Annotated in this window: 89 protein-coding genes and 2 tRNA genes (1 of these 91 cut by a window edge); 54 read left to right on the top strand and 37 right to left on the bottom strand. The window is 54.4% G+C overall.

The genetic code is table 11. The annotated features are described in order from the left end of the window. Positions 1-195 precede the first annotated feature (195 nt). Positions 196-2757: a cation-transporting P-type ATPase gene (locus E0765_RS03315; protein WP_132811805.1), complete on the top strand. Its 2562-nt coding sequence runs from the start codon at positions 196-198 to the stop codon at positions 2755-2757. Here the strand turns inward: E0765_RS03315 and E0765_RS03310 are convergent. Beyond that, complete coding sequence (locus tag E0765_RS03310; protein ID WP_132811804.1) at positions 2724-5180, bottom strand: GGDEF domain-containing protein; 2457 nt, start codon at positions 5178-5180, stop codon at positions 2724-2726. The genes E0765_RS03315 and E0765_RS03310 overlap by 34 nt on opposite strands. Then, the gene (locus E0765_RS03305) at positions 5177-6079 is read right to left on the bottom strand and encodes an ABC transporter substrate-binding protein (RefSeq protein ID WP_132811803.1); all 903 of its coding nucleotides are present in this window, start codon (positions 6077-6079) and stop codon (positions 5177-5179) included. Before E0765_RS03305 ends, E0765_RS03310 begins: the two co-directional genes overlap by 4 nt. A gap of 155 nt (positions 6080-6234) precedes the next feature. Between E0765_RS03305 and E0765_RS03300 the strand changes: the two genes are divergently transcribed. Further along, positions 6235-7077, top strand: coding sequence for a M23 family metallopeptidase (locus tag E0765_RS03300; protein WP_132811802.1), 843 nt, complete (start codon positions 6235-6237; stop codon positions 7075-7077). Further along, entirely contained in the window at positions 7055-7750 is a 696-nt protein-coding gene (locus tag E0765_RS03295; protein ID WP_132811801.1) for an outer membrane protein OmpK, read from the top strand. The genes E0765_RS03300 and E0765_RS03295 overlap by 23 nt, the downstream gene beginning before the upstream one ends. A 92-nt stretch (positions 7751-7842) precedes the next feature. Here the strand turns inward: E0765_RS03295 and rlmN are convergent, their stop codons facing one another. Genes rlmN through hisF form a run of 3 tightly spaced genes read right to left on the bottom strand, consistent with a single transcriptional unit; the run spans position 7843 to position 10206 of the window. Then, the gene (gene rlmN / locus E0765_RS03290; protein WP_132811800.1) at positions 7843-8919 is read right to left on the bottom strand and encodes a 23S rRNA (adenine(2503)-C(2))-methyltransferase RlmN; all 1077 of its coding nucleotides are present in this window, start codon (positions 8917-8919) and stop codon (positions 7843-7845) included. Beyond that, entirely contained in the window at positions 8912-9448 is a 537-nt protein-coding gene (locus E0765_RS03285; RefSeq protein WP_132811799.1) for a purine-nucleoside phosphorylase, read from the bottom strand. The genes rlmN and E0765_RS03285 overlap by 8 nt, the downstream gene beginning before the upstream one ends. Continuing rightward, positions 9445-10206, bottom strand: a complete 762-nt coding sequence (gene hisF, locus E0765_RS03280) for an imidazole glycerol phosphate synthase subunit HisF (protein ID WP_132811798.1) — start codon at positions 10204-10206, stop codon at positions 9445-9447. The genes E0765_RS03285 and hisF overlap by 4 nt, the downstream gene beginning before the upstream one ends. A 181-nt stretch (positions 10207-10387) precedes the next feature. Here hisF and rsmA point away from each other — a divergent pair, with 181 nt between their 5' ends. The 4 genes from rsmA (at position 10388) to E0765_RS03260 (ending at position 14278) form a co-directional block, all read left to right on the top strand. Continuing rightward, positions 10388-11164: a 16S rRNA (adenine(1518)-N(6)/adenine(1519)-N(6))-dimethyltransferase RsmA gene (rsmA, locus tag E0765_RS03275; protein WP_132811797.1), complete on the top strand. Its 777-nt coding sequence runs from the start codon at positions 10388-10390 to the stop codon at positions 11162-11164. A gap of 83 nt (positions 11165-11247) precedes the next feature. Further along, a complete protein-coding gene (locus tag E0765_RS03270) occupies positions 11248-13332 on the top strand; it encodes a ribonuclease J (RefSeq protein ID WP_132811796.1) in 2085 nt (694 codons plus the stop codon). Positions 13333-13413: 81 nt separating this feature from the next. Next, positions 13414-14034, top strand: coding sequence for an FAD-dependent thymidylate synthase (gene thyX, locus E0765_RS03265; protein WP_132811795.1), 621 nt, complete (start codon positions 13414-13416; stop codon positions 14032-14034). A 1-nt stretch (position 14035) separates the two neighbouring features. Then, a complete protein-coding gene (locus E0765_RS03260) occupies positions 14036-14278 on the top strand; it encodes a hypothetical protein (RefSeq protein ID WP_132811794.1) in 243 nt (80 codons plus the stop codon). Positions 14279-14363: 85 nt separating this feature from the next. On the opposite strand, the gene rplT is transcribed toward E0765_RS03260, so the two are convergent. The 7 genes from rplT to glmM all read right to left on the bottom strand — a co-directional run bounded on the left by rplT (position 14364) and on the right by glmM (position 19497). Beyond that, the gene (gene rplT / locus E0765_RS03255) at positions 14364-14717 is read right to left on the bottom strand and encodes a 50S ribosomal protein L20 (RefSeq protein ID WP_132811793.1); all 354 of its coding nucleotides are present in this window, start codon (positions 14715-14717) and stop codon (positions 14364-14366) included. 99 nt (positions 14718-14816) lie between these two features. Then, positions 14817-15011, bottom strand: a complete 195-nt coding sequence (gene rpmI, locus E0765_RS03250; RefSeq protein WP_132811792.1) for a 50S ribosomal protein L35 — start codon at positions 15009-15011, stop codon at positions 14817-14819. A gap of 145 nt (positions 15012-15156) precedes the next feature. Next, a complete protein-coding gene (infC, locus tag E0765_RS03245; protein WP_255417832.1) occupies positions 15157-15687 on the bottom strand; it encodes a translation initiation factor IF-3 in 531 nt (176 codons plus the stop codon). After that, positions 15684-17492: a threonine--tRNA ligase gene (gene thrS, locus E0765_RS03240; protein ID WP_132811791.1), complete on the bottom strand. Its 1809-nt coding sequence runs from the start codon at positions 17490-17492 to the stop codon at positions 15684-15686. The genes infC and thrS overlap by 4 nt, the downstream gene beginning before the upstream one ends. Before the next feature lie 109 nt (positions 17493-17601). After that, positions 17602-17677, bottom strand: a tRNA-Val gene (locus E0765_RS03235). A 43-nt stretch (positions 17678-17720) separates the two neighbouring features. After that, a complete protein-coding gene (lspA, locus tag E0765_RS03230; RefSeq protein WP_132811790.1) occupies positions 17721-18164 on the bottom strand; it encodes a signal peptidase II in 444 nt (147 codons plus the stop codon). Beyond that, on the bottom strand, positions 18157-19497 hold the full coding sequence (glmM, locus tag E0765_RS03225; protein WP_132811789.1) for a phosphoglucosamine mutase: 1341 nt from the start codon (positions 19495-19497) through the stop codon (positions 18157-18159). Before glmM ends, lspA begins: the two co-directional genes overlap by 8 nt. 126 nt (positions 19498-19623) lie before the next feature. Here glmM and rpsT point away from each other — a divergent pair, with 126 nt between their 5' ends. Both rpsT and prfA read left to right on the top strand, forming a co-directional pair. Beyond that, complete coding sequence (gene rpsT, locus E0765_RS03220; RefSeq protein WP_132811788.1) at positions 19624-19887, top strand: 30S ribosomal protein S20; 264 nt, start codon at positions 19624-19626, stop codon at positions 19885-19887. A 57-nt stretch (positions 19888-19944) separates the two neighbouring features. Then, on the top strand, positions 19945-21012 hold the full coding sequence (gene prfA / locus E0765_RS03215) for a peptide chain release factor 1 (protein WP_132811787.1): 1068 nt from the start codon (positions 19945-19947) through the stop codon (positions 21010-21012). Between the two features lie 10 nt (positions 21013-21022). Here the strand turns inward: prfA and dapF are convergent, their stop codons facing one another. From dapF to E0765_RS03200, 3 genes are read right to left on the bottom strand one after another with little or no spacing between them, the layout of a single operon-like run. After that, entirely contained in the window at positions 21023-21772 is a 750-nt protein-coding gene (gene dapF, locus E0765_RS03210) for a diaminopimelate epimerase (RefSeq protein ID WP_132811786.1), read from the bottom strand. A gap of 30 nt (positions 21773-21802) precedes the next feature. Continuing rightward, positions 21803-22408 carry a dephospho-CoA kinase gene (gene coaE, locus E0765_RS03205; RefSeq protein WP_132811785.1) on the bottom strand — a complete coding sequence of 202 codons (606 nt, stop codon included), beginning with the start codon at positions 22406-22408 and terminating at the stop codon, positions 21803-21805. Beyond that, complete coding sequence (locus E0765_RS03200) at positions 22408-22962, bottom strand: spermidine synthase (protein ID WP_132811784.1); 555 nt, start codon at positions 22960-22962, stop codon at positions 22408-22410. The genes coaE and E0765_RS03200 overlap by 1 nt, the downstream gene beginning before the upstream one ends. Before the next feature lie 157 nt (positions 22963-23119). On the opposite strand from E0765_RS03200, the gene E0765_RS03195 reads away from it, so the two are divergent. Further along, the gene (locus E0765_RS03195; RefSeq protein ID WP_132811783.1) at positions 23120-23323 is read left to right on the top strand and encodes a phosphoribosylaminoimidazole synthetase; all 204 of its coding nucleotides are present in this window, start codon (positions 23120-23122) and stop codon (positions 23321-23323) included. A 78-nt stretch (positions 23324-23401) separates the two neighbouring features. Beyond that, complete coding sequence (gene purM / locus E0765_RS03190; RefSeq protein ID WP_132811782.1) at positions 23402-24397, top strand: phosphoribosylformylglycinamidine cyclo-ligase; 996 nt, start codon at positions 23402-23404, stop codon at positions 24395-24397. 202 nt (positions 24398-24599) lie between these two features. Here the strand turns inward: purM and ccoG are convergent, their stop codons facing one another. From ccoG to E0765_RS03165, 5 genes are all read right to left on the bottom strand, one after another. Further along, entirely contained in the window at positions 24600-26039 is a 1440-nt protein-coding gene (gene ccoG / locus E0765_RS03185) for a cytochrome c oxidase accessory protein CcoG (RefSeq protein WP_132811781.1), read from the bottom strand. After that, on the bottom strand, positions 26039-26698 hold the full coding sequence (locus E0765_RS03180) for a recombinase family protein (RefSeq protein WP_132811780.1): 660 nt from the start codon (positions 26696-26698) through the stop codon (positions 26039-26041). The genes ccoG and E0765_RS03180 overlap by 1 nt, the downstream gene beginning before the upstream one ends. A gap of 90 nt (positions 26699-26788) precedes the next feature. Next, positions 26789-27574: a UDP-N-acetylmuramate dehydrogenase gene (locus tag E0765_RS03175; RefSeq protein ID WP_132811779.1), complete on the bottom strand. Its 786-nt coding sequence runs from the start codon at positions 27572-27574 to the stop codon at positions 26789-26791. Further along, positions 27571-27837, bottom strand: coding sequence for a flagellar biosynthesis protein FliQ (fliQ, locus tag E0765_RS03170; protein ID WP_132811810.1), 267 nt, complete (start codon positions 27835-27837; stop codon positions 27571-27573). Before fliQ ends, E0765_RS03175 begins: the two co-directional genes overlap by 4 nt. A gap of 3 nt (positions 27838-27840) precedes the next feature. Further along, positions 27841-28704, bottom strand: coding sequence for a menaquinone biosynthesis family protein (locus E0765_RS03165; protein ID WP_132811778.1), 864 nt, complete (start codon positions 28702-28704; stop codon positions 27841-27843). 180 nt (positions 28705-28884) lie between these two features. Here E0765_RS03165 and recA point away from each other — a divergent pair, with 180 nt between their 5' ends. Genes recA through E0765_RS03145 form a run of 4 tightly spaced genes read left to right on the top strand, consistent with a single transcriptional unit; the run spans position 28885 to position 32157 of the window. After that, entirely contained in the window at positions 28885-29922 is a 1038-nt protein-coding gene (gene recA / locus E0765_RS03160) for a recombinase RecA (protein ID WP_132811809.1), read from the top strand. Next, positions 29919-31187, top strand: a complete 1269-nt coding sequence (gene eno, locus E0765_RS03155) for a phosphopyruvate hydratase (RefSeq protein ID WP_188109918.1) — start codon at positions 29919-29921, stop codon at positions 31185-31187. The genes recA and eno overlap by 4 nt, the downstream gene beginning before the upstream one ends. After that, positions 31187-31495, top strand: a complete 309-nt coding sequence (locus tag E0765_RS03150; RefSeq protein WP_132811777.1) for a hypothetical protein — start codon at positions 31187-31189, stop codon at positions 31493-31495. Before eno ends, E0765_RS03150 begins: the two co-directional genes overlap by 1 nt. Positions 31496-31545: 50 nt before the next feature. Beyond that, the gene (locus E0765_RS03145) at positions 31546-32157 is read left to right on the top strand and encodes an AMIN domain-containing protein (RefSeq protein WP_132811776.1); all 612 of its coding nucleotides are present in this window, start codon (positions 31546-31548) and stop codon (positions 32155-32157) included. A 48-nt stretch (positions 32158-32205) separates the two neighbouring features. Here E0765_RS03145 and tpx read toward each other — a convergent pair whose 3' ends face one another. The 7 genes from tpx to E0765_RS03110 all read right to left on the bottom strand — a co-directional run bounded on the left by tpx (position 32206) and on the right by E0765_RS03110 (position 37808). Continuing rightward, positions 32206-32709 (bottom strand): thiol peroxidase, encoded by a 504-nt coding sequence (gene tpx / locus E0765_RS03140; protein WP_132811775.1) that lies wholly within the window; start codon positions 32707-32709, stop codon positions 32206-32208. 93 nt (positions 32710-32802) lie between these two features. Then, the gene (gene tsaD / locus E0765_RS03135; RefSeq protein ID WP_132811774.1) at positions 32803-33780 is read right to left on the bottom strand and encodes a tRNA (adenosine(37)-N6)-threonylcarbamoyltransferase complex transferase subunit TsaD; all 978 of its coding nucleotides are present in this window, start codon (positions 33778-33780) and stop codon (positions 32803-32805) included. Then, on the bottom strand, positions 33777-34304 hold the full coding sequence (locus E0765_RS03130) for an alpha/beta hydrolase (protein WP_132811773.1): 528 nt from the start codon (positions 34302-34304) through the stop codon (positions 33777-33779). Before E0765_RS03130 ends, tsaD begins: the two co-directional genes overlap by 4 nt. Beyond that, the gene (gene dxr, locus E0765_RS03125) at positions 34301-35374 is read right to left on the bottom strand and encodes a 1-deoxy-D-xylulose-5-phosphate reductoisomerase (protein WP_132811772.1); all 1074 of its coding nucleotides are present in this window, start codon (positions 35372-35374) and stop codon (positions 34301-34303) included. The genes E0765_RS03130 and dxr overlap by 4 nt, the downstream gene beginning before the upstream one ends. Then, positions 35371-36129, bottom strand: a complete 759-nt coding sequence (locus E0765_RS03120; RefSeq protein WP_132811771.1) for a phosphatidate cytidylyltransferase — start codon at positions 36127-36129, stop codon at positions 35371-35373. The genes dxr and E0765_RS03120 overlap by 4 nt, the downstream gene beginning before the upstream one ends. A gap of 41 nt (positions 36130-36170) precedes the next feature. After that, complete coding sequence (locus E0765_RS03115; RefSeq protein WP_132811770.1) at positions 36171-36479, bottom strand: hypothetical protein; 309 nt, start codon at positions 36477-36479, stop codon at positions 36171-36173. A 3-nt stretch (positions 36480-36482) separates the two neighbouring features. Further along, a complete protein-coding gene (locus E0765_RS03110) occupies positions 36483-37808 on the bottom strand; it encodes an NFACT family protein (protein WP_132811769.1) in 1326 nt (441 codons plus the stop codon). Positions 37809-37879: 71 nt separating this feature from the next. On the opposite strand from E0765_RS03110, the gene E0765_RS03105 reads away from it, so the two are divergent. Genes E0765_RS03105 through E0765_RS03015 form a run of 19 tightly spaced genes read left to right on the top strand, consistent with a single transcriptional unit; the run spans position 37880 to position 55023 of the window. Then, positions 37880-39451 (top strand): methyl-accepting chemotaxis protein, encoded by a 1572-nt coding sequence (locus E0765_RS03105; RefSeq protein ID WP_132811768.1) that lies wholly within the window; start codon positions 37880-37882, stop codon positions 39449-39451. Between the two features lie 36 nt (positions 39452-39487). Continuing rightward, a complete protein-coding gene (locus E0765_RS03100; protein ID WP_132811767.1) occupies positions 39488-39760 on the top strand; it encodes a hypothetical protein in 273 nt (90 codons plus the stop codon). Then, positions 39691-41475, top strand: coding sequence for a TonB-dependent siderophore receptor (locus E0765_RS03095; protein WP_132811766.1), 1785 nt, complete (start codon positions 39691-39693; stop codon positions 41473-41475). The genes E0765_RS03100 and E0765_RS03095 overlap by 70 nt, the downstream gene beginning before the upstream one ends. Continuing rightward, positions 41472-41822, top strand: a complete 351-nt coding sequence (locus E0765_RS03090) for a DUF4430 domain-containing protein (RefSeq protein WP_165921642.1) — start codon at positions 41472-41474, stop codon at positions 41820-41822. Before E0765_RS03095 ends, E0765_RS03090 begins: the two co-directional genes overlap by 4 nt. Continuing rightward, complete coding sequence (locus tag E0765_RS03085; protein ID WP_132811764.1) at positions 41813-42637, top strand: ABC transporter substrate-binding protein; 825 nt, start codon at positions 41813-41815, stop codon at positions 42635-42637. The genes E0765_RS03090 and E0765_RS03085 overlap by 10 nt, the downstream gene beginning before the upstream one ends. After that, positions 42621-43319, top strand: a complete 699-nt coding sequence (locus E0765_RS03080) for an ABC transporter ATP-binding protein (protein WP_165921641.1) — start codon at positions 42621-42623, stop codon at positions 43317-43319. Before E0765_RS03085 ends, E0765_RS03080 begins: the two co-directional genes overlap by 17 nt. Further along, the gene (locus E0765_RS03075; RefSeq protein WP_132811762.1) at positions 43316-44275 is read left to right on the top strand and encodes an iron ABC transporter permease; all 960 of its coding nucleotides are present in this window, start codon (positions 43316-43318) and stop codon (positions 44273-44275) included. The genes E0765_RS03080 and E0765_RS03075 overlap by 4 nt, the downstream gene beginning before the upstream one ends. Beyond that, on the top strand, positions 44268-45530 hold the full coding sequence (locus E0765_RS03070) for a cobyrinate a,c-diamide synthase (RefSeq protein WP_132811761.1): 1263 nt from the start codon (positions 44268-44270) through the stop codon (positions 45528-45530). The genes E0765_RS03075 and E0765_RS03070 overlap by 8 nt, the downstream gene beginning before the upstream one ends. Beyond that, positions 45527-46153 (top strand): 5,6-dimethylbenzimidazole synthase, encoded by a 627-nt coding sequence (bluB, locus tag E0765_RS03065; protein WP_132811760.1) that lies wholly within the window; start codon positions 45527-45529, stop codon positions 46151-46153. The genes E0765_RS03070 and bluB overlap by 4 nt, the downstream gene beginning before the upstream one ends. After that, complete coding sequence (locus tag E0765_RS03060; protein ID WP_132811759.1) at positions 46144-46908, top strand: phosphotransferase; 765 nt, start codon at positions 46144-46146, stop codon at positions 46906-46908. The genes bluB and E0765_RS03060 overlap by 10 nt, the downstream gene beginning before the upstream one ends. Then, positions 46905-47966, top strand: coding sequence for a nicotinate mononucleotide-dependent phosphoribosyltransferase CobT (gene cobT, locus E0765_RS03055; RefSeq protein WP_132811758.1), 1062 nt, complete (start codon positions 46905-46907; stop codon positions 47964-47966). Before E0765_RS03060 ends, cobT begins: the two co-directional genes overlap by 4 nt. Continuing rightward, positions 47963-48454: a bifunctional adenosylcobinamide kinase/adenosylcobinamide-phosphate guanylyltransferase gene (locus tag E0765_RS03050; RefSeq protein ID WP_132811757.1), complete on the top strand. Its 492-nt coding sequence runs from the start codon at positions 47963-47965 to the stop codon at positions 48452-48454. Before cobT ends, E0765_RS03050 begins: the two co-directional genes overlap by 4 nt. Then, a complete protein-coding gene (locus E0765_RS03045; protein WP_132811756.1) occupies positions 48451-49458 on the top strand; it encodes an aminotransferase class I/II-fold pyridoxal phosphate-dependent enzyme in 1008 nt (335 codons plus the stop codon). Before E0765_RS03050 ends, E0765_RS03045 begins: the two co-directional genes overlap by 4 nt. Continuing rightward, positions 49443-50306 carry an adenosylcobinamide-phosphate synthase CbiB gene (gene cbiB, locus E0765_RS03040; RefSeq protein WP_132811755.1) on the top strand — a complete coding sequence of 288 codons (864 nt, stop codon included), beginning with the start codon at positions 49443-49445 and terminating at the stop codon, positions 50304-50306. The genes E0765_RS03045 and cbiB overlap by 16 nt, the downstream gene beginning before the upstream one ends. Further along, positions 50303-51643: a cobyric acid synthase gene (locus E0765_RS03035; protein WP_132811754.1), complete on the top strand. Its 1341-nt coding sequence runs from the start codon at positions 50303-50305 to the stop codon at positions 51641-51643. Before cbiB ends, E0765_RS03035 begins: the two co-directional genes overlap by 4 nt. Continuing rightward, positions 51633-52055 (top strand): hypothetical protein, encoded by a 423-nt coding sequence (locus tag E0765_RS03030; RefSeq protein WP_132811753.1) that lies wholly within the window; start codon positions 51633-51635, stop codon positions 52053-52055. The genes E0765_RS03035 and E0765_RS03030 overlap by 11 nt, the downstream gene beginning before the upstream one ends. Then, entirely contained in the window at positions 52048-52788 is a 741-nt protein-coding gene (locus tag E0765_RS03025) for an adenosylcobinamide-GDP ribazoletransferase (RefSeq protein WP_165921640.1), read from the top strand. The genes E0765_RS03030 and E0765_RS03025 overlap by 8 nt, the downstream gene beginning before the upstream one ends. Continuing rightward, positions 52779-53309 (top strand): histidine phosphatase family protein, encoded by a 531-nt coding sequence (locus tag E0765_RS03020; RefSeq protein ID WP_132811751.1) that lies wholly within the window; start codon positions 52779-52781, stop codon positions 53307-53309. The genes E0765_RS03025 and E0765_RS03020 overlap by 10 nt, the downstream gene beginning before the upstream one ends. 22 nt (positions 53310-53331) lie before the next feature. Continuing rightward, positions 53332-55023, top strand: a complete 1692-nt coding sequence (locus E0765_RS03015) for an autotransporter assembly complex family protein (protein ID WP_165921639.1) — start codon at positions 53332-53334, stop codon at positions 55021-55023. Here E0765_RS03015 and E0765_RS03010 read toward each other — a convergent pair. Continuing rightward, positions 55020-56210 carry a HAMP domain-containing sensor histidine kinase gene (locus E0765_RS03010; protein WP_132811749.1) on the bottom strand — a complete coding sequence of 397 codons (1191 nt, stop codon included), beginning with the start codon at positions 56208-56210 and terminating at the stop codon, positions 55020-55022. The two genes, E0765_RS03015 and E0765_RS03010, sit on opposite strands and share 4 nt — an antisense overlap. Next, positions 56191-56841, bottom strand: coding sequence for a response regulator transcription factor (locus E0765_RS03005; RefSeq protein ID WP_132811748.1), 651 nt, complete (start codon positions 56839-56841; stop codon positions 56191-56193). The genes E0765_RS03010 and E0765_RS03005 overlap by 20 nt, the downstream gene beginning before the upstream one ends. Before the next feature lie 131 nt (positions 56842-56972). Here E0765_RS03005 and E0765_RS03000 point away from each other — a divergent pair, with 131 nt between their 5' ends. The 8 genes from E0765_RS03000 to E0765_RS02965 all read left to right on the top strand — a co-directional run bounded on the left by E0765_RS03000 (position 56973) and on the right by E0765_RS02965 (position 67080). Next, positions 56973-58433: an OprD family outer membrane porin gene (locus tag E0765_RS03000; RefSeq protein ID WP_132811747.1), complete on the top strand. Its 1461-nt coding sequence runs from the start codon at positions 56973-56975 to the stop codon at positions 58431-58433. 9 nt (positions 58434-58442) lie between these two features. Further along, entirely contained in the window at positions 58443-59807 is a 1365-nt protein-coding gene (locus tag E0765_RS02995; protein ID WP_132811746.1) for an FAD-dependent oxidoreductase, read from the top strand. Positions 59808-59883: 76 nt separating this feature from the next. After that, a complete protein-coding gene (locus tag E0765_RS02990) occupies positions 59884-62736 on the top strand; it encodes a translocation/assembly module TamB domain-containing protein (RefSeq protein WP_165921637.1) in 2853 nt (950 codons plus the stop codon). 73 nt (positions 62737-62809) lie between these two features. After that, positions 62810-63244, top strand: coding sequence for a hemerythrin domain-containing protein (locus tag E0765_RS02985; RefSeq protein WP_132811744.1), 435 nt, complete (start codon positions 62810-62812; stop codon positions 63242-63244). Continuing rightward, entirely contained in the window at positions 63241-63483 is a 243-nt protein-coding gene (locus E0765_RS02980) for a DUF2249 domain-containing protein (RefSeq protein ID WP_132811743.1), read from the top strand. The genes E0765_RS02985 and E0765_RS02980 overlap by 4 nt, the downstream gene beginning before the upstream one ends. Continuing rightward, positions 63476-64741, top strand: a complete 1266-nt coding sequence (locus tag E0765_RS02975) for a hypothetical protein (RefSeq protein WP_132811742.1) — start codon at positions 63476-63478, stop codon at positions 64739-64741. Before E0765_RS02980 ends, E0765_RS02975 begins: the two co-directional genes overlap by 8 nt. 65 nt (positions 64742-64806) lie before the next feature. After that, the gene (locus tag E0765_RS02970; protein ID WP_132811741.1) at positions 64807-66066 is read left to right on the top strand and encodes an MgtC/SapB family protein; all 1260 of its coding nucleotides are present in this window, start codon (positions 64807-64809) and stop codon (positions 66064-66066) included. A gap of 72 nt (positions 66067-66138) precedes the next feature. Continuing rightward, positions 66139-67080: a hypothetical protein gene (locus E0765_RS02965; protein ID WP_132811740.1), complete on the top strand. Its 942-nt coding sequence runs from the start codon at positions 66139-66141 to the stop codon at positions 67078-67080. Positions 67081-67408: 328 nt separating this feature from the next. On the opposite strand, the gene E0765_RS02960 is transcribed toward E0765_RS02965, so the two are convergent. Both E0765_RS02960 and E0765_RS02955 read right to left on the bottom strand, forming a co-directional pair. Continuing rightward, positions 67409-67759 (bottom strand): hypothetical protein, encoded by a 351-nt coding sequence (locus E0765_RS02960; protein WP_132811739.1) that lies wholly within the window; start codon positions 67757-67759, stop codon positions 67409-67411. Positions 67760-67806: 47 nt separating this feature from the next. Then, the gene (locus E0765_RS02955) at positions 67807-68211 is read right to left on the bottom strand and encodes a PH domain-containing protein (protein ID WP_132811738.1); all 405 of its coding nucleotides are present in this window, start codon (positions 68209-68211) and stop codon (positions 67807-67809) included. Between the two features lie 746 nt (positions 68212-68957). On the opposite strand from E0765_RS02955, the gene E0765_RS02950 reads away from it, so the two are divergent. Genes E0765_RS02950 through E0765_RS02940 form a run of 3 tightly spaced genes read left to right on the top strand, consistent with a single transcriptional unit; the run spans position 68958 to position 71675 of the window. After that, a complete protein-coding gene (locus tag E0765_RS02950; RefSeq protein WP_132811737.1) occupies positions 68958-70352 on the top strand; it encodes a hypothetical protein in 1395 nt (464 codons plus the stop codon). Then, complete coding sequence (locus tag E0765_RS02945; RefSeq protein ID WP_132811736.1) at positions 70340-70777, top strand: helix-turn-helix domain-containing protein; 438 nt, start codon at positions 70340-70342, stop codon at positions 70775-70777. The genes E0765_RS02950 and E0765_RS02945 overlap by 13 nt, the downstream gene beginning before the upstream one ends. After that, the gene (locus E0765_RS02940) at positions 70740-71675 is read left to right on the top strand and encodes a site-specific integrase (RefSeq protein WP_165921636.1); all 936 of its coding nucleotides are present in this window, start codon (positions 70740-70742) and stop codon (positions 71673-71675) included. Before E0765_RS02945 ends, E0765_RS02940 begins: the two co-directional genes overlap by 38 nt. A gap of 53 nt (positions 71676-71728) precedes the next feature. Here the strand turns inward: E0765_RS02940 and E0765_RS02935 are convergent. After that, a tRNA-Ser gene (locus E0765_RS02935) sits at positions 71729-71816 on the bottom strand. 195 nt (positions 71817-72011) lie between these two features. Between E0765_RS02935 and E0765_RS02930 the strand changes: the two genes are divergently transcribed. Together E0765_RS02930 and E0765_RS02925 are read left to right on the top strand one after the other, a co-directional pair. Continuing rightward, positions 72012-73112, top strand: a complete 1101-nt coding sequence (locus E0765_RS02930) for a deoxyguanosinetriphosphate triphosphohydrolase (protein WP_132811734.1) — start codon at positions 72012-72014, stop codon at positions 73110-73112. 30 nt (positions 73113-73142) lie between these two features. Continuing rightward, positions 73143-74363 carry an NAD(P)/FAD-dependent oxidoreductase gene (locus E0765_RS02925; RefSeq protein WP_132811733.1) on the top strand — a complete coding sequence of 407 codons (1221 nt, stop codon included), beginning with the start codon at positions 73143-73145 and terminating at the stop codon, positions 74361-74363. 51 nt (positions 74364-74414) lie between these two features. On the opposite strand, the gene typA is transcribed toward E0765_RS02925, so the two are convergent. Then, positions 74415-76217 (bottom strand): translational GTPase TypA, encoded by a 1803-nt coding sequence (gene typA, locus E0765_RS02920; protein WP_132811732.1) that lies wholly within the window; start codon positions 76215-76217, stop codon positions 74415-74417. Positions 76218-76406: 189 nt separating this feature from the next. On the opposite strand from typA, the gene E0765_RS02915 reads away from it, so the two are divergent. The 6 genes from E0765_RS02915 (at position 76407) to E0765_RS02890 (ending at position 83664) form a co-directional block, all read left to right on the top strand. Continuing rightward, the gene (locus E0765_RS02915; RefSeq protein ID WP_132811731.1) at positions 76407-77837 is read left to right on the top strand and encodes a flagellar hook-length control protein FliK; all 1431 of its coding nucleotides are present in this window, start codon (positions 76407-76409) and stop codon (positions 77835-77837) included. Between the two features lie 15 nt (positions 77838-77852). Next, entirely contained in the window at positions 77853-78530 is a 678-nt protein-coding gene (locus tag E0765_RS02910) for a flagellar hook capping FlgD N-terminal domain-containing protein (RefSeq protein WP_132811730.1), read from the top strand. 9 nt (positions 78531-78539) lie between these two features. After that, a complete protein-coding gene (locus tag E0765_RS02905; protein ID WP_132811729.1) occupies positions 78540-79889 on the top strand; it encodes a flagellar hook-basal body complex protein in 1350 nt (449 codons plus the stop codon). 50 nt (positions 79890-79939) lie between these two features. After that, positions 79940-81781, top strand: coding sequence for a flagellar hook-basal body complex protein (locus tag E0765_RS02900; protein ID WP_132811728.1), 1842 nt, complete (start codon positions 79940-79942; stop codon positions 81779-81781). Between the two features lie 279 nt (positions 81782-82060). After that, on the top strand, positions 82061-82570 hold the full coding sequence (locus tag E0765_RS02895; RefSeq protein WP_165921635.1) for an RDD family protein: 510 nt from the start codon (positions 82061-82063) through the stop codon (positions 82568-82570). Next, entirely contained in the window at positions 82570-83664 is a 1095-nt protein-coding gene (locus tag E0765_RS02890) for an MFS transporter (RefSeq protein WP_132811726.1), read from the top strand. Before E0765_RS02895 ends, E0765_RS02890 begins: the two co-directional genes overlap by 1 nt. Here the strand turns inward: E0765_RS02890 and E0765_RS02885 are convergent. Genes E0765_RS02885 through E0765_RS02865 form a run of 4 tightly spaced genes read right to left on the bottom strand, consistent with a single transcriptional unit; the run spans position 83661 to position 86453 of the window. After that, positions 83661-84365, bottom strand: a complete 705-nt coding sequence (locus E0765_RS02885; protein WP_132811725.1) for a DUF481 domain-containing protein — start codon at positions 84363-84365, stop codon at positions 83661-83663. The genes E0765_RS02890 and E0765_RS02885 overlap by 4 nt on opposite strands. Beyond that, on the bottom strand, positions 84362-85210 hold the full coding sequence (locus E0765_RS02880) for a mechanosensitive ion channel family protein (RefSeq protein ID WP_132811724.1): 849 nt from the start codon (positions 85208-85210) through the stop codon (positions 84362-84364). The genes E0765_RS02885 and E0765_RS02880 overlap by 4 nt, the downstream gene beginning before the upstream one ends. A gap of 11 nt (positions 85211-85221) precedes the next feature. Continuing rightward, positions 85222-86169 (bottom strand): DUF309 domain-containing protein, encoded by a 948-nt coding sequence (locus E0765_RS02875; RefSeq protein ID WP_188109917.1) that lies wholly within the window; start codon positions 86167-86169, stop codon positions 85222-85224. Further along, positions 86145-86453, bottom strand: a complete 309-nt coding sequence (locus E0765_RS02865; protein ID WP_132811723.1) for a hypothetical protein — start codon at positions 86451-86453, stop codon at positions 86145-86147. The genes E0765_RS02875 and E0765_RS02865 overlap by 25 nt, the downstream gene beginning before the upstream one ends. Before the next feature lie 83 nt (positions 86454-86536). Between E0765_RS02865 and E0765_RS02860 the strand changes: the two genes are divergently transcribed. Further along, positions 86537-86619, top strand: the 5' end (the start) of a protein-coding gene (locus tag E0765_RS02860; RefSeq protein WP_132811722.1) for a helicase-related protein. Its footprint extends 2740 nt past the window's final position; the window shows 83 of its 2823 coding nt (coding positions 1-83); it begins with the start codon at positions 86537-86539; its stop codon lies off the right edge, out of view.

The following is an 86619-nucleotide window of genomic DNA, read 5'->3' as shown; positions in this document are numbered from 1 at the left end:
TGAAAAGATTTAAGAAATTATGAAAAATGCCAAAAAACAGACTTAGGATCTGGTGCCTCACGGTGTGAAGGTTCAAGTCCTTTCGTCCGCACCACCCTTCAACTCTTTTTCTTCAATCTCATACCCATTATGATTATCCGATCTGTTTATTTGACTGCGTTATAATTGTTGCCACCCCCGGAAAAAGGCGGCATCATGAACATTCCTTCCTCTCCGTGGTCCGAAACGACCGGCAATCTGTTAAACCGTTTGGAAACCTCCTCAGAAGGGCTTAGCGCACTCGATGCCGAAAACCGCTTCCGTCGTTTCGGGGCCAACGGTATCCGGGAAGAAGAGCGTTCCAAAATCTCACTTTTCATCGGGCAGTTCGCAAGCCCCATCGTCTGGATCCTTCTTACGGCGGCCCTGATCAGCTTTACTATGGGCCATAACAAGGACGGCGTGATCATCCTCGCCGTTTTAACGATCAATGCTTTCTTGGGTTTTTATCAGGAACTTAAAGCCGAAACATCGATCCGCGCCCTGCAAAAACTGACCGAAAGCCATGCCAAGGTTCTGCGAAGCGGAATCGACGCCCTGATCCCTTCGCGCGAACTTGTTCCCGGAGATATCGTACTCCTCATCGAAGGGGATATCGTCCCGGCGGACATGCGGCTTTGCGAATCGCACGCTCTTCAAGTCGATGAAGCGGTATTGACGGGAGAATCTCTCCCCTGTGATAAAAATGCCGACATGATACTCGCCCCCGATACCCCCTTGTTTGAACGTTCGAACACCGTTTTTTCGGGAACTTCCGTACTCAGGGGCAAAGCCCTCGGGATCGTCACGGCAACGGGAGAGTCGACCGAAATAGCCCGTATCGCCCGCTCAGCCCAGGAAGCATCCCCCCATTCGCCTCTCACCAAATCCATCCGCTACTTTTCCAAACTCCTGATTGTGTCGATCGTGTCGATCCTCTCATTGCTTGCGGCCATTGCAATGATGCAGGGGCGAAGTATCGAGGAAGTGGCAACCTTCATGCTCGCGCAGCTCGTTTCCGCAGTACCCGAAGGGCTCCCGATCGTCATCACCCTCACCCTCGCGATCGGGGCATACCGGCTGAGCCGTCATAAAGTACTGGTTCGCCATCTCCCTTCCGTCGAATCGCTGGGCAGTGCAACGGTGATCGCAACGGATAAGACGGGGACGCTTACCGAAGGGATCTTATCCGTCAAAAAGGAGTTTGCGCTCGATCCGGAAAAACTCAGGCTGTGCGCCGCTTTGTGCAACGATTCGCTAAACGGTACGGGCGATGCCGTCGACGTCGCCCTGGCGCAATGGCTCGGAGATGCGTATGAAACGCTCCGAAACCGCTACGAAAGGATCTATTTCCATCCGTTCGATCCCCTCACCCGCATGATGGCTACCGTTAACCGTCTTTGGGAGGATGAAAAACTCTACGTCAAAGGGGCGTATGAAGCCATTCTCCCCCTGGCCATCAATCCCGAACGGGAGCTTAAACTCCTCGCAGATACCCATGATGCGATGGCCGGGCAGGGGTTGCGGGTTCTGGCGTTCGGGTTCAGCGATCATCATTGGGAGGATCCTTCCGCCGCACCGATCGTCATGACGGGGCTCATCGCCTTCGCCGACCGTCCCAAAGCGGGGTTGAACGAAACGATCGCCGTAGCCCGCGAAGCGGGAATCCGATTGATTATGATAACAGGGGACAATCCGGTCACGGCCGGAGTCATTGCCCGCGAAGTCGGCATCAGCACGGGTCAGACCCGAATTCTCCGGGGGAGCGATCTCGATCGGATCGGCGATGATGCGCTCGCCGAAAAACTGCGCTCTATCGACGTCGTCGCCCGGGCAATGCCCGAACATAAATACCGTATCGTCCGCATCCTGCAGCAAGAAGGAGAAATCGTCGCAGTCACCGGAGACGGAGTCAACGACGTTCCGGCCCTCAAGGCGGCCGATCTCGGTATCGCTATGGGCAACGGCAGCGAAGCGGCCAAGTCCTCTTCGAAAATGGTCATCGGCGACAACAATCTGGGAGTTATCATCGATGCCGTGCGCCAAGGAAGAATCATTGCCGACAACCTGCGCAAAGTCCTCTTTTATCTCCTCTCGACGAGTCTGGGAGAAATTCTTATCATCAGCAGCGCCATACTGATGGGTCTTCCCCTTCCCCTTCATCCTACCCAGATTTTATGGATCAACATTGTCACCGACGGGGTCAACGACAAGACCTTCGCCATGTGCAAAGAAGAGGGAGACGTCATGCGAAGAGGGGTACGCAGAATGAACAAACAATTCCTGGACAACGCGATGCTGCTGCGCCTGGCATGGTTTGCCTTTTCGACCGCGCTGATGTCGCTTGCCCTCTTTTTCTACCTCCTCTCGGGCAACCACCCCTACGAAACGGCCCTGACCGCCACCTTCTGCACGGTGGTTGTCGCCCAATGGATAAACGCCGTTTTTGCCCAGAAAGAGGAAGAACCTTTTTTGAAAAACATCAAACGTACCCTGACGATCAACCCCTGGTTATGGCTTGGGATCAGTGCCGGAATTCTCCTTCAGGGCGTTGCGCTGTACATCATCCCCGAATGGTTCCACGTCATCCCCCCGAGTGCCGAAATAATATTTTACGTTCTCGTTGCGTCTTTGGGAATTTTTATGCTGGAAGAGGGGTATAAATGGGGGGAATACTACGCAGCACTCCAACGAAAGAAAAAAAATTACGGCTCGACCAACTCGGCTGAAGGCTCGTAAAAATAATACCCCTGCGACGCATCGACGCCGCTGGCTTTGACCCGTTCGTAAATCTCTTCGCTCGATACGAATTCGGCAACGGTACTGATTCCCATCTCATGGGCGAATTCGGCGATATGCTTGACGAAAATCTGCGCATTCCGGTCATGCGGAAGGTTTTTGATGAGGGTCCCGTCGATTTTGATCGTATCGACGTTGAGTTTGAGAAGATGGTCGAAATTCGAATATCCCGATCCGAAATCGTCGATCGCGAATCGGCACCCGATCGATTTGAACCGATCGACGAACGCTGATACCGCATCGTAATTTTCGAACCCCTCGCTTTCGAGAATTTCAAAAATAATCAACCGTCCCATCCCTTCACGCATAATGGTTGATTCAAGGTAATCGGCCAATTCGGGGTTGATCAGGTCCTGCGTCGAGAGGTTAAGACTCACCGGCAACTCGCTTCCCTTGAAGCGCGCAATCACTTTGTCGATCATGATTTTGGTCAATTCGGGATAAATTTTCGTTTTTTTGGCAATTTCAAGAAACAGGTAAGGGGAGACTACTTTCCCCTCCGTATCGATCAGACGGATCAGGGCCTCGTATTTAATGATCCTGCCCGTTGCATTATCGACGATCGGCTGAAAGAAAGGGACGATACGCGACTCTTCGACCGCTTCCTTGATCCGTTTGTACCAGGCGATGTTGTTTCCCTGCTCCTGCTTCACTTCGTACGAGAATACCTCCAGGCTACGGCGTTTGCGCTTGGCCTCCTTAAGTGCGGCGGTGGCGTGTTCGAGCACCCGTTCCGATGCGGGCGCGATGCCGACGGTGATGGTGAGGACAATCTCGATCCCCTCGATGACGAAAGACTCTTTTTGGGTCATCGCGATGAGGCGGTCCAAAAACGCGATGCAGTAACTCAAGTCATTGCACTCTTCATACACCAGCGCGTATTCGTCGCTCCCCATCTTGTAAAGCGAAATATGGGGTTCGGCCGCAATCATTCGCTTGAGCCAATGGGCATATCCCGAGAGGATCGCATCCCCGATCGTAATCCCGTAGACATCGTTGATATCGCTGAAACGGTCGATGTTGATGATCGCCAGGGCCGATACCCCTTTGCGCTCCAGCGCTTCGACCAACGAAAAACGGTTAGGCAGATCGGTCACGGCATCGGTTGTAAGATGGTATTGGAGCCGGGTACGCTGGGTGAACGAACCGACCGCGAATCCGATATCGCCGGCGAGCTCTTCGAGCATCGCGATCTCTTTGGCTTCAAAACCGTGAGAATTTTTTGCATAAATCGTCATAACCCCTATCGGCGGGGCGTCGATCGTTTCGACGAGCGGAATGGCGATGACCGATCCGAACTGCCCTTTTTCAGCGATGTAGCGCCATGCCCCCAGCGACGTATTATGCTCAAGATGGTCGATTATGACCGTTTCATTCTCGGTGTACGCGACGACGGAGGGATCTCTTTCGTCGAGGTGTTCCTGATCGAGATCGATCTTCATCCCGCCATAAAGGTATCCTGTGGCATCGATCGAAAACGCCTCGATGACCAAAGAGCTGTTGGTCCGCAACGCGATATGGCACAACTCGTACCCGGGATGCTGCGCGAGGCGGTTGCAGGAATGATGGAGCAGTTCGCCCACATTCCGGGCGGTTAACAGATACTGATTGATATCGGCTACCGTGCGCAGTATTCCATCAAGATAACGGGTTTCATCGAGTGCTTCTCGCAGATGATCCTGCTGGATTTTCATTGAACGGAACGATTCACCCAGTGTCGCATCCAGCAAAGAAAATTCTTCGATCAGATGATCCCGATGCCCCGTTTCCTGTTTTCGGGCACGATCGGCAATCTCCTCAAGCGGACGGATCATCCAACGGCGCACGACACCGTAGAGGCTCAGCGCCACGGCCCCAAAAACCAGGAAAAGGGAGAGCCCGTAAAAGAGGGCGATCTGGTTGAGACGGCTGTAAATGAATTCCTCGTTCAGCTCGACCAGCAGCAACGCCCGCTCCTGCCGAGACTCGGGGAAATAGGTGATCTCCGCCGCATACAGCAGATGGTGATCGCGTATCCCTTCTTGGATCTGTGAAACCGGAAGGTAGCCCTCGGCGATCATTTTTCCCGCGAGGGTGCGGGACGAAGACGCACTGACGGTTTTCCCGTCGTGCGACAGGGAAAAGACCGCCACCGCATTGTCGATCGCGGCCGACTGGTCAAGCAGCGTCTGGATCGAATCGGACCGGTTGTCTTGCAGCGCTTTGCTCAGGTCTTCTTCGAGATTGAAAATGCTTTGATTCAACGCCGTCGCCACGTAGCGCAGCGTTATCATCCGCTCGACGTAATAAAATCCCGCCGATACGACCGAAATCGCCAGAAACGCTACGACAATATTGATCAGGACGAAGCGTTGGATCTTCACGGCAGCAACCTGTCAGTTTTAATCTTTTGCGATTGGAGATACTCGACAATTGTGGGCGGAACCGTGTCGTGAAGCCATTCGATCCCTTCGGTGCTTTCGATGAACTCTTCGTAGGTCTGCCCTTCCAGATACCCTTTGATCACCGAATAATACTCTTTAGGATCTTGCTTGAAGCGTTTGATCGCCAGGACCATGATCTCTTTGAGGCGGGCAAACTCCTCTTCATTCCCATCGATCACTTTTTCATCCACAAAAAGGGCATCGATAACGTAAAAATTTTTCAACGTACGTGTCGACGCGACCGTGCGGTACCCTTTTTTCTGCAATTCCGAAAGGTAGGGCGAATACGAGATAAGCATCACCGCCTCGGACAGCATCGGCATCGCGGAGATGTTTTTCTGGGATGAATCAATCTGGCTGAATATTTTGGGGTCCAGCCCGTTTTCACGCACAAACGCATTGAAAAAATCTTCGTTCAGCGATCCCCGCTCAAGAAAAACTTTCACCGGCGATTTGGACGAACGAAGCTCATCCAGAGAACGGTTTGAGAGGATGGCGTCGGCCCCGTAGGAATGGTCGATCAAAAAAACGGGCTTGATGGCATGCTGCTCTTTAAAATGCATCAGTTCATACTGCGTCGCCGTAAACCCCTGCGTAAAACCGCGGCGATACAGACGGGCGTTATCGGTCAGGTCGACCAGCCAGATGAATTTGAACGGGGAATCGTCCAGCCACCCTTTTTCCTGCGCGTAGATGAGGGGGGTAAAGCCTACCCACGGATTGGTCGAAATCCGTATTTCGGAGCTTGTAGTGGGGCGGTTGAGATAATAGTACAACGAAACGGCAACCATCGAAATGAGCATAACAAGGGCGATAATAACAACATACGCTTTTTTCATCAGGATGCCCTTTAATGAATTTTCATGCCTTGGTCTCATATGGTAACATAAATTTTCCGGATCATTCACCGCATTGACGGGCAATCGCACCCGGCGCTACCCGCCGATCAACGGTAAATGCTACAATAACGCCGATTTTTTCCGGGGAGATACTTTTGAAACACTGGTTTATTTTCTTATCGGTTCTGTCCGTTTTGGGGTGGGGAAACGAAACTTTTAACGGCAAAAGCGCTTTGATCGTCCTGCCGCTGCCTGCGGGCAAAATATCGGTAGGGGACACCAACCTGAGCGTCGTCGCGCACCCACGTGATCGCACCAAAGGGATCGTTATCGTTCCGGTCGACTATTACGCCTCCGAGGGCGACTACAACATCACCTGGAACGCCCCCGGGAAAAACCTCCCGATCGACTTAAACGTCCGCAATGCTTTTTACCCTTCCGAAACCCTCAGTGTCGATCCCGCCAAAGTGACGCCCCCTCCCGAAGCGATGGAGAGGATCGAGCAAGAAAAAGCCGAAGCAGAAGCGCTTTACGCAACGTTCACACCAATACGTTACTGGGACGAACCGTTCATTCGCCCGATGGATTCGAACATCACCAGCGTGTACGGCGCCAAGCGCACCTACAACGGAACCCTCAAAAGCTATCACGGGGGGGTCGATTTTCGCGCGCGCACCCCACAACCGATCCTGGCCGCCAACAACGGAGTCGTTGTTCTTGCCAAAGAGCGTTATTATGCCGGGGACACGGTCATCATCGATCACGGCGAAGGGATTTACAGCTGCTATTTTCACCTCAGCCGCTACAACGTCAAGGCTGGGCAATACGTCAGGAAGGGAGAAGTGATAGGTCTCACCGGAGCTACGGGACGGATAACGGGACCGCACCTTCATTTCGGTATGATGGTGCACTCGCGCCAAACCGATCCGCTCTACCTGATCGAGCGGATCAACGGATTGTTTGAGAAGGAGTCCGATGCGACCGTCGCTTCTCGCTAGCCTGCTGCTGGCTTCGGCTCTCCACGCTTTTTCGACGACGAACCTTCAGTATCTCTACGGGCGTTTCGAAGGACCCACGTTCATGGATACCGCCCAGGGGACTAAACACACTTTGACCGCGGAGCATTACCGGACGTTCGGGTACGGGGATGTGTTTGCGTTCGTCGATTACGCCTACACCCCGAACGGGTTGCGGTTCAGCGGAAAGAAAAACGATCTCTACGGAGAATTCTCACCCCGAATCAGCCTCAGTAAAATCGCCGATATTCCCACTTCTTCAGGGGTATTCAAAGAGTGGTACGCAGCCTATCAGCATAATCGTGCAGACGGCTATCGGGCCGATCTTTACGGGATGGGATGCGATTTGAACGTTCCGGGATTCGATGTATTCAGCGTCAACGCCTACCGTAAAGCGCGTTCGCAAATGAACGATACCTATCAGCTCTCGGCAAACTATTCCGTGACTTTGAGCGAAAAGTGGCTTTTCGAGGGGTATTTCGACTGGACGGGAGCCGATTTTCTGACGCATAACCAGCTGCTGTTCAATCTCTCCCCTTTTCTGGGGATCCGGGAGGGGAAACTGGGCATCGGGACCGAATGGCATTATTATCGTGAGAACGGCTCCGACACCGACAACAGCGTCTTTCAGGCGATGGTCAAATACAGCTGGTAATCAATCTTTTTTCAGCACGGCCCAGATAAAGCCCCCCAGGCCGACACCGACGACCAGCACCAAAAACCCGACCTGAAACCAATCCATCGCGCTCATTGTACCGCCTCCTTTAAATCTTTTTCTTTGAGCTGACCGCACGCGGCGCTGATGTCGAGCCCCTTGGAATCACGGATCGTGCAGAGCACACCGTGCTTAATCAGGTATTCCTGAAATGCAACCATATCCGCGCGGGTCGGGCGCTGATAATCGCTTCCGGGATAGGGGTTGAAATAGATCAGGTTCACTTTCGCCTTGATCCCGTGCAGCAGTTTTACCAGTTTTTTCGCCGACCCCAGATCGTCATTTTTTCCCTTGATAACGAGATATTCGAACATGACCCGTTTTCGGGTATCGATGGGAAAACGTTTGACCGCGTCGATGATCGAGGCGATATTATAGGCTTTATTCATCGGGATCAGTTCGGTGCGCAGCTCATCGTCGACGGCGTGAAGACTGATCGCGATATGGACACCCAGGTCCATCTCTCCCAGCTTGTCGATCTTGGTGCTCAGACCGCTGGTGGAAACGGTCTGGCGTTTGCCCGAAATCGACAACCCCTCTTCATCTTTAAGGATCTGGATCGCCTTGGCCAGGTTATCGAGGTTATCGAGCGGTTCCCCCATCCCCATGTAGACGATGTTGAGGCGGCGGTGGGCGGCTAGGTTGTTGTCCATCTTCACCGCCAGCACCTGCGCGACAATCTCCCCCGCGCTCAGGTCCCGGGTAAATCCCCCTTTGGCGGTAAGACAGAACGAGCACCCCACCTTACACCCTACCTGCGTCGAGACGCAAACGGTAAAACGGGCCTCGTGTTCAATATTCCCTTCCTCGTCAAGCGCTTCGTCCTTCATTTTAAGCCACACCGTTTCGACCGTTTTGCCGTCGCGCAGTTCGAAGAGGTACTTGATCGTCCCGTCGCTTGAGCACTCCTTGCGGACGATTTTGAGCGGCATAATGTCGTATTCGTGCGCGAGCTCCTCGCGCATCGTTTTGGGAAGGTTTTGCATCGTATCAAAGGATGTTGCGTATTGATGGTAAATCCACCCCCATATCTGCTTGGCACGAAACGAGGGCTTCACCATGGAGGCCAGTTCGGCTTTCGTGTAGTCGAGGATGCATTGTTTATCCACGGATCAATCCTTTCTCCTTCAGGTGCTCGCTCAACAGCACTTTGGCAAACCCGTGATTGGCGATAAAATCGCGATGGGCGTTCGCGTCGCAGTAGTTGGTGACGCAGAACACCCCGCCCGCGGGGATGCCGAAAATCTGCGCGACCCGCATCACGCTGAAAAATTCCATGTTCTCGATCCCAAGACCCAGCGCGCGAAATTTCTCCATCGCTTCCTCGCTCGTCGTAATGTAGTTGGAACAGTTGACGATAACCTCTTTCACATCCTCTGTTTGTGCCGAAACCACATTATCAATCGGGGTATAAGCACTCTGGTCCAAAAAGCCTAACTCGATGTTAGCCGCCGTTTTAGACTCGACGATGGCGTGGATGGCGTGGTCGCCGTAGCTCCCCGCACTCCCCACAAAGAGGAGGAATTCGGGCTTGTGCACCAAGCAGTGGCGCGTCAGATTGATCGCACTGTCAATGAGCCCAACCCCGATCGGAGTCGCAAAATCAAACGTCTCGTTATTGCCCGCGCATAAAATCATAACCGTACCGGAATCCCCTCGGAACTGAGGTAGCGTTTGAGGTCCATGATGTCGATTTCGCGGTAGTGGAAGATGCTCGCCGCCAGTGCCGCGTCCGCACCGTGTTCAAACGCCTCCTTGATGTGTTCCATCGTCCCCGCCCCGCCGCTGGCAATGACGGGGACATTGACCATACGGCTGATTTGGCCGGTTATATCAAGATCAAATCCCGCTTTGGTGCCGTCGGCGTCCATCGAGGTGAGCAAAATTTCCCCCGCCCCGCGGTCGACCGCTTCGCGTGCCCAGTCGAGGGCGTTGATCCCCGTATCGACCCGTCCGCCGTTAAGATAGACGTTGTATTGGTTGCCGGTACGTTTGACGTCGATCGCGACGACGATGCACTGGCTTCCGAACCGCTTGGCCCCTTCATCGATCAGTTCGGGGCGCTTGATCGCCGCGGAGTTGACACTGACTTTGTCGCACCCGACGGCAAGGAGGCGGTAGATGTCGTCAAGTTTGCGGATACCGCCGCCGACGGTCAACGGAATGAATACCTCTTTAGCCACCTGCTCGACGATATGGACGATCGTGTCGCGTTCCTCGTGCGAGGCGGTGATATCGAGGAACGTCAGCTCGTCCGCCCCCTCTTCGTTATACCGTTTGGCGACTTCGACGGGGTCCCCGGCATCTTTGAGACCGACAAAATTCACCCCTTTGACGACCCGTCCGTCTTTGACGTCGAGACACGGAATGATCCGTTTAGCGAAAAAATTCTCCATGGTTGGGCACACCCTGCCTTCTGTTCATAATGTTCTTATTATACCCCCTCTTCTCTTAACCCCCCATTACCAAAAGTAACGATAAGAAAATAAAATAGATGTTTTCAACGCAAACCGTTCTCAAACGTTTTATTTTTTGGTTTAATTGGGGATTAACACTTGGTTGGCTATAATCTCTTTGATGCAGAACCGTGCCGCAATCGCCAAAAAAAAGTTTGGCCAGAATTTTTTACGGGATGAAGCCGTTTTGGCACAAATCATCCAATCGATGCCCGATACGCCTCACCGTATCGCTGAAATCGGGCCTGGATTAGGTGATTTGACTAAATATTTAGTTGATGTCAAAAGTGTCACCGCTTTTGAGGTCGATACCGACTTGTGCAAGCACTTGGAGCACCATTTTGCCGATGCCATCGCTACCGGCGCCCTGACTCTCCGCTGCGGAGACGTTCTGGAGCACTGGAAGAGTGAGCTTTTGGACGAACCGTACGATCTGGTGGCGAACCTGCCCTACTATATCGCGACGAACATCATCCTCAAAGCCCTCGCCGATCCGGCGTGCCGCAACCTGCTTGTCATGATTCAGCGTGAAGTGGCGGAAAAATTTTCCGCCGCACCCGGAGAGAGAGCTTTCGGGGCCCTCAGCGTCATTGCGCAGAGCGCAGGAGAGACGAGTATCGTCCTTCACGTTCCGCCGAGCGCGTTCGAGCCCGCTCCCAAAGTCGATTCAGCCGTACTGCTCATTCGAAAAACGGCGAATCGTAATGATACGGGGTTTGAAGAGATGTTGCGCGCCGCCTTCGCGCAGCCGCGAAAAACCCTTTACAAAAATCTTTCCGCACGCTGCGACGGGAAAACGCTCGCTCAAGCCTTTGAATCGCTTGAGCTTGCCCCTACCGTCCGACCTCATCAGCTCAGCACCTCCGACTATCACCGGCTCTACACCCTTTTGCACTAAGCCTCTTTCGGCTTTTCTCGACTGGTAGGGCATTCGACAAAATACATCTATCACGCTAATACGCGTTGAGAAGGAAATACAACATGACAGACGACAAAACAGAATCGCAATCACAGCCGCAAGGCGAATCCCGCAACCGCAGACGCCGGCCGTTCCGCAACCGAAACAGCCGTCCGGCCGAAGGGACGGGCGAGAATCAGAATCAGGGAGAGGCACGCGCACCGCGCGAGAACCGCCCTCCACGCGGCGAACGCCCCCGCAACGACAACCGTGCACCGCGTAATGAACGCCCGCGCAACGACAACCGCCCTCCACGCGGCGAACGCCCGGCCGAAGGTGCCGAAGGGACCAATGAAGCCGAAACCAACCGTTCGGGACGCGACCGTGGACGCGGCGGACGCCGCGGTGCCCCAAGCGCACCGATCGACTCCAACCTCCGCGACTTCGTCGGCAAAAATCAGGATGCGCACCGCAACCGTCTCAACCCGCACTACAAACTTGACCTCAACAGTAACGAAAAAGTGCGCATCACCCCGCTGGGCGGACTGGGCGAAATCGGCGGAAACATCACCGTCATCGAGACCGAAAACGAAGCGATCATCATCGATATCGGGATGAGCTTCCCGGACGAGGAGATGCACGGCGTCGACATCCTGGTCCCCGATTTCAGTTATCTGCGCGAGATCCGTAAGAAAATCGTCGCGGTCATCATTACCCATGCCCACGAAGACCATATCGGAGGCGTCCCCTACTTTTTCAAAGAGATGCAGTTCCCGATCTACGGAACCCCTCTTCCCCTTGCGATGATCGGTAACAAATTCGACGAGCATCACATGCGCGACTTCCGCCGCTACTTCAACCCTATCGTCAAACGGGTCCCCTACAAAATCGGTAACGATTTCGAAATCGAATGGATGCACATGACCCACTCCATCATCGATTCATCGGCCCTGGCGATCACGACCAAAGCCGGAACGATCATCCACACCGGAGACTTCAAAATCGACCACACGCCGGTTGACGGCTATACCGCCGACTTGCACCGTCTGGCGCACTACGGTGAAAAAGGGGTTCTGTGCCTCCTTTCGGATTCAACCAACTCTTACAACAAAGACTGGACGCCGAGCGAGCTCTCCGTCGCCCCTGGCTTCGACCGCATCTTCGCCAAAGCCGAGGGGCGCATCATCATGTCAACGTTCAGCTCGAACATCCACCGGGTCTACCAGGCAATCCTGGCGGGGATGAAATACAACCGGAAAGTGTGCGTCATCGGCCGTTCGATGGAGCGTAACCTCGAAGTATGTATGCAGTACGATTACATCAAACTTCCCAAAAACATCTTCATCGATGCCGAAGAAGCCAACCGCATGAGCGACAAGGACGTCCTGATCGTCACCACAGGAAGCCAGGGGGAGCCCAGCTCGGCGCTGTTCCGCATGGCGATCGGCGAACACCGCCACATCAAAATCAAACCTACCGACCTGATCGTCCTCTCCGCCCGTGCCATCCCGGGGAATGAAGGATCGATTTCGGGAATGCTCAACTATCTCCAGCGTGCGGGTGCCAAAGTTGCCAATGACCGCGATATCCACGTCTCAGGGCATGCAAGCATGGAAGAACAAAAACTGATGCTCCGCCTGACCAACCCGAAATTCTTTCTCCCGGTGCACGGGGAATACAACCATATCCAAAAACACAAAGAGACCGGGATTGCATGCGGCGTCCCCGAGCGCAACATCCTCTTGATGAGCGACGGAGACTGCATCGAAGTCGGTCCCAAATTCATGCGCAAAGCCAAAACGGTTAAAACGGGTAAAACCTACATCGATAACCAGAACAACCACCAGATCGAAGACGATATCGTCATCGACCGCCAGAAAATGGCATCCGAGGGGATGGTGGTTCTTGTCGCACAGGTCAGTGCCGCCGATTCGCATCTCCTCTCCAAACCCCTCGTTACGAGCTTCGGCCTAGTCGCCGACCGTCACGACAAAGCATTTGCCGCCGAGATGGAAGACGTTCTCGAACACTTCCTCCTGAACATGAAACCGGGACTCATCGAGAACCCCAAGGCGCTCGAAAACGATCTGCGCCAGGTGGTGCGCAAGCACATCTACCGCAAGATGAAAAAATATCCTCTCATCGTCCCTCACGTATTCGTTATGTAAGGTGTGCATCCGCACACCTTAATCTTTTTTTCGCTATACTCTTTCAAATTTCAAGACAATCCTCCCAGGTAAAGACACGCCATGAAAGTCACCCTTCATCACCATACTCCACTCGTAATCTGTTCCGACGCCATCCGCACCTGCTGGCAGAGCTTTGACAAAAGCGACAACGGCGGTGAAAAAGACCGGGAGCTCATCGATCGCGTCGGAAACAAATTCAAGCATGCCTCGACACTTGAACACCTCGTCTACAACTTCTATATCGAAGGGATCAGCCGGGCGCTCCTCCAGGAGCTTGCCCGGCACCGTATGGCCAGTCTGAGCGTCAAAAGCACGCGCTACACCCTTAAAGAGCTCAAAGACGAAGAGCCGTTTGCGATCGACCACAAGGAACGGGCCTCAAAATACCTCGTGATGACCGATGTCCCGGTCGTTGACGAAATGAGCATTCGTGCGCTCGAAAACTTGCGTGCCGTACTGGTAGAGGGTATCAGCAACGATCGGGCCAAATACTGCCTTCCCGAGAGCTACAAAACCGAACTCACCTGGACAATCAATGCCCGAAGTCTTCAGAATTTTATCTCTTTGCGCAGCGACAAAGCCGCACTCTGGGAGATTCGTGACCTGGCGCACGCCGTCTATGAGGCTTTGCCCGAAGAGCACCGATACCTGTTCGAAAATTCACTCAAAGAGGAACACTGATATGAAAAAACGGATCTTTATCGCCGCTGCCGCGGCAGCTTTTCTCTCAAGCGGATGCGCCGAGAAGCAACTGGTCATCAACGGGATGATCTGTCCCGCGGGGACCAACGAAGACCGCGCGCGGGCCGATTTTGCCGAATGCCGCGTCTACGACCTCGAAGCAGCGACCAAAGCTTCGCGCGCACCGCTCACGATTGAGTGCCAGAAATGCCTCGAAAACAAAGGGTACAAAATCGAACAATGATGTCATGCCTTTGCGCATGGCAATGTATGATAAAAAGCGGGGATTGTATAAGAAGAGAGTGGGGCCCTGAAGAGCCCCGCACTTTTTAGAGTGCTGATTTAGCCTGAGCGGTGAGGGCGGTAAATGCCGCCGCGTCGTTCATAGCCATATCGGCAAGGATTTTGCGATCAAGTTCGATGTTGGCACGTTTAAGACCGTTCATGAAAGTCGAATAGTTCATACCGTTAAGGCGGCAAGCCGCGTTGATACGGATGATCCACAGTTTACGGAAGTCCCGTTTTTTCTGTTTACGGTCGCGGAATGCGTATACGAGTGAGCGTTCGAGCTGCTCTTTCGCTTTACGGAAATGTTTGCGTCTTCCGCTGTAGAAACCGCGTGCAAGTTTCAATACTTTTTTATGACGTCTGCGTCTTACGACACCTGTTTTAACTCTTGGCATTGTTTTCCTTTCTTTACCCGGTACATCTCAATTTTAATGACGGGGTGCCGCTCTTGTGCGGACTTGCCCAGACAAATCTGGAGGGTATTCTCGCGGCGTTTAGCCTACGATCATTTTTTTGATCGCTTTTTCGTCTACTTTAGCAACCACTTTAGGAGTGTTTTGCTTGCGACGGGTAGCTGCATCTTGCTTTGTCAAAATGTGGCTGCGGAACGCTGTACCACGTTTGATAGTGCCGTTTTTCTTTACTTTGAAGCGTTTTACCGCCCCTTTAACCGACTTCATTTTTGGCATCGACTTGATCCTTTCGCAAAAATTCTCTAAAAGAGGGGCGAATTATAGCATAAAATTGTTGAAGATACGTCTCTGGACAATCGCAAGGAGGCAACGGGGGGAAGAGGGGAAGGGATACCCTTCCCGCTTAAGCAGGAGAAGAGGTTTATTTTTTGTCTTCTTTTTTCGGAAGAACGAGCATGTTGCAGTAACGTCCTTCCATCGCGGGAGCTTTATCCATCGTTCCGACGTCCTCGACCATCGGCCATACTTTTTTAAGGACCGCTTCGGCGGCTTCAGGATGCGCCATTTCGCGTCCGCGAAGGAAAACGCGGAATTTGACGTGTTTCCCTTCGCTTAGGAATTCGCGCGCATGTTTGACTTTATAGCTGATGTCGTTATCGGCAATTTTAACCGACAGCTTGATCTCTTTGACTTCGACTTTGGTCTGTTTCTTGCGCGCTTCTTTTTTCTTTTTCTCTTCTTGGTAATGAAACTTGCCGTAGTCCATGATTTTAGCGACGGGGGGTTTCGCATCCGGAGAGATGAGGACGAGATCGAGCCCCATATCGTTTGCTTTGTCCATCGCTTCTTTAATGGAAACGATACCTAATGCTTCGCCGCCGTCGATAACGCAGCGTACCTCAGGGACCCTGATATCTTCGTTCATCAGGACTCGGTCTTGTTTTTTACTCAAAAATGTACCTCATTTATTTTGTTTTTGACGAGAGCAAGGAACTCTTCCTCGCTCAGGTTGTATTGTTCGCGTTTGCGGCGGTCACGTACCGCAACGTTTCTGGAGTTCACCTCCTCATCGCCCAACACGATGATCATCGGAACCCGCCCTTTTTCCGCCGTACGGATCCGTTTGTTGAGGCTTTCGTTTTTATCGAAAATCTCGTAATCGGCTCCGAGGTCCATCAGCTTATCGCCCAGTTCGCGCGCATAGGCTACGTGCGGCTCGGCGATCGGAACGATCGCAACCTGCGTCGGAGCGATAAACATCGGGAATTCCCCAGCGTAATGCTCCGTCAATATACCAATAAAACGCTCAAATGAACCTAAAATCGCACGGTGGATCATCACCGGCTGTATTTTGACATTCTCTTCGCCGTTGTATTCGAGTTCGAAACGCTCGGGCAGGTTGAAGTCGAGCTGTACGGTCCCGCACTGCCATTCACGGCCGATCGCATCGAGGATTTTAATATCGATCTTCGGTCCGTAAAACGCCCCGCCGCCTTCGTCGATGTCGTATTTGAGGCTGTGTTTGTCGAGGGCGGTTTTAAGCGCGTTCGTCGAGATCTCCCACACCGCATCGTCACCGACCGCTTTTTCGGGCTTGGTGGAGATCATCATTTTGTACTCGAACCCGAACGACTTCATGATCCCGTCGATGAAATCGACGATCTCGATGATCTGTTCCTCGATCTGCTCGGCCGTACAGAAGATGTGGGCGTCATCCTGGGTAAACTCGCGGACGCGGAACAACCCGTGCAAAGCCCCAGTCATTTCGTGTCGGTGAACCACCCCGTACTCGAAATATTTGAGCGGCAGGTCTCGGTACGAATGCAAATCATGTTCGTACACCTTGATGTGACCGACGCAGTTCATCGGTTTCACCCCGAACTCAAGTTCGTCGATGTGGGTGAAGTACATGTTTTCGCCGTAATTTTGGTAGTGCCCCGAAACTTTCCACAAATCCGAACGCAGCATCTCGGGACCGCGTACCGGTTCATAACCGCGCTTGCGATGGGCTTTGAACAGCAGCTGCTCCAGGCGCGATCGCATCCGTGCACCCGCCGGCAGCCAGATCGGGAATCCTGCTCCGACCTCTTCGCGGAACGTGAAGAGTTTCATCTCCGCACCGATTTTGCGGTGGTCCCGTTTTTCGGCTTCGGCCATCATCTCCAGGTAGTTTTTAAGCGATTCCTTGTCCGCGAACGCAATACCGTAGATGCGGGTCAGCATCTCGTTTTGGCTGTCGCCGCCCAGGTAAGCACCCGAAATCTTGGTCAGCTTGAAGTTACGCAGAAGCCCAACGCTTGGCAAATGCGGCCCGCGGCAGAGGTCTTCGAATTCGCCCTGCTTGTAAATCGACACCGTCTCGCTGGGAATGCGATCCATGACCGCCTGTTTGAGGTGGTCGTCGGCAAACTTTGCGCGCGCTTCGTCTTTGGTAATCTCGTAACGCGTAATCGCCTCTTTTTTCTTGACGATCTCCTGCATCGTTTTTTCGATCGTTTTAAGATCCTCTTCACCGATATGGGCATTGACCTTGAAATCGTAATAAAATCCCTCTTTGACGACGGGACCGACGAAAAATTTTGCTTCGGGATAGAGTTTTTTGATCGCTTCGGCCATCAGGTGGGCGCATGAGTGGCGGATCACTTCCAGCGCTTCGGGAGAATTGTCGTAGGCAATCTCTTCGCCGCTGATTCCCAGCGCCTGAGCGGTTTGCAAATCGACAATCTGATCGTTATGTTTGATCGCAATAATATCCATAAGGGTAACCCTTGTGTGAGAAAATATCGCGGATTATACGGAAATGTTGATTGGATTGAGTTTAAACGGTTTTAAAAAGAGGGAGAATCTTGGGGAAAATAAAGAAAAATGGTGGCCACAACAGGACTTGAACCTGTGACCACTACCATGTCAAGGTAGTGCTCTACCAACTGAGCTATGCGACCATTGAGAGGACGAAATTATAGCCGCCCGGAAGTTAAAAGCGACTTAATTTTTACAATAACGTGGCCAAAAATTCAAAACCAGCAGCCACACTACCGCAAAATCGATCATGACGTCGGCGAAATTGAACACCGCGAAATCGAATCCGCAGTGCCAATAGACGTAATCGACAACCCCGCCGTGAACAAACCGGTCATAGACGTTCGACGCTCCGGCTCCGACCATGATCCCGACCGGGACGACGTAACAGTTCTTTTTGAGCCACAAGGTATACCCCACAACCCCGGCAAGAAGGGCGATCTGTATCCATTTGAGGGCCTCTTCGAGAAATGCGAACATCGAAAACGCCACTCCGCGGTTGTAGACCAAAATGAGGTCGATGCATTCGGTATAGTGACGGAATCCTTCGACGAAAACGGCCTTGATGTTTTGATCGACGACGAAAACGGCGATCGCGGCCAGCAGCAGAAACGCAAATGCTCTAGGCATTCAATGCCTTCTCGAAAAACGCCACGAGGCGCTCCATCTCTTTTTCCATCACTTTGGCGTCTTTCCCTTCCAGCAGGATACGGAGTTTGTTCTCGGTCCCCGAATAGCGGATCAGATGGCGCATGTGCTGCGCTTCGACGTTTTTGAGTTCGTCTTCGAGCCCTTCGATCCGCTCAAGCGGCTTTTTCGTTTTGACTTTGATGTTGACGAGTTTTTGCGGATAGAGTTCGAACGGCCGCAAAACGCGGCTTGCTTTTTCGCCCGAGGTGAGGAGAAGCGCCAGAACCTGGAGCGCGCTCACCAGCCCGTCTCCGGTTTTGGCGTAATCGTGCATGACGATGTGTCCGCTTTGCTCACCGCCGAAATTGATCCCGTTTTCGCGCATTTGCTCCAGTACGTATTTGTCCCCGACGTTGGAACGGAACAGCTTCAACCCTTCGGCGTTCATCGCGTCTTCAAGCGCCTGGTTGCTCATCACCGTCGCAACGATGCCGCCTCCCGTGAGATTCCCGCTGCGGTGCAAAAAGAGCCCGAGCGCTCCGAGAATCTGGTCGCCGTCTACCTCCTCGCCGTTTTCATCCACCACGATCAGGCGGTCCGCATCGCCGTCCAGCGCAAGTCCGATGTCGGCGCGGTACTGTTTGACCGCTTCACGGACGTCTTTGGTATGGAGCGCCCCGCACCCTTCGTTGATGTTAAATCCGTTGGGTTTGTCGTGCAGGACGATCACCTCGGCTCCGAGCTCCTCGAGTACCGTCGGCCCTACTTTGTACCCCGCTCCGTTGGCGGTATCCAGGACGATCCGAAGCCCCTGCAATGTCAATTCGCGGCTGAACGAATTTTTGAGCTGCACGATGTAGCGCCCGATCACGTCGTCGATCCTCTTGGCCGAACCGATCTTTTTCCCGGTCACGTGCCCCTCTTCGAGGCGGGCTCTGTCGTGGGCAATCGCCTCAATCTGCGCCTCGATCTCTTCGGAAAGCTTGTTGCCGTGGGCGTCGAAGAATTTGATCCCGTTGTCTTCGTAGGGGTTATGGCTCGCCGAAATCATGATTCCCGCGTCACAGCGCATGTTTTCGGTCAGAAACGCAATCGCGGGGGTCGGCATGGGACCGATCTGGACGACATCGTATCCGACTGCCGTAAGGCCGCTGACGATGGCGTTTTCGATCATGTAGCCGCTTCGGCGGGTATCTTTACCGACCAGAATTTTTTTCGTCCGTGCGTGATCGCGGAAATAGATCCCGGCCGCCATCGCCACCCGCATCGCCAATTCCGCCGTCAAAAATGACCCTGCTTCTCCCCGTACCCCATCGGTTCCAAAAAGTTTCATTATTTTTTTCTTCCTTTTTTACATTAATTAAACTTTTTTATGTCAAAACCTATAAATTTTAACTTAAATTTAATTATCTTTAAGGTAGCATTCTACCCTAAAAAAAATTCGACAAGGATAAATGCCATGGCAAACCATAAGTCAGCATTGAAACGTATCCGCCAGACGGAAAAGCGTACAGAACGCAACCGGTTTTACCGCACACGTATCAAAAACATCGTTAAAGCAGTTCGCACTGCCGTTGAAGCAGGCAACAAAGACGAGGCAAAAGCCGCTCTTGTTATCGCTAACGCCAACCTTCACAAATATGTTAGCAAAGGTGTCTTGAAAAAAGAGACTGCCGCTCGCAAAGTCAGCCGCCTCCACCTCGCCGTCAACAAACTGGCGTAAATCACCTTTTTGCTTTGCCTCTTTACGAGGCAACCATCCCCTTTCTGGACTATCACCATGTTAGCCGACAAACTCACCCCTTTTATCAACCGTTATAACGAGATCACCGAACTGCTCAGTTCCCCCGATATCGGCAACGACGTCAAACGGATGACCGAACTCTCCAAAGAGCAGTCCTCATTGCAGAGCATCTACGCCAAGGCGACCGAGTATAAAAAGCTCCTTGCCGACATCGACGAAAACAAAGGGCTTATCTTCGATTCCGAGCTGGGCGAACTGGCCAAAGAGGAACTCAGATCCCTCGAACCCCGGATCGAACCCCTCGAAGAAGAGATCAAAAAACTCCTGATCCCTGCCGATCCTAACGACAAGCGCAACATCTACATCGAGCTGCGTGCCGGCACCGGCGGAGATGAGGCGGCATTGTTCGTCGGTGATTTGTTCAACGCCTACGTCCGTTACGCCGACCTCAAGGGATGGAAAATCGAGCTGATGAGTACCAGCCCGTCCGATGCTGGGGGATACAAAGAGATCATCGCCCTCATCAAAGGTGACCAGGTCTATTCGCGCCTCAAATACGAAGCGGGAACCCACCGGGTTCAGCGGGTCCCCGCGACCGAATCGCAGGGGCGTGTCCACACCTCGGCGATCACCGTTGCGGTGATGCCCGAAGTCGACGACGTGGAAATCACGATCAACGAAAACGATCTGAAAATCGACGTCATGCGCTCCTCCGGCTGCGGCGGCCAAAGCGTTAACACGACCGACTCTGCGGTGCGGATCACCCATCTTCCGACCGGAATCGTCGTCACCAACCAGGATGAGAAATCGCAGCACAAAAACAAAGACAAAGCGATGAAGATCCTCAAGGCGCGTCTGTATGAAATGCAGATGGAAGAGGCCAAGGAAAAAGAGATGGCCGAGCGGAAAGAGCAGGTCGGTTCTGGGGACCGTTCAGGGCGGATCCGCACCTACAACTATCCCCAGAACCGCATCTCCGACCACCGGATCAACCTTACCCTCTATCGTCTTGACGAGATCATGCAAGGGGGACTGATGGACGATATCATCGAACCTTTGATTGCGGACGCGCAGGCGAAGCTGATGGAGCAGAACGGGCTTTAACCAGCCCCTCTTACCACTTCCAGAGCGTCTCAAACACCCCTTTGACTTCCCCTTTGAAAGTAATCACACCCTCTTCGAGCCCCAGATACAGCGTCTCCCCGCTTTTGGGGAATACCTGCGTTTGGTCCGGAACAAGCCCTTCGCGGTTGGCGCGATAAAACGACGCGGCCATCCCCGTCCCACATGCGAGGGTTTCATCTTCCACCCCGCGCTCGTACGTGCGCACCCGTAATGTTCCATCAGGGTTGCGTGCGGCGATATTGACGTTGGCGTTGTATTTATGGCGTAACCCGCGTGCGAGTTCGATGTTGAAATCGTCGATGTCCGCATCAAACGTAATAAGATGGGGAACCCCCGTGTCGATAAGCCACCATTTCATTCCCGCTTCGTCGATCTCCCGTTCCACGATACGCGGAGGGGTCAGATCGCTTTGCACCATCGATCCTTCCACCCGCGCTTTGATCACTCCCGCTCCCGTCAGAAAGGACATCGATGCGGGCGCAAGAGCGAAACGCCAGGCGTAATGGGCGCACGCACGGCTGCCGTTGCCGCACATCGAGGCGGTGGAACCGTCGGCATTGTAGAATTCCCACTCAAAATCGAGACTTTCGTGCGGTACCAGAACGATCAGCCCGTCTGCGCCGATCCCGTTCTGCCGGTCGCAGAGGGTTCGGGCGAGTTCGGAACGGTCGGCTTTTTCAAACGCGTGAAAAATAACGAAATCGTTGCCGCTGGCACAGTATTTGGCGATTTGGAGCATACGGGAATCCTTCGGATATAATGTGTGCCATTATACCTTAGGGACGGGATAGAGCGCTTTAATCGTCTCGACGAATTGTTCGCATTCGCCCTGAAGGTGTTTGAGATTGGAAGAGTTGTCTATGACCCAGGTCGCGCGTGCTTTTTTCTCGTCGATGTCCATCTGGCTCCCGATACGGCGGAGGGACTCCTCTTCCGAAAAACCGTTGCGCTTGATAAAGCGTTCGAGCTGAAGGGCTTTGGGCGTATAGACGACGACCGAATCTTTTATGGGGTACGACTGCGTCTCGAAAAAGAGGGGAATATCGATCAGGTAGGGGTAGCCGAGGGCGTCTTGTTTTTCACTCTCTTCCTCGATGGCCGCACGGATTTTGGGATGTAGAAAATTTTCGAGCTCTTTTTTGGCATCGGGATCGGCAAATACCAATTTCCCCAGTGCGGGGCGGTCGACCTTGTCCCCTTTCACGAAGGTATCGCCGAAATGTTCCGCAACCCATCCGGCGTTCTGGTCGAGTATCCGGTGGGAAATGGTGTCGGCATCGATGATCCGAAGGCCGCTGAGGGCGAGAAGGGAGGCCACGGTGCTTTTACCCGTAGCGATCCCTCCGGTCAAAGCAATGGCGTAGCGATACGGCATCAGTTGCGGATGATTCCCAGATAATTTTTGCGGATGTACTGCGGCATGGCGAAAGCGGCCGTATGGATATCGCAGTTGTAGTAGTTTTGTCCTTCGAGGAGGTCGCTGCGCTGCAAAATCAGATCCGCGGTGGGATGGTACTCTTTGGAGCACAATAGCAGCGTCGTTCCGTCCCCGACGGTATAGGGCATGATAATTTTGAAATAGTTGCCGAGTATCTGCATCAGTTTCGTATTGGCTTCGACCTCGTCGAGGTCCCGATGGCGGAGAACGCACAACCCGTCGTTTTTGAGAACGCGGTTCAGATGGGCCAATACCGCCGCATCGTCGCATTGTGTGTCCAGGATCACGACGTCCGCGCTGTTATCCAGCGCGTCGCGCAGGGTATTGAGCAGTTGTGCGGTGGGGGCATACACCGCTTCAACGTCACGATACCGCGCCAGTTCGGCTCCCAGAAGGCCGGCTTCATCGCTCGAAACCAGCACCGATCGGGGATTTTTATGGGTACACATCGGAACGTGGACCATCATTTCGGGGTAAATAAACGTTTTCATCAATACGGGTCTCTCGTCTTTTAGCAGAATTTTCGAGCGATTGTAACATGCGGAGATTAAAAGGCATTGAATATTCGCCGTAGCCTCAGACATTAAAGGTTGTACCGTTCCGTTTCGCTATAATTTCGGCACAATCCACTATCCAACGGAGTTCAACATGTGTGCAGAAAAAATTCAGCGTTTCCTGATGGCCATCGTCCTGACCGTGGCTATGGTGCTCTTCATGAACGGCCAGCTTCAATGGGCGGTTATCATCCAGAGCTTCGTAATTTTGATGGTCCTGGTTTGGGCATTGACCGATTTTTGTCCTTCGATCTGGATGTTCCGGAAAATCTTCGGATCGTGCGATAAAAAAGATTAACCGCTAAACCGCCCTTCTCAATTTCCCCTAACGACTCTTGCGTTATAATTCCCTCACTATTTCAGGTGAGGGATTTTTATGAGCCAAATCAGCTACAAAGATGCCGGTGTCGATATCGATGCGGGCAACAGCTTCGTCGAAAACATCAAACCGCTGGTCAAATCGACCGCCGTTCCCGGAGTTCTCGGGGGGATCGGATCGTTCGCGGGTGCTTTCGAACTGCCTGCAGGATACAAAGAACCGGTCATGCTCGCCGCAACGGACGGTGTCGGTACGAAACTCAAACTCGCCATCGATTCGGGAATCCATAACACCGTCGGGATCGACCTCGTCGCCATGTGCGTCAACGACCTCATCTGTAACTTCGGAACTCCTTCGTTTTTCCTCGATTACTATGCGACGGGTAAACTCGATGTGGCTGCCGCCACTGCGGTCGTCGGCGGTATCGCGGAAGGATGCCGCCAGGCCGAATGTGCCCTCATCGGCGGCGAAACGGCCGAAATGCCGGGGATGTACCATTCAGACGACTACGACCTCGCCGGATTTGCCGTCGGTATCGGAGAAAAAAGCGAACTCGACCGGACCGATAAAGTAGCTGCGGGAGACGTTCTTATCGCGCTGCCAAGTTCGGGGCTCCATTCCAACGGCTTCTCGCTCGCACGCAAGGTACTGCTGGAAAAAATGGGGATGAAATTCGACGATGAGTTCGAGGGCAAATCCCTCATCGAAACCCTTCTCACCCCTACGCGCATCTACGTCAAAACGTTCAAGGCCAACAAGGACAAAATCCAGGCCCTCGCCCACATCACGGGAGGCGGTATCGTCGAGAACCTCCCCCGCGTCCTTCCCGAGGGGCTGCGCGCCGTGATCGACGAATCCTCGATCCGCGTTCTCCCTATTTTCGAACTAATCGGCCAGCATGTCGAACGTTCCGAAATGTTCCGCGCGTTCAACATGGGGGTCGGAATGATCCTCGTCGTCCGTCCGGAAAACGTCGATGCCGTCCTTGCCAACACCGACGGATATGTCATCGGAAAACTCGAAGAGGGCAAACGCGAAGCGGTCCTCGTCTGATTCTTCATTCCGCTTCGGCGGATCCTTCTCCATTTGCCGCTTTTTTATTCACTCTTACATCTATAGTACTGATTGTTCCCCTGACTCCAAGATGATATACCTGCATTAAAACGCCGAATACAATACCAGGCATGTGGGAAAACGGCAAAAGAAGCGAACGTTCGGGAATGTGTTACGCAAAGGGGCGCAGGCCCCTTTGGAGTTATTTGAGGAGATCGGCGCGGGGGAAGGTAAACGTCGACTGACGGTCGACGATCACTTTGTCTTTTGCATCGATGGCGTACGCGCGGATCGTAATCGGAATCACCGTATCTTTGCGGTCGTCGTTGACAAGAGTCTCTTCGGTATAGAGCACCACGACTTTTTTCTTGACGACGCCCGGTTTGACTTTAAACGGTTTTGCCGGCTGATCGATCTTGATCTTCCCTTCCATTCCCGCCGGAGCGATGACGTCGAAATAATATTCGTGATCCTCGTTCAGCGTGTTCTGCAGCAGGAATGTATAGGCGTTGTCGACCCGGACTTTCCCATCTTCGGTCTGATTGATCGAATACAGACGGTTTTCTTTGTTAATGTTGAGGAGCATGTACTCTTTTTTACTTCCCATCATCGCCAAAACGATGCTGACGATCACCAAGACGGCGATGTATCCAAGAATTTTCGGACGGAAATAGTCGGTTTTCCCCTTCCGGAATAGGGTCTCTTTTTCGCTTGACCATTCGACCAGTGTCGGTTTGCCCAGTTTCCCCATCACTTCGGTACAGGCGTCGACGCATTCGAGACAGTTGATACACTCCAGCTGAAGCCCTTTACGGATGTCGATGTGGGTCGGACATACGGTGACGCAGCTCTCACACGTCGTACATTCCGCATTCGGGTTGACACTCAGAAGATCGTTTTGTTTGGTAAAGACTTTTTCTTTACTCTCATTATAGATGTCACCGCCGCGGTTAGGGTTATAGATCGCCATTACGGTGTCTTCATCGTAGAGAACCGACTGGATGCGTGAATACGGACAAACGTAGACACAGAAATTTTCCTTGAGAAAAATAACGTCATACACCAAGAAGCCGACAATGACGAGGATCGATCCGATCAGTACGGGATGCTCGGCCGGGTTCTGGATATAGGCAAAGAAATCTTCAGGCGGTACGAAATACCACATCAAATCGGCGGCGGCGACGAATGCCAGACCCGTCCAAAGCAACAGTGCCACTACCCGCTTGATCTTGTTTTCTACTTTCGAATAATCGGGCTCTTGCTGCTTGTTTTTAATCCGTTTGCGCAGACCGAGCAGTTTCGTCTCGATCAGGTCGCGGTACACGACGCGGAAAATCGTCTGGGGACACATCCATCCGCAGAACACCCGTCCTCCCAGTACCGTGATACCGAAAATACCGATAAAAAGAATCATCAGCAAAAACGGCATCAGATAAAGCTCTTGCATGTCGAACTGCACAAACATCAGGTGAAGCTTGAGTTTGTCGAAGCTGAGCAAAAAAAGATGGTTGCCGTCGATTTGGATCCACGGAATGACCAGAGACAAAACGGTCACCAGACCGTAGAACCAGTACCGTTTGATGCGCCAGGGCGTCCACCCTGCCAAATATTCCTTCCCTTGCGGGTTTGTTGTTTCGCTCATTAAACCTCCTTTGAGCTTGTTTCTATTACCGGGCAACGTATCGTCCCGATGACCGTGGCTTCGGCTTCTTCGTCGTTTCCGTCGCCGAATACACCGTTGACGACCTCTTTTAGTTCACGCGACTCGATATAGTCTTTGAGCGAACTGCGGCTCACTCCCAAAATACGCGCGATTTCGCTGACACTCCGGCGCTCTTTAAGCAAATCGATGATTTTTTCAAGGTGGGTATCGAATTTCGATGAAGACTTCGATCCTTTCGGACGCCCGATCCCTTTTTTCGCATCGTCTTGTAAAATCTGACGAAGCTGGTCGATCAGTCCCAACACCACCATTGTATCACTATTGCGGTCAATTACGATTCTGGGTTTTACCAGCTTGATGGTATTGCCGTTTTTAAGAAGGCAACTGAGCATCTGCACCAGGTCCTCGATATGGCTGCTTAATGCCCACACATCGTAAACAATCAGCGTATCATCGTGAAGCGAGCGGAAAAACTGGACGACTTCGGTGCGTTCAACCAGCCGTTTGCTTTGAGAGGTGTGATCCACCATCTCTTCGTCAATGATTAATCCTTTCTGATCCGCGTATCCGTTAATCAGCTTTAGCTGTTCGTAAACGCCGTCAAAATCTTTGTCGGAGCGAATGTAACTGACGATCATTTAACGTATAAACTCCTTTTAATTTATGAGTTTCACCGTCATTCTAGCCAATATTGACGATGATAGTCAATAGAAAAAAGGGTTTTTTCGTCAATTTTGCGTGTCTAAAATCACGACCTCACACTGCAATTCGATGCCGAATTGCTCCCTCACCCGTTTTTGGGCTTCACCGATCAACCACAGGGCGTCGTCGAATGTCCCCCCGCCGTAGTTGACAAGAAAATTGGCGTGAACCTCGCTAAACGCCATCGCACCGCGCCGGATTCCCTTGAGGCCGACCGCTTCGATCAGCCGGCCGGCGTAGTCGCCGGGGGGATTTTTAAAACAGCTTCCCGCACTCGGATCGGAGGGCTGGTTCGAGCGCATCCGGGAGAACATGTCGTAACGCTCGACCGAATACCCCGCAAACGCTTCGAAAACCGCTTCAAAAACGACCTCGTCGATGGACGTTTTGCGGTAACCGTACGCGATCTCCTCTTTTTTCTTCCATCCGCTTTGGGTCCGCAGGGCAATCAGGTGATTGAAAATTTCGTATTCCTTGAGCCCCGCGTTCATTTTGATCATCCCCCCTAAAGTGCCGGGGAGCTTGGAGAGATACTCGAAATGGGCGATGTCGTTTTTTTTGCAGAACGAAACAACCCTTCCTCCCGGGGTCGCCGCACCGATATGGAGGCCGTCCTCTTCCAGACGGATAAAATCGTACTCCTTGGAGAGCATCATCAGGGGGGGAGGAGTGGGCGAGACGAGAAGGTTGTTGGCGCTGCCAACGATGACGCGCCCCTGCGGAACACGGTCGTTTTCGATCAGGGCTACGTCGGCGACGGGACCGATCCGAATGGAACTGAAGCGTGAAAAATCGATCGTTTTGAAATTCATTGCATAAAGGTCGGAATCATATTGAATATCCGTATCGTAAAATCTTCCATTGTATTCATCATCCAGGGCATCGTGAGGATGACAATGATAACAATTCCGATGATTTTGGGAATAAAGCTGAGGGTCATTTCATTGATCTGGGTCGTCGCCTGGAAAATACTTACAGCCAGTCCCAGGAACATCCCCACGAGCAATGCGGGCAACGCCAAAACCAGTGCGATTTTGAACGTCTCGATTCCGAGCCCGATCAACTCTTCCTGCATCATTTACGAGTACCTCAATTCGGTGTATTCAAGGGGGATCATATAGTCTTTCGGATCGATCGCCGCATCGTAAAATCCGTGCCGGTGTCCCAGTTCGAACAGCTTTTCAATCGCGGTATACTGGAGATCGCTCAGAGTGATCGACTCGTCATTGGCGTAGAGTTCGAGGTATTTTTCGAGTGTCGGGGCGTCGATACGCACGAGAGAACGCTCCAAAAGCATTCTCGAGAGGGTGTCCTTGTGATCGCGGGCCACCTTCACCGCTTTGGTCAAAAGATTTTCGTATTCGATAGCGCTGCTCAGCGGCAATGAGCGCCGGATCGCCATTCCTCCCAGCGGAAGGGGCAGTTCGGAACCGGCAAGCTCGCACCAGACGTCCCACAACTCCCGTTCCACTTCAAGACTTTCATCGTAACCGAGAATACTTTCGTGGATGAGCACCCCCGCATCCACTTCTCCAGCCAAAACCGCCTGCTCGATCTCCAGAAAGTTCATATACACGATTTTGGCATCGGGGTAGGCGATCCGAAACAGCAGTGCATTGGTTGTGAATTTCCCGCTGAGCGCGACTTTGAACCGCTTTTTGAGGAGTGTTCCTTTTTTCCGGATCAGCTTTGGACCGTATCCCTGACCGAAACTGACAGCCGTGCGAAGCAGTGCGTAATCGTTTCGGATATGGGGGTAGAGGCCGAAACTGATCGCACTGACGTCGTATGTTCCGCGAAGCGCTTCGGTGTTAAGGGTCTCGATATCGAGCGCGATATTTTCGAAAACGGTATCTTTTTTTCCCACCCAGCCGAATTTGATGGCGTAGTACATAAAAATGTCATCGGCGTCGGGAGAGTGGGCAATAACCGTTTTTTTCACCTGGTTTCCTTGTTTGGCTGGACGAATCAATTAAATTTTAACGAAATAACGATAAAATAATACCATTCCATTTGTGTGAATTTTAATATTTCATTTTGTCATATTTTTTAAATATATTTCAATTTGTCATATTATTGCCTTATCTAACAACCTAATACCGTATCAGGAGAGCAACGCATGATGGATCCACAAAAACTCAAATCGCTTGAACTGGCGATGAAACAGATCGACAAAACGTTCGGAAAAGGGACGTTGATGCGTTTGGGCGACAAAGAGATCGAACCGATCAGCGCCATCAGCACCGGCTCGATCGGACTGGACCTGGCCCTGGGCATCGGCGGCGTCCCCGAAGGGCGCGTCGTCGAAATCTACGGACCGGAAAGTTCGGGTAAAACAACCCTGAGCCTGCAGATCACGGCGGAGTGCCAGAAAGCGGGAGGCGTGTGCGCTTTCATCGACGCGGAACACGCACTGGATGTCAATTACGCGAAAAACCTGGGAGTCGATATCGAGAATCTTCTCGTCTCCCAGCCCGATTACGGCGAGCAGGCGCTCGACATCGTCGAAACCATCGCCCGCAGCGGCGCGGTCGACCTGATCGTCGTCGACTCGGTGGCGGCACTCACTCCGAAAGTCGAGATCGAAGGGGAGATGGACGACCAGCAGGTGGGCGTTCAGGCCCGTCTGATGTCCAAAGCGCTGCGGAAACTCACGGGCGTTTTGCATAAAATGAACTGTACCATCATCTTTATCAACCAGATCCGGATGAAAATTGGAACGATGGGGTACGGTTCCCCCGAAACGACGACCGGCGGAAATGCGCTAAAATTTTACGCATCAGTCCGGATCGACGTACGGAAAATCGCCACCCTCAAACAGGGCGAGAGCCAGATCGGAAACCGCGTCAAAGCCAAGGTGGTCAAAAACAAAGTGGCTCCCCCGTTCCGGCAGGCGGAATTCGATATCATGTTCGGCGAAGGGATCTCCAAAGAAGGAGAACTCGTCGATTACGGCGTGAAGCTTGACATCATCGACAAAAGCGGTGCATGGTTCAGCTTCGAGGACGTCAAACTCGGCCAGGGACGCGAGAACGTGAAGCAGAAGTTCAAAGAAGAACCCGAACTGGCCAAAAAAGTCGAAGACAAAATTAAAGCCGCCATGGGTGTCAACAATATCATGGCGATGGATGAATCTGAAATAGGAGAGGTAGACGAATGATTTTTATTGATGAAGTAAGTGCAATCGAGGTGATGGACTCCCGCGGGAATCCGACAGTTAAAGCAACCGTTCAGCTCAGCGACGGAACACGCGAAAGCGCGATCGTTCCCAGCGGTGCAAGTACCGGAAAACGTGAAGCGCTCGAACTGCGCGACAACGACAGCCGCTATATGGGTAAGGGGGTTCTCAAAGCGGTCGAGAACGTCAACACCCAGATCGCGGATGCGATCATGGGCCTTTCTCCCTACAATCAGGCGGTTGTCGATGCTACCATGAAAGAGCTTGACGGTACCGAGAACTATTCAAATCTCGGTGCCAATGCCGTTCTCGGCGTTTCCATGGCGGTAGCACGCGCTGCGGCAAAAAGCCTCGGTATTCCTCTCTACCGCTATCTGGGCGGTGCCAATGCAATGGTTATGCCCGTTCCGATGCTCAACATCATCAACGGCGGAAGCCACGCAGACAACAGCGTCGATTTCCAGGAATACATGATCATGCCCGTCGGCTTTGCCGATTTTTCCGAAGGGCTGCGCGCGTCAGCCGAAGTCTATCACAACCTCAAAAAGATCCTCAAAGACCGCGGTGCGAACACCGCGCTGGGCGATGAGGGCGGATTCGCACCCGATCTCAGAAATAACGAAGAGCCGATTGAAGTGATCATGGAAGCGATCAGCAAAGCGGGATACAAGGCGGGCGAACAAATCGCCATCGCTCTGGACGTCGCCAGTTCTGAACTCGTATGTGAGGGGGGTTATCGTCTCGAATCCGAAGGGCGCACCTTGACCTCCGAAGAGATGGTAGGATATTATGAAGCGCTTTGCGCCAAATACCCGATCGTCTCTATCGAAGACGGCCTGAGCGAAGACGACTGGGCCGGCTGGAAAATCTTGACTGACCGGCTGGGCGGCAAAGTGCAGCTTGTCGGGGACGACCTGTTCGTAACCAACGCCAACATACTCGCCGAGGGGATCGCCAAAGGGATCGGTAACGCGATCCTGATCAAGCCCAACCAGATCGGAAGCGTCTCCGAAACGATGCTGACCGTCCGCCTGGCGCAGCGCAACGGTTACAAATGCGTCATGTCACACCGTTCGGGTGAAAGCGAAGACGCCTTTATCGCCGATTTCGCGGTCGCGCTCAACTGCGGCGAAATCAAAACCGGATCAACGGCACGCGGCGAGCGTACGGCAAAATACAACCGTCTGCTCGAAATCGAAAACGAAATCGTCTACGGCGAATACCTGGGAAATACCCTTTTTAACTGATGCACCAGGACGATCGGCTGCTCGGGAATGAGGAAAACGAGAGTCTGACCGAACGCTATTTCGGTCTTCCGACTCTGAAGTTCTTCATTGCGGTCGCGGCCGTACTCGTTGCGGGTATCTACATGGGGCTTATTTTTTTCGGCAACAATTCGCTCAGCGTATTGCTCGATCTCGAAGAGCACCAAGATTATCTGATCGAAGATATTGAACGTCTGAAAGCGGAGAATGCGGCTCTGCAAAAGCAGTACTTCGAGTACAAAGAACTCGATGCCGATGCCGACAACGAAGAGGTTTTCGAGCTTCAGTAGCCTCGGAAGGACGCCACCGCTTCCGTATGATCCAAACATGAAAGGGCAGCATGAAATCATCACTTTTGGCCTGCATTCTCCTTTTTTCCCCGATGGTCGCCCGGGAAAATCCTTTTTTCGCCGTTACGTCCCCCTCGCAGAAAGTGACCTCCAACCTTCCAGAAAACACTCCGATGCTGGGAGCCGTAAGCTATAATCTTCCCGATGAGGCACGCCTGCTCAAGGAGATCTCGTTTACCTATCAAAATGCCGACGGCAGTATCGAAATCCGAAAAATAGACATTAACAGGGCTGTCGACTGGCACAAACCTCTTGTCGTCTCACAGGGAGGAAAGTCGGCGCAAATACCGACGAACGCCAAAACCTCCTCCTCGGGACAACTTGAATTCGTTCAGTTTTCAAGCACGTATAAAACCCTCAGACTGGCTTCGGGTGCACCGCTGATGCGTCATTTCGCCCTCAGCAACCCCAATCGCATCGTGCTTGATTTTTCCTATTCGAAGGTGTTTGAGAAAGACCAAAGGGCAATGAATGCAGCCCCCTACATGGGTGCGGAAATGACCTATCACGGAAAATTCGCCCGCTTGAGTATCACCCTTGACGGCCGTTACGACTACACATTGCAGCAGTCCGGTAAAAATATCATAATCAATTGCAAATAAACGGAAAGATTGTTGAAGAAATTCCCCGCCACGGCGGGGATGAGAGAGTTATTTCACAGCAGCCAATGCAGCTTCGTAATCGGGTTCCGCAGTGATTTCGGGAACGATCTCTTTATAGGTTACGATCCCTTCTTCGTTAACGGCGAAGATTGCGCGGCATGTAACACCTGCCAAAACGCCGTCAGCGATCAGTACACCGTATGCGTTTGCGAAATCTTTGTTACGGAAGTCAGAAGCAACGGTAACGTTTTCAATCCCCTCGGTTGTACAGAAACGACCGCCGGCGAACGGAAGGTCCATCGATACGATTGTCAGGTCAACGTTAGCCAATGACGCCGCTTCTTTGTTGAAATTGCGTGTTTCAGTCGCACATACCGCAGTGTCGAGAGAAGGAACCGCGACGATCAGCTGTTTTTTACCTGTTGCTCCGCCTACTACTTTGTCTGCAAGACCGTTTGAGTTTACAACCGTTACCTGTGGTGCTTTGTCACCGACTTTTACTTCGTTACCCGCAAGGTTAACGACGTTACCTTTAAGCATTGTTGTTGCCATTTATAGCTCCTGTTTTTGTTTGGTACGAAAATTGTACTTAATTCGGATAATTTCACTCTGAATTATACAAGAGGTGTTTCGGCTTAAGAAATATTACAGATTTGTACGGGGGGAAACGCTCAGGGAACGATAGTCCGTCCATTCCCCACCCAGATAGTGTTCTACCGCGATCCGTCCGATCATGGCCGCGTTGTCCGAACAAAAGCTCAAATCGGCCGCAAGCATCTCCGCCTTGTACGGGGCAAGAATTTTTTCGAGTTCGCCGCGGAGGTAACGGTTGGCGCTTGCGCCCCCGACGACGGCAAAACGCGCGGGCGGGTTCGTTTTAAAATATTTTTTGAGTTTCTGGGTCAGATGCGCGGTGGCTGTCTTTTGAAACGCGGCGGCAATGTGGGGATAGTCTTCTTTGTCCGCCGCCTCTACCGCAAGGCGCACCTGGTTTTTGAGCCCCGAATAGCTGAATGCGATCTGCGGAGACTGCCAAAGCGGAATGGTAAAAGCATGGCGCTCCGGATCACCCTGAGATGCCAGCCGCTCGATGATCGGTCCCCCGGGGTACCCGAGTCCCATCATTTTAGCCACTTTGTCAAAGCTTTCCCCGTAGCTGTCGTCCATCGTCGTCGCCACCGTTTTCATCGAATGGAGCGATGCGACCTCGATGAGCTGCGTATGACCTCCCGAGACCAGCAACACGGTGAGAGGGAAAACACTCTCTTTTTCAATAAACAGGGAATAGATATGCCCCTTGAGGTGGTTGACAGGAATCACGGGGATGTTCAGCGCCAGGCTCAACGCCTTGGCCATACTCACCCCTTCGATCAGGGTAACAGCCAGTCCGGGAGCGTTGGTGACCGCAACCGCCTTGAGTTGCGAAAGCCACGGCGAGCACTCTTCCAAAATTGCCGGAAGCGCCTGGGCATGCAGGCGGCTGGCGAGTTCGGGGACAACACCCCCGTATCGCGAGTGCTCGAGTTCCTGTGATATTTTCTTATGGTAGATCAGCTTTTTGGTCGCGATCTCGGTAATCGCGATCGAACTGTCGTCACAGCTGCTTTCGATGCTCAGGATCATGAGAGGACCCACTCTTTAACCCACGGCCAGGGACCGAATCCTGCAGCAGTATTAATGTGGCCCGCATCGTGAAGGACATGCAGCGCCACGCCGAGCGATTCGGCAAGCGACTCGGATTCGCGCAGGCTCATATAGGGATCATTATCCGAAACGACCATCAGTGCTTCTTCGGTACGGAGAGACTCCGGGAGCGGTGCGGGAAAAAACGTCGCGACTTCGGGGTATTCTCCCAGATCGCGCGGCGGAGCGCACAGAAGGAGTTTCTTGACCCGAAAATTACGGCGCGAACACAGATGAAACCACAGAATATTGGCCAGCGAATGGCAGACGACGACATCCGGACGGAGATCATCCAGCGCGTCAAGCGCTTCGCGTACCCATGCCTCCTTGTCGGGACGGAGGTTGTCGCTGAACTGCGGAAACGCCACGATGCAGTTTTCCACCGCCAGCTCCTGCGCGAGCCATCCCTGCCAGTGGGGCAGGTCGCTGCCGTGCCATCCGTGAAGGATCAGAACCTTTTTCACGCCAGCTCCCGGACGTATGCACGGACGCAAAGATCGATCTCGAAGATCTCTTCGACCGACGAAGGTGCGGAATCAAACGCTTCGTACGCATTCAGGATGAGACGCGAAAGAGCCGAAAAGCCGATTTCACCCGCAACGAATCGCTCTATGGCGGCTTCATTGGCGGCGTTGACGATCACTCCGCGCGCGGGGTTGGCAAGGAGGTCTTTTTTGATCTCCCAGATCGGATAGCGCGCCGGATCGATCTCGCGGAATTCCAAAGAACCGATTCGGGCGAGATCGATCCTCTCGACGATGGGCGTTTTCACCCGTCCCATAAGGGCGTACGCAATCGGCAGGCGCATGTCCGCATGGGCGAAATGGGCCGTCGTCGAGCCGTCGGCGTAATCGATGAGGGCGTGAATCAGCGAACGCGTTTCGATCAGGGCGTCGTATTCCCCTTCCCCGAAAAGCCACCGTGCCTCGAGAAGCTCGAAAAGCTTGTTCATCATCGAGGCACTGTCGATCGTGATTTTCTGCCCCATTGACCAGTTAGGATGTTTCAGGGCGTCTTCGAGCGTCGCATTGCCAAGCTTTTCCAGAGGCCAATCTCGAAACGCCCCTCCGCTGGCCGTCACCACCATCCGCGAGACGGGACGGTCTGAGCGGTTAAGATACCATAGGCCGAAATGTTCGCTGTCGATCGGAACGATTGAGGAGGTATCGACGAACATCCCTCCCACCACAAGCGATTCTTTGTTCGCCAGCGCCACTTTTTTGCCGCATTCAAGCGCTTTGAGGGTCGGGCGGAATCCGGCGAAACCGACCAGCGCATTGACAACGTGCCCGGAGGAGGATTCCTCGATCGCCTGCAATATCGCCGCATCGCCGGCGCGGACGTCGTGGTGGTTTACCCGCGCACGGTCTTCGTCGCGCGTTACGACGACCCGTTTGGGAGAGTGTTTTTTAATCTGGATGTTGAGAAGGTCGATGTTGCGCCCCGCCACCAGCGTATCGACGCTGAGGCCGAATTGTTCGGCAACGCGCAGGGCGTTGACCCCGATGGAGCCCGTCGAGCCCAGAAGGATCAAACAAGCCCCCGCAAGAGGACGAGCATGATGATCGAAGCAAACAGGTAACCGTCAATCCGGTCAAGCACCCCTCCGTGTCCCGGAAGGATGGAACCGCTGTCTTTAACCCCAGCACGGCGCTTGAGGTAGCTTTCAAAGAGGTCCCCGAAAACCGCACCGATCGCCGCCATCATCGAAATGATGACCGCCTGGGTGATGTCGACGATCGTAATGCCGATGAAAAAGCCGGCCGCCGTCGCGACGGCGATCCCGCCGTATACCCCTTCGCGCGTTTTGCTGGGGCTGGAGATGCTAAAAGGGGTTTTGCCGATACTGCGCCCTACGAAATAGGCCCCTACATCGGCCGAAGCAACGACCACGAGGAGCCATAGCAGCGCCGTTACCCCGTATTCTTGGTACATGCTGAGCATAAACAGCATCCCCGCGGTCGGATAAACGAACGGAAAGAAATTTTTCCACGGAATATTCTGGGTATAGGCTACCGCGGCGGCAAAAATGAGCCCCGCGATCACGAACAGATCCTCTCCGTAGGGGTAGAGTGCGGCGGCCAGCCACAAAATGGCCGCATACGCGTACAACGAGTTGTTGTTGATCCCGAAAAGACGCATCGCCTCGTGAAATGCGAGCAGGTAAACGATCCCCATGACCATCCAGATCAACCAGAAATTGTTGATGAGGCCTACGGTGAGGACAACGGCTACGAGAACGACAGCCGTTCCGACGCGATCTTTGATAGAATTTTTTGCGGTTTGCATTGTTGATTGACCAATGGTTTAAGTTAGCGGATTATAGCGAATCACACTTTAATATCGAGCAGATGCAACGGCTTTTCGGGTTCAGGCTTCTCTTCTTCGGAACCCTCTTCGGATTCGAACTGCCGTTCTTCCTGCTCAGCCTGCTCCCGGGTATGCTCACGGTCGGCATCGACCCCGTGATTTTCTTCGGGGGGGCGAACTTCTTCCACCTCTTTGTGGGCTTCCTGCGAAGCGGCCGCCGCGGCGAGCGTCTGGAGCTCGAAACGGTTCAGTACCGCCGTTTTTTCGCTCGCGACGGCAGCCATCTGCTGATTGACGTAAATTGCGTTACCGATCGGACCGACAGCCATTTTCTATCCTTTCTCGATGCTCAGCGTCTTGTAATCGGTGTACAAGACGTTTGCCCCTTCGACGATTTTTACTTCTCTGCGTGGAGTATAATCGACCAGATAGCGCCCTTTTTCAAATACCGAAAAATCGACGCACAATCTGGCCGCCGCTTCGAGAAGCCGTTCGGGGAGCTGCTGCTTGTCGGTCGTAATGACGACGTGGGCGGAGGGGCGGTCTTTTAGATGCATCCAGATGTCGCGGGCTTTGGCGTTTCGGAGAAGCTCGATGTTCCCTTTTTCGCTTTTCCCCAACGACACTTTGACCCCTTCGATCCAGAATTCGGCGACCGAATCGGAAGTTCTAAGCTTCGAGAGGGGGGTTTTGGCCGGGAAAAGAAGCTGAATCTCTTCGGGTGTTCTCGCATCCTCCACGGCCTGGATGAAAAGCCGCTGATGACGGATTTTTTCCTGGAGATTGTGCTTTTCGCGGTGGAGTCCCACCGCTTTTTGCTTCGCTTTCTTGGAACGCCGGAAAAACGCCTCGGCGCATCCGGCCGCACTGACGCACCCCGCAGGGATCTCGAGGACTTTGGACGTTCCGTCGAAATCCTGCACCTGGGCCGTAGCGGCGTAGGGGTTCACCGCATCCAGGTTCGCAAGGATCAAATGCCCCGCATGCTGGGCTTCGAGCGACTCTTGCATCAATACCGATTCGTCTTCGAGCGCGGCCAGATGTTTTTCAAGCTGCGCAAGCCGTTTAAGAAGCAGCGACGTTTTTTCACGTTTGAGCTTTTCGAGTTTCTCGGCCCCCTGACGCCGAAACTCTTCGACCAGAAATGCCCGAACGTCGGAGAGGGGATACTCTTTGGGGACAAACGGGAGCTTCGGAGGATTGAGCAGTTTCTGGCCCACCCGCACGCTTCGGCTCGAGACGTTCGCGTCGATATGCCGCAGCGCTTCGAGCACCGTCTCGTCGGATGAGAGGATAATCGCATTGGTGTGTTTTCCGGTAAATTCAAGCTGCAGTATCGTCGTTTCGCTTTTGTAGGCCCCGCTCATGCTCACGGCGATACGGATGATCTTGTCGTCATTGTGAAGGGTGATCGCGGTAATCGAAGCGCGGTTGAACCGCTTGGCGAGCAAAACGTCGAAAGGGGCCTGGTACATTTTGATCCGATTGGCGCCCTCGCCGATCGTGATCGCCGAATTGCCCCGCGCCATGTCGAAATTCCAGCTGTTGTCCGAATCGAAAACGATCCGTATCCCCGTGTCACTGTAACGGTACGCCGCAACAATGCGCTTAAAACGTTGCAGGTAGGCCGCAATCTGCTTTAAATAAGAATATCTCATACTATTTTACCTTCGCTTTAGAAAAACAAAATTACAATGGTGAATATTTCAACACGGACGGACAGCACCCTATGCATTTTTTCAACACGATCAAAGGCAAATTCATCGTCAATCTGATCGCCGCGGTCAGCGCGATCTTGGTGAGTGTCATTGTAGCATACTTCATCGCCACGAGTTCGATCAAGACGATCATGACGAGCGATCTCAACACCGTCGCCGACTCGCTCGAGCAAACGGTTCTCTACATCTCCGAAATCGACCCTGAAGCGTACAAAAACGACACCTTCAAAAAAGACATCTTCAAGATCAAAATCGGACAGAGCGGATACGTTTATCTCGTCGACAGCAAAGGGACGATGCGCGTCCACCCGAAAAAAGAGGGAGAAAATCTCGCAGGGCACGATTACATCGATGAAATCCGTTCCCACAAAGAGGGGGGGATCTACGAGTACCACTCGGCAACGACCGGCCAGGATAAGATCGCGGCGTATCGCTATATCCCCGCGTGGGACATGTGGGTCGTCCCGGGGATCAACAAAGCCGACTATTTCGACGAACTCAAAGCCGGATTCTTCAAATGGTTCATGATCCTCGGCACCGCGCTCACCGGTATCCTGATCGCAATCAACTATTTCTCCGGGCGCAGTATCCTGGGGCCCATCGAAGCGCTCGACAACGTTTCTTCCGACCTAGCGCACGGGAACGGGGACTTGACCAAACGGCTGCCGATCATGAACAAAAACGACGAAATCGGTATCGCCAGCAACTACCTCAACCAGTTCATCGCCAAAATCCAAAGCACGATCAACGATACGAAGCGGATCACCACTTCGGCCGTCGGTTCAACGTCGACGCTTCACAATTCGGCCAGCAACCTCTCCATCCAGTCGGAAAAAACGAACGCGATCGCACAGAACACCAATGCCACGGCAGCCGAAATCGGTGAAACGCTCGAGCAAAGCGTCAGCATTGCCAAAAGCACCCTCGACAACAGCCGCTCGACCGAACAGGAACTCAACAGCGTCCGGGAAATCGCCAACGCCATTACGCGCGAAATCCACAGCACGACGCAGATGAGCAACGATCTGGCCGAACGCTTCACCCAGCTTTCCAGCGATGCGGCCAGCGTCAGCGGGGTCTTGGGAATCATCTCCGACATTGCCGACCAGACCAACCTTCTCGCCCTCAACGCCGCGATCGAAGCGGCACGTGCGGGAGAACACGGACGCGGGTTCGCCGTCGTTGCCGACGAAGTGCGCAAACTGGCGGAACGTACTCAAAAAAGCCTCACTGAAATCAACTCGACGATTTCGGTCGTCATCCAGTCGATCTCCGATTCGTCCGACATGATGAGCACCAACAGTGAAAACATCGAGCGTCTCGCCGAGCGGAGCGAAGAGATCGACGCCAAAATCGATTCGGCCGCGCAGGTACTGCGCACGAATGTCGATGCCAGCCGTCAAAGCGTCGAAGCGGCCGAAGCGATGGCCCGCAAAATCAACGAGATCATCGCCAAAGTCTCCGAGATGTCGGGGCTTTCTCAAAGCAACCAAGAAGAGATCACCAAAATCTCCGCCATTGCCGGGGAACTCTACGACGCGGCAACCAGCCTCAACGCGCAACTGGGGCAGTTTAAAAGCTGATAGGGTATAATTCCCCTAAAAAAGGGGAGGATGGCGATGCGTTCACCGCGCGGTTTCGGAAAAAACTATTTTTCGCTCGTCGCGATCCAGGCATACGCGTCGCATGTCCGCCTCCTCCAGAACATTACCCGGATCGAGTGGATCTGCCCGACCCATCCGATCCACACCTACTCCACCGTCTCCCCGCCCAAAGATGTCCTTACCTCATCCGTTATAACGATTATGCAACAAGGACATTCATGCACCGACACACTCTTTCACTCGTTGCCGCCGCAACGTTCGTCGCTTCAACCGAAGCCAGGGAGCTGACGCTCGACCCGATCGTCGTAAGTGCTTCCAAAACCGAGCAGAGCCTCCGTAGCGTTACCGCCAATACCGACGTCATTACCGCCGAAGAGATCGCCGAACGGCGCTATACGACCCTCGCCGAAGCGCTCAACTCCCTCGCCGGGGTAGGGATCGCCGCCAACGGCGGCCTGGGAAAATCAACCTCTCTTTACCTGCGGGGATTCGATTCAAAACGGACCCTCGTCCTGATCGACGGCATCCGCTACAACGACAACACCTCGATGGACGGCGCGTCGTTCGAGCATCTCATCCTCGGCGATATTGAACGGATCGAAGTGATCAAAGGGGCCCAAAGCGGCATCTGGGGAAGCGACGCAAGTGCGGGGGTGGTCAACATCATCACCCGCAAAACGCTCCCCGGAACCGAAGCAAAAGCCCGCTACGAACGGGGAAATTTCGGAACCGAAAAGTACGCCGCCTCGATTGCATACGCGAGCGAGGCGCTCGACGTCCGTCTTGATGCGCAACAAATCGCTTCGGACGGGTTCAGCGCGTACGCGCGGCGGTATGCCGACCTCGACCGCTACGAAGACGACGCCTATAAAAACCGCACCCTCGGGCTGAGCGCGGGCTACCGGTTTGACGGCGAGAACACGCTCCGTTTCTCCCACACCGACATCGACGTCTACACCGAATACGACGGTACAAGCGGCGATTCGGCCGCCAACTACCGCAAAGACGAAAAACTCAGCCGCCTGAGCTATGAGAACCGCTTCGGCGATACCCTTACCACGGTCTATGCCAACCGTTCGACGTTCGAACGCGACTATTCGACCGGGACGGCCTACGACGGCAGGGTCGACGAATACGGTGTCCACTCCCGCATCGGTTACCGCAAGAGCGATTTCATCGTTTTCGGAGGGGATTACAAAACCTTCGAGCATCTCAACCGTCTGAACCGGAGCTACGACAACAAAGCCGTTTTCGTCACAAACACCAATATTCTCGCGACCGGCACCGTTCTGACCGAATCGCTGCGGCGCGACGCCTTTGACGCCTTCAGCGACAAAACGACCGGAAAAATCGGTTTCAAACACCCTTTTATGGGGGAAGGGTATCTTGGCGCGAACTATGGGAGCGCCTATAACGTCCCCACTCTCTACCAGCTTTACGATCCGACCTACGGAAACACCGCCCTCAAACCCGAAGAGACCCGAAGCTACGACATCACGGTAGGCTTCGGTGGGGTTAGCCTCACCTATTTCGAGAGCCGCATCCGGGATATGATCGAGTACGATTTCACCGCATCGCGATACGGAAACATCGAGGGGACCTCGACGATCAAAGGGATCGAGGCGGCCTGCAAACAAGAGCTCGGCAGCGATATCCTCGTGTCGTTGGGATACACCCGCCTCGATGCCGAAAACCAGCGCGGAGAGAATCTCCGCCGTCGTGCGAAAGAGAGCCTCAAATTCGGCCTGGACTACTACGGTATTCCCAAAACGCACGTCGCAATCAGCGGAGAGTACGTCGGAAGCCGTTACGACAGCGACAACGATCAGGGGGCGCAGACGGGAAGATACACGGTCGCCTCCCTCGTGGCCGACCATACGTTCTCGAAACATCTCAAAATCTACGCAAAAGTCGATAATATTACCGACAAATACTACCAAAGCGTCAACAACTACGCGGCAAGCCCGCGGGCATATTATGTGGGAATGGAGGTATCGTTTTGATCCGGTTTTTCATCGTGCTGCTGAGCACCTCCCTGTCCCTTGCCGCTCAGGAGATCGACGTGACGATCGTCTACGGGGACGGCCGTCCCGAACGCACTATCCGAACTACCTACACGCCCAAAGAGACGACGGCGCTGGAACTTCTGCAAAAAGTGAGCCGCGTGGAGACGGAGCAAAAAGGAAAATTCACCTTTGTCCGTTCGATCGACGGTATGAAGTCGGTCGTCGGAAAATTCGGCTGGTTTTACCTCATAGACGGACAATCGGTCCATAAAATGGCGCAAAACTACCGTCTTGAAAACGCCGGAACAATGACGTGGGTCTATAAGGTCGAAGCGTGTTATTAAGACTTCTTTTCATCGCTTTTTTGGCCCTTCCGGCCTGGTCGTACGACCGGATCGTCGCGCTGAGCCCCTCGGTCAACGAAATCCTCTTCGCCCTGGGCGAAGGGGAAAAAATCGTGGGGAATACCGCCTACTGCCGCTATCCGCCCCAATCAGAGAAAATCGCCAAAGTCGGGGGATTTTTCACCCCCTCGCTTGAAAAGATCGTAGCCCTCAAACCCGATCTCGTTGTAGTGCAGGAAAACAACGCTCCTCTTGCCGAAAAACTCGAGCGGCTGGGGATCAAAACGGTACTCGTCAAAATCGATACCCTCGCCTCGATCCGAAAAACCCTTCTGGGCCTGGGAACACTGCTCGGCAAAAAAGAGAAAGCATCCGCCCTCGTCGCGAAAATCGACCGTTCGGTCCAAAGCCTCAAAGGGATCACGCGCAAGAAAAAAATCCTGATCCCGATCGGCTACAACACCGACCTTTCCAAAGAGGTCTTCGTCGCGGGGCAGAATCTCTATTTCGACGACATCATCGAAGCCAGCGGCAACGTCAATGCGTTCCAAAGCACCCAAAAAGGGCAACCTGCCCTCACGCTCGAAAAAATACTCGCGCTCAATCCCGACGTGGTCATCATCCTCGCGCCGCTAATGAAAGAGAAAAAATTTACCGAGGAACAGCTCAAAGCCCCGTGGCTGAAACTTCCGATCAATGCGGCCCGAACGAAATCGGTCTTCGTGGAATCGGGCGAATACGCGGGGATACCGAGTGACCGGATCGTCTATTTCATCGACGATTTCAAAGGATTTCTACGTGAATCTGCGCGTTGAAAACCTCTCAACCCCCTTTCTAAAGGGGATTTCCTTCGCACTGGGAGATGAAGACGCGGTAATACTGGGAGCCAACGGCGCGGGCAAAACGACCCTTGCACGGGCACTTGTAGGGCTTTATGAAACGCCCGCCGTGTACGCGGAAGGGAAACAAATCGCCGAACTCGGCGCCAAGCTCCGCGCGCAGCTGCTCAACTTCGTCCCCTCCAGACTCGACGTTTTCGACGAATACATCGATGCGGAAGCGTTCTTGAAACTCTCGCTTCTCAACGGATCGACCCAGAAAAACCTCGAAGCGGTGATGGCACGGCTCGATATCGCGGGGCTCCGAAACACCCCATGCCGATGTCTCAGCAGCGGGGAAAGCCAGCTCCTGCTCTTCGCCGGAGGATTGCTGCACAATGCCCGCTTGACCATTTTCGATGAACCGACCGCAAACCTCGACAGCGACAAAAAAATCAAGCTCTTCGGGATGCTCAAAGAACATCCCGGACGGAAAATCGTCATCACCCACGATCTGAACCTCGCCTACCGTCTGGGGTACCGGATCCTCTATCTGCGAGAAGGGGAACTCGTTTTCGACGGGTCGGGGAACGATTTTTTCGAAGAGAGCCGTTTCCGCTCCCTTTTCGGAGACTCGATCTGCCGGATTGAGGGACATTTTACGGTGAACTACCGATGAAACGGCTGATTTTTGCCCTGTCGCTGACGATCCTGGCCATCGCGCCGTTCACAGGAGAAACGGCGATGGAGATTGGCAATCTTTTCAACCCCGATGCGACCGAATACCTCCTGTTTTGGGATCTTCGGCTCCCCCGGGTCGGGGTCGCATTTTTTACCGGGGCGGTCCTCGCGCTGGGGGGAATGGTATTTCAGGCGGTGTTTCGCAACGCGCTCACAACCCCTTTTACCCTCGGTGTCTCCAGCGGCGCGACCCTGGCGACGGCGATAGGCATCGTCTTTTTACCCGCATCGCTGGCGGCCCTCTCGTACTTTTTCAGTTTCGTCGGGGCGTTTTCGACGGTCGTGCTGCTGTTTTTGTTTGCACGGACCCTCAAAGCTACCCAGACCCATTCGCTGCTCCTCATCGGGATCGCGCTGTCGTTTTTCTATTCGGCCGCGCTGATGGTAATTTTTTACCTCAGCGACCTCGAACAAAGCTACTCGATCATCCGTTTCACGATGGGGAGCCTGAGCGTTGTGGGGATGGAGAGCCTCTATCCCGTTGCGGCGGCGGCGCTCGGTCTGCTGTGGGTCGTCGTACGTTACCGCCCCGAGCTTAAGCTGCTCCTCACTTCGTACGAAAACGCGTTTCTCAAAGGGATCGAGATCAGGAAAATCAACCTGATCCTCCTCCTCGCCGTCTCGATGAGCGTGGGGATCTGCGTGAGCGTCGTCGGGCCGATCGGGTTTATCGGGCTCGTGATCCCCCACATCGTCCGCCTGCTTTACCGTCGCAGCAGCGACGCTTTGATTCTCCCGGTCTTTTATTACGGCGGGGTATTTCTGGTCCTGTGCGACCTGATCGCGCGCAATCTCGGCGCGGCCAGCGAAGTCCCCATCGGGGTCGTCACGTCATTTATCGGGGGACCGTTTTTCATTTACATCATCCTGAAAAAAAGGGGGGGACATGGTTAGTCTCTGCATCAGCGCGGTCGCGTCCAACCAGGGAAAAACGCTTCTTACTTCGGCGCTTCTGTACCGTTTCAAAGAGTCCGTCCGTCCGTTTAAAATCGGTCCCGATTTTATCGATCCGCAGTTCCACCGCGCCATCTGCGGCACCGATAGCATCAACCTCGATGCGTTTATGATGAACCCCGAACAGCTCCGATGGCTGTATGGTCGATACGCCGACCGCGAAGTCGCGATCATGGAGGGGGTAATGGGGTTTTACGACGGCATGGACTACGGCAGCAGCGCTTATGACGTCTCGACGCTGCTCAACGTCCCCACCGTCATCGTCCTCGACGCACAGGGGAGCTACATCACCCCCAGCGCCGTACTCGGAGGGCTCAAAGCCTATCGTGCGGACAACACGATCAAGGGGGTCATCCTCAACCGTCTGGGCTCGCAGAGCCACTACGAACTGATTAAAAACCGGATCGAAAGCGATTTTGACGACGTGGCGGTTCTGGGATGGGTTCGCGACGGCCTCGACGCGCTGCGCGACACCCACCTGGGGCTCGACCTGCGCGACCGCGATAAACTCGCCGCCATTTCCGCCCAGGCCCTCGAGCATATCGACATCGACGCCCTCATTGCCCTGGGGCGCTCCGATGCCCCTGCGGCGAAGGGGTATCCCTTCCCCCCGCCTCCCCGATCCGAAGATGCGGTCGCGGTGGTATGCGATGAGAATTTCTCGTTCCTCTATCCCGACAATCTCCGTTTTCTCGAAGAAGCGTTTTCGTCGGTGTGCCTCGTAAGCCCTTCTTGCGACGAGCCGATCCCCGATACGTGCAAGAGCGTCTATATCTGCGGCGGTTACGTCGAAACCGACGCGGCGTACGAAACCCTCCGCAACGCCCGCCGCTTCAAAGACTCCCTGATCCGCCATGCCCGTTCCGGAAAAATCTACGCCGAATGCGCGGGGCTCCTCTACCTGGGGCAACGGGTCGACGACAAAGAGATGAGCGGGATTCTGGACGTCTCCTTTACCCTCGAAAAGAGGTTCCAGCGGATGGGATACTACACCAACGAAGCGGGGATCAAAGGGCATGCGTTCCACTACACCCGTCCCCTCGACACCGAAGGGGGATTCGATATTCTCCGGGGGGCAAAAACAGGGACCGGGCAGGCGGGGAGCTGGACAAACGCTGAGGGCAACGTCCTGGGAACGTATCTGCACACCCTCTTTCGCAGCCATCCCGACCTCGTCCGACGGAGGCTGATGTGAAAGCCTTCGACGCCCACGCCCGGACCATCCTGCAATCGATTTTCGTCTCCCGGCGCGACGTTCGGGGAAACCGCTACGTCGATCGTCCCATCGATGACGCCGTGCTCCACGATCTCCTCGAAGCGGCCGTCTCGGCGCCCTCGGTAGGGTACTCGCAACCCTGGCAGTTCGTCATCATCCAAGACAACGCCCTTCGCACGGAAATCTACCGCGAATTTGCCCGTGAAAACGCCAAAGCGCGGGAACAATTCGCCGATTCGTCCCTCTACCCTTCGCTCAAACTCGAAGGGATCCTCGAATCGGCACTCAATATCGCGGTCTTCTACGAAAAACCCCGCAAACCGGTGCTGGGGCAGACGACTCAGAAAAAAACGGGGGAATACAGCGTCGTGTGCGCGATCCAGAACCTCTGGCTGATGGCGCGTGCCCACAACATCGGGGTCGGCTGGGTCAGCATCCTCCGCCCCAAAAAGGTGAGAAAACTGCTGGGAATGGGAAAAGAGCACAAGCTCGTCGCCTATCTGACACTGGGATACGTAAGCGAATTTTTGGATGAGCCCGAACTGCTGAAACTGGGGTGGAACAGTAAAAAAGAGCTCACCGAGGTGGTCCGATGGGTGTAAAAACGCACATTGACGCCGCAGATATCGCACCGTTCTGGGAAGCGCGCACCCTGCACCCCACCCAAGACGGGGTACGTGACACGGTTTATTGGCTCGATAACGACTACGTTCTCAAAGTGTTCGAAGAAGCGAGTGTCGAATCGGCACAAAGGGAGTGGGAACTGCTCGCTTCGCTCGCTCCACTCCCCGTTCCCAGGGCACTCACCCCCGTTTTCGCCCTGCGGGGAAAAAGCGCTCTCGTGTACGCCAAATGCGCAGGAACCAGTCCCAACCGCCCCACCGAAAACCAGATCCGCGGCATCGGGGCGTTTTTGAGAGATCTTCACGGCCGCACGCGGGGAAAACAGAGCGGCAATCTCCCCTTATTCAAACGCGAGCGGCTCGCAGAACTGATCGCCCGAACGGGACATGAACCGTTTTCCGCCCTGTTCGCCGAACTCCGGATCGATCTGCGCGACGAGGGGATCATACACGGGGATCTTTTCCCCGACAATGCCTCTTTCTGCGGCGACGAACTGGGCTGCGTCTACGACTGGAGCGAAGCGTGCAACGGCGATTTCACCTTCGATCTCGCCGTCACGGCCCTCGCATGGTGCGCCGACGATGCGCATACGCGGATGCTGCTGGATGCGTACGGATATACCGAAGCGATCGAACGTTTCCGCCCCTACGTCCGCTACGCCGGACTTTACTACAGCGTCACCCGCTTCCTCGCGGGGCGCGACCATACCGACCTCTGGGAGAAAATACAATGATACGACCGATAACCGGAACACGCGATTTTGCCGAATACCTGCGCGGCAAAAAGGCCCACTTCCTCCTCTCCATGAGCACCACGGCTACCGCAGAGATCCCGGGGATCACCCAGGCGGGAATCCCGGGATTGCTCCATCTGACCCCGACCCTGGATGCCGAATTTCTCTGTACCGGGGAAGTACGCAGCCTGGATGCCGTCGCCGAAACCCCTTCCGGGGTTCCCACCCCCGCCCTCATCACCCGTGCCGTCCACCTCCTGCACCCCTTTGCCGAAATCGGGCTGCTCGATCTTGGACTTTCCGAAAAACCGAAAGTGGAACGTTTCGCCTGTTACGGTTTTGACATCCCGCCCAGCGGCTCCATCGATACCGGGGCGCGGATTGCGGCAATGGAGGTTTTCGAACGCGGTGTCGCCTTCGCCCAGACCTTCGAGCCCAAAGGGGACTACCTCATCCTCGGCGAATCGATCCCCGGCGGAACAACGACGGCAGCCGCCACCGCCCTCGCCCTGGGATACGACGCGCAGGAGATGTTCAGCAGCAGTTTCAAAAACGCCCCCCAATCGACCAAACGGCGCGTTATCGAACAGGCGCTGACCGGATGCGAAGGGGTCAACGACCTCTTCGAACGCCTCGCGAAGGTGTCGGACAACATGCTCCTTTTCAACGCCGGATTCCTACTGGGACTCCAGAACCGAGACGTCACGACCGTCCTGGCCGGAGGGACCCAGATGGCGGCGGTGCTGCTGATCGTCGATACGATCCTCCGTTCGATGGAGGGAAGTATCCGCGAAGGATCCCTCGCACTCTGGACGACCGCATGGCTTGCCGACGATCCCTCATCCGACATCGCCGGACTGCTCCGGATGCTCAGTTTCCCCATCGACGCGTGCTGCGCCGAGTTTGACTTCTCCCGCTCCTCCCACCCCGCACTGCGGCTCTACGACGAAGGGGAAGCCAAAGAGGGGGTAGGGGCTGGGGCGGCGCTCGTCTACGGCATCCTGAACGGTCTTTCCCCCGAACAGATCACCCGCCGCGTCGAGGGATTTTTATCATGAAGATACTCTATTTCGGAGGGCAGAAATCAGGCAAAAGTTCTCTGGCGGAGGCAAAGACGCTCGCCATCGCAACCGACCAACCCACCTACCTCGCCACCTACGATCACACATACGGCGACACCGAGATGGGAACGCGGATCGACAAACACCGTCAAACGCGCGGTGAAAACTTCATCACCCTCGAAGAGAGCCGCGACCTTCTACGTGTAATCGAACCTCACCGCACCTACCTCGTCGACTGCGTCTCGATGTGGATACTCAACCGCATGGAGGAGAGCGAAGAGGTATTGATCGCAGAGATCGAAGCGCTGGGAGCCATCGACGCTAACATCGTGTTTGTTCTCAATGATGTCGGATCGGGGGTGATCCCCTCCGATCCGATCAGCCGCCGCTACGTCGATTTGTCGGGGATCATCGGTCAAAAACTCGCCCAAATCTGCGACGAAGTGTACGAAGTGAAACTGGGGTTGGAGAGACGGCTCAAATGACGACCTACGCCCACGGCGGAGATGTGAACAACTTTGCGGCACACTGCGGCTGTGAGGTTCACGAGGTACTGGACCTCTCCTCTAACATCAACTTCATCACTCCTGCGGTCGATTTCAGCTCCGTCACCCTCAATGCCTACCCGAGCTACGGGAAGCTAACGGAGGCGTTAGCCCGCCATTACGGTGTGAACAGTGATGAGATGGAACTCTTCAACGGAGGAAGCTCGGCGATTTTCTCCCTGATGCGGTTTTTCGACCCTCCGACCTGTACGATCTACTCCCCCGCCTATCTGGAATACAAAAAAGCCGCCCTCCTGCACGGGAAAAACGTCCGCCTCATCAACCGTTTCGAATCGATGGATGCCGAAGTCGAGGAGCACTCCCTCGTCGTCTTCGTCAACCCCTCCACCCCTGACGGACGCTATTACGGGATCGACACCCTGATGGAACGGTGGATGGCCAGAGACTGCACGATCCTCATCGACGAATCGTTTCTGGAATTTTGCGGCGGCGAATCGGCAACCCGCTATCTCCGAAGCTACGACAAACTCTATATTTTAAAATCGCAGACGAAGTTTTACGGATGCGCAGGGGTGCGGGTCGGGATCGTCCTCTCCAACGCTTCCAACATCGCCTCTCTAAAAGAAAAAGAGCCGCTGTGGAAGATTTCACAGCTCGACAGCCATTTTCTCATCACGGCACTCGCCGACGAGCCGTTTCGCAAGCGTTCCCATGCCCTCAATGCCGAAGCGAAAACGTATCTGAAAACCATCCTCGACAATTCTCCCCTCTTTGCGGAAGTGTTTGAGAGTGATGCGAACTTTTTTCTCGTCCGACTTGCTCACATAAATGCGAAAGCGTTTCAGGAAAAACTTGTTCCATACCGCATCATGGTGCGCGACTGTTCCAATTTTGACTTTTTGGATGAGAGGTTTGTGCGGATCGCGGTGAAAGATTTGGAGGCGATGAAGCGGTTTAAGGGGGTATTGTGTTCGCTGAAATAGCCCTCATCGCCTACCTTACCGACCGCATATTCGGCGAGTTTCGTTTTATTCGCCATCCCGTCGTTCTGATGGGCAATTTTATCACCGCTTTTGAAAAACGGTTTTACCGCGACAGCATCCTGTGCGGATTCTGGCTCGTTTTTTGGCTGTTAGCGTGCGTGTTTGCCCTCGTTTACCCGATCTCACTGATCGATAATCCGTGGGTACTGGGGATCATCGCCTCGACAGGGATCGCGGGGAAGATGCTCTACACGAGCGTGAACAACGTGCTGAGCGATCCTTCGAGCATCCGTTATCTCGTCAGCCGAGACACCGAAAACCTCTCTGAGAGCGAGATCAACAAGGCCGCGATCGAGACCTATGCCGAAAACCTGAGCGACGGGGTGATCGCTCCACTGTTTTATCTGTTAGTGTTCGGTTTGGCCGGGCTGTTTCTCTATAAGGCGGTCAATACCCTCGATTCGATGGTGGGGTATCGGAACGAAAAATACGAGAAGTTCGGCAAAGTGAGCGCACGGCTGGATGATGTGCTCAACTATCTCCCTTCCCGTATCACGGCAATTTTTATTCTGATTCTCTTCGGCAACCTCAACGCCCTCAAAAAGACATGGCATTACGGCGCGATGCACGAAAGTCCCAACGCGGGATACCCGATCTCGGCGATGGCGGTGTCGCTGGGGGTATCGCTCGGAGGGCCGACATCGTATTTTGGCAGGGTTAAAAACAAGCCCTGTTTCGGCGAGGGGAAAGGGGAGATTTCGGCGGAGGATGTGCGGGGTGCATTGGCCCTTCAGTGGAAACTCGATACCCTTGTGATACTACTTTTGGGAGCGGGGGCGCTGGCATGAAATCGATCTCCATTTTCGGAACCTCGTCCGACGCGGGGAAATCGACCCTGACGTTTGTGATCGGACGGCTCTTGCAGGAGCGGGGGATCACCGTCGCCCCGTTCAAAGCCCAAAACGTCTCCAACAACTCCCGCGTCTGCGACGACGGGTCTGAAATCGCGATCGCCCAGTATTTTCAGGCGGAGGTACTGGGGGTTCCGACGAGCTACCATCTCAATCCCGTATTGCTCAAATCGGGGCACGGCAACAGCGCTTCCTTGATCGTCAAAGGCAAGGCGGTGATGGACAAGGATGTCCGCGACTACTACCGAGACCTCGATCAGTTAAAGCCCGCCGTAAACGAGTGCTTCGAGTATCTGAGCGAGCGGTACGAGTGCGTCGTGTGCGAAGGGGCGGGGAGTCCGGTAGAGCTGAATCTGATGGACAAAGACCTCTCCAATATTTACATCGCCGAAAAATACGATACGAAGATCATCCTCGTCGCCGACATCGAAAAGGGGGGCGTGTTCGCCTCGATCTGGGGGGTCTACAATCTCCTCCCCGAACCGCTCAAACAGAATGTTATCGGTGTTATCGTCAACAAATTTCGAGGCGACAGAACCCTGTTTGACGAGGGGGTGCGGATCATCGAAGAGCGTTTCGGCATCCCGGTGCTGGGCGTCCTCCCCTATCTCCCCCTCAACCTCGGGTTCGAAGACTCCCAGAGCCTGAAAAATTTCGTCCAGAACAAACCCCATCCGGCGAAAAAAATCGGGATCATTTCCTACCCGACGATGAGCAACTACAACGATTTCGAACCCCTCATCGCCGATGAGAGCATCTTCGTCGAGTTCATCACCTCCAACGTAGCGCTGGAGAGTTTCGACCTCGTTATCCTCCCCGGCAGCAAGCGGGTCATAGAGGATCTGCGGTGGCTCAAACAAACAGGGTTGTTCGATGCTCTCAAAGAACGGAAAAAAGAGATTCTGGGCATCTGCGGCGGGTATCAGATGATGTTTGAAGCGATTATCGATGATGCGTGTGTCGAGACGGTGGAACCGGTGAGCGAAGAGGGGCTTGGATTTGTCGATGACGTCATCGTGTTTCAGAGAGAAAAAGTGCTCAAAAAAGGGGAATATTCTCTCTTCGATACAACGGTGCGGGGGTTTGAAATCCATCACGGGGTGAGTGGGAAATATCCGCTGTGGTATGAGAGTGGTCATATAAAAGGGACATTTGTTCACGGACTTTTCGAGAATGAACAATTTGAAACCTACAAAAAAACGACTCTCGATAGTTTTATCGCAACGATGAGAGGGGAGATCGATATGGAGAGGATACTGCAACATGTCCTATAAGCAATGGTTCGACGCCCACGGCGCCAAACATGCCGCGATCATGAAAAAGCTGGAACACTTCAGCGACGAAGAAGTGATCGCATACTTCCGGTTCGAGAACATGGTGGAAAAAGAGAGCGATTTCTGCCCGTTGTATGCGGAGAATAAAAAGTGCCACGACACCGAGGAGCTCAACTGCTACCTCTGCGCCTGTCCGAACTTCCGCTTTAACGAGGGCGGATTTTCTCAAGAGGGGGATCGAACCCTCTACAGCACCTGCTCCATCGAGAGTCCCGACGGGGATCGCTATGTGAGTGAAAAGGCCATACATCAAAACTGCGCGGGGTGTATCGTCCCGCACCGCGAGAGCTATATCCGCAAAGTGTTCGACCGCAACTGGTTCACCATCATGCGGGAGGTTCCCTGTGAATAACTTCTACCTGGGCATCAAATTCGCCCTGAGCTATTTCACCCTGCTGCCCGTCCGTTTCCGCGAAAGCGACGACCTTTCCTCTCCCGCCGTCCTTCGGACGATGCTTTTCGCCCTTCCCGCCATCGGGCTGCTCCTTGCGGGAATGTCGATAGCCCTTTTCCTCGCCCTCGAACCGCTGGGGTGGGTCGGGGCGCTGATCGCCGCGGGCGCCTACATGATCCTCTACGGTTTTTTGCACACCGAAGCGGTCATCGACGTCGCCGACGCGATCCACGCCGCCCACGGCGGCAAAGACCCCTATGAGGTGATCAAAGAGCCGACCGTGGGAGCGATGGGGGTTTTGTACGGGACGATGAGCGTACTGATCAAAACTGCGCTGCTCGCCTCGCTGCTCATGCATCAGCACTTCGCCGCCTTTGCCGCCGTCGCGATGATCGGCCGCCTGGGGCTGCTGGCGGTTCTCTCGTTTTTTGCGTTCCGCTCGACGTTTGTGTCGCAGCTGCGCGCCTCTTTCGGAAAAACGGCCCTGCTGGGGGCGGGGGCGGTCTATTCGCTGATCGGGTTTTGGCTCCTTTCTTGGCCGTTCGCCGTCGCTTTGGGATCGGGGGTCGCGCTGGCGCTGCTGATCGCGCTGCTTCTGCGCCGCGCACTCGGATTTCTCAACGGGGACGCGCTGGGCGCGTCGCTGGAGGGAGTCGAAATCCTCCTGATACTCGGGTTCCTATGGCCCTGATTCTCCTGCGCCATGCGCCGCCGCCGCGTGAGTATCATCGGTGCTATCTGGGACATACCGATATCGGAATCGACAGGAGCCTCTTCGACGAAACGAAAATCGCACCGTTGCTGGATGAGCGGTTTGACCGGATTATCTCCTCCGATCTATTGCGGTGTACTCAGACACTCGACGCCATCGGGCTGTATGGTTACACCGCCGATCCGAGGCTGCGTGAAGTACGCTTCAGAACCTCTTTCGAAGGCAAAACATTTGAGCAGATCGAGCAAACAAAAGGTTACGATCCTGCCGTACTCGATTCCCAGGAGAGATGGCACGACTTCGTCTGCGACGAATCCCGCGAGGAGTTTCGCAACCGTATCGCATCGTTTCTGTCCGAACTTGATCCCGCATTGAATGTTCTGGTCTGCACGCACGGAGGAACGATCAAAACCGTCCTCTCCCTGCTCGATCAGCCCGAACCGCATCGTGCTCCGGACTATCTGGACTATGTGCGCGTCCCCCTTTTTGGGTACAATTAACCCCAAAAAAGGAGAAAGTACCGTGCGCATCGTCTGGCTGCTCGCCGCATCGGCGCTTCTCCTTTTTTCGGCTCCCCTGCGGATCGTTTTCAGCGGAAACCAATCGATCGACGAATCGCGTCTTTACGAAGTGCTGGGGCTGCGCAAACCCTATGCGGTCGAAGTGTGGGAAAATCCCCCCACCCTCGACGAAGTCGCCGTAGCCCAAAGTGTTTCGGCCCTGGGAAGTTTTTACCGTTCAAAAGGTTTTTACCACGCCCGCGTCACCTCCGAGGTAAAAGAGGGGATCGTCACCTTCATCATCGCCGAAAACACCCCCGTCATCGTCAAAAGCGTCCAGCTCAACAGCCCCATCGACGTCGAAACGCTGGTGACGATCCGCCCCGAAGATCGGTTCGACCAGGAGAAATTTTCCGAAACAAAATCGGCGATCAAAAAACGTTACGGGGAGCGGGGATACTGCAACGCGAGCTTCAATGCCAAGGCATGGGTCGATATCGAGACCGACGAAGCACACCTCCTCTTCGAAGCCTCACCCGGCGAAGCGTGTACCTTCGGCAAAATCACCGCCTCTTCGACCCCCAATATCGACGGTAAACTCACCGCCTCGATGCTCCGCTTCGAAGAAGGGGACCCGTACAGCGTCGAAGCGATCAAAAAAAGTTACGAAGCGCTCTACGCGCAAGAAGCGGTCGCGCGGGTCATGATCAACGACAACGAGCGTAACGGCAGCGTCGTCCCGATCACCCTTACCGTCGAAGAGGTCGAACGCCCGATCCGTTTTACCGCCGGTCTTGGGTACAGCAGCGACCAGGGGTTGAGTGCGCAGATGGGGATCAAGCACCGCAATTTCTTCGGCGACCTAAAAACCCTCTCTCTCGACGCCCGCTACACCGACCTGATGCAGGAGCTGACCGGGACCCTCACCGTCCCGCTCCAGAACCGGGGGGTACTCGGAGCCGAAATCGGGTACAAAGACGAGACGTTCGACGGGTATAAAACCGAAAGCACCTACGAAAAAGTAACCGCCAAATACCAAGATACCCCCGCATCGGTCATGGCGGGGCTCCTGTTTGACCGGGTACAGACGTACGATTCGACCGACCCCGTCAACTTTCCCGACAGTATCCTCTACATCGCTTCCCCGCTCGGAGAGATCAACCTCGATACCCGCGACAACATCCTCGAACCGACCAAAGGGTTCTGGCTCAACGCCAAAGGGACCGGGTCGCTCCGCTCCCCCGTATTTTCGGATGCCACCTATTTCAAAAGCCTCCTCTCGGGAGCCTACATCCTCAGCGCGGGGGAACACGTCGCGGGGGCGAAGGTAAAATGGGGGACACTGCGCGTCTACGACGGCGACGTCCCCGCATCGTACCGTTTCTATGCGGGGGGGATGAACTCCAACCGCGCCTACACCTACCGTGAGCTCGGACCCAAAAACAGTGCCGGCGACCCGCTGGGGTTTCCTTCGCTGCTGGAGGGGAGCCTGGAGTACCGCTTCCCCATCTACGGCGAATTCCGGGGGGTCTTGTTCAGCGATCTCACGTTTATCGGGGACGATTATATCCCCGATTACGACGTCGCCTACTGGGGAATAGGGTGGGGGCTTCGCTACGTCACCCCCATCGGCCCGATCGCGTTCGACGTCGGGTTTGACCCCGACGATCCCGCCCAGTACGCAATCCACTTCCGGATCGGGGAGCTTTTCTAGGCCGCCGAAAAAACCACGCGGTAACTCGTCGCATCCTGTTCGTCGCGCAGCATCCACCCGTAATAATCGCAGAGCGTTCTGGCGATCGAGAGCCCTACCCCGCTGGAATGGATGAGGGTGGCGGAATGTTCGCACGGAGGATTGGATATCTCGATGATCCCTCCGCGGCACCGGATAAAGACATCGCTCCCTTCGCAGGCGTGATTGAGCGCGTTTTCGATGAGAATCCGACACACCCGTTCAAAAGGGATCCGAGGCAGCTCCGCTACCGCGGCATCGGGAATATCAAGGTTAAAACGCAATCCCCGATGTTCCCACAGTCCGCGTAATTCCTCGACCCATTCGTTTATCGCTTTTTTGAGCCGTATCTTCTCCGTCTTGCCGACATGCTCGGTCGTATGTAAAATCGTGGTGATCTTCGCGGCGATCGTATCGATCTCTTCGCGCGCTTCGGCGATCGCATCGCTTTTCCATTCCCCTTTCTGATCGGCAAGATCGATGCGCAGGCGCAGTTGCGCCAAAGGCGTCTTCAACTCGTGCGTCAGGGCCTTCATCGATTCGTGCTGGGCCTTTTGGAGGCCGCTGATCCGCTGCTGCAGCGTTGCAATCGCATCGCGCAGGGCGATGATCTCCCTACCGCCGCTCACCTCATCGGGTTTGCTATCGGGATCGTCACAGGTGAGACAATGGTTGACAAGGGCATTGAACGGGGCGAAAAGATGGCGTATGAGCAGATAGATCACCCCGCTCGTGAACACGAAACCGAACAGAAAAAAGATCCATCGGCTGCCGATCATCCGAAACAGCTCGTCGTCGATCTTCGCCGTCGAAGAGCTGATAAGAAAATGGCGTCCGTCTTTGAGTGCGACGGCATAAAACAGCCGCTCGTCGCTTAGGGAGGGGAGCGTTTCGACCACCTCGATGCGCATCCGGTCGATGAGCCCTCCCTTCATCACGCTTCTAAGCTGTTCGTCGTGCCATACCAGTCGTTGCGTCTGGTCGTCCCACCGCGACACGTCATATTCGTGCACGATCATGTTCCCAAGAAACGTCAGGCTCCGCGAAAGACATTTATGCATGTGCTGATAATAGATGCTCGCCAGGCCGTATCCGAAGATCGCCACGGCCAGAACCGTCATCCCCAGCGATACCGCGAGGATCCGTCCTTTAAAAGTTTTTAAGAGCATAGCCGCGTCCTTTGACCGTTTCGATCACATCGACCGGCAGTTTTTTCCGTATATGGCTGATGACGACGTCGATCGTGTTGGAGGTCATCGAAGCGGGATCGGAATAAACGGCGTTGGCGATATCGTCCCGGCTGAAAACCTTGTCCGGCCTTGACGCCAGGAAGAAAAGGACGTCGTTCTCTTTTTTGGAGAGAGTTATCGTTTTCTCCTCGGCCGTGATCGTTTGATTAACCAGATCCAGACAGACCCCCCCCGAGGTGATCGTTTCGGGGGCGAACCGCCGGATGAGTCCGTCCAGACGCATTCGTAGTTCCCGAAGATCGTACGGCTTCTCCAAATAATCGTCCGCCCCGGCACTGAGCCCCGCGATCCTCTCCTCGACCCCTCCGTAGGCGCTCGCGATCATGACGGCGCAGGAGGGATGGCGCTTTTTGAGTTTGGGGATGATCTCCATCCCGTTGTCCTCGCCGCACAGGTTACGATCCAAAAGTACGGCGCCGTACGAACAGCTTTCGATCCATTCCAACGCCTCGCCGATCGTTTGGGCCGTATCGATACGGTAAACCGTTTCCAGGGCATCTTTGAGCATGCCCCTCATTTTCATATCATCTTCTATTATAAGTACTCGCATGGGAAGTATTGTAATTTATTATTCGTCGATTTTCGGTAAAACGTCAAAAAAAAATCACATTTTCATGATTTTTTCATCTGGCACCAGTACGATTGGGTCGTTGAAAACTTATCGAAGGAGTATCACACGAGATGAAACGCAATGCAATCCTGTCCCTATCTGCGATCCTCGCCACCCAGCTCATGGGGGCGGACGATCTCAATGAAATGATAAAAGAGGGGAAATTCGGCGGTTATGTCCGGATTCACCATATCGAACCGGCTTTTTCCGATACGGTAGCCGCAACCGGCAGCGCCATCGGAGGCAAACTCAAATACCAGACGGGAGCGCTGCAAGGTCTCCGCTTCGGCGCGGCGATGTACACGACCCACGACACAGGGCTCACCAAGTGGGATTACAAAACCCGCGACGGCTACAGCCAGGTGGCACAGGGGCTTCTGGGCGACTCGATGGACAGCTATTCGACGCTCGGCGAAGCCTATGCAAGCTACCGCCTCTCCAATACCGACATCACGTACGGCCGGCAGGAGTTTAAAACACCGATGACCGACAATGCCGTCACCATCATCCCCCAACTCTTCGAGGGGACCGTCGCGACGATCAAGGAAATCCCCGATTTCACGGTAACCGCGGCCCACATCACCAAAATGCAGTTCGGTACGCGCGCCGCGACCGATGCGGGACTCATCGGCGATGCCGCCTATCAAATCACCTCCGGTGCGGGATACGGTCTTGTGAGCCCGGCGGTCAACGGCACGACCGGCGTGATTACTCCGGGTTCGGGGAAATCATCGTTCCAGGATATGTCGGATGCGACCCTGGGGGCGAATAAACTCGATACATCCGGGGTCACCGCACTGGGGATCGAGTACGCCAAAGGAAACCTCAAAGCCCGGGTATGGGATTACTACGCACACGAAATGTACAACACGATTTATGCCGATGCCGAATACAAAATCAACGCGGGTCCGGCCAAAGTGACCCTCGGAGCCCAAATCCTTAAACAAGACGATGTCGGGAACTTCGCCACCTCTACCGGAGGAAACGAGCTCAAAAAACTCCGCAGCGTCAACACGTTGACGGCCTCGTCCATTTACAAAACGAAAATCAGCGCGGACGGCCAGATCGACGCCACCTTGTGGGGGGTCCAGGCAAAAGCCGACATCGGGGACTTCAGTTTCTCCGCCGCTTACAACCGCAATGAGGATGGCCACGTCATGAACGCCTGGCAGGGCGATCCCGCGTACACCAGCATGATTTTCGCCCGTAACGAATACCGTGCCGATACCGACGCCTACAAACTCGGGGCCGAATACAGTTTCGCATCGCTCGGCGTTCCGGGGCTCAAGTTCATCGTCAACCATGCCCGGTACGATACCGACGTACAAACGTGGACCGGAACCACCGGCAGTACCGGGGGAACCATCAGCACCGTCCGGAATGAAACGACCGAAGTTCAAGATTACATCCTCCACTACGCCGTCCCATCGGTCAAAGGGTTGTGGTTCCGCCTGTTTCACGAACAGCGTGACAACGGCACCCGCAATTACGAGCATGCGCACACGCGTCTGATCGCCAACCTGAGTTTTTAAGGAGCGGACATGAAACTCTCTCGACGCGATATGCTCAAAGCCTCCGGAATCGGCGCCGCGGCGCTGGCTCTTGGGGGAGTCTCCGCAGCACCGGCGTCGGCGGCTGAAAATCCGGCCGTCGCCACCGAACTCCTCCCCAAACCCGCAGGCAAGCGGGTCGTCATCGTCGGCGGCGGATGGGGCGGCCTCACCGCCGCCCGCTACATCAAAAAGGAAGCCCCCGAAGCCGAAGTGGTGGTCCTCGAAAAACGGGATCTTTTTATGTCGTGTCCGATCAGTAACGAATGGCTAAGCGGCGAAGTGGGGATGGATTTCCTGACCCGCGATTACTACACCGCGGCAAAGGCGTTCGGATACAAAATGTTCCAGACGACCGTCACCGACATCGACCGTTCCGGCCGCACCGTCAAAACGACGACCGGCAGCATCGGGTACGATTATCTCCTGCTCGCACCCGGAATCGCGTACGATTACACCAAATGGTTCGGCAAAGACACCCTTGCCGCCGAGCGGTGCCGCCAGGAGTGCCCTCCGGCGCTCATGCCCGGCAGTGAGCACGTCGCCCTTAAAAAGATGCTCGAGGAGTTCGAAGGGGGCAATTTCGTCATCTCCGTTCCCGACGGCCCCTACCGCTGCCCTCCGGCACCGTATGAGCGTGCCGCGATGGTGGCCCACTACCTGAAGAAAAACGGCATCCAGGGGAAAGTGATCCTCCTCGATCCCAAAGCCAAACCGGCCCCGAAAGGTCCGGGGTTCCTGGCAGCATACAAAGAACTGTACCCCGATATCGTCGAATACCGTCCCAATTCGCTGGTCAAAACCGTCGATTTGGATAAGAAAGAGGTGGTCGTCACGCTCACCCTCGCAGACGAACGGACCGAAGAGGTGCGCATCCCCTACGCTGCGGCGAACCTGATGCCGACCAACAAAGCGTCCGAAATCGTCGCGATGGCCGGCGTTTCGACGGGCAAAGCGGGATGGGGGATGATGGAATCACCCACGTTCCAGAGCAAAGCGGATCCGAGGGTCTTCGTCATCGGAGATGCCGTCGGCGGCTATCCCTATCCCAAAAGCGGTGCCATCGCAAACGGCCAGGGGCACATCGTCGCGTCCCATATCGCTTCGCTGATAGCGGGGAGAGCAACACCCAAAGAGGTGACGCTCCCTCAAAACATCTGTTATTCGATGGTCAACGACAAAGAAGCGATCTCGATCGGCGTCACCTTCTCGATGATGGACGACAAAGACATCAACGGCAACGACATTAAAGTAATCAAGCCGAAGATGACCGAAAACAACACCCGTTCCGCCGACCTCGGAAAAACGACCCATGAATGGTACAAAGGGATGATGCGCGACATTTTCGGAAGCTGATCGATTTCCCGCGGGGACGTTTCTCCTCCGTTGCCGCGGGATCAGGTTTAATGGTAAGTTTGGGCATAATATGCGGATGCAAACACCGTTGAACGAAGATCATCACCGGCCCCGGTCCAGACGTCTGAAAACCTTGTTCAGACGGTTGTTCCTGATTCTTCATTTTCTCCTTCTCCTTAGTGTTTTTGTCACCGCGGGGGCGCTCTACGTCGCCTTCCGCCCCGACGGTCTAGAGATTGTACGCACCTACCTTCTCGAACCGCTGGGGATCCACTACACCCGCGCCGAGGGGTCACTGATGGAGGGGTTCACCCTCCATGACGTTCGCGCGGAGCGGATGAAAGCCGACACCCTCACCCTGCGCTACAGCCTCGTCAAAATGCTCGAAGGGGACCATACCGTCGAATCGGTCCGGATCGAGGGGCTGCGGCTCCACCTCGACGATTTCACCGACGGAAGCGAGACCTCCTGGCCGTTTCCGACGTTTCGCCTTAAACAGGTCACGCTCCACAACCTACAGCTCATCGGCACCTACCCCCTCGAACTCGATATCGACGGAGCCGAGGGGAGCTATGACGGCGAACTGCTCAATTTCAAAACCTTCCGCGCCGCGTTCCGCTCCCGCTACGCCGACGGGGGCATTCGGGGAACCCTCCGGGACAACGCGATTTCGGGGGAAGCCCTCCTGTACCCCAATACGGCCGCCCTTGCCCCCTACAGCGGCCGTTTTACCGATCTTCCCCGAACCATCCCCCTTCGGATCGTCGAACTCTCCGACAAACGCGCGCATCTCAAAGGGGGGATCGAGCGCCTGGTTCTCAAACCCGATCCGGCCCTGAACGCCGAGAAGTTCACGTTCGACTTCCGCTGCCGCTACGATGACGAACGCTTCGACGTCGACGCCTCCTATCTGCTTCGGCGGGGGGAAGAGACGATGCAGACCCGCCAGCACCTGCGCTACACTTTCGAGGGGGTGACGACAAGCGAATTTTCCGGACACATCGCCTCGAACCGCCATCTCCCCTCGAACACGCTGCGCGGATCGTTCCGCGACGACGCACAGGGGTTGGGCGCCTCGGTCACACTCGACGGGAGCACCCTGCGCCTTTCGAGTTCCGATTACGACCGTTTTGCGTGGGAACTCGAAAGCCGCCATCAGGACCTCGCCTTTCTCCCCGCCCTCCCCGAATTCGCCCGCACTTCGCCGCTGGGGATGAAAGCCCGCGGAAGCTATGTCCTCAGCACCGACACCCTCTCTGGCACCCTTGCGGCCGAGCACAGCCACCTTCGCTTCACGGGGGAATTCTCGACCCGCGAGGGGGTCCACGCCCTCGAAGGCTCCCTCCTCCTCCCCCCCGATGCACCGATGTGGCGGGACTGGAGCCGCAAACCGCCCTCACGGCTGAACCTCTCCCTCACCCACGAGCACAACGTCTCACACCTCCATTTCCAGGGAGAATCGGTCGCATTTTCCGCATCGCTGAGCGGCGAACGGCTCAAAGGATCGGGCAACTACTCCGGAGCCTATTTCGACGTCGAGGGCTCGCTTGCCCCGGGCAAAAGCGTTCTGGACGTCAAAGCCCTCGTCCCCTCGGCATTTGCGACCGTCTCCTCGTTCCGCCCGATCGAACTCTACAAAGGGGAATACTACGATGCCGAGATCCGCGCACGCGCACGGGTCACGATCGCCGATACGGTGGAGATCGACGCAAACGTCCGGGTGCCGTGGTATGCGGCGGTCCTCGATACCCAGCACTCTTTCGGGGGGACGAACGGCTCGATCGACCTGCATTACCGTGACGGGAACATCACGGTTCCCTCCTACCGTTTCGAAATCGCCGACCACCCGATCGCCTCGGAGCGGACCTCGCATCTTCGCCTCACCCCCTCGGGCGATCTCCTCGTCGACGATTTCTGGATCTACGACACCCTCTTGCTGCAGGGGGCGGTTTCGGGCGAAAAAGGGACGTCGCTGCGCCTCTTTTCGGAACGCTTCTTCTACGAAGGGCCCGAGGGGAGCGCCCACGCCGCTGCCGACATTACGTTTGTCCGCGACCGCGCCGGCGAACAGCAGCTTTATGGGAACGTCACGATTCTGGAGGGAACGATCTCCTACCTGCCGCTGCAGCAGTTCAAAGTCCTCGACGATGACATAATCATCGTCCAGGACGTCCGCCCCCCGTCCCATACGCGGCTTTCGATGAACGTCCGCATCACTTCCCAAGAACCGATCAAACTCCAGACCAAGGAGCTCAACCTGCGGCTGATCCCCGACATCACCCTCTGGCGCGATCCGCTGGGGCCGATGCAGATACTGGGGATGATGACGATCCCTTCGGGGAGTGCGACGAGCGCGGGAAAACGGTTCGATATCCAGCATTCCGAAATCTATTTCGGCGGCGATGTCCCCCTAAACCCCTATCTCAACCTCACGATCGGCCACGAAGTCGACTACAAAAAAATCGTCATCTTCGTCACCCACACCCTCGATTCGCCGATTTTTCTCTTCACCTCCGATCCGGTCATGAGCCAAAACGACATCATGAGCTACATCCTCTTCGGTTCCCCCGCCAATACCGTCGCGGGAAGCGATTCGGGAACCTCGTCCGTCCGTGCCGACGCGACCAACTTCATGCTCGGTGCCGGGCTCAAAGGGCTCATCAACAGCACGACCAAACTCCAGATCGATACCATGAACATCCTCACGACGCAGGAGGGGGGAATGGGCTTCGAAGTGGGCGCGCGGATCAACAAAAACCTCCGCGTCCTCTACAAAAACGACACCCTCTCCAGCATCCTCGTCCAATACCAGCTCAACCGCTGGCTCCGGCTCGATGCCGACGTCCACGAACTCGGGCAGGGGATCAATGCCGTGTACATTAAGGATTTCCGCGATTTTCTCCCCCACAACAAGCCCCTCAAAAAATAATTCTTGACTTTTGTCAAGATTATTCGCGGACGTCCGATCTATACTGTCGTCATTTGATCCCCAGGAGAGACTTATGAGCATTCTTTCTTTCATGCGCGACGACCACCGCGCCTGCGACCACCACTACGCCGAGGCCGAATCAGCCCTGCTGGCCAAAGACGCCGAAAAAGCCCGCACCGCGTTCGAGGCCTTCGAACGTGCCACGCTGCACCATTTCGACATGGAGGAAAAAGAGCTCTTCCTCGCCTTCGAAAAACGGACAGGGATGATGGGCGGCCCGACGCAGATGATGCGCTACGAGCACCAGCAGCTCCGCAGCCTCCTCGAATCGATGCGCCTCGCCCTCGCCGAAAACCGTGTCGACGATTTCTTCGGCATCGGCGAATCGATGATGATCATGCTCCAGCAGCACAACATGAAAGAAGAGCAGATGCTCTATCCGATGATCGACCGCTCGCTCGGCTCCGATGCCGAGGAGATGATCGTCAAACTCAAAGAGATGGCATGATCCTCCTCGACACCCGCGAATACGATCACCCCATCCCGCTCGAAATGGCGGTCGGGGCGTTCCGCCGCCTCGCGGGAGACGAGGTGATCCACATGATCCACCGGCGCGAGCCGATACCGCTGTTCGAGATCATCACCCGCAACAACGGACGCTATCTCTCTTACATGGATGCGGACAATGTCTGGCATATCTTTATTACCCGCAGTCCGACTTTGGATTTGGAGGTGTACCGTGTATAACGGCCTTTCACTCGATCAGGCGCCGCCGATCTCGGTGGTGCTCCGCTTTTTCCTCACCGTCCCGGTTTTTGGGATCGCGCTCTGCGCACTCCTGTTTTTCGCGCCGCGCGAAGTGCTCACGCCGCTGCATCCCTATTCGCTCAGTGCGATCCACCTGATGTTTTTGGGGGTGATGAGCATGAGCATGATCGGTGCGCTGTTCCAGATGCAAAGCGTCCTGGGGGGGAAACCGATCCCCGCACCCGTGGGAAACGCCCTCATTATCCATACGTTTCTGACGGTCGGTACTCTTTCGCTCGCGATGGCATTTCTCTGGTCGCAGCCGATCCTTTTCACCCTTGCCTCGATCCTGCTGGGGGCCGCGATCGTCTATACCGCCAACCTCGTCCTGCCGCTGCTGTTCGGGGAGGTCACCCACGATACGCTGCGCGGGATGCGGCTAGCCCTGATCGCTCTGGCGTTCACCGCCGTGCTGGGGATCGTGATGGCGTCGTCGTACGCCTCCGCATCGTTCGGCTTTTACCACGAAGCGGTCCGCACGTCCCACTACTCGCTGGGGCTGATAGGATGGGCCGCCGCCCTCATCATCGCGGTGGCATTCCAGGTGATCGAAATGTTTTACGTCACCGCCCCCTACAGCCGATGGTGCAAACGAAATGCCTTCAGAGTACTTGCGGCCGCCCTCGTTTTCAAAATCGCCTTTGCCTTTACGGGATGGCCCTACGGGTGGATCGCCGACATCGTCATCGCCGGCTGGCTGGGGGGTTTTGCGGTAACGACCCTCAAACGGCTCTCGGAACGCAAACGGCGCGTTAGCGACGTGAGTATCCGGTTTTGGACGGCGGGAATGGCCCTGCTGCTGATTGCTTCGGCCGCCCATACGGCATCCCTCTTCATCGCGGCAGCGACACTTGAAACCCTCGCGCTGTTCTCTTACGCCCTATTCGTCCTTGCGGTCATTCTGGGGATGATGAGCAAAATCGTCCCTTTTCTGGTATGGTTCCATCTCAATTCGGCCGGGTTTATGGATGCGCCGATCATGTCCAACGTCATCCCCGCATCCCGTTCCAAACTCCTGTTCACCCTGTTTGCCCTCACTGCTCTCGCGCTGCTCGCCGGATGCGTATCGGGTGAGGCGTTGGCCGCCGCCGGATTTTTCGGGAGCCTGATGTTTAGCGTACTGCTCTACAACCTGCTAAAAGCGCTCTCCCTATACCGCCACACCCTCTCCCACGGGCAACGTTTCACGTTCGAATAGCCCTTTTGGCGTTTCTCCCGCCATCTGCGCTATAATCGTTAGCAAAAGAACGGCGGAGGGCTACCATGGAGATCGATTCGTTATTCATCCAAAACAGCGGCCTTTCGCTCGTGCTGGGGTTTCTTGTCGGCCTTCAGCGCGAAATGCACTCGATCTATTCGAACAAAACCCAGGATTTCGGAGGGGCCAGGACCTTTTCGATGATTTCGCTCTTTGGGTACCTCTCGGCCTGGGCGAGCGCCTATTTCCCCTATTTTTTCCTCGTCGCATCGGGTCTGATGGGGTTGCTGCTCGTCGCCGCCTATGTGGTCAACAACATCTCCGCGTCCGAAAAAGGTTCCACCACCGAGTTCGCCGCACTTGTCACCTTCCTGGTGGGGGCGATGCTCTATTTCACCCTTCCGATCTTCCCCGTTTTCATCGCGATCCTCGTCCTTTTCGTCCTGAACCTCAAAGACAAGATCCGCGAATACGAACAAACCCTCACGAAACAAGACCTCGGTGCGGCGATCATGTTCATGGTGATGACCTTCGTCATCCTGCCGATTCTCCCCGACGAGCCGATCGACCCGATGGGGCTGGTCAATCCACACCTCATCTGGATCATGGTGGTTCTGGTGGCCGGGATCTCCTTTTTCGGCTACATCGCGATCCGTTTCTTCGGAACGGCGCACGGGATCGGGGTCGCGGGGCTGTTCGGCGGCCTCGTCTCCTCGACGGCGGTCGCGATGAGCATGGCCCGAAGGGTTCACGAAAACGGCTTTCTCTCCAAAAACCTCGCCATCGGGATCGCGCTGGCTTCCTCGATGATGCTCATCCGCGCGGGGATTGAAATGTGGGTCATCAACCCCGCCCTCACCATCCCTTTTCTCCTCCCCATCGCCCTTGGCTCCATCGCGGGATACGGCTACATCGCCTTTTTGTATTTCACGTCGCGGCACGAAAATATCCCGCAGGACATCAAGTTCAAAAACCCCTTCAGCCTCAAAGAGGCGTTGATGATGGGGCTCATCTTCGGAATCACGCTCGCCCTCATCAAGCTCGCAGACCAGTACGTCGGGAACATGGGGGTTTACGCGGTCGCCGCCGTTTCGGGAATCGCCGACGTCGATGCGATCATCCTCTCCCTCTCTTCGCTGGCCAAATCGACCCTCCATCCCTCGACCGCCCACGCCGCGATCCTCATCGCGATCCTCGCCAACTCGCTGGCCAAAGCACTGCTTGTGCTGTTTTTGGGCAATGCCGTACTCTTCCGATGGATAGGGGCCTATTTTCTCATTTCGATCGGCACCTTTACCGCCGCCGCACTCCTAACGCTCCTCTAACACTCCCGGGGGGAGCAATCATCTTTTTCCCCGTTTTGCCGATATAGTGTTATACCAAACGGGAGTCCAGCCATGCAGATCGCAGCCCAAAGCCTCAGCCTCAGCGCGTCGTCCCTGCACTATCGCAGCGAACAGGAAAAATTGTCCCTCAGTTCCCCTTCCACAGCCGCTTCAAAAGGGGTAAACGAGGTATGTGAAACCTTGGGCGAAGACCCGCTCGAAGGGGTCGATCCCAAATACCGGATGATGGCGCTCATGCTCGAAGCGCTAACGGGGCAAAAGATCACGTTAGCCGCCTTTCGCACTAACGCAGCGGCAGCCGGAACACCCGCATCGGCCTCTTCGGGCGGCGCGCCGAGCAATTCTCCGATTCTCGAATACCAGTACCAGATGCAAGAACTCAACCGGATGAGTTTTTCGGCCGAAGGGAAAGCGGTCCTCGAAGACGGCAGCGTACGCGAGTTCTCCCTCTCCATCGAATGGACACAGAGTTTTTCCGAATCGGTGCGGCTGCGTATCCAGGACGGCAAGATCCTCACCGATCCCCTCGTCATTTCGTTTGACGGCTCGCAGCCTCTTTCGACAAACGCGTTTGCTTTCAATCTCACCGGCAAAGAGGGGCAAAGCCTCCCCTACCTCTCCGGACGGGCGGGATACCTCGCGCTCGATGCCGATCACGACGGCAAAATCACGCAGGGATCCGAACTCTTCGGACCGCGCACCGGGGAAGGGTTCATGGAGCTTGCCGCCCACGACGATGACCGAAACGGATGGATCGATGCGGGTGATGACATATTCAAGCAGCTGCGGGTATGGATGGTGAGCGAAGGGGGCGAAAACCTTCTCTCGCTCCAGGAAGCGGGAATCGGCGCGATCAGTCTCAAAACGGCTTCGATCGACTACGCGTTCAAAAGCGACGCCGACACTACCATAGCGCAGTACAAAAAAGCCTCCGTTGCATTGGGCGAAACAGCCGGAGCCTTCGGCGTGTTCGAAGTGGACGTGGCGGTATAACAAGCAAAATAAAAATACGGTAGCTAAATTCGTAGAGTGTATAAAAGGGAAGTCTTTAGAGATATGGCAGACAGGAAGAGATTCGAATCCTCTTAAAACATCAATAAACCTCACTAAAAGCGAAGTTTACAGCGTCTCTTTTGCACAATCTTCGCTTATTTTAACTTCTATTTATGACACCATAATGACACCGAAATCAGCAATTATGTCTACGCGATCCGAAAAGATTCGGAAATTGAAGAGCTTAACTTTAACAAGACGTGCAATCTTACTGTATTGACGTTGTCGGTACAACAAGCGAGTGAAAAAGTGCAAGAAATTTCGAATATTAAAATATTGGTAACAACTTGATCTTGTCCAATTCTTCAATTGTTTTTATTTTAGACTCATATTTTACTTGAATATTTTGGTCTGTTACAGTCAGATTATTGTCTTTAAGTATCTTTTCTAAATGGTCAATTTTTAACTTCATTTCATTTGTTTGATTTATTTGTTTTAATTGACCTTGAGTCTGTAAAATTATAATGAATATTAAAAACAATATAATTCCGTATGATCCAAGAATGCTTGAAAAAGTAAGCTTCGATGGAGTTTGTTTAAAAATAGTCAGTATTAATGTAGCAACTATTGCGACATAAGCTGGTTGGTCTTTAACTGATTGAAGAATAAGATCTATCATGATATTTCCGATTATGTATGAATTTATAAAAGTGTGCTCTTGCTAACTTATTTTTGAAGTCCCATATAAACGCGACGAAATTCCATTGGATTAGATATATTCGGAATCGGAGCTTGTGGATTACCTGCCCCAGATATGATCAATGTCCCAAAATTAAGTATGCGACCCAGAATTCCTTGCTGAACTTGAATACTTTCGATCTTATTAATATTCAGTTCGATGGTAGACCTGCTAATCCATCCAAATTTTGCAATTATTCTTTTGTTTGTTATCGCAAGCTCTGTAGTTTTGTATTTGATAATAGCATATGCAATTATTAACAATCCGATCAAGTAAAAAGCAATTAATAAAAAACCTACAATAAAATACGGAGCTAAAGACCATAAACTTATCTGTCCTCTATAAATAATATGTTCATCGCTTATTAACGTACTTTCAACATAACTTGCCATAATAACTGTTCTCCCGTTTTTGTCAGATTATACATACGTTAAACTTAATTACAAGGGATCTACCGGAAAGGGTAAAAATCCGTACTGGCCGAATATTCGAGAGTACAACTCCGTGAACATCAATGATGAAGTTCTCTTAGACCCGAACAAGTCGAGCCCCTCAACACACCTTTCCATTCAATGCGAATTTTAGTTGACATGAGTTTCTCAATTCGCTAAACTTTTCCCAACCCGGTCAAACGGGCAAATAAAATTACTGGTTCTTGGAATCGCATTACAAGGTCAAATAGTAAAGTAATTAAGAAAATTGATTCACCGGCATTGAATAGGCAATAAAAGCGAAAAAAAGTCGCCCACCCGAGCGCAGAGATTCTCGATTCGTCGAGTTTACAGAGAAGCGCAACTTCAGACACAGAGCACCGATAAGTCCCCGAATACGCCCCGATTATCACAGATAGAAGATAAGCACAAATAAGATACCGAACCACTTTTATCGATTGTTATTTCATTCGCCCGCCGTTATTCCCCCCTGCATGGGACTATGTCCCCATGCAGGGAGTAGGCGGGGCTTTGCCTTTTAAAGACCACCACGGTTATACCGTGGGGGCAACAACGAGCCAAAGAGGTCGTTAAACACGATCAGGTCATCGAGGCGTTAGGATGATGAGGGGGTATTTAGTAATACCCCCTTAGAAATAAAAATAGGTAAATACTCGCGGCTTTAGGAACCCTATAAAGGGCTAAAAATGAACACTTCGAATACTGCTCCACTAGGAACGGAGCATGAAGGATTAAACGGCGTTTCCCCTCTTGGGGCTTTCAACTTTGCGACCGCATCGGGGATCGATTCGGTCTATTATTTCATTCAGTCCAACGCGGACTATAAAGAGTTCTTCCACTACGAGGTCTTTTCCAAAGTCGAGCAGGCTAGAGAAGAACACGGCGGGTTCATCCCAAAAGGATCGCTAAACATTTCGATCTCGGACATTTCTTTCGTCTATTTCGGTAAAGAGCAGGGGTTTTACTTCTTCGGCGATGAAGCGGGAGCCTTGCGCGTCGGGTTCAAAGACCCATCCACGAATCAAGGCGTTCACGATATACGGGTACAGCTCCAAGGTCTGGGCATTTATGCTTTGGGTGTGGTTCGTTTGCTCGAATACGTCAACGACACGGTTTTAAAAGATATTTCAACCCCGAATTACTTTATCACCCGTGCCGACCTCAATATCTTTTGCCAGTACGATCTGGGAAGCCTGATCGAGCCTCAATGCATCGTTACCCGTAAACGCTCTTTTAAACAAATCATCGGCAATAAGAAGCGGTACGAAACCCTCTACGTCGGCAAGCCTCCCGCTCGGCTGCGCGTCTATGATAAATTCGCCGAAACCGATACCTCGACGGGCAAGTTCTATTTTTTGAAAATGTATCTTGAACAGCACGGAATCGAATTTAAAAATCCGTTGTGGAACTTTGAAATTGAACTGCACCGCGATTATCTCAAGCAGTACAAAATCAGCACGTTGGATGATCTGCTTACCAATGCCGAAATGCTTTTTCAAAAATTCATGGAGCAAGTGCGTCTAATAGACATCGTAGCCGTTTTTGAAAGCGGAAGTAAGAGTGCCAATCATCCTTTATGGGATTATCTAGCTCAATCGTACCGTTTCAATGCGATCGAGCAAAAAACCGTCCCTCTCGAACGTATAGAGTACGCCCCCAAAGAGCTTACCGCAAACGACTTTATCGAAGAGTTCAGAACGCTGGTTGAAAAGTACGTCGAACACTCAGTAACTATCAATCAAGACGAAGTACGGGAAGTATTGCACGAATCGCAATTATGGTTGACCCATAAGGCCAAAAAACGGGTTAAGCCGTTTATCCCCATCGTCTACCAAAGCGGCAAACTCAATTATCTGCTGACCCGCAATTTTACCGCCGTTCCCACTCTGCCCAAGTCGCTCGAACACATCGGCGATACAGAACTAAACGAACTGGCGGAACTGCTTGCCAAGGCATTGCATCAGGAACTCTCTAAAGAGGATCAGGATATTGCTCTCATCGTCAAACACACCCAAGCGGTCAACATGGAGAAAGAACGTCGAAGAGCGGGGCAAAAGGAATTGGAACTATGGCACAAATAGACCTGATTACCAAAGAAGATTTCGACGAACTCAAAGCACTCATCATCGGGACAGTTCGTCCCTTAATGACGGTAGAAGAGGCGGCGGAATACCTGCGGCTTTCCCCCCATACGGTGCGACACAAAATCGCCGATCAAACATTTATTCTCGGAGTTCACTATTCGGACAAAGCTGGTAAAATACTTTTTGCAAAAGAGCGTCTGGATACTTGGCTTTGGGAGGAATCCAAGGAGTCAAACAATGTCAGTATTCAAAAAAAACAATCGGGTGTGGATAGACTTATTCGTCAATGGAGCGAGAGTCAGGAAATCCACGGGTTTGGAGTGGACGGCGAGCAACGTCAAAAAGGTCGAAAAAGACCTGATTCCCCAACTAAAAATGGGAATTATGACGGGACAAGTGACACTCCGAAAAGAGCGTCTTAAAACGGTACGCTATTACGCTGAAGTGTTCATGGAGTCCAAACGGCAGATTACCGCCCCAAAGACACATGAGCGTTACTCGTCTATTATTGAGAACGTGATTCTTCCTTTTTTCGGCGACAACGCGATCAAGGATTTAAAAGTCTCACAGATTGAAAAATGGCGAAATGATCTTTTAAAACGTTTATCGGCCAAGACTGTCAAAGATTATCAAAGCGTTTTGCGGGGCATTTTCCAAAAAGCTCTCCATGATGAAGAAATCGGCAGAAATCCTATGGATGCTCTGGATACTTTGAAAGTCAAAAAGCCCGATGTGGTTCCGTTTATGCCCCATGAGGTTAAACTCCTCCTGGAAACGGCAAACGGATGGTTTAAAAACTATTTGGCATTGGGATTTATGACGGGGATGCGGGTCGGAGAGATCATCGCCCTTAAATGGGAAAATGTAAATTTCGACAAACGGGAAATCTACGTTTGCGCTTCCATTTCAATGGGTATTGAAGGATCACCCAAAACGCAAAGCAGTATCCGCTACGTTCCGATAATGGATAGCTTGCTTCCGTTCCTCGAAGATCAGCGACGGTTGAACGGTGATAAAGAGTACGTATTCGTAAATCGATACGGCCAAACTTTTTATGACTATACGACTATCGGCCTAAACCAATGGACGGACATTCTTAAAGAGTGTGGGTTGACGTATCGCCGTATGTACGAAATGCGGCATACATGCGCTACGAATCTTTTGATGAGCGGTCAGTACAGCGTTAACGAGATTGCTGCGATCTTGGGGCATTCAACACCGCAAATGTTGTTTGAACGTTATACAAGGAATATATCAGCCGAGAGAAAGCCGTTTAACAAATCGATAGATATTTATGGTGTCAATGCTATGGCACTATAATGTCACCGGAAGTTTTTTGAGTCTTTGAAAGTACGCTGGATAGGGAATTTAACTGGCAGACAGGAAGAGATTCGAACTCTCGGTAGGTTGCCCTACACACGCGTTCCAGGCGTGCGCCTTCGACCACTCGGCCACCTGTCTATAGGAAGAGTGAAATTATATCCGATTTAGCTTAAAAAGGGTGTAGAATGAAAAGACAAAGCTTAGGGGAAGCGCCGTTACCGACGTTCCCGCTATAACTTTTCGAAGGAGAATCGAACCGTCATTGTAAAAAAGAAGTGTTAATTTTGTGTAAAAAATCTTATAATTAGCACACTTTCTTGCAAAAGGCTCATCGTGAGACCCGACGAACGTTTTTTCTCCATCAGCGACGACTTCCGCTCCCCCTATGCCCGCGACCGTGACCGGATCATCCATTCGGGCAGTTTCCGCCGCCTCGAATACAAAACGCAGGTGTTTCTCAATTCACAGGGGGATTTTTTCCGCACCCGCCTCACCCACAGCATCGAAGTAAGCCAGATCGCCCGCTCCATCGCCTCGCATCTGGGGCTGGAGGAATCGCTGGCCGAGAGCATCGCGCTCTCCCACGACCTGGGACATACGCCGTTTGGGCATATCGGGGGGGATACCCTCGATGAGTGCCTTAAGGAGAGGGGGTTTGCCAACGGCTTCGAGCACAACTTCCAGAGCTTCCGCGTCGTCACGAAACTCGAACAGCGTTACAAGGCGTTTTTGGGGCTCAACCTCACCTACGCGACGCTCGAGGGGATCCTCAAACACTCTTACCCTTATAACAAGCCGTTTTTGCCGCAGAGCGTGCGCGAGGCGTTTGCCCTCGACACCCATCCCAGCATCGAAGCGATGATCGTCGACCGTGCCGATGAGATCGCCTACATCAGCCACGACATCGACGACGGGGTCGCCTCGGGGCTGATCGGGTTCGATACCCTCCGCTCGAGCGAGCTGATCCAGACCGTTTTGGAAAAAGTCCATGCCGAAGGGGTCCACGAACACGAAGACGAGATGTTCCGCTACCGTTTCAGTTCCCATCTCATCAACCACCTCGTCTACTCGCTCCTCGAGCATTCGCGGGGTAAAATCGACAACTCCCGCGTGTTGGCCTCCGTTATTCCCGCGTCCGAACCGATCCCGATCGGATTTGAGCCCGCCCTTGAGACGCAGATCAAAAAACTCAAAAAGCTCCTCTACCAAGAGCTCTACCAGCACAAAAACATCATGCGCAAGATGTTTGCGGGGAAACAGGCGATCAAGGGGGTGTTCGAGGCACTGATGGAAGAGCCCAAGATGCTCCCTCCCTATTATCTCAAACAGCTCGACCTCCGGAACAAACACCGCGTTATCGCCGATTACATCGCCGGAATGTCGGACCGCTACGCGATGGAACTTTTCAACGAACTCTACGGGCGCGAGGGATAAGCACTTCTTGAGAGTGGTACAATACGCCCCATGAATACCATAGCAATTATCGGCGGCGGTGCGAGCGGACTGATGGCGGCGCTCTTTGCCGCACGCGGCGGCGCGGCAGTCACCGTTTACGAGCACAACGGCAGCGTAGGCAAAAAGATCCTCGCCTCGGGGAACGGACGCTGCAATATCATCAATACGACGGCTTCCGCGGCCGATTACGCGGGAGAAGACCCCTCGTTCGTCACGTACGCGCTCAAACAGCTCTCGTTTGGCTATTTCGAGAAGCTCTGCCTTTCGCTGGGGCTCCTCCTCGACGTCCGTGAAGACGGACGGTGCTACCCCCTCTCCAATGAGGCCAAATCGGTTCTGATCGCCCTCAAAAGCGCGGTTACCGGCGCAGGGGCCCTCATCCTTACCGAGAGTGCGGTAACGGCGATATCCAAAGAGGAAAGCGGCTTTGTCGTCACCTCCGCTGCGGGCCGACAACGTTATGATAAAGTTCTCATCGCGACCGGCTCCGAAGCGGCACCCCAACTGGGGGCAACGGCAGACGGCCATACACTGGCCAAAGCTTTCGGGCACGAGGTCATTCCCACCTATCCCAGCCTCGTACAATTCCATCTAAGTTCCAAGCACGCCCCGAAAATGGCGGGGGTAAAAACTGTCGCGGAAGTAACGCTCGTCATCGACGGCAAAAGCGATGCCCGCATCACCGGAGACATTCTCTTCACCTCGTACGGCATTTCGGGACTCGCAATTCTTGATATCAGCCAGAGGGGCTCATACGCCCTTAGCCGCAAACGGCGTGTAAGTATCGCGCTCAATCTTCTGCCCCGGTTTGAGCGTCACGAACTCGCCGAGGCGATCGAAAAACTGTTTGCCGCCGTCCCGGCACAAAACGTCCAAAATGCCCTGTACGGCTTACTCCCCGCCAAACTCGTCACCTATCTCCTCGAAGACGCGCGAATCGCCCTTTCGACACCCGTTTCGGCTTTGAACCCCAAACAAATCAAGCAGCTCGCCCATCTCATCGGCGACTGGCGTTTCGACGTCACCGACACCCACGGGTTCAAACATGCCGAAGTCAGCGGCGGCGGGGTCTCCACGGCGCAGGTCAATCCCAAAACGATGGAATCGAAAATGGTAGAAGGGCTCTATTTTGCGGGAGAAGTACTCGATATCGTCGGTCGAAGAGGGGGATTCAATTTCCATTTCGCGTGGGCGAGCGGGATGATTGCGGGAAAAGAGATGGCAAAATAGGGAAAAAGGGAAAGGTCTCCCCGGCATCGGGGAAACCGGAAGCGAAGAGAGTTACTGTCTCGCGTGGCGTTTACGCTCGTTGATGTCGAGGTAGCGTTTGCGGATACGGATGTTCTGCGGCGTGACTTCGAGGAGTTCGTCGTCTTCGATCCACTCGAGCGCACGCTCAAGGTTCATCTCGCGCGGCGGAACGAGTTTGATCGCTTCGTCCGCACCGGATGAGCGGACGTTTGACTGCGCTTTCCCTTTGATCGGGTTGACGTCGAGGTCGTTGCTGCGGCTGTGCTCGCCGATAATCATCCCTTTGTACACTTTCGCCTGCGGAGCGACGAACAGGACACCGCGATCTTGAAGGTTGAAGAGCGAGTACGCCAGGGCGACACCGTCTTCCATCGAAATGAGCGCACCGTACGGACGGCTCTCGACCGTCCCGCTGTAAGGGCGGAATTCGAGGAACGAGTGGTTCATGACCCCTTCCCCTTTGGTATCGGTGAGGAACTGTCCGCGGAAACCGATCAGGCCGCGCGCGGGGATTTCGAACTCGATACGGGTAAAGCCCTCACCCATCGGAACCATCGCTTTCATCTCGGCCTTGCGGCGCCCCAGACGCTCGATAACGGTACCGCTGAACTCTTCGGGTACGTCGATGACGAGGTGCTCGAACGGCTCGCATTTGACCCCTTCGATCTCTTTAACGATGACTTCGGGACGGCCGATACCGAACTCGTAGTTCTCACGGCGCATGTTTTCGGCGAGGATCGTGATCTGCAGCTCACCCCGTCCGGAGACTTTGAACTTCCCTTCGCCGATCGTCTCGTAACGCATCGCGACGTTCGTCTGCATTTCGGCGTCCAAACGCTCTTTGATCTTGTTGGAAGTAACGTGTTTTCCTTCGGTTCCCGCCAGCGGAGAATCGTTGACCGAGAAAACGACGGTCAGGGTCGGCTCTTCGATGTGCATCGGGTCGAGCGGCATCGGGTTGTTGGGATCACAGACGGTGTCCCCGACGTCGACCGTTTCAAGGCCCGCGATCGCAACGATGTCGCCCGCTTCGGCCTGCTGGATCTCCATCCGGTTGAGTCCGAGGAATCCGATCAGTTTGGAGATTTTCCCCTTCACCAGTTCTCCGTCGGCTTTGGCCAGAAGAACGTTGTCCCCTTTGGCAATCTTACCGTTGAAGATACGGGCGATCCCGATTTTACCGACGTAGTTGTCGTAGTCGAGGGTGAAAACCTGCAACTGCGTCGGGTTTTCCGCATCACCGGTCGGCTCGGGGACTTTTTCGAGGATCGTGTTGAACATACAGGTGAAATCACCGTCAGGCTCGGACATGTCGAGCTTCGCGATACCGTCACGCGCCGCGGCGTAGATGATCGGGAAATCGAGCTGGTCTTCGGTCGCGTCCATCGCGACGAACAGGTCGAATACTTCATCGACGACGCGCTCGGGATCGGCGGAAGGTTTATCGATTTTATTGATGACGACGATCGGTTTGATCCCGAGGCCGAGCATCTTTTTAACGACGAATTTCGTCTGGGGCATAACCCCTTCGTAGGCGTCAACGAGAAGCAGCGCACCATCGACCATTTTCAAAACCCGCTCAACCTCGCCGCCGAAGTCGGCGTGGCCCGGAGTATCGATGATGTTGATCTTGTGGTCGCCGTAGCGGATCGCGGTGTTTTTCGAGAGGATGGTGATCCCGCGCTCTTTTTCGAGGGCGTTGGAGTCCATCGCCCGTTCATTGACTTGTTCGTGGCTTCCGAACGTTCCGGACTGTTTGAGCAGACCGTCGACTAGGGTCGTTTTACCGTGGTCAACGTGGGCGATGACGGCGATGTTACGAATTTTTTGCATGGGTGTCCTTTGGTTAGGCGCAAAGATTTTTGCGAATTATATCTTTTTTTATTTTAAGGATATGTTAAGGGATTTAAACTCTTCTCCGGATCAAATCTCCTCTTTTTATGGAATGACTTTTGCTTAATTGCCGTATCACATAGAATCGTGCGCGCAGGGTGCCTCCTTATCGCGCCAAAGGATCGTTTTATGATCATACACAGCAAAGAGACGAAAGGGAACGCCTCGCTGATCGACCTCCTCGGGGGCGGCGGCAAAGGGGAAGACACCCGCAATTCGGTCTTTTCAAAACTCCTCTCGTCGCTGGGAATGCCTTCCAAAATCGGAGAGAAAGGGACCGCAAACGCTTCGGCAAACGAATTCAAAGCGCTCATCGATCCCAAAAACGGCATTGTCCGCTCCGCCGAAGCGCCCAAGGCGAATACCGTTAAAAACGCCGGATTGGGCGAACTTCAGACCCTCCTCAAAGGGATGGGAGAAGAGGGTGCGGAGCATCTCATCTCGGCCGAACTGACCCGGTCTCTCTCGAATGACCAGCTCCGCAACCTCGTTGCCCAGGCCAAAGAGTACCTCAAAAAAGAGATTACGGCCAAAAGCCCCGAGTATCAAAAAGCGCCCGAAAACCTCCCCAAAAGTCTGGCGGGGCTGATCCAGATGGCTCAGAAACTGGGACTTGAACCCGAAAAAATCACGTTTGCCTCCATCCAAAGCGAACCCGAAACCCTCCCGACGCCCGAACTGCTCTCCAAGCCGCTGCTGGAGACCAAAGCGGTGGCGCAGCTCGCAGCGGCAGGCCCGGTCGAAGAAACCTCTCCCATCGAAACGCTGACGCAACTCATCAGCGAACTGAAAAACAAAGAGAAAAAAGAGGCCAAATCGCCCAACCCTCTTAAAGGGGACGAAACAGCGCGTTCGGAGGAGGTCAAACCTTCCGAACAGCCGCTCAAAACACTCCTCCAGGGGATCGAAAAACGGGAAACGGCACAAAGCACGCTGAACGTCGACACCCCCAAGAACGACACGCCTAAAAACGATGCGGCGTCGGCCGCAACGACCAAAACCGATTCCCTGATCACCCTGCTGCAGGGCGAATCGCAGGGAGGCAACGACGCCCCTACCCACAAAAACGGAATTTCCGGCGTCGAGCTCGACGCGCCGAAAACCGCAGCGGCACCCAAAGCCGATTCACTGGAAGTAAAAGCCAAGGAGGCGCAGCAGAGCATGCGCCATTTCGCCGCCGATCTCAAAGAAGCGGTCGAAAACTACAAGCCCCCCTTCACCCGCCTTTCGATGAAGCTCAATCCCGAAAAACTCGGGGAAGTGGAAGTGACGCTGGTGCAGCGCGGCAATAACGTCCACGTTAACATCCAGTCCAACAACGCCGGCAGCGTCGCGTTCCTCGCCCACAACGCCGCCGAACTCAAAGCCCAGCTGGCCCACCAGGGGATTACCAACGCGACCATGAACTTCATGGGCGGCGGCGATTCGCACAATCCGCAGGAGCACCAACAGCGTCACAACTCCCGTGAAGCATACCGTGCCTACGAGTCGTTCGAAGATCTCGAACTAAACGATGAGCAGCTCAGCGCTCTGGAAATCATCATCCCGCATTACGCGTGACGCAAGGAGAACACAATGGCTATCGACGCATTCGGAAACTACACCAACGGAGTCGCTTACGCGGACAACTCGGCCAAAGCGGCCCCTGAAGACAAAAGTAAACTGGGTAAAGACGATTTTCTAAAGCTCCTGCTCCTCGAACTGCAGTACCAGGATCCCACCTCCCCGATGGACACCGAGCAGATCCTTCAGCAAACGTCGCAGCTCGCAACTCTCGAAGCAAGCCAGAATACGAACGATTCGCTTGAAAAGCTGGCATCGGCCCTGACCGCTTCCATGCAGTATACCGGCCTCTCGGCGATCGGCAAACTGGCCGATACCGGCAGTAATGCCGTCGTCCTCGAAGAAGGGGAAGACGCGACGTTCGAGCTGTACTTTCCGGTCGATATCATGGGCGGTAAATTCAACATCCTCGACAGCGCGGGGAACATCGTCAAAAGCGTCCCCATCGACGAAACGTCCAAAGGGATCGCGCAGTACACCTGGGACGGAACCGACAACAGCGGCGTCGTCAAGGATGCGGGGATCTATTACGTCGAAGCGCCCTATACCGCGGCTGACGGAACCACCGGAACCAGCCGGGTGGGAATCTATCCGATCCAGTCTATCCGCTACGAAGACGGAACCACGTACGCCAAGCTCGGCTCCAACTACGTCGATTTCAGCAAAATCGTCGAAGTCACCGATATTTAAGGCCGCAGCATGACGCAGGGATATTACACCGGCCTCTCGGGGATCATGAGCCACCAGTACGGCCTTGATATCGTCTCGGACAATATTGCCAACGTGAATACGGTCGGCTTTCGCGGGGTCACCTCCGAATTTGCCGAACTCTTCTCGAACGTCGTTTCCAGCGCCGGGAACACACCCACTTCCAACGACATCGGAACGGGGTCGCGACTACAGGCCACCGGGATGATCACCCAAAGCGGCTCGCTCCTCCCGACCGACCGTTTCAGCGACCTCGCCATCGGCGGAAACGGCTGGTTCGGCGTCATGGCCAACAATAATACCTATTATACCCGTGCGGGAAATTTCACTTTCGACACGGTACTCAAAAACCCCAATGATCCCAATTCATCGGTCGCCCGCCTCACCACGACCCAGGGGTATTACGTGACGGGAACGATGCTGACCAATTACGACTACGTGGAAGGATTCGATTACGGAGATAACGATACGGGAGCGTACCTCATCCGCGAGCCTGCCGACGAAGTCGCGTACAATGCGGTCGGGGCGCAGGGGATACTCGAACTCCCCGCCAAACTCGCCTATCCTGTCGAGCCCTCCACCCTGGCGGAGTTCAAAGGAAACCTGGGGCGTGAAAACGCAATCCGCTCCATCAGTTCGGACGTCATCAGCCCCAACAACGAAATCAACCGATTGAAACTCACTTTTGAACAGCACGTCGAAACCGACGCAAGCGGCAATATCATCGTCCCCTGGGACGGCCTCACCTGGGACGTGGTGGCGACCGTCACTTCAAACGACGGCGACACCGTCTACGATACTCAAACCGGACAGGCCGTCTTCGACGCGTCCGGAGGACTGGCAAGTTTTACGATTCCCTCGGTAAACAACGACGGCGCAACCGTCGCGATCGATGTGGGAACCGGTTTCGAAGGGCTCGTGTCGATCGAAGGAAACGAGTTCTGGGGTCGCGGCTCGGCGGACGGGGTATCGGGCGGAGTCCTCACCAAATACGGCGTCAACATCAACGGCATCGTCAGCGCCGAATTTTCCAACGGCCGCCAGAGTGCGCTGGGACGGGTAGCGGTGTACCATTTCCAAAACGACCAGGGGCTCGAACGCGCCGGGGATACCCTCTTTACCAAAAGTTCCAACAGCGGAGACCCGTTTTTCTGGACCGACGCCGATGGAAACGCCATCCCGGGGGCGACGATTTACAGCAATATGCTGGAAAACTCCAACGTCCGCCTCGACGTCGGTCTGACCGATATGATCATCATGCAGCGCGCCTATCAGGCCAATGCCAAAACGATCACCACCGTCGATGAGATGATCCAAAAAGCGCTCTCGATGCGCAAATAAACTGGCACGTTTTTTGCTTAGTTAATTTACTTTGTCATAAAGGACATACCATGCTGAAGTCACTTTTCTCAGGCGTCACCGGGTTGCAGTCGCATCAGATTGCCATGGACGTGGAGTCGAACAACATCGCCAACGTCAATACGATCGGGTACAAATACTCCCGCGCCAACTTTTCGGATCTGCTGGCTCAGACCAACCAGATCGCTACCGCTCCGCAGGGGGATCTGGGGGGTAAAAACGCCGTTCAGGTAGGGTTGGGGACGACGGTCAGCTCGATCACCCGCATCCACTCGCAGGGTTCTATCCAGAATACCGACAAAAATACCGACGTCGCGATCCAGGGGGACGGATTCTTCATCGTCTCGGCCGACGGCGGAAACACGTATAAATATACCCGTTCGGGTGACTTCAAATTCGACGCGTCGGGCAATTTCGTCGACAACAACGGGTTCATCGTCCAGGGATGGCTCCGCGACGAAGACACCGGACTGGTCGACTCGACCGCGCCGATCACCAACATCCGTATCCCCTCGGGTCTGACAACGCCGGCGTTTGCGAGTAGCGAGATCGTCGTCAAGGCCAACCTCAGTTCCAGCGCCATCGTCGACCAGTACAACCCGACGTACCAGATCGACTCGACCGGTGCGATCACCACAGCCGACGGACGTACCGTCCCCGCAGCCGACGCCGAGGACATGGGGATCATGTTCAACGGCAACGGCGAAGCGTTCCAGCTCACCTCCGCCAGTGCCACCACTTTTGCCGGCGGCGGACAGGGGGTCACGATCTCGTTTGACGGCGGTGCGACCGTCCGCGATTTCCGCTACACCGACGGTTCTCCCGCAGCCGGGCTTGTCGCCGGGGGCGCTCTCCCGCTGAATGCCAACGACACTTATTATTTCAACACCGTCGCCGATCTGCGTGCCGCGTTGCAAACGTTTGCCCAGGCGACGTCAGCCGGTTCTACCGTCGAAGTCAACGACCAGGGAAAATTCGTCCTGCGCAACACCGCGGGTACGGCGCTCGCCATCGAAGTCGATCCGATCGTCGACGCCAACACGATCGAAAACCAGCGCTTCACCGAAACGTTCGCGACCATGGCGGGAGCCCTGCCGGTCGGTACGTCGGTCAAACAGTCCCAGCCGATCAACACCGCTACCCATGCGACCAGTATCGACGTCTACGACTCGCTGGGGGGTAAACACACCGTGACGATCAACTTCCGTAAAGATTCGATCAACACCACTACCGGATTTACCGACTGGCGCTATAACGTCACCGTCCCGGTTCCCGGATCGCTGAGCGGGGCGACCGCACCGTACCTGAACATCCTTGAAGGAGGGGTCATTACGTTCGACAGCAACGGGGCCCTCTCCACCTATAACATCCCCAGCATCGACTTCTCGCCGAACAACGGGGCGGCGGCGAACCAGCAGGTTACCCTCAACTTCGGAACGCTTGGAGCGTATGACGGGATCACCAGTTTCGACAACGATTCGGGGACCAGCGGTATCAGCCAGGACGGTTACCCAGGGGGTGACCTCGTCGGGATCCGCATCGACCAGAGCGGTACGCTTGTGGGAAGCTTCACCAACGGACGCTCGTTCGGTCTGGCACAGATCGGTATGGCCAAGTTCTCCAACAACGAAGGTCTGGTAAGCGACGGCGGAAACGTCTACCTCCAGTCGGCCAACTCGGGCGACCCGATCATCGGTACGGCGGCGACGGCGGGACGGGGCTTCATGCAGTCTTCGGCCCTCGAAGCTTCCAACGTGGATCTTTCCAAGGCGTTGACGCAGCTCATCATCATCCAGCGCGGTTACCAGGCAAACGGTAAAACAATTACGACTTCCGATACCCTGCTTGAAACCCTCATCGGCCTCAAACGTTAATAACATCTTCTAAGTCTCCCGTTTTCCTACGGGAACGGGGGAACGCCTACATTAACAGATTTATAACACGGTTTTGTTCATTGTTTGTGAGAAAAGCGGGAAAAGGCCCGCGGCCACCGAAGGCCGGGGATGCTTTGAAACTTAAGGAGTGAGTGATGAATGAAAAAAACTCCCCTTTGACTTGCTGCCGTCAATCGGGATCAGTGACATTATGAACCAACTTAGTAAACGAATAGTAATAACGCCTGTTTTTAATCTGGCATGCGCTACAATTTCCCCATGCGACGGCAAACACCCAAAAAGAAAAAACGGCTTCCGACCCGATCCGAAACACCGGAAACCGTGTATGCTCCTTTCAGATCGCGCGCACTCGGGTTCTTCACCGATATATTCATGATCGGGCTCCCGATCTCATTGCTCGTCACCGCCTTTTTCGGGTACGACCAGATGCACACGGCCGGCGGCCTGGATGTGATCGTCGGAGATCCCAAAGCCCGCACCAATCCACCCGATCCGGTCGCATCGGCGCTGCAGATCGGCCTGTTTTTGGTTGCCTACGTATGGTTCTGGCACCGAAGCGGCCAAACGCCGGGCAAAAAAATGGCACGCATCCGCGTCGTGGACGCGCGGACGCTGCAAAACGCCCCCTACTGGAAACTGACCCTCCGCTTCGTCGGCTATTTCGTATCGGCACTCACCCTGGTCGGCTTTTTCGTGGGACTCTTGCGTAAAGACGCACGGGCGCTGCACGATCTCCTCAGCGGCACTGCGGTCATCCGCGAATCGTGATGGCACCGCTCGTCGCCGCGTTTTATTTCATCTACTTCGCCCTGGTCGGCGTACACATCATTTTTATCCCCAAAATCCTCTCCCAGGTCGGCTACGACCCGATCCAGATCGGCACCGTTTTCGCCGCCGCGCCGCTGGTGCGGTTTGCCCTTCCGTTTTTGTTCCTGCGCGGATTCCGCCTCGACCAGCGCACCTTTTTCACCGCCCTTGCCCTGATGGGGGGATCGGCGAGCGGATTCTACCCCGCGCTGGAGTCCTTCTGGCCTCTTTTGAGCGTAAACATCCTCTTTGGGATCGGCCTGGCCCTCGTCCTCCCCTACATCGAGGTGATCGCCCTCGAATCGATCGGGAAAGAGCGCTACGGGCGCATCCGTCTTTTCGGCTCCATCGGCTTTATCGCCGTGTCGTTGCTCCTCGTCGAATACCTTACCGGGCCCTACGTCGGGGTCGCTTTCCTGGTAGCCGCGGCATGGGTCGCCGTTGGTTTGGGCGCGCTCATCGGGCTGCGGCAGCGTCATGCCCGATCTTCCGAATGCACTGATGAGCGATGCCGATTCGGCATCGGGGAACACCGGATGCTGTGGATCGGGTTTTTCCTGATGCAGGTGAGCTTCGGCCCGTTTTACAATTTTTTCACGATTTACGCGACCGATCACGGCGTCAGCCTCCAGACGACGGTATGGCTGTGGAGTTTCGGCGTGATCGCCGAAATTGTCATGTTCTACTTCCAAGGCCCCCTGCTGCGCGGAAATCTCCATCGGCTGCTCGTTCTCACCGCATCGGTTACGGCGCTGCGCTGGCTGATCGTCGCCCTTTTTCCGGGCAACGTCGCCATGCTCTACGCGTCACAGGTGCTTCACGCGTTCAGCTTCGCCCTTTTTCACTCTTCGGCGATCGCGCTGCTCTTTCATCTCTACAGCGCCCGCCGCCTCGCTCAGCAATTCTTTTTCGGGATATCCTACGGTCTTGGGGGATTCGTGGGGGCGCTTGGAGCGGGAGTTCTGTACCAGTATACGCCCTCGCTGCTGTTCGTGGGAGGTGCGGCCGCGGCACTGGGTGCCGCCGCGGCGTTTAAACGCTACCGACCTCTTTAATAATCGATAATCAACGACGCCAGAAACGTCCGGTCGGTATTTTTCGACGGCGGGGGCGGGGTGTTGACGTAGTCGATTTTATAGCTGACCCCCATCGAGAGGGAAGAGTTGATTTTGGTCTCGATCGCGCTTTTGCTGTAAAAGAAACTGTAGCGGGTGTCTTCGAGATTGATCCTGTACGTCGCTTCCTGGATGAATTTGAGGTTCTCCTGTACCTTCCAGCGGTAGATCGCCCCCAGTTTACTTGAAAAATAATCGTCTTCGGGGAGGTTTTCGGGCTTGTCCCGGCCGTAGAGGACGTTCGCCTGCAAATCGAGGGTATGCGCACTCTCGTCCAGCGGCTTTACCCCGATACCGGGTCCGGTGTAGAGCTGGTAATCGAACCCGCTGAAACGGTCTTGCTTGTATCCGGCGAGATAGTTGAGCGAAACTCTGGGGCAGAGGCGGTAATCGTAGTTGAGCTCGCTCGACCATTTGTCCTTCGACGTCTGGCCGCTGTCGCTGGAACGGTAAGCGTCGACGTGGGCACGGAAGACATGGACCCCTACCGACGTTTTCGCATTTCCCTCGAACGCCAGCGACGTGGTGTCGGTGTTCCCTTTGGTATTGATGTAGGAAAATTCGCTGTGGGTCACGACCTTGCCGTCGTTTGCGGACAGGGCCGACGCGCACAGCACGCTGCAGAGCGCTTTTCGGATCATTTCTCCCCTTCTTGCACGACGTGGGTCACCATCTGCGGAAACGGCACGGTGATCCGGTTGCGGTCAAACGCCTCCTTGACCGCTTCGGTCACCTCGAACATCGTATTCCAGTAGTCGTCCACATGGACCCACGGACGGGCGACGATTTGAACCGAATTCTGGGCCAGGGCACCTACCGCGACCAGCGGTTCAGGCTCTTGAAGCACCTTGGGATGAGCTTCGAGGATTTCAAGGATAACCGTTTTGGCGAGTTTGAGGTCGTCTTTGTAGTCGATATCGAACACCATGTCGATCCGCCGCGTCTCGTTGCCCGTGTAGTTGATGATATTCCCCGAAATCAGCGCTCCGTTTGGGATGATGATGGAACGGTTGTCGGTCGTCGTCAGCGTCGTCGAAAAGAGGTTGATCGTCTTGACCGTCCCCATTACTCCCGCCGTCTCGATAAAATCCCCCACCTTGAACGGCCGGAAAAAGATGATCAGCACCGCCGCACCGACATTGGAGAGGGTGTCTTTGAGCGCGAGGCCGATCGCAAGACCCGCCGCACCGAATACGGCGACGAACGAGGTGGTATTGATCCCGAGGTTGCTGGCCGCCGCCACGATAACGGCGATCATCAGCGCAACGCTCAGGGCATTCCCCGCAAAACTGATCAGCGTCTCGTCGACGCGGGAACGCTCCATCGCGCGGCGCATCAGCATCACGATTTTTCGGACAATCCATTTCCCGATGAAAAAGATCGCCAGCGCCCCGAGGAGTTTAAGGCCGTACTCGGTCGCGTAACTCAGGGCCAGGTCGGTGTAATACCCCACTTTGTCCTCGACGTGCTCGATTTTTTTCAGCATGCTATCCTCGCTTAACGGTATTCGACGATCTGTCCCGGATCAAGCCGTTTGTGCTCGCCCTGCGGGTTCACCCGATAGCCGAACGCGCAGATGAGCGCCACGCTGCGCCCTTCATCAAGGTCGAGTATCGCTTCGATCTCTTCGCGGTCGAATCCCTCGATCGGACAGCTGTCGATCCCCAGGGTCGCCGCATAGGTCATCATGTTGGCGCAGGCGATATAGCACTGCTTGGCGGTCCAGTTACGCAGCAGCGCTTCGTCGCATTCGATCGGCTCCAGGTAGTTTTTGTAGACGTTCATGTAGGTATTCACCGCCTCTTCGTCGAGTCCGCGGCGGTTGAACATTTTACGGACATAAGGAGTCCCGCTGCGCACCGAATCATCATCGGTCGTGAAAATAACCAGTTCACTCGCCTCGACGATCTGGCTTTGGTTCCAGCACGAGGGCTTGAGCGCCTTGCGCAACGAAGGGTTGCGCACCACGATCAGCCGCCACGGCTCCATCCCGAAAGACGAGGGGGAGAGGCGGGCCACTTCGAGGATCGAATCAAACTGCTCGGAGGGGATCTTTTTTTGGGTATCGAAACGCTTGCAGGCGTGACGGAATTCCATCGCTTTTAAAAATTCGGACATCATGAAGCTCCGGTGTTGGTCTATGGTTTGCGTAATTCTAACGTAGAGTTCTTTACGGGGGGTAACAAGGCGCTCAAGACACCCCCGGTATTTGAGGTACGTCCCCCACGCTTTGCGCGAGGGGAAGGGGCGCCCCCGCTTGATCAGCTCGAAACTGACCGCGGCGTTGATACACCCTTTCCAGAAACGTATCTCGTCATCGTCTTCGAAGCGGCGGGGATACCACAATATCTCGAGCTCCTCGTGGGCTTCATAATACCGCCCCTGGGCAAGGGCAAGGGCAAACGCCCCAAACGCCTGCGTTATACCCTCAGATGTTTGCGCCAATACCCTCGTCCTCCCCGCAGACTGATGCAGACGTGATCGGGAAATTTGGTGCGAAATTCCGCCAGCCGCTCTTTGGACGATTTCCCCGTATCGCAGTAAAAGACGAAAACGCTCCCCGGCTCCTCGTTTTTCAGCAGGGGCGGGGCATAGAGAGTCGTTTCGATGCCGTCGATGGGGTTGAGGATCGTATCGATCAGCAGCACTTTGATCCCCTGCGCTTCGAGCTCTTTTTTGTTGCGCAGAAACTCTTCCTGCGTCCATTCGTCGACGTTCAGATCCACCATTTCCCCGTCCGTATTGTGATTGTGCGAAAGTGTATCGAAGCAATCGGCGCTTTAGCCTTATAAATTTAGGCTACACTTTCATCATGGCAAAGAAAAAGAAAAAAATGATCAAACTCAACCAGGCGATCCGCCGTTTTTTCGGTGATGAAGGATTTGACGAGGGGAT

This window comes from Sulfuricurvum sp. IAE1 (assembly GCF_004347735.1).
Classification (GTDB): Bacteria; Campylobacterota; Campylobacteria; order Campylobacterales; family Sulfurimonadaceae; genus Sulfuricurvum.
Note: the sequence above shows the minus strand (reverse complement) of the source record. Positions and strands in the feature narration are given on the sequence as shown.

Bases quoted from the DNA above. Each gene is read 5' to 3' on its own strand.
- E0765_RS02990 (WP_165921637.1), top strand. From the start codon at position 59,884: ATGCAAACACCGTTGAACGAAGATCATCACCGGCCCCGGTCCAGACGT.
- typA (WP_132811732.1), bottom strand. From the start codon at position 76,217: ATGCAAAAAATTCGTAACATCGCCGTCATCGCCCACGTTGACCACGGT.
- E0765_RS02965 (WP_132811740.1), top strand. From the start codon at position 66,139: ATGCAGATCGCAGCCCAAAGCCTCAGCCTCAGCGCGTCGTCCCTGCAC.
- E0765_RS03010 (WP_132811749.1), bottom strand. From the start codon at position 56,210: ATGCTCTTAAAAACTTTTAAAGGACGGATCCTCGCGGTATCGCTGGGG.
- E0765_RS03305 (WP_132811803.1), bottom strand. From the start codon at position 6,079: ATGAAAAAAGCGTATGTTGTTATTATCGCCCTTGTTATGCTCATTTCG.
- E0765_RS02970 (WP_132811741.1), top strand. From the start codon at position 64,807: ATGGAGATCGATTCGTTATTCATCCAAAACAGCGGCCTTTCGCTCGTG.
- E0765_RS03180 (WP_132811780.1), bottom strand. From the start codon at position 26,698: ATGATCGTCAGTTACATTCGCTCCGACAAAGATTTTGACGGCGTTTAC.
- E0765_RS03045 (WP_132811756.1), top strand. From the start codon at position 48,451: ATGACGACCTACGCCCACGGCGGAGATGTGAACAACTTTGCGGCACAC.
- E0765_RS02910 (WP_132811730.1), top strand. From the start codon at position 77,853: ATGGCTATCGACGCATTCGGAAACTACACCAACGGAGTCGCTTACGCG.
- fliQ (WP_132811810.1), bottom strand. From the start codon at position 27,837: ATGCAGGAAGAGTTGATCGGGCTCGGAATCGAGACGTTCAAAATCGCA.
- E0765_RS03005 (WP_132811748.1), bottom strand. From the start codon at position 56,841: ATGCGAGTACTTATAATAGAAGATGATATGAAAATGAGGGGCATGCTC.
- purM (WP_132811782.1), top strand. From the start codon at position 23,402: ATGAGCCAAATCAGCTACAAAGATGCCGGTGTCGATATCGATGCGGGC.
- E0765_RS03295 (WP_132811801.1), top strand. From the start codon at position 7,055: ATGCGACCGTCGCTTCTCGCTAGCCTGCTGCTGGCTTCGGCTCTCCAC.
- E0765_RS02960 (WP_132811739.1), bottom strand. From the start codon at position 67,759: ATGATAGATCTTATTCTTCAATCAGTTAAAGACCAACCAGCTTATGTC.
- E0765_RS03200 (WP_132811784.1), bottom strand. From the start codon at position 22,962: ATGAAAACGTTTATTTACCCCGAAATGATGGTCCACGTTCCGATGTGT.
- E0765_RS02865 (WP_132811723.1), bottom strand. From the start codon at position 86,453: ATGGTGGATCTGAACGTCGACGAATGGACGCAGGAAGAGTTTCTGCGC.
- glmM (WP_132811789.1), bottom strand. From the start codon at position 19,497: ATGAAACTTTTTGGAACCGATGGGGTACGGGGAGAAGCAGGGTCATTT.
- E0765_RS02905 (WP_132811729.1), top strand. From the start codon at position 78,540: ATGACGCAGGGATATTACACCGGCCTCTCGGGGATCATGAGCCACCAG.
- recA (WP_132811809.1), top strand. From the start codon at position 28,885: ATGGATCCACAAAAACTCAAATCGCTTGAACTGGCGATGAAACAGATC.
- E0765_RS02915 (WP_132811731.1), top strand. From the start codon at position 76,407: ATGATCATACACAGCAAAGAGACGAAAGGGAACGCCTCGCTGATCGAC.
- E0765_RS02945 (WP_132811736.1), top strand. From the start codon at position 70,340: ATGGCACAAATAGACCTGATTACCAAAGAAGATTTCGACGAACTCAAA.
- E0765_RS03145 (WP_132811776.1), top strand. From the start codon at position 31,546: ATGAAATCATCACTTTTGGCCTGCATTCTCCTTTTTTCCCCGATGGTC.
- E0765_RS03000 (WP_132811747.1), top strand. From the start codon at position 56,973: ATGAAACGCAATGCAATCCTGTCCCTATCTGCGATCCTCGCCACCCAG.
- E0765_RS03060 (WP_132811759.1), top strand. From the start codon at position 46,144: ATGGGTGTAAAAACGCACATTGACGCCGCAGATATCGCACCGTTCTGG.
- dapF (WP_132811786.1), bottom strand. From the start codon at position 21,772: ATGCTCCAAATCGCCAAATACTGTGCCAGCGGCAACGATTTCGTTATT.
- lspA (WP_132811790.1), bottom strand. From the start codon at position 18,164: ATGCCTAGAGCATTTGCGTTTCTGCTGCTGGCCGCGATCGCCGTTTTC.
- E0765_RS02980 (WP_132811743.1), top strand. From the start codon at position 63,241: ATGATCCTCCTCGACACCCGCGAATACGATCACCCCATCCCGCTCGAA.
- E0765_RS03110 (WP_132811769.1), bottom strand. From the start codon at position 37,808: ATGAGATATTCTTATTTAAAGCAGATTGCGGCCTACCTGCAACGTTTT.
- E0765_RS02985 (WP_132811744.1), top strand. From the start codon at position 62,810: ATGAGCATTCTTTCTTTCATGCGCGACGACCACCGCGCCTGCGACCAC.
- E0765_RS02880 (WP_132811724.1), bottom strand. From the start codon at position 85,210: ATGCTGAAAAAAATCGAGCACGTCGAGGACAAAGTGGGGTATTACACC.
- E0765_RS03070 (WP_132811761.1), top strand. From the start codon at position 44,268: ATGGTTAGTCTCTGCATCAGCGCGGTCGCGTCCAACCAGGGAAAAACG.
- E0765_RS03100 (WP_132811767.1), top strand. From the start codon at position 39,488: ATGCGTTCACCGCGCGGTTTCGGAAAAAACTATTTTTCGCTCGTCGCG.
- thrS (WP_132811791.1), bottom strand. From the start codon at position 17,492: ATGGATATTATTGCGATCAAACATAACGATCAGATTGTCGATTTGCAA.
- E0765_RS03020 (WP_132811751.1), top strand. From the start codon at position 52,779: ATGGCCCTGATTCTCCTGCGCCATGCGCCGCCGCCGCGTGAGTATCAT.
- E0765_RS03115 (WP_132811770.1), bottom strand. From the start codon at position 36,479: ATGGCTGTCGGTCCGATCGGTAACGCAATTTACGTCAATCAGCAGATG.
- E0765_RS03030 (WP_132811753.1), top strand. From the start codon at position 51,633: ATGTCCTATAAGCAATGGTTCGACGCCCACGGCGCCAAACATGCCGCG.
- E0765_RS03050 (WP_132811757.1), top strand. From the start codon at position 47,963: ATGAAGATACTCTATTTCGGAGGGCAGAAATCAGGCAAAAGTTCTCTG.
- E0765_RS03035 (WP_132811754.1), top strand. From the start codon at position 50,303: ATGAAATCGATCTCCATTTTCGGAACCTCGTCCGACGCGGGGAAATCG.
- tpx (WP_132811775.1), bottom strand. From the start codon at position 32,709: ATGGCAACAACAATGCTTAAAGGTAACGTCGTTAACCTTGCGGGTAAC.
- eno (WP_188109918.1), top strand. From the start codon at position 29,919: ATGATTTTTATTGATGAAGTAAGTGCAATCGAGGTGATGGACTCCCGC.
- E0765_RS03095 (WP_132811766.1), top strand. From the start codon at position 39,691: ATGCACCGACACACTCTTTCACTCGTTGCCGCCGCAACGTTCGTCGCT.
- prfA (WP_132811787.1), top strand. From the start codon at position 19,945: ATGTTAGCCGACAAACTCACCCCTTTTATCAACCGTTATAACGAGATC.
- E0765_RS02950 (WP_132811737.1), top strand. From the start codon at position 68,958: ATGAACACTTCGAATACTGCTCCACTAGGAACGGAGCATGAAGGATTA.
- ccoG (WP_132811781.1), bottom strand. From the start codon at position 26,039: ATGAGCGAAACAACAAACCCGCAAGGGAAGGAATATTTGGCAGGGTGG.
- E0765_RS03270 (WP_132811796.1), top strand. From the start codon at position 11,248: ATGACAGACGACAAAACAGAATCGCAATCACAGCCGCAAGGCGAATCC.
- thyX (WP_132811795.1), top strand. From the start codon at position 13,414: ATGAAAGTCACCCTTCATCACCATACTCCACTCGTAATCTGTTCCGAC.
- hisF (WP_132811798.1), bottom strand. From the start codon at position 10,206: ATGGAGAATTTTTTCGCTAAACGGATCATTCCGTGTCTCGACGTCAAA.
- E0765_RS02995 (WP_132811746.1), top strand. From the start codon at position 58,443: ATGAAACTCTCTCGACGCGATATGCTCAAAGCCTCCGGAATCGGCGCC.
- E0765_RS02940 (WP_165921636.1), top strand. From the start codon at position 70,740: ATGACGGGACAAGTGACACTCCGAAAAGAGCGTCTTAAAACGGTACGC.
- rplT (WP_132811793.1), bottom strand. From the start codon at position 14,717: ATGCCAAGAGTTAAAACAGGTGTCGTAAGACGCAGACGTCATAAAAAA.
- cobT (WP_132811758.1), top strand. From the start codon at position 46,905: ATGATACGACCGATAACCGGAACACGCGATTTTGCCGAATACCTGCGC.
- E0765_RS02925 (WP_132811733.1), top strand. From the start codon at position 73,143: ATGAATACCATAGCAATTATCGGCGGCGGTGCGAGCGGACTGATGGCG.
- E0765_RS03075 (WP_132811762.1), top strand. From the start codon at position 43,316: ATGAAACGGCTGATTTTTGCCCTGTCGCTGACGATCCTGGCCATCGCG.
- E0765_RS03175 (WP_132811779.1), bottom strand. From the start codon at position 27,574: ATGAATTTCAAAACGATCGATTTTTCACGCTTCAGTTCCATTCGGATC.
- tsaD (WP_132811774.1), bottom strand. From the start codon at position 33,780: ATGATCCTGAGCATCGAAAGCAGCTGTGACGACAGTTCGATCGCGATT.
- rsmA (WP_132811797.1), top strand. From the start codon at position 10,388: ATGCAGAACCGTGCCGCAATCGCCAAAAAAAAGTTTGGCCAGAATTTT.
- E0765_RS03120 (WP_132811771.1), bottom strand. From the start codon at position 36,129: ATGCAAACCGCAAAAAATTCTATCAAAGATCGCGTCGGAACGGCTGTC.
- E0765_RS02900 (WP_132811728.1), top strand. From the start codon at position 79,940: ATGCTGAAGTCACTTTTCTCAGGCGTCACCGGGTTGCAGTCGCATCAG.
- E0765_RS02955 (WP_132811738.1), bottom strand. From the start codon at position 68,211: ATGGCAAGTTATGTTGAAAGTACGTTAATAAGCGATGAACATATTATT.
- E0765_RS02890 (WP_132811726.1), top strand. From the start codon at position 82,570: ATGGCACCGCTCGTCGCCGCGTTTTATTTCATCTACTTCGCCCTGGTC.
- E0765_RS03260 (WP_132811794.1), top strand. From the start codon at position 14,036: ATGAAAAAACGGATCTTTATCGCCGCTGCCGCGGCAGCTTTTCTCTCA.
- E0765_RS03150 (WP_132811777.1), top strand. From the start codon at position 31,187: ATGCACCAGGACGATCGGCTGCTCGGGAATGAGGAAAACGAGAGTCTG.
- rpsT (WP_132811788.1), top strand. From the start codon at position 19,624: ATGGCAAACCATAAGTCAGCATTGAAACGTATCCGCCAGACGGAAAAG.
- E0765_RS02885 (WP_132811725.1), bottom strand. From the start codon at position 84,365: ATGATCCGAAAAGCGCTCTGCAGCGTGCTGTGCGCGTCGGCCCTGTCC.
- coaE (WP_132811785.1), bottom strand. From the start codon at position 22,408: ATGCCGTATCGCTACGCCATTGCTTTGACCGGAGGGATCGCTACGGGT.
- E0765_RS03285 (WP_132811799.1), bottom strand. From the start codon at position 9,448: ATGATTTTATGCGCGGGCAATAACGAGACGTTTGATTTTGCGACTCCG.
- E0765_RS03315 (WP_132811805.1), top strand. From the start codon at position 196: ATGAACATTCCTTCCTCTCCGTGGTCCGAAACGACCGGCAATCTGTTA.
- E0765_RS02895 (WP_165921635.1), top strand. From the start codon at position 82,061: ATGCGACGGCAAACACCCAAAAAGAAAAAACGGCTTCCGACCCGATCC.
- E0765_RS03195 (WP_132811783.1), top strand. From the start codon at position 23,120: ATGTGTGCAGAAAAAATTCAGCGTTTCCTGATGGCCATCGTCCTGACC.
- E0765_RS03105 (WP_132811768.1), top strand. From the start codon at position 37,880: ATGCATTTTTTCAACACGATCAAAGGCAAATTCATCGTCAATCTGATC.
- rpmI (WP_132811792.1), bottom strand. From the start codon at position 15,011: ATGCCAAAAATGAAGTCGGTTAAAGGGGCGGTAAAACGCTTCAAAGTA.